Below are 92,598 nucleotides of genomic sequence, written 5' to 3'. Positions count from 1 at the left end.
AAGTAAGGAGTTGATCTTTGACTTGTTGAGAGAGGTCGGGAAAGGTGAGTTTATCCATGATGTTTTATTCGAAAAATACAAAAACCCAATCACATTTACCCCTTTTATTTAGTGGTAATGACACTAGTATAAAATAGCCACAGAGTTTTAAAGGTCGTTTTTCAATTTCTCCCAAGTGGAACGGTGTGGTTCAAGATGGCTCCCGAGATCACTGATCAGTGCTTCCCTGGAGATAGTAACTGCGGCAAATCCATGGTAACCGAACTTATCTGAAGATTTCGCCTCTTGATCAGACACGGTTAAGGCATCGGAAATAGTAGCTTCTGCAGACCGCAGTACAAATATAAACTCTGAGGATTCCATTTCATCACTCCCGGATTCTACTGCACTATTTCTTGCCGATTCCAGTCGCGATGACAGATGCTGTTCGAAATTTGCTTGTGCTTTTGCTACCGCTTTCTGTGTGGCTGCATCTGAAGAAACCCCAAGCGCCGTGCCATACGCAGTGTATGTTGAATCAGTAGCTACAAACTCACTGGATGAATACCAAGTGGGATAAAATGATCTGCTTTCAGTCTGCTCGGCAGGGGCGTCGGTCGTCGTTGGTTGTAGAGTTGAGCATGAAATTACTAACGTGGAGAGAACAAATAAAATCGCAGTAATGTGAAAACGAGGCATCAAAAAAATCTATAATTTACTGTTTCAGTTCAAAATGGCCGACAGCACCATCTTCTGTTTCGACCTGTAGCAGCACGGAACCCTGCTTGCCTAAACTTCGATCGATAAGATCCTTTAAAGTTTCCAGATCTTCAACTTTGGTTTTATTTACTTTAAGGATCTCGTATCCCTCCTTCAACCCGCGCCGCTTAGCTTCGGAGGATTCCTCAATCTCAGTGATAATGAGATCAAATTTTTCAGCATTCTCCGGCTTTGAAAGCGCCATTACTTTGAATCCCAGTGAGAACGTGCCAAACTCTACACCATTCCCGTACTTCCTGTGCTCCTGTTCCTCTTCCGGCCTTATTTCCAGGGAATTGGAAAACACTTCCTGACTCATCTCTTCTATTTGGCCAAGCTTTACATTTCGATCAAACTCATCGCCACCCCGCCAGATTGTAAGTTTTGCAACATCGCCCGGACTTAACACCGCGATCTTCTCCTGTAATTCATTCGCTTCATTCACAGGTTCATCATTTACCGCCAGTATCACGTCCCGGCTCTGCAGCCCAAACTCATCAGCTGCAAGACCGGATTCCACGTCTGAAATCATCACTCCCCGAATCTTATCCATACTTAGCTCGTCGGCCAACCTTTGGTCTACTCCCTGTATGGAAACACCGAGCAGTGCGCGGCGAACTTCTCCATACTCGATAATATCGCGCGCTACTTTTAACGCGAGATTCGCCGGCACGGCAAATCCATACCCCTGGTAATTACCACTTTGAGAGGCGATCGCTGTATTAATGCCGATAAGCTCTCCACTTGTGTTGACCAGTGCCCCACCGCTGTTGCCTTTATTGATGGCGGCATCGGTTTGGATAAAACTTTCCACTCCCAGCTGCTCATGTATCACATCCAGGTTGCCACGTCCCATAGCGCTCACGATACCGGCCGTTACGGTAGAACGCAATCGAAATGGATTACCAATCGCAAGGACCCACTCTCCTACTTCCACCTGGTTAGAATTGCCCACGACAATAGAAGGCAGCTCGTTGCTGTCGATTTTAATGACTGCCAGATCAGTGGAGGGGTCTGTTCCCACTACGCGGGCTTTAAACATCCGCTTGTCATTCAGTACCACTTCAATACCGTTTTGCACCGCATCATCGATCACGTGATTGTTTGTCAGGATATAACCATCTTCTGTAATAATAACTCCAGATCCGACAGTCCGTGCTTTGTGCGGTAAAAACCGATCCCAAAATCCCTCGTCGCGGTCGTGATTCTCATCATCGGGCACCTGGGCTCCGTTGACTGGAATCACGGTCTCTATATAAACAACAGTGGGCTTTACCCGTTGTGCTACAGATTTAAACAGAAAACGGGCATCGACATTTTCAAGCGCCCGCTCCGGCAGTACCGGTTCACTACTACGTTTCACCTCCGTCACATTGACCTGGGCCTGGTCATTAACCCAGACCCCCTGTTGGTAAAGAGAAAAGATCGTGCCGATTACGATTCCAATCAGCAGCAGTAAAACACCGGTAAGATATCTGTTTCGGGATTTCATAATTATTCCTGCAATAATTGTTCAAAAATAGCATCCGATTTACGGTTCCTGAATCCCTCTACATGGTATTTAAAATAACGATCCAGGTGCTCAATCCAATGTTTGAGTTCTCCAGTTTCAAAATCAATCTCCATAAGCCTGGAACTGCGCGACTGCAGGGCCAATCGTACGTACATAAACTGATTTTGTGTCAACTTGTATGAGTATGAAGCGGCACTATCTGTGGAAATAAGCCCCGTTTCTAAATTAAAGAAATATTGTGATTGTGGCGTTTCATCATCTTCATTTTTAATATGAAGTTGCAGCCCGTGACCTACGAGTTCTGCGAGACGAATCTGCAGGTAGGGGAAAATCTGCTGAGGGGATTGATCTGTTTCGTTGAGCCAAAGTATAAAACGTTTGCCAACCTCAAATATCGGCAGGTTCACTTCTTCGTCATGTAACAACTGGTTCATCAACTCAATGGCAGAAGTGAGTGTGGCGATCTTTTCAAAATTGGTCCGGATATTAAAGGTCTTTTCAAGATAACTGGCTTCAGAGAGCGTCTGCACCGAACGAGATGATTTATAGTAATAAACCACATCCAGCAAATTACCCACCTCCATCAGGCCTGAAAACTTGCTTTTGGGTTTCTTCACACCGCGTACCATCACCGCTATCTTACCGTGTTCTTCGGTAAACAGGGTTACAATTTTACTTGATTCAGAATAATCAACCGTTCTGAATACAATGGCAGAAGTATGAGTAATCAAGAGCGTAGAATTAGATTATGCTGCACCGTTTATTACCATATTAACACCATAAAATAAAAAATGCAGCCGTTAAGCTGCATTTTTAGATAATTTTATAAAATTACGAACTATTGCTCAGATCCCGTCAACTGCAGGGAACGAGATCGACTACCCATGTCCAATGGATCATCTATCGGTTTTAACTTTTGAATAGAAGTATTGAGCATAGAATCGAATTCCGTTCGCGTTTGCTCACTAAATTGATCCTGGAACCGCAGAATTTGTTGGTGATCTACCCAAGGTTCTATTTCTGCCTCCGCTGTTTCAACGGCCTGACTTTGAATCGAGGCGTTGAGCTGCCCCGCATCTACATCTACTGTCGGGGAAGAAGAGACCGAAGCCGCAGAACTGTTCTGCTGCGTTTGTGAGTCCGATTCCGTACCTCCCACCCGATCTTGATACAACAAAACGCCGGATACCAAACCGATAGCCATGACGGCAGCCGCAGCTACATAACCGATTCTCGATCCACTAAAGGATATAGGAATCAGCCCACTCCTGGTATTCGGTTTGTGTTTGGAGGCTTTGTTTAGAATGTCCTGTGTAACATGAGCTGGAGGATCCATCTCCGGAAGATCTTCATCCAATCGTTTGAGCGTTTGTCGCATACACTCAACTTCAATTAGCAGATCCTCGTCTTCCATCATCGAACGCTCCATGAGCACTTCCTCTGAAGGATCCATCTCCTTCATCAGATAGCGAATCGAGGCATTATCGTCGTTCGGCATATTTATTTTCTTCTTGTTCTTTTTCTTCTTCAAAGAGTTTACGAAGATTTATTAACGCATACCGCATACGTCCTAGTGCGGTATTAATGGAAACATCCGTTAATTCGGCGATTTCCTTAAACGGCATTTCGTAATAGTGACGAAGCATTACTACCGTTCGCTGCTCTTCAGGAAGATCAGCGATATGTTTCATCAGGCTGCTTTTCGCTTCTTCTTTTTCAAGCTGTTCTTCAGCGCTGACCATGTCTTCGTCAGGCAGCCGTTCATAGAAATCAGTACCTGATTCTTCGTCGTAGTTAGAACTAACGTCGACGAATCGTTTTTGTTTTCTTAAATAATCAATAGTTGCATTATGAGCAATGCGCATCACCCAAGCTATCCATTTACCTTGCTCGTTATAGGTGTCATCCATCTTTGTGATAACCTTTGTGAAGGTCTCCTGGAAGATGTCATCAGCGACATCACCACTTCCCACCATACTGTAGATGTAGGAATAAATCTTGGATTGATGCCGGTTCATCAACTCGCTGAACGCCATTTCATCGCCATTCTGGCGGTAGAATCGAACAAGATCCTTATCATCCAGTCGTTGATATTTTGAACTAATATGTTCTGCTTTCTCAAATTTCATAAGCTTTTCCTCACGCCTGATTATTGCAAATTTTCGACGTCAATGCAACTGGCATTTTTGCAAATTTAGATGTTATTGTCGTTTTCTGACTTTTCACTCCCATATACAACAATAATTTTACTTGTAAACATTCATCATAAATTAACCAATTTTCCAGTTACATATATATTTGAATGAATGAAGAACAATTGTACAGAGATCCGTTGGTAAAAGTTTCACGGCTATATAACTGTCCATCACTACTATAAATGGTATATCCTGCAATAAAGAATGTATATCACATGATAATGTGAGACCATTCCCTGCAGGTTTACAAGCTAAATACACTTCACTACATGTAAATGACTATTACGAAAAGTATGTCCAGGCGGTTTCATACTACTCTTCTTCGAAACTTTCCTCCTTATCTCTGAAATAGCTGTAGACTGTTTCCCCGGTTTTTTCTCCAACCTCAGCTTGTATTTCTTTCTTGTGGGCTTCTTTCACTTTTTTAACTGATCCAAAATGATTAAGGAGTTTTTGAGCTGTTTTTGCACCGATTCCCGATATATTGGTCAGTTCTGTCTTTATGGTTCGTTTGGCCCGTTTGTTTCGGTGGAAGTTGATGGCGAAACGGTGGGCCTCGTCACGCACCTGCTGAAGCAGTTTCAGTGCGGAAGAAGTTTTTGGAATCATTACAGGATCCGACTTCCCGGGCAGGAATACCTCTTCCAAGCGTTTCGCCAGTCCGACGATCTCACATTCCCCATAAAAGCCGATCTCTTTAAGGGCCGCAATCGCTGCATTCAGCTGTCCTTTTCCCCCATCCACCACAATCAGGTCGGGAATCTGCTGCTTTTCCTTCATTACCCTCTTATATCGCCGGCTAACCACCTCTTTCATGGATGCAAAGTCGTCAGGCCCCTCAACCGTTTTTATATTGAACCGCTTGTAGGAACTCTTTCGTGGTTTCGCATCCACAAAGCACACCATGGAAGCCACAGGATCCGATCCCTGGATATTGGAATTGTCGAAACACTCGATTCGCCGCGGCAGACGGTCGAGCTGCAGATGCTCTTTCAACTCTTCAACAGAATTGGGAATACGTTTTCGATTGGCTTTCTCCTTCTCCAGCTTGCGTTGACCCAGAAGGAGCTCCGCGTTTGACATCGCCATCCGCATCAGTTGCGCTTTTTCTCCCCTCTGCGGCCGGTGAATCGGTACCTTTCGCCCCCGCTCCTGCCACAGGTATTGCAGCAGAGGATCATCTTCCGGCAAGTCGTGGCTTACATAGACTTCATCCGGAATCGCGCCCGCAAACTGACCAGTGTAGTAATCCTCAATAAACGATTGCAGCATCTCTCCTTCTTCCAGGTGAGAGATGTTTTTAAGGAACCGGTGGAATTTACCCAACAGCTTTCCTTCACGGATTTTAAACAACACGCCACATGCTTCTGAAATCTCCTCATCAACTGTAAGTGCGTACACATCGCGGTCGACTTTCTTGTCGGCCACCATCTTCATTTTCTTACTGTATTTCTCTACGGCCTTAAGGCTGTCGCGAATGCGGGCGGCTTTCTCAAATTCGAGCGCTTCGGAGGCGATCTGCATTTCTTCTTTTAAATCGCGCATCAACTGGTCGGTGCGCCCGTTTAGCATCCGCTCCACCTTCTCAATATTGGCTTTGTACTCCTCAAAATCCAGCTCCTCAGAACACCGGTCCAGGTAATCATCCAGGCAGGATCCCCATCTGGGAGCGCCCTTCGTGCGATTAATGTTTTTGGATGAGATCGCACAGGTACATAGACCAAAAGCCTTTCGAATGGTCTCCAGCATACGACGCATATGCATCACGCTGTCATAGGGACCGATATATTTACTGCCGTCACTGATCACTGTTCGAGTAGGGAATACCCGCGGCCGCTCCTGGTTGGTTATACAGATATAGGGATAGGACTTGTCATCCCGGTACATAATATTATACCGCGGCTGGTGCTTTTTGATCAGATTGTTCTCAAGAATCAGAGCCTCGGCCTCTGAATCAGTAACAATCACCTCCAGGTCATCAATTTTGCGTACCATCACCTTAATGCGTCCGTCATGTCCCCCGGAATCCTGGAAGTAGGAGCGCACCCGGTTGCGGAGCCGTTTCGCTTTGCCAACATACAGATGATTCCCTCCTTTGTCCTTAAACATATACACTCCGGGAGACGTAGGCAGATGATCTACCTTTTCCTGAACATCAATATCTGTGGTGTCACTACTCATCTACTAAAAACATCAATTGGAATTGTGCTGACCGATTGGGTTAAAACGAGGGATACACTTATTTTTCTGAGCTAAAAATATAGAAACATTTCCCAAGAATCAGTAAGATAACGACTTGGTTTCTACTTGGTATATCTCAACTAATTTGCAAATAATTTACTTACCTTCCACTTTTTTATTGAAAAATTGGCTATGTATGCATGCTTATAGGTAAGGCTCAGTGAATATACCTTCACAGTACGAAAGATCCAGACATGTTATGATCAGAGCCTTTAAAAGCATCTTTTTATAACTTTTTAGGAATCATCCCGATTCCATTACTCTCAACCTAAATTTGCCTTTGCATTTTCATCGTCATCATAAATAGATACAGTACCTACATTTTTGCTTGTCACATTCCACGGGATACTCACTGGACTTCCACTTTGCAATGCAAAGATATAACCACTGCCCTTTACAAGGACGTGATATGTATGTTCAAAAGCTTTGGGGCAAAATATTTCTGCAGCTTCACTAGCTGTTTTAGATATAGTGCCAGATGATTTAATTGTAACGTACTGCCATTCTATACCAGCATCCAAAGTAACAGATGTGCTAAGTTCATTAGCATTACTAAATTTTATTTGATTGTTAGTTTTCTTTGTTTCTTTGGGTACATAATAAAATTGAAACGCATACCTATCCGTCCGACTAGTGACTTTCGGCTTAACAATAAATATGGATGGTAGTAAGGGCAGGTTTAAAACCTTATACTCCTTCTGTGCCCCGATGGTAGCCCGTAATAATGAACGCGTAATTGAATCAAACCCTTTGGAAGAGGACTTGTTCTGATAAAAGAACCACTTATCGGTTATTGTAACACTACCAATAACTGGGGTGAGCTCGTTAAAAGCTTTATCCAATTCGGTTATAATTTGGCTATACAAGGGGCCAGATCCTGTTGGACCAATAGAATTCTTAAGGCTAACTGTTTCTTCATGTACCCATTGAGTACTATCAAATAAACCAACCGGATCGGTATTATTCACTGGATTTGATTGAACAAAGGTGTAAAGATTGAGATTATCTATGTATCCTAAAGGATCACGTCCCAAAAATTTTGCCCCAAAAACTTCATAATACCGATTCCGGTAATAGTAAAGCCCGGTTTTTTCGTCGAATCTTCGTGCCGTAAAAAGGTAATAATTCCCAAATCCTAATGAAGCGCCTTGTGAACCTGCTTCAAAGTTATCAGACAAATCAAACGGCGTGCCTTCCAATCCATCTCCGTTATCATCCAGAACCGGCAGAACAGTGGGTTCACTATAGATACTGTAGCGGTAGTACTCCAGAATCCGGTTGGGATTATCCGCATCCAGCAGCGCCATAATACTGCCCAGACGATTATTCAGATAGTAATACTCCTGGTCGGCGTTCTGGTCCAGTATATTTTTGTCGTTGCCATCACCCAGTTTTCCGTCCGCATCTCGGTCAATGGCCGCCAGTAGTGGTTCATCGACCTGCTGGCCGTTCACATAAATACGTTCTAGCACATTCTGGGCTTTGGCTAGGGTCGCGCCCTCCTCAAACAATCGCTCCTCTACCACATTCCATCCATCATAAATATAGCGCCGCCCCCCCTCAGCGATTTCCGAGTCATTCAGCTCCAGTGTCGCGACCCTGCGGCACATCGGGTCATAGCGGTATTCTTGTTTGGAATTTGCGCCCACCGGATCAATATCAAAGAGCAGGTTGTATGCGTCCCAGCGTGCGGAGGCTGTGATGTCTTTCCTATCAGGATTTCCAGTCATGGGCCTTACTAAAAAAGAGGTTGCATTACCCGCACGGTCATAGGTGGGATTGGTCGCCCTGCCATTACGTTTTAGCTGTATACACTCATTTGCACTGTTGTTTGAGTAGCTGTCATTGGTATTCGCTTCGCTGTCAAAAGGATTGCCAAATGCTGCCTTTTTGCGATTAAACAGATCATCATAAATAAAGGCGTTGGTGGGAGTGGCGGGTGCGATAGAGCCGGGTACGCGGTAGGTTACCCCTGTAATCTCATAACGATTATTATACTGGAAGTGATCGTATAGCCCTAAGTCATGGGTGAAGCCCTCGTATGTGGCATTATCCATACGGTCGTAGGCATACTCAAATCCAGTCAGCAATCTATCCGGACCATCCCACTGGTGGACTCGGATTCTGCGTTTTGTATCATAGGTACAAGAGAGCCCTGCTCCATTTCCCAGCTTCTTCTTTTGTACCCGCCACGGACCGATGTAGGTATAATCAGCAATGGGTTTAAACGGTTCTCTGAAATAGGCTGAAGATATTGTACCTACCCGGTTTAGGGCGTCATGCGTAAAGGTCACATCCAGATCTTTCTTCCTACCGTCCACCACCTGGTAGCTGGTTCGATTCGAATGCTTATCATAGCTATGCACCAGTTTTACCGGTTGCTGCCACCCTTTGCTAAATCCCATGCCATCCAGGCGGATCGACTGCGTTTCTTTGACGAGACGTGAGAAGGCATCGTAGACCTGATCAACTTTTGCATAGTTATTTCGAGCACTGACCGTTCGGTTAAGCGCATCGAACCTAAACGTTTGCCTGGTCGTTCCGGGCACGTCGGGGGGCAGGCTGACCTCCTGCTCAACCGGCCGGTTACCTTGGTCAAAACTGGTATTAAAAACTACCTCTCGCTGATCTGTAACCTGTATAGGATTGGAGTTCGGGTCATAGATCACTTCAACACGGTCATAAATTCTATCCGGTCCATCACCACTGCCGTCAACCGGATCGTCGGAGTCGGGGTAAACGGTACGGATTTTCCGATCCAGGTCGTCGAAAGCATGACGAGTAACCTGGATGCTTCCGGGATTTTTGATATCCGACAGGGCCCGTTCCTCAACCAAATTACTATTTTGGTCGTAACCCGATTCATAATGTTGCAGTTCGGTGAAGTTACCAGTAAAGGGATTTCCGTCAAAACGCTGCATCATAACCGGGCGGTTGTTATCGTCAAATGTAGTGATGGTGAAGTTCTTTTCAGCATCTTGGACCAGGCGCTCATTGCTGCGGGAGTCGTAGGCAAAGTACCACGCATGATCAATGCTGTCGCCATCGAGACCACGAATGTGTTGCTCTGTCTGCCTGTTGAGTTCGTCGTAGCTATAGGTGGTAACGTACGTTTCCTTTTGCCCCACAGCGCCCGGGCCCGGTATCTCGATTTCCGTTAGACTGATAACATTCGAGTTGGCATCGTAAGCCGAAATTTGTCGATTGCCCATCGCGTCGGTGGTAGTGAGCGGTCGATCGGCAGCATCATAGTCCATGATAGTCGCGTTGCCGTTGGCATCGATCTTACGGACTGTGCGCGATCCCGGGTCAAAAACCGTCTTGTAGCTCGAATTTTTCCCATCTTCCGGATCCAGGAGGCTACTTTCATCGGTGCTGAGATCGATATCCAATACTTGCTTATACCGGCGCCCGTTTTCATCAAATCGCATGTAACTGCGTTCCAGTAGCTCAGTGATCTCTCCCGTTTCCTGGGATATCGCTCCCCTCGACCCAGTCAGAATATTGGAGGCATCGTCATACTCGCGCAGCCACCCGTTGCCATTTTGATCGGAAAAAGCGATTTGACGGTCATCGAAATCAAAGAAGTTATAACTGAGGTTTCCCCGACCGTCTAGTCTTTCCACATTATTACTGCGGGCGTCATAGGTATTAATTGTCAATCCGACAAACGAAGTATTTTCCAGTGTTTCAGCTCGTTTATCAGACGGATACCCCGAACTTATATCAACAGCAGATGGATTATCATCCAGGCTATTAGCTGGGTCTAGCAGCGGAGTTCGACTGGGATCAGGAACAGGTGCCACCCCGTAAAAAAATTTGAAACGCAGCCGACGCTCGTCATATAGCCAAAATTCCCGGTTCCCTTTCGGTTTCCGGGTCACAGTAGGATCGTCATTTCCATCATACGCATACCGGTTGATAAGATCGTTGGCATCATCTGCATCCACCTCCACCCTGTCCGAAAGCAAGTTGTTAACCTCGTCAAAGCTTTTGGACCGGTCGATCCATTGAATTTGCGGTACAGTTCCATCCAGGTCGATATTACTACGTCGTTCAATAACTTTGTTGCCTGCACCATCATAGATGAAACGGGTTTCATAGCGAAACTGCAGCCCATTGTGCAGAGTGACAGCAGGCTCAATTTCACAAGTGATTTCCTGTAGATCATTGTATTCTGTGTCGTAAAAGAATCCTTTGTGGTCGATCATCTTGGTAATCATCCCCAGTGCATTCACCTTGTACTGGCTGGTAATATTTGTCACTGCGTCAAAAGAGCCTTCGGCCCCACGTGTTACCGATTGCAGATAGCCGCCGAACGCACCTTTGGTATTGATATCTCCGCCACTGCTTGGCCCGTCAAAATATGTGTGTATTGTCAGATTGCAATTTGGGTCAGTATGGATAAGCGTTTGGCCAAATTCATTGTAGGTCCATGATTCTGCAATTACCTGGGTAGTATCAACGCCCCGTGTCACAGCCGGGGATTCATACCTTGTTTTATTGCCAAAAGAGTCATATGCATAGGTGTGTTCAAAACTGAGGCCCGAATAGATGGGATTATCATCAAATGCCCGGGATTCAGAGTGATTCAGCATGCGTGAAAACTGCCCCTGATCCCCAAAACTGTACGGCTGATAAGTTGATTCTGTCACTATGCTGTCGGTTCCGTCGGTGCGTTCCCTCCTGAGTATCTGCCTATTCGTATTGTATGTAAACCGATCAACAGGGTAATTCACGGGGATACCCCAATCATCATATTCGATTTGGGATTCATCGCCCCGGAACGGCTCGGCGATAGCGGCCGGTGAGAGGCAGTCACAGTCGTGTAGCCAGCGCTGCTCCCAGAAGGGTGGCTCATCGGGCCTGAGAGGTTCGTTTCCCTTCCCGGACTCGGTAATTTCAAGCTTTCGTCGAAGCCCAAATTTCCCATGTGTATCCAGTTGACGGCCATATTCATCAAATAAATGGTAATCTTTGTTCAAGGGGCCGCCGGCAGCACCATGTATTTCATATACCGAGATATTCTGTTCCCGGTCGGTCACACTTACACACAGGTTGGTCTCCTCGAGCGGTTCAAACGCGATGGGTATTGCGAACTCCTCGTTCCCCGCTTGGTATTGGAAAATCACATCATTGCTGTTGATGCGAGCTACATTCACTCGACCATACTCATCGAATTCAAAAGCTTTGGGCACCGCCCCGCGAGGATCTGTTACCTGCCTTATATGATTGGGAAATTCCATGTCCAAATAACCTAGTGTCCATACCCGGGTTTGGGTCTTCAGAACGCTTGGCAGGTCTTTTTCAGTAATTTCTGTGGAGGCCGGGATATCCGCATACTCGGTATCGGGGGTCTTAACCTGGACCAGGCGTCCATCGATATCATGAAGCATCGACCAGGTGCGTTGAATGTGGTCAGTAAATGAATTGATACGGCCATCGGATCCAAAATCCAGCGTCTGAACCTGTTCAAGATCGGTTATTATATGACAAAGGGTACCCGAAGAATCGTACTCCAGGCGCATTTCATTGCCATTGGGATCGCTGATCCGAACAGGATATCCAGGATAGTTTGTTGCCCCTTCAAAAAACTGGGTTTCCAATCCTGAGAAGTGTGTCAGTGTCCATCGGTGCATATTCGGATCAAGTGTCAACCTGGAGAAGAAACCGCAGGGAAGTTCCCAGGTTTTGCCATCTTCCGAATAGATATAATAGCAACGCAAATCGGGGGTAACAATCTGGCCGGTCCGTTCTCCGGATCGAATAATCATCATATTAAAACTGTGGGAGATACTTTGTCCCCAGGGGCCGTTATAATCCGTCAGTGAGATATGGTGCAGGTTCAGGTTAAAGCCCAGTTTTCTGGTTTGGAAATCGGTAATCGGGAAATGGTGCCGTATCTTTCCCGTCGCTAATTCTACCCCATGCTCAGTTGGTGTGTAGCTTTGAGTGTACGCTTCGAGTGACGAACCTATCAGTGTGTCTTCTTCCCCACAGGGACTGCAAGTACAGATGCCTGGCTCAACGGGTATTAGTTTCTCCAGGGGAATACCTGGAAGAAGCTCATCAGCTTTTGGCAAGGCTACCTCATTCTCGTCTTTATCGGGAACTACCAATTCAGAATAGACGAGATTCTCGGGGACTGAAGCGGCAAGATTTTCTACATCAATTTGTATACAGTTTAGTATCTCGGTGGGACTTTCCCGGCTCTCATCCGCTGAGGTCATATACATTGAGAGCTCCAAGACAGGCCGCTCTTTGCCGGCATTAGCTGTTTCATAGCACGATTCAGATTTTAAAAACTCGTCGTTTCCACGAGTCAAACTTGAAGGTATTTCGATACCGATAGTATACAATCCCTCCGCGTCGACAATTGTTTGTCTTTCAAAAACGCCATCGCCATCTGCATCAATATGTATTATGGTGCCGGGACCAAAACCACCAGTCTCCTCTCCAATCAATACAATATTATTACCCTTGTAGTACAGGTTTCTCTTCTCGGCTTGCTTAGTCATGGCCTTCTCCTGGTTTCCGATCGTTAATATTTCCTGGTATTCATATTCAACTTCGTATTCTCCACTTGTATAGCAAGTAACTAAGGGGATATACGAAAATTAAAGATTGCCGGATTTATTAGGATTAAAATGTCACAAAATTAACGGGGAAGCTCTTCTTATCAATACTTTTCCTTGCAATCTTTTACTGTTATAATAGCCTACTCAAAACAGTACATTCGGTTAATCAAAAGGGCAGCAAAGGACAGAATTTTTTGGTAGTGCATAAAACCGCCATTGAAATATGACAACACGAAAAAAGATTTTCTTGGTCATCATACTTCTGATCCAAATCAGTATCATTTGGCCGGTCTACCCACTTTTTTCGGATATCTCTCCCATGATCCTGGGTTTGCCGCTTTCATTTGCATGGGTTGTCGGCATGCTGATCGCCTCTTTTTTGACTATCCTTTGGTATTACCTTACTGATCCGGAACGTAAATCCCCTGAATCTCAAACCTCCTGACTTTCGTTGGAAGACTGGATTATCATACTTATTTGTTGCGGATTGTACCTGCTCATTTCCCTGGCTATGGGGATTATTCCCGGGCTGCAAGTATCGAGTAGTGTCTCAGGTTTTGTGGCCGGCGATCGCAGGATGAACCTCCTGGTCCTCTATTTTGTGATGGGTGCTTCAATATTCTCATCATTTGCATTCCTCGGGGGACCCGGCTGGGCCTATTCCCGGGGCGCAGCAGCCTTTTACATCATCGCATATGGTACTACCGGCATTATCCCGTTCTACTTCTTTGGTCCCAAAGCCCGTCGACTGGGTGAAAAATATGGCTTTGTAACACAGGCCGAACTGCTGGAAGATCGCTTCAACAGCAAAATGATTTCTGTACTCCTGGCTGTTTTAAGTGTAATTGCCTTTATTCCGTACCTCACACTCCAAATGAAGGGCGCTGGTTACGTCCTCTCAACTATCAGTGAAGGTCACATTCCCCAATGGCTGGGGGCTGCATTGGCCTACGGGGTCGTACTGATCTACGTGTTCTACAGTGGGCTCATGGGCGTTGGATGGACCAACACGTTCCAGGGGTTGTTCATGATGGTCATAGCGTGGTTTTTGGGCATCTACCTGCCCAATGAATTGTATGGCGGCGTTGGTGAAATGTTTACCCAAATTGCACAAAGCGATCTCTCAGCGATGCTCACCGCCCCGGGACTGGATGCTGCGGGCAAGCCGTGGAACTGGTGGGCATTCAGTTCAGCAGTACTTGTCTCTGCCATCGGTTTTTCGATGTGGCCTCACCTGTTTATGCGGGCTTTTGCTGCCAACAGCGACAAGACCGTAAAACTGACGGTCGTCCTATACCCCAGCTTTCAGCTTTTTATTGTCCCTATCCTTCTAATTGGATTTTCTGCCATCCTCGCTTTTCCCGGTATCGATCAGGCGGATACTGTGGTTCCTTTCCTGCTCACTCAAATTGATCTGCCTGTAATTGTGGTTGGACTGGTGGTTGCCGGAACCCTTGCGGCCTCGATGTCCTCCGGGGACGCCATTCTTCATTCAGCAGCCTCAATCGCCGTACGGGACGGCATCACCAAATTCTTTCGCGGGGAAATGAATGATGAAAAGCAGCGTCGATTCATACGTATCTTGGTAGTTTTGATCGGATTGACAGCCTATTACTTTGCCGTCATTTCCGAAGTTTCCATTGTCGCACTCCTGCTCGGGGCCTACGGCGGAGTGGCACAGATATTTCCACCGGTTTTCTCTATGTTCTACTGGCGGCGTGCCACCGGCAAAGGAGCTCTTGCGGGATTAACCAGTGGAATCCTGGTAACAATCTTCTTCCTCTTGTATCCGGATTTACGTCCCGTGCCTTTACATGAAGGGCTCTGGGGACTCGCAGTGAACGTGATCCTGCTGGTCGTCGTTAGCCTGAATACCGAACCGGAACTGAAAAAACGAATTGAACGCTACATTAACGCCTGATGAACAAGTCTACAAGCACGTCGCCAGACATTCCCATTGTTTTTGAGGACAATTACCTCCTCGTCATCGACAAGCCCCATGAACTGCTCTCCCAGGAGGATCACACCGGGGATCCCGATGTGGTGACGCTCTGCAAGCAGTATCTCAGGCAGGAATATAACAATAGAGGGAATGTCTACCTCGGTCTTGTGCACCGGCTGGATCGCCCTGTTGGCGGATTGATGCTCCTGGCCAAAACCCAAAAGGCTGCCAAACAACTTAGCGATCAGTTGCGGGATCGTACTGTTCAAAAGACCTATCACGCCATCGTGTATGGAGATCCGCCTCTCAACGGTTTCCTAACGCATCACCTGGTGAAGAACAGGAATCGCAACCGGGTCACTACTGCCTCTCCCAAAAACCAGGACAGCAAAAAGGCGATTCTCTCCTTCCAAAGGCTGGAGCAACAGGAAGAACTCAGCCTGCTGGCTGTTCACCTGCAGACTGGACGTCCCCACCAAATACGGGTGCAGCTGGCCGAAGAGGGCTACCCGGTATGGGGCGATTACAAATATGGTCGCCGACAGCCGGATGGCCGAACCATGGCATTGCGCGCTGTCGAGCTCATTTTTCAGCACCCCATGAGCAAAGAGGATGTCCAGCTGACACTCCCTTCGCCGAAAGCTGAACCCTGGAGCCTGTTTAACTGTGCCAAGTGAGAACGGACGAATTCCAGCCAAATCTGTTGGGCTTGATAGCAAAAATCGATACGTTTCGCACATATGCAACCAAACCAGATTAGCCAGACGGCAGCTTTTATAGCGATAAAATTCTATGGGCTCACCCAGACAGATCCCTACCGCTCTTGGTTTGATGAGAAGATCATCCGGTTTTATGACCGGTTGGTTCAATTTTTGCCTAAACCGTTGCACTTATACCATTCTGTACTAAAGAAAAAATGGATACGCAGGTTCTTCCTCTTTTCTGAAGAGCTGCTGCTGCCCGGCGACCTGATGCACATCATCATGCGCAAATATTTTATCGGTCAGCAGGTGGATCAGCTGCTTGACAGCGGCTATGAGCAATTGCTGGTGCTGGGGGCCGGTTTTGACCACCTGGCAATGCTCCACTCACAAAAAGGAACCTGTAGTTTCGAGATTGACGCACCGGGTATGGCATCGCTGAAGGAGCAATTTATAAAACAGCACGGCATGCAAAATGCCAATCTGCATCTGCTTTCTCATCACGTTTCGGAGGGGAATAATAAGATCAATTTGGAACTAATCCCCCCGTTGGACCCCAATCGAAAGACGGTGATTGTTGCTGAAGGCTTCTTTGATTACCTATATCCGGAACAAAGCAAAAAAATCCTTGAAGATCTGGTAACTTTTTTTAACAATAAAGCGACTTTGATCAGCACCATATTCGCTCTCGATGAGCTGTCGGTTGTTCGCAGATCCGTATTTAAAGCCGGCGTAACGATGGTTGGGGAAAAAATTCGGCTGGGCTGGTCAAAAGAAGAGTACGAATCTACGCTTGATTCGGTTGGTTTCGGCAACACCAGGATGCTAAATGCCAGCACTATGCGGCAAAAACTATTGGTTCCAGCCGATATCTCTATGCCCGTTTTGGACGGGTTCTACCTGGTATCAAGCAAGGTGTAGTTTTTTATTTGTATTTGGAACACTCATTAAACCGTTGATGTTGTCAGTTAGGAATTGAATAGTATATGGAAAAATGTCAGCAGATCGACTGAGGGGTTATAAGGATGTCTGGAAGTAAGCTTACCAGAAAAGAAGCATTAGAGCTTATCACACCGGTGGTAGATGATGAGGTTGATGAGGATACGCGTATCGCTTTTCTGGCCTATATTCAGCAGGACCAATCTGTTCGGTCAAAATATGAGTCGGCCAAAAAGCTCAAAAATGTGATTTCCACGAGGTGTCCGTGTGCCAATGCCCCGGATCGACTAAAAAAACGTATACAACATTTTCTGGACACTCAGCAATCTGGCAATAGTGAGCCAAAGGAGGAACCGATCTATGATATGCCCACCGAACACTCCATGACCACAGAAAAAGCTACTTCACCTGCCACTAAAAGGAGTAGCACATGGAGATATGCTGCTGCAGCCTCAATCTTGGTCGCAGCAATCGTGTTTGGTATCAACTTTTACATGCAGTCTCCGGTCAATTCATATAATGTAGAGGAGTATGCCTATAATCATTTTATAAAGCATGAAGGCAAGATGATTAAGCCGACTATATCGACGGCCAGTATTGCTAATGCTGAACTGGAACTGGCCCACGCGTTTGACATGCCTGTGACGGTGCCCCCTTTGAAGAATGCTGAATTCAAGGGTGTGGTTTTTAGCGACTTTGTGCCTGGTTTCAAAACGCCGTTGATGGAATATTACCTACCGTCAGAGGATCAATACATCTATATTTTTGCCTTCAAAATCACCGATCTGAAACGGTTTGAAGAGTTATCGCGCAGCCAGGAAGCGGTCAACTCGTGTATTAAAGCCAAGGATTTTCATATCAGGAATGTGAATGGGAAACACGTGGTATCCTGGAAATGGGACAACACTTGGTATGCGGCAATATCAAACCACGATGGCAAGACCCTGGCCTCCCTTGTGGAACCGTTGGGATTTAAGAGGGATTGAGGGATGGAAGGTATTTAAAGGATTGAGGTATGAGGAGTGAATAATTGAAGAGGGCGAGAAATTTATGCTAAAAAAATTCTAAGCACAACTCCATAAGTTCTTTCTTTTCAAGTATTTCCCTGCCATCACCTGCGAAACTATATCACCTAAAAACTGATCCTTGCTGTAATCATAGGTACCGAACGATTGGTCCCCTGAAGACTCCTGATCTCCATGGCATATCCCATACTCTGGTTGTACTCACGTACCGAGGCAGGTGCCGATGCAATATTGTAGACGATGGTGCCAACCAGCAGGGCACTGCCCACAATGATATTGGTATCCTCAATAGAAACGGGCTCATTATCAACATTCAGCGCATCGGCAAAATCGCGGCCAAACACTTCACTTGTGGCATCCTGTAGTAGAAAGGCCGCCCCAACGCGGGTCAGAGCCCCGAGTCCCCCACGCAGATAATCATTACCATAAAAATTGCCGGTAGAAGGGCCGACGATCAACCCGTAAAGTGCAAGTGAAGCCCCCATGGTCTGGATCGTATTGTTGTTGAACAATTTAACAGTACCAATCCCCACCGCAATTGGTGTTGCCGTGTTGACAATAGCCTGGTTGATAGCCTCAGATCCTGAACGAGCTTGGGTACTAGCGCCCAAACCGGTTGTTTCAGGCTGTGCCATTGCCGGCAGGGCTACTGAAAGGAGGAAAAAAACAGCGGGTAATAAAAGATGGATTAGTTTCATAACAGGCAGAATATGCCAACTATATTTCAATAAGTAAATGCGTAATGCGTGATACGTAATGCGTAATAAACACAAAATAATTACGCATTACGTATCACGCATTACGCTGCTATTCTTGTTCTACATCATCAGCAAACGATTCTGCCTTTTCTTCCAATATTCCAGGCTTCTCGGTCATACTCTCCGGGAGTTGCTTGGAGGCCTTGGCCCCCAGTTCCTTGAGCATCTCCACCTGTCGGGTTAGGCTGCCGTGTCCCGTAGAAAGGCGGCTCATCGCCTCGTCATAGCTTTCGCGGGTCTGCCGCATCCGCATGCCGATGTCCTGCATGCTCTCCACGAACAGGGCAAACTTGTCATACAGCGCCCCGCCCCGTTCGGCGATCTCCATGGCATACCGATTCTGGCGTTCCTGCTTCCACACGCTGTCGATGGTAGCCAGCGTGGCCAGCAGCGTGGAGGGACTCACGATCACGATATTCTTCTCGAAAGCCTCGTAATAGAGGTCAGCGTCATACTGCAGGGCCACGCCGAAGGCCGATTCGATAGGCACGAACATCAGCACAAAGTCGGGGCTATTGCCGCCGTAAAGCTGCTGGTAGTTTTTGCTGCTAAGACCTTTCACATGGCTGCGCAGCGAGGCGACGTGCTGCTTCAGGGCCTGCTGTTGTTTCTCCTCATCATCAGCCGAAGAGTAACGCTCGTAGGCGGTAAGCGAGACCTTTGAGTCGATAATCAGGTGCTTTTCGTCGGGCAGCTTCACCACCACATCGGGCTGCAGGCGGCGGCCATCACCGTTGGTAATGCTCTCCTGCATCAAGTACTCCTTGCCTTTGCGGAGCCCCGACCGCTCCAGGATGCGCTGCAAAATCACTTCTCCCCATGCGCCCTGGGTCTTGGACTCCCCTTTCAGGGCTTTGGTCAGGTTCTTGGCCTCTTCGCTCATCTGCTTGTTGAGGTCCATAAGGTTCTTCAGCTCATTTTTGAGCGAGCCGCGTGCTTCCAGCTCCTCTTTGTGCGTCTCCTCCACCTTCTTCTTGAACGCCTCCATCTTCTCGCTGAGCGGCTTCAGCAACTCGTCCATCTTCTCACGGTTGTGCTCGGTAAACTTCTTGCTCTTCTCCTCCAGGATCTTGTTGGCCAGGTTCTCAAACTCATCCTTGAACCGGTCCTGCAGCTCCTTCATCTCCTCCTTCTGCTCATCCAGCCGCTCCTTCAGGTTGCGGTAGTCGGCATTGAGCTCGGCCAGCTGCTTCTCAGCTTCGTTGGCTTTGGACTCAGCCTGCTTCAGCTCTGTCTCGGTGGAATCCAGCTGTTCCGCAAGATTGCTGTTGCGCTCCTCCAGCCGGCTGACGGTCTGCAGTGCCTGCTCCCGTTCCTGCTCCAGGGCATCGGCTTCCTCTTTACTGAGGGCTTGGCTGCTTTTGAGCTGGAAGTAGGCGATGAGATATCCAAGAATGAGACCAACGACGATGAATGCGATTGAGATCAGTTGCATTGGAGTTGTTGAAGGTTAAAAGGTTGAAGGTTAAATGTTGAAGGTTCTTCCAGTTGAATGTAGAAAGTAAAAGGTAGAAAGTTTAATAATTCTGAGAATTCTGCTTATTGCCCTTTTTTCACTTTCAAACTTAGGGGCAAGATATAAACTAGGGGTGACAGATCCTGTCACCCCTCTTTAGGGTTTTAATCCCTGGGGTGCCTGCCCTAACTAGTACGTTCCGATTGGACTTACCACTCCACAGTGATTGGAGTTATAATTCCAGTATCCCTGGAATAGTAAGAGTGGGATATTCCCTTACTACTACGTCGGAGGGAGTAATAGTAATCTACTCAGCCGCTGTGTATAATAGTTTCTGTAAAAGTAGATAAGTAGAAAAAAAGAAAGGCCATGGCTAGGTTTTGATTGATTCACCAAAAATCATAACCAAACCATCATTGCCATGACCTCTAAAGGAAAGGATACGAAGAAGAACAAAGAATTTCAGCTGGAAGATTTGTTGGCCTCGGGCCACGAGAACCTGCTGGCGGAGATTCTACAATTAGGACTGCAACAGCTGATGGAACTCGAACGTGACCAACATATTGGGGCCGACCACTACGAGCGCAGCGACCAGCGGCGCACGTCTCGCAACGGCTACAAGCCGCGCCAGCTGCCCGCTCGGGTGGGGACGCTGCATCTGCGGGTCCCGCAGACCCGCGACGGGGAGTTTTACCCTTCTATTTTGGAGCGATACCAACGCAGCGAAAAAGCGTTGGTGGCCGCTTTGGCCGAGGCGTATGTGCAGGGCGTGTCGACCCGAAAGATGGCCAAAGTGACCGAGCAACTGTTGGGCAAGGAATTTTCGGCCAGCACGATTAGCCGATTCTCTGAGCAGTTGGATGCGGAGCTGGAGGCCTGGCGGGCCCGCCGGCTGACCGGAGACTACCCCTACGTGAAGATCGACGCCCGCTACGAGCGGTGTCGTCGCGACGGGATCATCGTAGATATGGCGGTTCTGGTAGCAATCGGGGTGTCTGAAGAAGGCCATCGTCACGTGCTGGCCGTGGAGACCGGTTGGGGCGAGTCCGAAGCGGTCTGGAGTGAGTTTATCAAAGGACTCAAAAAGCGTGGACTCTCCGGAGTTCAGCTGTTTGTCAGTGACAATCACCCCGGGATCAAGGCGGCCTTGCGTGATCACTATTCAGGGGTCCCGTGGCAGCGCTGCCAATACCATTTTCGCCAGAATGCATTGGATCAGGTCCCCAAAAAGCGCGAGGATCAAATTCTTGAAGCACTGGAAAGAGTGTGGAAAAAGGGAAATTCCTACCGACAGGCGAAAGCCAAGCTCAACGAGCTGGTCGAGGAGCTATCGGATCCACTGCCGGATGTAGCCGACTGGCTTAGCGAGCAGGCCCCGCAGACGTTAACGGTCTTCCAGGTAGCCCCGGCCTCGCATCGCCGACGGGTGCGCACGACCAACGCTGTCGAACGGCTCCACCAGGAGCTAAAGCGCCGCAGCAAACCGGTGCGAATATTTCCCAATCCGGACAGTTGTCTTCGGCTGTTTGGAGCCATGCTCAAAGAGCAGCACGAGGATTGGATCACCGGTCGGCGATATTTGAAGATGGACGGGCTCGAAGAATTTCAAGATAAACGAAATTTTTCTTCGGAGGATCCTCCGAAGAAAACAATTAAACCAGCTATGGCTAAGTAACTTTTACAGAAAAAAACTTGCACAAGCTACTCAGCCGCTTTGAGTAGGCTACTCAGAGTGCCTGAGTGGACTACTCAGAATGCTTGAGCAGACTACTCAAGGCTGTTTGGTAGTCTACTCAAGGCTGTTTGGTAGTCTACTCAAGGCTGTTTGGTAGTCTACTTAAAGCTGTTTGGTAGTCTACTCAAAGCTGTTTGGTAGTCTACTCAAAGCTATCTGGTAGTCTACTCAAAGCTATCTGGTGGCCTACTCATAAATCACTTAGTAGTCTACTCGGAGTGTCTGTAGTAGTAAGGACAAGCAATATTTCTCCATTCAGTCGCTCTGCGGCTGAATGCGGCCGACGCTCTGCGTCCCCGGAACTTAACCATATAGCTTGGCTGTACGCAGAGCGTATATACTGTCCCAACGCGGAGCATTGGGACTAAGGTGAGAACTAGTTCAGATGAATGCCCTTACCAGCCCATTCGGTGTGGATTGTAAGCCCGAGGTGATTGGAATTTAAGCGTTTTCTTCATTTTCTGAATTTTCCTCTCTCTCTGTCCCCTGCCATTTTTCTACTATAGGTTGCCAGTTGACATCTCTTTGCTCCTTACCAGTCCATACATCCCAAAATTTAGGATCTTCAGACTTTGGACGTTGCGATTCAGGAAGATTTCTAATCGTCAACAATAACGGGATTGAAGTTGCTAAACCTACTAGAATCGCTTTTTGGCTAGGTAGTGTAGGTATTTCATTCAGGAGGCTACCAATGTTATCAGGTACCAGCCGCCTTACCAATTCTTGGTCTCGATCATTCACAATTCTATGAAGTAAAAATGAATTACATTGTGAAAGTACAGTTGGTGATATTTCCGATGGACGTTGGGAAGATAAGATTAAACTGAGCCCAAACTTTCTACCCTCTCTAGATACTCTCTCAAAAATTCTAAGGCAGAGTTCATTATAACTTTGAATATCATTATTTGAAGAGAATGATCTATTTACAAATGTATGGGCTTCCTCTAATGCTAATACAGTCGGCAATTCTTTACCATTTTCTTTTCTATACCTTTGTAAGGCTTCGAAAATTAATCTTGCAAAAACAGCTATTATAATGTGAATTACATCTGATGGAATTAAGGAAAGATCCAAAATGACAATGCTTGGATCTCCCTGATCCTTACCACTAAGATACTCATTTAACCAATCTATTAGACCAACTTCATCCTCTGGATTAACTACGTTTCTTAGTCTTTCATCCTCTACTAAAAACCTAATCCTCATTGCCAAAAAGTTAGTAAACTGAGTGAGGTTCATATCTTGCTGACCAGCAAGATTCGTAAGATAGTCTGGTAGATCTAAAACAGGGAACTGGATTGGACTATCCGCAGAATTTTCATTTCTATCACCTCGAAAATCTATTATCGAATCTATATCATCTAAAACAGTACCAAGCTCATCATGTATTGTATGAAGGTCAGTTTCGCTAAAATCATTATATCCTTCATTTCCACTTTGTGAGACATAATGACGATTATTACGAATCCTCTCTGAAGTTCTTTGCAGGGATACTAATGATTCTCTCATTTCATCATTAATTTCAAAACCTTCATCTAAATAAATATTTTCTAAATCTTCATTGAAATTTTCTAAACTTTTCCCACAATTCCTATGTTCTAACCATTCCATATTTACAGGAGGAGTAGCCAAATAGTTCTCAAGATTGACTTTTTGACCATTTAGAAACCTACGTAACTGAATAAGATTTGAGTCTTCTAGTTCACGGCCTGATTTGATCCCTCTTAATGCATCCAACAATAATGGTCTTTGTGCTCCGGGTTGAGCTCTGGTTAAACTTGACCATTCGAAGCTATTCCACATCCAGGCTGGCAAATTAAATGATTTAACCTCGTCTTGTAACTCTTCTCCGGCTAAATAAACCCTATGATTTTCAACTTCATTATCTAAATCTTCAAACGCTGGTTTATATTCACCGTTGGGATCAAGAACAATGAATCTCGAATTTAGATTTTGCTCTTCAGATTCAATGTGTTCCTTAGCTGCCTCAACAGACCAACGAATCATGCCTGCAACCGAGCAGGACTTCCCACTACCTGTATTTCCAAGAACTGCTAAATGTTTTCCAAACAATTTGTCTGGATCAACATAAATATCTGAATTAGCTGCTAAAGGTGCCTTCCCAAGATTAATTTTTGCGTTTTTATCTTCATTTTTCACAATCGCTTTAAGTTGATTTTCATCAGGAATAACCACTGAATCACCTACCGACGGAAAACTAAAGACACCTCTTTCCATTACATACTTTTCTTTATCATCTACAAACTCCTTTTTTAATGTACCGATAGGCACTATGCTCATTCTACGTTGGGGATATGGGAGATCTATAACATCTGAATTTTTGACTTTACTACTAAATCTCTCAACTCCCATCCAATCGATCATACCTACAACAGCTCCAACTTCTTTGGGAACCAGTACAAAGCCATTAATCCTTGGAAATAGACTCGGTACACCAGTATTTAAGGAAGTATTCTGAGGTGCATTGGTATCGAGTAGAACTTTTATTTCATTTGGAGAAGTTGATACAACAGTTCCAATGTTTAACTCTCTTATGGAATCAAAATTTAATTCATCTCTCATTTTATTCTTCCTCCCCTGTGTTTGAAACTCCATTTTCCTGTTCCAACCTTCCATCCTCGCTCGGTTCTTCTCCTCTATTTTTCAGGAGATTAGCTCTTCTGATAGAAATCCTATCAATTGCAGATTTTGGCAAATAATATTTGTTCAACTTCTCCAAGTCACCAAACTCCTTACCTAAAAGCAGTGTAAATTGAGAAGGATTTTGGTTTTCAAAGAAAGATTTTATTCGCTCATTACCATCATAAGATATTACCACTAAATGAGTTGACGGAATTGACAGCATATCCTCAATAATAGAATTGATATGACTATCTCCGAAACCATATCCATATGTTACTAGAGATGAATTAGGACGACAAATTGCAGTAGAAAACTCTCTAAAAAGTTCAGAATATGGATAAAAGGCTGTTTCAATTCCTTTGGAAGAATTTGGATATATCAGCAACGAATCAGTTAGATCACTACCAATTTCAGGATGATCCTCATCCGCGCCAAATGGAAGTAATTTTTTAATGACATCTTGGTTAGAAGATTTCCAATCCACTGAGCCATGTAGTTTACTGTATTTCACAACTCCTTCCACATAGCGAGGCTCACCTCGAATTCCTGGTGGGTTGTAATGATAATCGTAATTAAGTTTAGTTTCTCTAAATTTGGGATTTAAACTTCCCACAAATCTGTCTAAATAAAGAATTCCTGCTGAATCAAAACCATATTCTATGAATCTATCGTAATTAGTTGTAAACAAATTGAGCCTTTCTCTACTCGATGAACGACTTGCAAAGCTCAACAAAAAAGTCTTTAAATTTTTTAGTGATGCTTTAGCAGCAGATTTCTGTTCTTTTAGCTGTTTTAAAAAGTTACTCTCAGTAGCTAGAATATTTTTTACTAAGGTAGCTAAATTTTTATCTATCTCAGTTTTGAGCTTATCTATATTTTTTCTTCCTCTCCATCTTCGTTTTCTGACGAATCATTATCGCTCGCTGTAATATCCTGTATTTGATATCCTCTCAATAATTCTAAAGAAGCCCTAAGGTCATCTTCAAAATTTGGAGTTCCACGACCGAATTCCTCTGCTGTTTTTTCAGCGTATGCTTTAATTTCTTGACTATACTCTCCTTCAAATTCGAGTCTACTCATATCTTGACTATCAATGTCTGCAATTTTTGCCAAGGCATTTGATAGTCCACTACCAACTAACAGAGAAAATTGTTCGCTTTGAAAGATTGCTGAAAGCCAAGGCTCAATTTCTTTACGAATTTCATTTCTTCTCTCTTCATCAATTGAATTATTGACTTTAATATCATTCCCAATGAACAATAGGTTTTCATCCCAATTAATTTCTTTTGTACCCATTTAAGCTGCCATAAATAGTTTGAAAGAGTTTTTATTAAAAAAATACTCATTACGTAGCTTAGCAAATAATTATTCAGCTCCCCCCGCCTCCCTCCGATCGGCATCGCTTCCACAGAGGAGACTCGTTATTGCTAATTGCCTGGTTATACCCGATCTAAGTTTTCGATTGCACATTCAAAATTGTATCCTTTCATGATTTTTCAACCAGATAGGAGATTTCATGAAACTAGCCTCTTTTGATATCGAACTTGCCACGCCCCTGCCAGAGGGCAGCCGGGACCTGGACGCCCTGGAGATAAGCTGTGCCGCCGTTGCGTTCGGCGACAGGGAGAACATTGAAGTCTTTGAAGGCGATCCGGCGCTGAGCCGATCCCAGTCGCAGGAGCTGCTTGACCTGCTTGGCACCATCGCTTCAGAAGGCTACGGCATCGCCACATGGAACGGGTGTGCCTTTGACTTCCCGGTGTTGGCCCACAGTGCCGGACAGCTCCCCCGATCTGCCAGGCTGGCCCTCTCCCACCACGACCTTATGCTCTATGTCACCTTCCAAAAAGGATGGTACCTGGGGCTGCAGAAGGCGCTGGCCGGAGCTGGACTGGCTGGAAAGCTCAAGGAAATTCGGCTCTCGGGCGGGACACTGGTAACAAATATGGACGGCTCCAAGGCCCCTCAGTTGTGGGCAGACGGGGAGCGCGAGGCTGTCATTGCATACCTGGAACAGGATGTACGCCAGCAGTTGTCCCTGGCCACGTGGATTGCTGAACACGAGAAAATCTGCTGGACGAGCAGCAGCGGTAATCCCTGGAATTTGCAGATCCCTAAATTGTACACCGTAGAGGAATGCTTTGATTTTCTCCAGCCCGATGTTTCCTGGATGGATAACCCGCCTGAGCGTGAACAGTTCGTTGAGTGGATGCCCCAACCGTTACAACCAGGCTGATATCCAGCAACTTTTCTGATAACTGAAGTAAGTTCTTCTTAATCCACTACAGCCAATAGCTTGGTGCTCTGGGAACCCACCCCACACTCTGCTTCTGGACGAAGCAGCGTGGTCCCCTCCGAGGAGGGGATTTATATGAGCTGAGTTTTAATAAGGAATCTCAGTTTCAGATTAAAATAGGCTCAATGTTAAATTCGAGCTAATGTCTCACACAACCTCGTGCGAGTCCCCTCCTCGGAGGGGTGGTTTTGTTTCGTGGATTTGTGAAACAAAAGCGGGGTGGGTTCACAAGGCACTATTTCATTTCACCAAGAAAACTAACTCAGATAACCAGCCTCTATCCTTCCGGAGAATGGCCCTGAGAACTTCGCCTCTCATCTTCTTTACTTCCCGGTCCATGAAACGCTGAACTCTTTCACCTTCAGGCGTTGAAGGCCTTTAAACCACTGAAAAGGTAGCTATAGAATGTAAAACATTAAAAATTTGTAACCATTTCCTGTCATAATCTTCATATATAAACACAGACGGTAAAAACATCATCTACAATTAATTTTAAAAAATCGATAGGCTATTATGATACAGACTAAACTGCTACGACTTCCCATTTTACTTATTTCCGGACTTATCCTATTTGCAGTTGGCTGCGGAACCAATTCCGATACCGGTATGGGAACTCTCGAGGTAAGAATGCATGACGCTCCCATTGACAGCGCCGACCAGGTAAATGTCAATATTGAACGAGTTGAAGTTAACAGAGAAGGTTCCCAGGACGGCTGGTCCACTATCAGCGAACCTCAGGAAACCTATAACCTGCTGGAACTAACCAACGGCGCTTATACAGTTTTAGGTGATACCACGCTTGAAGCCGGTACTTACCAGCAAATTCGACTGATACTTGCAGATGAGGGCCATAATGTTGTCATAGACGGTGAAACCCATGAAATGATGGTCCCCAGTGGCAGCCAAACCGGTGTTAAGTTAAATGTTAACGCCGAAATCGAGGAAAATATCACCTATATCCTGTTGCTCGACTTTGACGCAAGCCGTTCGGTAGTAAAAGCTGGCCAGAGCAATTCTGTTTCATACCTGCTTCAACCGGTTATCCGTGCAACCAATTTGGCTGTAACCGGCAACATAGCAGGCACAGTGGCTCAGGCAGAAGCGAAACCGGTGGTCTACGCTATTTCCGGCAGCGACACCCTTTCCACGACCATTGCCGATACAACCAGCGGTGAGTTCACCCTTATGGGGCTTGAAGGGGGCACATATGACGTCGCAATTGATCCCCGGAACGAAGAGTTTAGCTCCTCTGAAGAAACTGGTGTGAGTGTCACGGAAGGTGAGAACAATGACATTGGTACTATTGAGCTATCCCAGAAATAGACCAGAATAGAAATATTTAGTGGAAAAGGCCTGCCCGGTGCAGGCCTTTCCCATTTTCCATCTATTTTGAGTTTTGTCGCGATATCAAGGCGACGTGCGATGACGAAGTGCTTCCCTTTCCATACATAATTCAAGTAACCAAAAATTAAATAGTAACCTTCTCCAATTTCGTGCGTCATACTTACAGATCATCACAGACAACTATAATGTCCCATAACCTTGAGATGGTATATCAACATAATGCTTTGGGTCAGCACTGGATTAATCCTGGTTGCAGTCTCATTTTCAGAAGTATGTGGCCAGGATTTCAATCCGGCCGAAACGATAAATGAGGCCAGGGAGGCGGGCATAGAAGTATCTATGCTGAACGAACTATCCAACCGCGCTGAACAAAATAATCTTCCTGATCAAACGCTGGTCACTATTCTTCGTTCTGCAACCGAACTGGCCCGTAATGGACTACCATACAAACAGGTGTTCAACAAGAGTTACGAAGGTTTTGCGAAGGGTATTTCTCCGGATCGTATAGAGTCTAATGTCCTCACAATCCAGGAACGGACTATCCGTGCTGCAGATATGATCGATTCATGGCTTGCAGAAAATCGTGATTTACCGGTCCAGACAGCATCCCACACAGAATTTCGCAATGAATTAACTGTCGCAATATCAAAGGTAAACGAAAATTCTGCCTCGGCATCAGCCGCAAAAACTATACTCCATAGTCTCTCAAACCGTTCACTTCCCCCAAATGTGGGATTACCTGAACTGGCTACAGCTATCAGTACTTTATCCCAGATGACCTCAGTGACGCCCCCGTGGCAGGCCGACAAAATTGTTATTCGTGCCCTACGGAGTGGTCTTTCGGTAGAAAAGCTGCAACAGCTGCCTTCACTCATACATCACCCTTTAATTCAAAATGGCCTGCCGTCAGAAGCGAGAATCACAACCATTCCCGGTCACCTCTCGGGCGACTTTCCCTTTCAATCGTTCCCCTGGAATATGAACCGCGGTTTTCCTCAGCCCAATCCACCGAAGGGAACGCCACTTTAACAATTAACAATGATAAGTAGCTGGGAAACGAGTCATAAAAAAAAGAATCAACGATGTGGAACTGTGCCTGAGGATAACAATTACCTTATATATGGTAACTCCTACCTACTGAGCTGTCCCTGATATAAAAAAAGGAGTGGTATTTACACCACTCCCTATTTAGATAATAATATTCTCAGGTGGCTTTATTTGCTGTCTATCGAATATTTACCGGGTCCGAGGAGGAAAATGGTGAGGAAAATGACCAGGTAAACCAGTGGGAGCTCCATTCGGCCGAATGGATCGTTAAAGAGATGCACAAACAAAAAGGCTACTGACATATTTATAACAAGGACCAATGCTGCCCCACGTGCATAAAAGCCGAACATAACCAAGAGGGAACAGATACCTTCGGCGAACGCAGCTAGGATAAGAGAGAGCGTTGGCCCCAGGCCGATGGGATCAAGAAACTGGAAGTTACCGCTGAAAACGTTCACCAGCTTACCCCAGCCGTGGCCGAAAATCATAGCAAATGATGTGACTACCCGTAAGATGAGCAGTGCAATTCCGGTATCTGCAAATTCGGTTAAATTAGTTGACTTAAGACGTTTTAACATGCTTACCCCCGATTTTTTGGTTAGGATGTTGTTTTATAAAACAATTTTATTGGGATAATGCCAACTAAAAATTCCATCTCTTCACTTTTGTTTTTACCACAGGAAGCTTTCCTTTTAACGCAAATTATCGAATTTAAAGAATATGAACTTTGATCAGCCAGTAAAAGATAGGCAGGATATCCACTGATAAACGTATCCTACAAGGCGTGGTACCGCGGTTAGGAGTAAAACCGAACTTGAACGGAAAGCGCATGTTCACTCTTGAATACTGTCTTGGATACAAGTTTACCGCTTTCTAATTATTGAATTTGGATTTCTGCCCCTGGGAACCCACCCCGCATGCTACTTCTGGAGGAAGTAGCATGGTCCCCTCCGAGGTTCCGAGGTGGGGATTTATATGAGCCGCATTATATCAAGGAATCTCAATTCCATATTGAAATAGGCTCAAAGTTGAAATCGTGCTATTGAATTCATACCACTTTGAACGAGTCCCCTCCCGGGAGGGGTGGTTTTGTTTCGTGGGGTTGCGAAACAAAAGTGGGGTGGGTTCATCGAGCACTATTTCAATTCACTTGGCATTATCACAGATACTCAGCCTCCTACCCTTCCAGTTGCTTCACCTTCCAACGGATGGCCTTAATCACTTCGTCCATCTCCTTCTTTACTTCCCAGTCCCTGAAACGTAGAAATTCTACGCCCATTGCCTCCAGCTCCTGTTGGCGTTGTAGGTCCTGCTCCCCGTTGAACTGGTGACTGGCCCCGTCAATCTCAATGGCCAGCATTAGTTCGCGGCAGAAGAAATCAACGATATAGTTACCAATCGGTTTCTGGCGGTCGAAGTCTTTGCCCAGCATTTGCTTGCTTCGGAGCTTCTTCCAGAGGAGTACTTCAGTAAGGGTGCTATTATTACGCAGCTTGCGGGCCAGGGGAACGAGTTTGGGATTATATGGCAAAGGTTTTGGACTCATAGCTGTTTAATAGACCGCTGAGAAGGCAGATCCTTACAAATTAATTGCTAATTTTGGATTTCTGCCCTGGAAACCCACCCCGCATGCTACTTCTGGAGGAAGTAGCATGGTCCCCTCCGAGGTTCCGAGGTGGGGATTTATATGAGCCGCATTATATCAAGGAATCTCAATTCCATATTGAAATAGGCTCAAAGTTGAAATCGAGCTAATGTCTCCTACAACCTCGAACGAGTCCCCTCCCGGGAGGGGTGGTTTTGTTTCGTGGGGTTGCGAAACAAAAGCGGGGTGGGTTCATCGAGCACTATTTTGATTAAAGGGTCCATCTAATTATTTAGTTCCAGCCTGAAATTCTTTATACTTGGTCTTGTTTTTGACTTTTCAATAATGCCTTTTCACTTTTATAGCATTATTTGAATGAACGTTGATAAACTTATTTACTTTTGAAGATTGTAATAATCGGCGCCGGGGAAATAGGATATGACCTTGCCAGCGTGCTCTCCAAGGAGAAGCACGATGTCATTGTCCTTGACCGCGATAAGGATTCACTCAACAAGGTAACAGAAAACCTCGACGTGCTCTGCCACGAGGGGAATGCTACTTCAGCCAAAGATCTAGTCGATGCCGGCGTAAAAGAGGCCGATATCACAATTGCGGTGACCAGCATCGATGAGGTGAATATGATCGCCTCTATGCTGAGCAAGCGTCTCGGGACACAGATGGTCATCGCCCGGATTCGCAATGACGAACTCTCCCGGCCCAACTCTCCGCTAAAACCCACCGACCTGGGTATTGACGTGATGATCCATCCGGAGCTCAGTGCTGCGCAGGAGATTGTTCAGCTAATCAAACGCTCCACAGCCACGGATGTGATCAACCTGGCGGATGACAAGATGCAGCTTATCGGGCTGCGGCTGGAGAAAAATTCACCACTTGTTGGCAAGACCCTGAGTGAGTATGCCGAAGAGTTCTCCGAAATAACCTTCCGTGTGGTGGCAATAGCGCGGCGGGGGCTCACCATCATCCCGAGCGGTACGGTGCGGCTGCAGGCACTTGATCAAATTTTTGTGCTGGCCCAGACAGAGTCAATTCCAAATGTGATTAAGACTACTGGCAAGATCGAAACCGAGATCAACACCATCATGATTGCCGGAGGTACTCCTGTGGGTGAGATGGTGGCGCGGATGCTCTGCAGCCAGGAAAAGAGCTGGACCATCAAGCTTATTGAACCTGATTATGACATTGCTGTTGAGCTGGCACAAGACCTTAAAGATGTGCTGGTACTCAACGGTAACCCTACCGATCCGGACCTGCTTGCCACAGAGGGTATTTCCGATACCGACGCTTTTATTTCTGTTACTGATGACGAGGAATCGAATATTATCTCCTGCCTGATGGCCAAGCACCTTGAGGTTAAGAAAACGGTGGCCCTGGTTTCCAAATCGGATTACATCCCCCTGAGCCAGACGATCGGGCTGGATGCTGCCATTAATAAGAAGTCGGCGGCCTCCAACGAAATACACCGCTACGTTCGCCGGGGACGCGTCATTTCGGTCACTGCCCTGCAGGGTATCAAGGCTGAGGTCATTGAACTACAAGCAGCGCCCGGCTCCAAAGTAGTTAAAAAGCCGATACAGAAAATTGGCTTCCCCCAGGGTTGTGTCATCGGCGGCATACAGCGCAACGGGTCCGTGGAAATAGCTACCGGTCAGTCCCAGATTAAAGCAAACGACCGCGTCATTGTGTTCTGCCTGCCGGAAGCTGTCGATAAAATCACCTCGCTTTTTCAATAATGGCCATATCCCAAACACAGATCAAAAAAAGCCTGAACCGCCCCAAGATTGACATCCTTACCGTTCTGGGGATCCTGGGATCATTTGTCTTCTTTTTAGGGTTTGCCCTGTTGATTCCCGTTGCTGTAGACTTGGTCTACGAGGGGACGACCTGGCACTCCTTCCTGTATTCCGCCTCCATCGCCTTTGCTGTGGGAGGAGCCCTTTATTACTTCTTCAAACCGGAAAACGAGTTGCGCATACGGGAGGGATTCCTGGTAGTGAGCCTGACCTGGCTTTTTCTTTCGCTCGTAGGGGCCCTGCCCTTTGTTATTTCCGGGATAATCCCCAGTTATACGGACGCGGTATTTGAAACGATGAGCGGTCTCACCACCACCGGGGCGACGATCCTGGGCGGCACTACCAGCGACGGTTTTCATAATCCACAGATTGAGGCGATTCCGAGGAGTATGCTGTTCTGGCGGTCGCTGGCACATTGGCTGGGCGGCATGGGCATAATCGTGCTTTCAATTGCTATCCTGCCATTGTTGGGTATTGGGGGAATGCAGCTGTTCCAGGCAGAATCACCGGGTCCAACCACTGACAAACTCACACCGCGAGTGCAGGAGACAGCCAAACTACTTTGGGTGGTGTATGTGGCTTTTACTGCGGTAGAGTTTCTACTGCTTTGGATTCACCCCTCAATGGACTGGTTTGATTCACTCAACCACGCGTTTGCCACGCTGGCCACAGGGGGGTTTTCGACTAAAAATGCCAGCATCGCCGCTTTTGATTCGGTCTATATTGATCTTGTAATAACCCTGTTTATGTTCCTGGCCGGTATCAACTTTGCGCTGCACTTCCGCCTGCTGAAGGGGGACACCGATTCCTTTTTGGACAACCGGGAGGTCCGTTTTTACTCGTTGGTGGTCCTTGGCGGTACGCTTCTCGTGAGTTTGTCCCTGTTTCTTTTCAATAGTTATTCTGTGGGCGAAGCGTTGCGATACGGCTCTTTCCAGGTGGTTTCTATTGTCACAACTACGGGATTTGGAACCAGCGATTATGAACTATGGTACCCGCTCGGGGCGTTTGCCCTCTTCCTGCTATTCTTTACAGGAGGTTGTGCGGGCTCCACTGGCGGTGGCATCAAAATGATTCGCTGGCTTATCATTATTAGGAATACGTTCCGTGAGATCAAGCAGATCATCCACCCCAAGGCAATTCTGCCGATCCGTATTGGTGATAAAATTGTGGATCACAATATCCAGCGTACGGTACTCAGTTTCTTCATTTTCTACATCCTTATCTTCGGGATCGGAACGCTTATCATCACGGCTTTTGGCTATGATCTGCTCTCGGCTACCGGGGCAAGTATCGCCTGCCTGGGGAATATTGGTCCGGGCTGGGGTGATTTTGGGCCTACCGATAACTTTGCACATGTCCCCTACCTTGGGAAATGGCTGCTGATTATGCTCATGATGGTGGGACGGCTGGAGGTCTTTACGGTGTTGCTGATCTTTACACCGACCTTCTGGAAGCAGTAAGAAGGGTTAAGAGGGATTGATTTGTTGAAGGATTGAATGTTTGAAGAGTAGAGAATCACAACCTCAAGCATTCTTTCCTTCAATCCCTCAATCCCTCAATCCTTCTATCATTCAATCCTTCCTAAAAGCGGATCCAGTTTTTATCCTCCAGCCACTGGATGAGTGCAGGCAAGAAAGTGACGGCGGTGAGCCAGGTCATCCCGATGCCGATGACGGCCATAGTGCCAAGAGACTGCAGCCCGGGATGGGTGGTAAAGAGCAGCCCGGAAAAGCCGAGCATGGTGGTCAATGAACCTATAGTGACATGCTGACCTGTACTCGACAGGACCTCCCACATGCTGTTCCGCCCTTCATCCCGATAGCGGTGTGCAAGGTGCACGCCGTTGTCCTCCCCTATCCCAAGGATGGCCGGTAGTACCACCAGGTTATAGAAGTTGAACATCATCCCGGTGAGCATCATAATACCGAACAGCCAGAGGAGTCCCACAACCAGGGGCAGCATCCCGATGATGGTCCAACGGAAGGAGCGGAAAGAGAAGAACATCAGCAGAAATACCATGGTAAAGGTAGCGCCTACCATCCATGGACTTTCACTACGCATAAGCTCCAGCATTTCTGCGGCGATTATCGAAGTACTGGCCGCATAGAACTCCTTGCCATTGTCAAGCGTTATCTTGCCAACATCATTTTTAAAGGCGATTGACTGTCGGCCATCGGCCAGACCCACACTGGGATAGGCGATAACGAAATTGCCAATCTCTCCCTCTTTATTTACAAACTGGCTTTTCAGGTATTCCGGAATATCTTCCACCTGCAAAGGTTCTTTCGTTTGAGCCGCACGCCGCAACTTATCAAGCTGCGGGTCATCCTGATCTTTGATAAACGGATCATTCAGCAACTGCCGTATTTCTGCAATCCTGCGCAATTTTTCCGTAGCTGCTGAATCGGTGGGCGGGAAACGTTCCTGCAGGGCCTCTACATCAAGAATTGTAGGACTGGTGGTATCAGTACGCATTTGTTCACGCAGCTTGTCCAGAATCTTGATCACTTCGGTTTCATTGTCAGCCAGGATATAGGCAGGATTGCGCTTATCCCCGGAGTAGACCTTGCTCTGTACCTCGCGGAACTGCACATACTCCGGAAATTCAGGCTCCAGATCACCAAAATCATACTGGAACCGCAGATGGTTGCTATTCCACACAACTACTGCCGAAACGACCAGCCCCAGTACCACAATCGTACGGGATATCGGGAATCGATTTAACAGCCGGGAGCCGGAGTTTTCATGCGCATCTTTGTTCAGCAGAATCCAGCCGAAACGTTCGAAAATGACGAGCAGTGACGGCAGGACAAAAAGCATACAAAACAGGGCCAGCATGATGCCCGTACCTGCGATAAATCCAAATTCTGAGAACCCCCTGAACTTGGCTAAAACCAGCACAAACAGTGAGAACGCCGTGGTGAGGGCACTAACGAAGATAGCCGAACCGGTCTTGTCGTAAGTGGCCTCAAGGGCATCGATAATTTCCATCCCCCCGGAGCGCATTTCGATATATCTTGCATAGAAATGAATGCCGTAATCGATCCCCATGCCAAAGAGAATCACAAATAATACCGACGTCATCGTGTTGAGCATACCCAGCACAAAATAAGTGATCCCAAAAGTCCAACACAGACTGATAAGAAGTGGGATACCGATCACAAGTACAGGCACCGGTAGACGAATAAGGTGTTGCCAAAAACCGTGGTTTTGATCGTCACTGCTCCCCTTACGGTATCGGAAATATTTTTTGAAAAAGAAGTACAGCATCACCAAAATGATTACGCTGGAGATTCCGGATGCAAAACTGCTGAATACATCACCCATGATGGAGTTAATTTCAGTAAGGTGGCGCTTCAGCCGTCCCCCAAAATAGACCTCCATCTCGGCATTATAGGATTGCGGATTCATCTCGGCGAGAAGGGAATCATACTCGGCAAACATATCCCTGAGATAGGTCAAATCACTTTTAGAGCCGGTGGGATAGAACTTTACGACCATAACCGTGCTATCTTCGCTAACAGGGTACTCCGACGGGATAAGCGACTCATAGCTCTCTTCGAACGCGCTGAGCTGTTCGCTGTCATCGGAGGTGTCGGGCTCCTCTTCTTCAAAATCGATCAGGAATGGGTTGGCATCCTCTTTCGCGGTCTGAATTTCGTCTTTCAGGTACTGGCGGATATCCTGTAGTTCCCTGCCGGTGGCAAAATAAAGTGCATTATTTTTGAGGGTTTCTGTCTCCTTCTTAAACTCTGCCCGTTCAAAGAAAAAATTGTCGGTCCGCTCATCGTAGAGCTTAAGGCTTTGCTGGATGAGGTCTTCTGCAAATCGCTTGTTGTCCTCAAAGCTGGATGACTGGATGGCTACCTGCATGTCGGTTTCTCCACCCACTGTATTTTGAAGGCGTTCCAATGCCAGCACGTGCTCGTTTGACTTGGGCAGTAGATTAGCAATATCAGTATCGACCTTCAACTGAACGGCATAGTACCCGGCAATGACAGCCGAGACCACTCCGATAGCAAGAACCCAATAGGGAGAGCGGTGATTGTGTGTGATTAACGGGCGTAAAAAATCAAGGAGTTTCTTCATCAAATAGCCAGTTCCTACTGTTAGCCAGGACTTTCAAGAAAGCCCATAATAAGAATTTCATTCAAATTAAGTTAGCTCGGGACGTGATTAGTTTTTTGAGAAAGGCTTGTGTTTCCTCTGCTTTCATACCCGAAATGATTAAGCCAAAAACGTAGCACGTTACGTATCATAAAAAGCTGTGTTTCATTTGATTTGCGTGTTTATTAATTGGTCCACTCTCAGTTTGATTTGAATCTTTTCAGTACGATGTTATCGTAATCAGCTATTGCCAGAGAGTTGGTACTGTCACCATCACTCAACAGTAGTATGGCGATTGGGGTTTCAGGCGGATCATCCCCAAAAAGCCGGCGGTAGTCCTCAACGATATTCCGTTGAAAAGTCTGCCATTTGCCCATGTTCTTCGGTCCTGATTCCACAACCACTATCTTTTGATTGCCAAACAGTTTGGAAAACTCCTCCCCTTCCGGCTGTGTGGTGCTCCAGGTATATCGTATTGACTTTGGCACTTTTTTGAAGAGTGCTACCCGCCCGATGTCGAACACTACATAAATGCTTGCAGCTACATCATTATAATCACTGCTGTTTTCATCGCCCCCCTCCGGCATTTTTTTAACTCGCCACTTCCAGCTCAGGATGGGGTATTCGTAAATATTGAGATTCGGTCGATTTAGCAGAGGGAAATTCAGATGGCGTGCATCGGTATGTTCGTAATGCAGAAATTTATTGCCATTTTCCTCCTTTATCGAATAATGAAAAAGCTTACGTTCTTCAGGGTGTACAGCTTTTCGTTTACCATCACGATTGTACCACTCCCAGGGCAGACTCCCGATGGTGTCATCTTCAAACTTGTCGATTAGCAGGGCCCCGTTTCCTGTCTTTTCCAGGGGAGGCAGCTCTTTATCTGTATCAATTTCTTGCCCGAATGTGTGTCCATAGAGTAATAACGTCAATAATCCAGCGAGGAATGGAATTCTCAGTATAAAATAGTTCAACGATTGGATCTCCTTTATTAAAACTTTCAACAATACTGTATATTTGCTGTTCACTAAAACGCCTTTACAATTGACATATTTTAATTAAAACGGCAGCACTTTCATGCCTGAAGAAACAGATACAAGCTCAAAGAACAAAAGCGGTGACGCAAAAATTAGTTGCATAATGGTAACAGCTAATCGTAAACATTTGATGAAGCGTTCCATTAAATGTTTTAATAACCAGGACTATTCCAACAAAGAGCTCGTGGTCGTTGATGACGGGGAACAAGATCTTACCGAGGCTCTAGAAGCCGTTCCTGACGGGCAACTCAATTACGTAAAGCTCGAGCCCTCAGAAGATAACACTCTCGGTAAACTGCGAAATGTTTCCCTTCAGGAGGCCAATGGTGACTATCTCGTCCAGTGGGATGATGACGATTGGTATCACCCTGAGCGCATCTCTATCCAGGCCAGCTATTTGGATGACGGGTATGATGCCTGCTGCCTTTCCGGGGCTCTGATGCACCTGGATACCCCGGAATTCGTACTCCATCCCTATGTGGGCAAGCTTCCGGAAGGCATCCCTGGAAGTATCATGCACCGCAATGACACCTCTATCTCCTATCCCCATACGCGGCGCGCGGAGGATACGGTCTTCCTGAAAGAGTGGATGGAGCGCAACTATATCCAGCTCCCTGACAAGTACTCCCATCTTTTTATTCGTTGCTATCACGGCAATAATACCTGGGAGCAGGAACACTTTCTTCGGCGCATTCGGAATTCACCGATTGACCTTGTGACGTACGCCTGGCATAAATTCATCCGGGGAAACCTCTTTAATCACTACAAGTTTCAGCTTTCTGAAGAAGCCCAAGAAGCTTTTGAGATGTACCTGGACGATTCGAAGGAGTTTGGGTTGGTTGATACCGCCTCTTGAATAACGGCATTCTGAATCACTCTCCTCCGGGAATAATTTGTCATTCTAAACAGTCGGAACCCATAGAACACGGATGACGGATATAATCACTGAGAAAATATTTAAAGAACCGTGCAGATCGGGGGAACCGTGCTCTCGAATCAATAAATATTGTACTTAGCACTAAAGGTTAAACCGACGCGGTCAGGGGAATAAAGCTCACCGACATCGAGTGCAATGCCGGCACTAAGCTCCAGGTTTTCATATTGTGGAACTAAAAATGTACTGCCGAAGTAGAGGGAGTGATTTATTTTTTTGAGCTCTTCCATCGGACGGTATTCACCATAAATAGTTTCCTCGCGAGGAGCCGGTTTGTACTCTATGATTTGGTCTCTCTTCTCTCCATAATTGCGGCTGAATGTGTAAAAAGCGGTCCACTCTACATTTGGATTCAGAAATCCGCGGGCTCCAAGGTGATGGGCAATGATGATATTGTTGTAGACCGGGCGGATGTTGGAGCCATCGGTCAACAGGAGTGGATTTCCGAGCACACGGTTTTTATAGGTCCATCCGCTCGGGTAAAAACTGTTGTTGTAATAACTGGCCGATCCCCTCGGTTCAAAATCAAATGAATCCTGCCGTTTGGTATTTATGTGTTCATAAAGAAATGATTTCAGCACGGGATGATCGGCTGTACGGATAATGCCTCCGCCCCACATACCATCCCATGGGCTGCGGAACCGGGTGGAGACTTTATCCTCCAGGTAAAACAGTCGGTAGAATGTAAGTCGAAATTGATCGAGATTGACCCGCAGGTTGAAATCATATGCCGCCACGGAATTCCCAAGCACGTTACTAATCTCTCCACCGGGTGCATTGGAGTTTTCACCGGCGCCCTTGGCCCAGAGCACCCGCCAGAAATCCTTGAATGAGCTGGGTTGTTGTCCCCGTGTTGGGTGATCACCACCCCACTGCACGTTGTGAATAATACCCCCGATGCCCTCCAACATTTTGTAATTGACCTTCAGGTAGAAATACTTTTGATGTATGTACGAATTCTTAACGTAGCGTGCGTTCTCAAACCAACCATGACCCAGGTACGAGGAAAACTGCACATATCCCTGAGAGAGGGGCACATCTACAAAACCGTCGGTCTGCAGCACTACTTTCGGGACGGGCTCGGCATTCATACTGTACTGCATGGATCCACTGGAAAGCGGGTGGTAGTTCATCCCCAGGGGATCAACGAACTTTCCGACCCTGAGAGTTAGGAAACCATAGTTTGCTGTTGCTGACAGTCTATGGATCCCCAGAGTCGATTCCTCGGCAGCTCGTCCAATGATACGACCGGAAGTCTGAATTGATAACTGGTCACCGGTAACCAACGGTTTACTGAATTCTGTATAAAAGAGGCTGTTGGCCGAACGCTGATCGTAGAGTCCCTGCTTGTTGGCGTGCAGCCAGAATGGCAGTGAGCTGCCCAATCCATCCAGATTAGTGTTAAAGGTTGCTCCCACCGCGAGATTCCCATCGGGGAGCCTGTCATCCTGGGCTTTTAGTGATGTGAATAACAACATCAACAGGACCAGCAGAAAACAAGTTTTACCGAAATAGCTCATCAGCCAATTCTTGAGCAGATTAATTATGAGTACGTTTTATATTCTTGAATATCTTCGTCATCCGGCATGGTTTCCAACGTTGTTTGCCGGGCCGAAGTAAGTAAAAAAGAAATGCCGCCAATTAGTTTTTGCAAGATGAGGTTTGCTGTTAAAATACCGACAAGTTCTTGTTCAGGTACGCGCACCAGATCTGACATCTCAAGGGCAAGGTTCACATACAGCACATCCTGGCTGGGTAGAAACGGAATACGGGTTGATAATATTTGAACGGCCATCAGGCTGAACCATACTGCCCATGGAATATCGGGTTTGACCAACGCATATTGTAAAATTTGAAGGGCATTTGTGATAAAAAGTCTGACAGTGTAAATGGAAGAAATTTTAAGGCCTTCCACCAGAGAAACAGACAAAATATAGTGCCGGAACTTATAGATCACAAAGCCGGCCAAGAGCACTCCTGCTGCTACCAATATGTAAATGTAGCTATTTTCAGCATCGGGAAGGTAATCCAACGGATTCAGGTATCCCTGCGTGAAGAAAAAGATTAATAGAATGACGGAGACGAATGTTGAGGAAATAGAGGACAAGATGTTATTGTCCTTAATAAAGTGGAGCGCGTCTTCGACGGGAATTTTAAGCTTATTTTTTGCCCAGTAGAAAAGGTAGACTTCGCCGGAATAGCCGAGCACATCCGTATTGAGCACCTTCTTTTGCACAAATACCATAAAGGCGCGCATCGGCTTAAAATGCCACCCAATGCTGTAGATAAGGATCTCTGACAGGGGCAGGGAAAAATAAATAGTTATATAGATAAGGTAAAAAAGCGGGTCCAGCGGCAGAGACTCTAAGACAGTGCTAAACCCGATGTCATACAGCTTGTAGAACAGATACCCTATGATACCGATCTGTACGGTATAGCGGACAACTTTTTTTAAAACCGATTTCCAGGTATCGGTTTTATCACTGGTTGGTTCCATGTATAAGCTTACTCTCGGTCTGTATCATTTCCTTCTTGCCGCTGGTAAGCAGGTGCCATGTCTTCTCTGCAAACTCAAAAAAGGGCTGCTTCTGATGGTACCAACCAAAGTGTAAGAGATATGGTGTTGCTTTCAGGTAGTCTCCTTTACCGGGAATAAGCGAAACCATTTTTGTTAACAAACTGCGCAACCATTTTGACTGTATACCGCGCAGATTATAGACAAACTGGTCACAATAATAGGTGCAAACGACATATTCAAAATCCGGGTCGTGCGAAGTGTAATCTTCAATATAGTCCAGCTGTGGGCTGGTATGTCCCTGCAGCCACGGGAAGATCGGCAGATTCAACTTTGACATCGCCATCGCAATGCTCCACTCACACGATTCTTCACTGCGTCCCTGTTCAAGCGTGCGACTCCGGAAGTGTGTTTCATTCTTGCGGTCGAGCATTTTTTGCGCCAATTCACACACCTTCTTTGTCATGCCGAAATCCTGTGCATAAATCATTCCGGTTTGCACCCGACTCAGATAGGTTAATCCAAAATGTTTGAGTGTTCGCTTTCGGCGGCGGAGCAAAATATCTTTGATTACACCGATATTTTTAGGACCTCCAAAAAAGTTATCGGACACCTGGGTTCCCGTAACCGTAAAAGTGTAAGGCTTGAAAGATTGCCACAGCGGGTCAGGATTCTTACACCAGATCATGTCACTATCCAGGAACAGATTCTTCTCAAAAAAGAGATATTCATGGATATTATGCTTAAAGCCCACAATAGAGGCTCGGTCCGATTCCAGGATATGGATTACATCGAAAATATCGGTAAGCCCATGCTCTTCCAGTATCTGCTTGTGTTTTTCAGCACAAACCAAGGCAACAGGTCGTTCCTGGTCATATCTACGCAGGGAAACCACCGAGGCGATCGCATGTTTTAAATATTTCGGATGCCCGTAAGTGGCGTATACGTACCCTTCGGGCGCTAATTTCTTTTTATGAATTGATCGAAGCATAAGTCCGTGTTAGTGAGCCAAAAATATACAGCTATTAACGCTGGAATGAAATTTTACTTGGCTGCCCTTTTCTTAAGCGTATTGACCAGATATGCATATCCTCTTTTACGAATAATATTTTGGAACTGCCGCTGATATGAGTCGGCCGTGGAAACATCATCAATAGTCATATCAGTAATAACCCACTGCTTGCCATCGGTTTTGTAGTACATGTCATAACTTACAGGGGTACGGACATTTTCAAGAACAGCGGTGGTATTTACGAATGCGCTGTCGCCATTTACTTTTATGGTGTTATAGCTCACATCCGCACGGTAAATGTCCAGCTTATTGAGTGATTGGTCACGGATTATAGTAGAAAAGTAATCGATAAATTCTGTTCGCTGCTCGGTAGTAAGCGTGTCATAGGTTTCCTGAAGGGCGTGCTGGGCCATGGCCGAATAGTCTATCACCCCGTTAATGATATCTTTTAACTTCTGGCGTTTTTCAGGAGTATACTCGGTTCCCTTGGGTCCCAACAGGTCTTTTATCTCATCATCACGCTGCTCCAACAGGTTTCGTATTGCGGTACTGTCTTTCTGTGCCGCTACCGACACGGAACTCCCTATGAACAAAACAATAAATAAAATCGCTATTTTCTTCATCTCGTTAATTTGCTGTTTGTAAAGAAGTTACTGGCAGACCAGCTGATATGTACAACTCAGCCATGTCTTTATTAAATTCAAAAATACGTTGCTTCAGTTGCAGTCGGAGTTCCAACTCCTTCTGCATTGCATCTATAAGGTCTTTAGTTTCTCCTATACCAAAATCGTAGTCCAACTGTTCCTGTCTCAGCCACTTTTTACTGGTGACGAGGGCTTCATCCGTCTTATCGACCTTGACCTCGGATATATTTGCATTCTTATATCGATCACTGATTTCCAGCATAATTCCATCAACGGCTGCGTTCTTCAAAAATTTTGCTTGCTTATACTGAATTTGCCGTTTTTCTATGTCCGTTTTTGCAGAAAAGAAATCCAGATTTTGGCGTATCCCGATTCCAAATCCACCGGAAGCGTAGTTCGTATTGTTAATGATAAATGGATTGTCCTGCCTCGGCCGATTTGGGGTATTGGCATAACTGCCTGTAATTCCCAGGAATAGCATCGGCAAATTTTGAGCTCGTGTGGCTTTAATACCGTGTTCTGCCGCATCTATTCCGGCTTCAATGCCTTTAAGCTCCGCCCGCCGTTCAAGTGCCTGCGATTTATAGTAATCGAGCGTTTCTATTTTGTTGGAAACGGGATCCAAAAATTGGTCTGTGGGTGTGTATACTGTCTCGGGACCCGATTGCAGCACATAATTCCACACGTTTCGGATGTATTCTATATTCTCCTGAACTTCACCGGCCCGCATAGCAAACTCGGATTTAAAAACCTGGAACTTGTAGACATCCGATTGGTCGATATCCGAGTCTTTCTCATCGACTTTTTCATCAATCTGTTTCTCTATTTCATCAATTTTATCCTGGGCTTCCAGCACGAGCCTGTTTACTTCCTGTGAAAGAATATAGCTGTAGTAGAGTTCATACAGGCGGATGTGCAGCCCTGTTTTCTTAGATTGGAATTCATATTGGGCAGCTTCAGCCCCAGCTTTTGCCGCTTCGACTGCGTTTGTTAATGCTCCCCAGGCAAATATCGGTTGTATTGCACTCACCTCAGCACGGGTAAAAATAGCCCAGTTCTCCCAGTCATTTTCCAGGTTGGGATCGAGGTAATACTCATCCTTCGGAAGATTAGGATTATTACTCTTAACCCCGGGCACCGTTCCATGCTGGGTGTTGAGTTCAAACTTCGGAAGGAAACGCTGGGCACGAGCTTCATCAATAGTATTTTCAGCCAGATCTACTTTTTGACGTTCATAGTCGACCTGCCCGGAGTTGTCAAGCCCTCGCTGAATGAAGTCTGCCAGTGAAATTTGAAGGGTATCCTGGGCTGAGGCGTTTGAGGTCAAACCGGTAAAGCACAGTACAATTACAATCTTTAATGGCACTTTAATATTCATATCCAGAATCTTAGCATGAAAGTTTGGCCTTCAACGTAATGAACTCCCTTTTATTTAAAGAAATAGCCCCATCCTATGGGAATGGGGCTACATTGCGGAGAGGGAGGGATTCGAACCCCCGGAGACCATAAGGCCTCTAGTACCGTTTAAACGCTACTAGAGGACTTATTTACACTCCCCTTCTCGGTATGGTAACCGAATCGCGAACTAAACTACGGCAAAACGCTGTAAAGTTAAAGTAAATTCGCATACGAATTTAACATTCTTAACGTACTATTTCGAAATCTAAATGCTCTGTACATGCTACTATAAACGACACTAACAACAGTACGACACGAATATTCTGACAGTAGTTGATAGGGGAGCTTCAAAAGGCGTCCAGTCGGTTATTTATCTTATAACAAATACAATCAAACAATTACAAATCACGTGTATTAATACTACTGCTTGCCGACAACTTAAGAATAGATCAGTTTTGGCTAGAATAGCTTCTGTGGGCCTTTATCAATGCTGAATGCCCCTTATCTAATTAAGTGCTTAAAATACTAATACGCTGACCTTAATCGAGACAAATTAGCTCCCCAAATCAAGTTGTTAAGTGAGGTTTTTCAGTACCAACTATCGAACTCTTGCTAAATTATTTTCTGTAAAATTCAATTAACAGACCTAGGTAAGGGGTGTTATGGGGTACGTTGGGGTCGAGATGGCGCACCTTCGCCCGTGATAGTTCCGTTTTTAATGCACGGTAATTTTTGGCCTCACAGTTTTGCGAGCCTCACAATATAAAATCCGATTAATTGTCTGAAAATTGCTACGAATACCAATAAGGAAAAGATTATCTCCTGTCATCCCAATTGAAACCAACTAAAAGGTAGATGAATCGATTAGGTTAGCAAAGTTTTATTACCTATACTGATAAAACTATTCCCCTATTAGACATCTATATGGCTCACCTCTAACATTTAATTTAACAGGGAAAATCATGAGACCTATCAAATGTTTTATTTCAGCATTTCTGTTTGTAATCGCAACAGCGTTCACCTTACCAGTAGAAGCCCAAGAAATTAGTGTGTATCAATCTCGTCATGTATCTAACGAAGATATGCCACAATTTATTCACCGTGAAACTACTTATTGGAGAACAGTAGCGGAAAATGCTATACAAGAGGGAAATCTCCAATTCTGGGCCCTTTTGGTAAAAGTGGGAGGATATAATATACCAAACTCCCCTAATGTTCTATTCATTAACACCTTCAATGATATTGATAATACTGGAGGAATATGGAATGCCTCTGAAGCTTTTCCAGATGTGCCAACCGAGAGCATGAATACCATTTCAATGAGTACGGTTATGCATACTATGTTCGTCAGACCGGAAAACTATGTCGAAGCTGAAGGAGTGGTGCCAGATAAAGATTATAACTATGTCAATATCATCTTTCATGACACAAATTCTCCTGTAGAGTTGATCGATTTGGAAAACAAGCACTGGGCTCCATTTATCAAGTCTTCTATGGATGAGGGTAAAACCCCCCAAAAAGGTTGGGGAAACGCCGTTATTTTGTCACCCTCGGGACCGCATATTCAAGCTACCACTGTATCATACGATCTATATTCCACCTTGAAGGATGCACTGGATCCGTCTTGGGCTGAGGACACTACATTTCCAGAGGATGGTCTCACTCAAATTGGAGAACTAGAGATCAGCCGACGCATTAGTAATGTATATGAAATTGTTAGTGTGGTGAATGCGGATATGGAAAATTAGCCACCAAGAATATTATCTTTACATAAAAGGCCTCCATTTGGGGGCCTTTGCTATTTCTAATTAGTCGATCCTTAAAAACTTGGTTTTAAGATTGTCCAGCGACTCAGTGGGTTGACAAATCGCAGCAAAATCTTGAGCCAACAAAGCAGCTGGCGCATCCACAGCTGCAGGTTCCATGCGGTCCCGGCCAACAGCAGATTCATCTGGGCCCCGTCGGCCCTTTCAGGTAGCTGCGGTCCAGCCCGTAGTCGTTTTTCAGGTGGCCAATGATCGGTTCGATGGCCGTTCGCTTGCGGAACCAGCGCCGCAGCCGGCGCTTCTTGTTGCGATCTTTGCCGGCCTTGAACCGATCCGGATACCATACCTGTACGCCCAGCACCTCCGTCAGGCCCCGGTAGCCGCGATCGACAATGGTCTTTTCCGGCAGGCCGTCGGTCAGCCTCCGGTATTGGCGGAGGCTGACCTCCAGGGTTTTTGAGTCGTGGGCATTGCCGTCGGCCATGGTGGCACCCACCAGGACCTGAGAGTTAGCTGTGATCGCCAGGCTCACCTTCCTGCCAAATTCGTATTTCTTGTGGGCCTTGCCCTTGGCAATGCAGGCCGTATGCGGCTCGTGGAGGCTGTAGACTTTGTTTTTATCGTGACGACGTTGATCGAGCACCTGACCGCAGAGCTCCAAGGCCGGCCGGTGACGGCCCGTAGCCTCCTCGGGCAGCTTCCGTTGGACCTCCCGCAGCAGCCGTCCGGCGCAGGTGCGCAACTTCCGGGTGGCCTTGCGGGCCGACTTGGCCCGCTTGGGGTGAGCGGCGTTATGGGTCGCCCGCAACAGTTTCTTACCGACAAAGCGGTAGGATTGCTTGAGTTTAATCCCGGACTGTTTGGCTATGGTTCGCAGTCGTTGCATCACTTTTCCATACAGCTTGGCATCGGTGGGAAACGTAATGTTGGTCTCCTCCGGCCGTGGTGTCTACGCAGAGGGCCTGCTCGCGGGCCTTCCTCCCATGCAGGGCTACCGACCAGCCGAAGATTTTCTCCATGCCCTCCGGCAGGCTCTCATCCCCGTGTCCGTACATCTGTTTGAGCAACAACAGGCTGACCATCAACCGGATCGGGTGGGCCGGGCGACCGGTTTTGGAGTATAGCTCGGTGAATTCGGTCTCCAATTGGCACCAGTCCAAGGTGTCAGCCAGCTGGACCAACGGATGTTGCGGGTCGATAAAACTCTTCAAGATGGGACTGAACATGTCCCATTGCGATTGGTCTGGAGAGGCTGAGAGCATAGTAAAATCCGTAAGGTTTTTGAGTAGATTCCACCGAAATCTACGGGATTTTACCGTTAACTTATCCACAAAATCAGCTGTTTATCCACACGAAACCATGATTTTTGGGATTTTTAAGGAGCGACTAATTATTCTTACTCTGTATGTAGTTCATCAAAGTCTTTTTTAACCTTATTGTGAATTTTCTGTGGCAAGGGTGGTGATAGATTTAATGCTTCAACCCATCTCTTTCGAAGATGCTCATATCGTATCGAATCATCCCCTCTCGTAAATTCATAAATCTACTTCAATTTCCTGCGAAGTCCTTGGAACATTGAACCAGCCCGTTGATGAGCTTCCGCACTTTTTGGAAAGTTTAAGATTGAATTAGCAGCAGATAGTTCTGCAGCCAAGAGACTTAATCCTGAAGCAGTGTAATATAATGCCATTTGCGAACTATCTTCCAGAGCTGCAACAAAGATTGAAGTGGCAACAATAGCGCTTAAACTGGATGAGAAAGTGCCCACTATTCGATGAAAACGCTGGTGCCTTGAAGCAGTTATAAGATGTGATATGTGCATTATTCCACTGCCTCTATGCCACTTTTCTAACAACTGTTCTTTGTTTTCCATCATCCCTCCCTTTTTAAAGAAATAAATGTAATATAGTACCCCGAACAGTAAGAAAAAAATACCTAGAAGGTACATATTCGTACCCTATGGCAAGTTTTGTTATGCTATGGACTTCATTATACCAAATTCGGAGTAGTTGAGGAAGGTAGGAGAACCGTACTGGTCTTTAAATAAATTAGAATGGGTAAGAACTATCTGCATCACTGAAAGCGAGTCCAGTTTAGCATTTTTGAGGAGACAGCACCGATGGTCACGGGATATGGTGGACAAAGGTGGCAAAGCGTCGATTTTTTGCCAAAAAAAACCCTTCAGCTTGTCACTGAAGGGGAATGCAACTCTTTGCAGAGTGTTTCACCCGCTTTATGTAATAAAGCGGAGAGGGAGGGATTCGAACCCCCGGAGACCATAAGGCCTCAACGGTTTTCAAGACCGCCGCATTCGACCACTCTGCCACCTCTCCGTTGTCCAATAAATTACAAATAACAATTTATCAATTTTACAAACCCTCTTAAATAATATTCAATTTGAAAATTGAGTATTGTGATTTGTTATTTAAATGCTATGCTTCTTCAAGCGCTTGTGCACCGGATACAATTTCAGAAATCTCGGTAGTAATAGCACTTTGACGAGCCTGATTGTACTCAAGTTGCAGGTCACGTTCAAGTTCTTTTGCGTTCTCTGTCGCGTTGTCCATCGCGGTCATACGTGCACCCTGTTCAGCAGCATTGGATTCCAACACAGCCTTCCATAACTGCATGTTTAGATGCAGCGGTAACAGGTCATCCAGAATTGATTCAACACCAGGCTCATATATATAATCAATAGAGTCATCGGTTTCTGATTCTTCACCTATCAATTTGGAGGGGTCAATAGGCAACACAGGTTCGATAATCCTGTTCTGAGCAATAACTGATTTAAACTCGTTATAAGCCAAGTACACAGCATCAATTTCTCCAGCTTTGAAATCAGCTACAATCTCCTTCATTATTTCAGAGACTTTACTGAATTCAAGATCATCATAGAAGTTGGGATCCTGATCCCTCAGCTTATAGTTGCGCTTACCGAAATGTTTGGTTGCCTTTTTGCCAAGGGTAACCAGCGATAGATCGCCACTCTTCTGGTACGCACTGAAATTCTCTTCTATATGAGCCTGTACCTTTTTAAACAGGTTGTTATTGAAAGCCCCACAAAGCCCACGATCTGAGCTAACAACGATAAACAGAATATTTTCCGTTTTTTCCGGCTTTCTCATTAACACATTTTGATCCCCGGAATTTTTAACAAGTCGAGCCACCACTTCCTTCATTTTGGAAGCATAGGGCCGTGTTTCAATAATCCTGTTTTGAGCCTTTCGAAGCTTGGCAGCAGCGACCATTTTCATGGCACGCGTAATTTGCTGCGTATTTTTTATAGACTCAATCCGGTTGCGTATGTCGCGCAGATTCGCCATGAATTAGGACTCTTCTTCTTGAGTTGCTAAGATTTGGTCGATTACTGTTTCTGCAGTATTGATAAGCTTTTCACCGAATCCATCATCGAGGACACCGGTTTCAGCAAGCTTACTCATCTCATCATCAAACTTGGCATTCACCGTTTCCAGGTAGTTTTGCTCAAACTCCTCAATCTGATTAACAGCGAGCTTATCCAGCAAACCTTCATCGTTGATCTTAAGTAGTGCAATCTGTTCCTGGACAGCGAGGGGCTGATAGATATCCTGTTTCAACAGCTCAACCGTTCGCTCACCACGCTTCAACTGTCGCTGAGTACTTGGGTCGAGATCCGAACCGAATTTAGCAAAAGCCTCAAGCTCCCGATACTGGGCAAGATCCAGCTTCATAGTACCGGAAAGCTTTTTCATCGCCTTCACCTGTGCAGAACCACCTACACGAGATACCGAAGTACCGACATCGATAGCAGGACGTACACCCGAGTTAAACAGGTCGATATCTAGGAAAATCTGACCGTCCGTAATTGAAATTACGTTTGTCGGAATGTAAGCAGAGACATCACCGGCCTGCGTTTCAATAATTGGGAGTGCCGTCAGCGAACCTCCACCCTTCAGTTTTGGCTTGAGCTGCTCTGGCACATTGTTCATCTGTTTAGCTACCTTGTCCTCATCAATAATTTTAGCAGCACGTTCCAGCAGTCGGCTGTGCAGGTAAAAAACATCACCAGGATAAGCTTCACGTCCCGGAGGTCGCTTCAGCAGCAATGAAAGCTCACGATAGGCAACCGCCTGCTTGGAGAGATCATCAAATACAACCAATGCGTGCCGACCGGTATCACGGAAATATTCACCGATTGCCGCTCCCGCAAAAGGAGCAATATAACGCATGGGAGCCGAAACCGAAGCTGGCGCCGAAACAATTGTTGTATATTCAAGTGCGCCGTGCTCTTCCAGCGTTTTAGCAATTCCAGCAACAGTAGAACCTTTTTGGCCAACCGCGACATAAATACAATGGATCGGCTTATCGGTATCCTGTGTCTCCTGTTGGTTGATAATCGTGTCAACTGCTACAGAAGTCTTACCCGTCTGACGGTCACCAATGATAAGCTCACGCTGACCGCGACCAATGGGGATAAGAGAGTCAATAGCTTTAATACCTGTTTGAAGCGGCTCTTTTACCGGTTCACGATAGATTACACCAGGTGCTTTACGCTCCAGCGGCAATCGAATCGTTTCACCGGAAATCGGTCCCTTGCCATCAATTGGGCGGCCCAGCGGATCGATCACACGTCCCAGGGTTCCGTCCCCTACGTTGATAGATGCGATATCGCGGGTACGCTTTACCGTATCCCCTTCTTCCACGGCACTGGTAGCACCGAAGAGTACGATACCGACGTTGTCTTCCTCAAGGTTAAGAACCATTCCTCTCAACGGTTCTCCATCTTCATCCTTGGAGTCCGGCAGTTCAACGAGCTCACCAGCCTGGACCTTTGACAGGCCATATACGCGAGCAATACCGTCTCCAACCTCGAGTACTGTACCGACATCGTAGACATCCGCTTCATTATCGAAGCCGGATAATTGTTTTCTTAAGATTGCTGATACTTCGTCAGGTCTTACTTGACTCATTGGTTGTTAATTACTTTTAAAATCAGATTTAAATTCTACTCTGCTGCACTGCTCAAAAAAGATTCCTCAAGCTGCTCGAGCTTATGCTTGATCGTTCCATCGATAACGGTATCATCGATTCGTACTGCAATACCACCCTTCAGAGATTCATTCACAGAGAGTTGCATATTCACTTTTTTTCCTGTCTTGGCTTCCAGTGCTTTATGCAGGGACCTCTGCTGATCTTCTGGTAGTTCCCGGGCGGTAAACACTTCAATCTCAATGATACCTGCGTATTGATTATATTGATCAATAAACGCCTGGGTAATAAGATACAATAACCCAATTCGACTTTTTCGTGCCAACAGTTTAATAAACTGTCGAGTAATCCCTTCCACCTTGTCCCCAAACAGCTCATCCAGAGCCCCAGCTTTGTCATCAAACTTTATGATCGGGCTTCTAAGGAACACTTCGAGTTCCCGAGAATGATCAATCGTATTTTGGATAAGCTCAACATCACTGAGTATAGATTCAACATTGTCCTGCTCCTTTGCTATTTGCAACAGAGCAGAAGCGTACCTTCGGGCTGCTTTGGTTATCATCGGTTAATTCTTAGAGATATCTTCGATGTAGTTATTGACCAGCTTGCTGTTTTTCTCGTCATCCAGCTCAGCCTCAATGATCATTGAAGCAGATTTTACGGCCAGGCGGGCAACCTCATCACGAAGCTCCAGCATCGCACGTTTTTTCTCCTGCTCAATGGTTTCACGAGCTTGCTCTAAAATATGAGCAGCTTCTTCTTTCGCTTTTTCTATCCGTTCGGAGCGGAGCATTTCTGCTTCCTCGATAGCCTCTTTGCGAATTTTTTGCGCTTTTTGTTCAGCTTCACGGAGAGCCTTCTCATTATCTTTTGAGATCTGCTCTGCTCGTTCAAGCGCTTTTTCAGCCGACTCAAGAGATTCCTTGATTCGGTCTTCACGTTCGCTGAGAGCCTCCATAATTAACGGCACAGCATATTTTGCCATAGCGACCAAAAAGATAATTAGTGTAATAGCCACCCAGATAGCAAATCCACTGCTGAAGTTGAGGATAGCTCCCCCTCCTTCTTCACCGGCTGCTAATAATAACGATAACGACATTATGTTGCCTTATTTGAGATTACGCGAAGAATACAAGCAGAATACAAACAATCGCGGCAATAAGTGCCACACCCTCAATAAGAGCGGCGGTAAGAATCATTGCACCACGAATGTCTCCTGAAGCTTCGGGTTGACGAGCAATACTTTCGACAGCTCCTTTACCGATCATACCAATACCTACACCAGCACCGATTGCTGCGATTCCTGCTCCAATTCCTGCTGCTAATAAACCCATAATTATGTACCTGTTTTAAGTTTTAATTTAGGTTGAAGTTATGTTCATAAGTTAAATAAAAAACTATGCGTGCACCTCGATACCCTCTTCATGGTGGTGCTCTTCGGCAGCCATCCCGATAAAGACGGCAGAGAGGAGGGCAAAAATATACGCTTGCAAAACCCCTACAAAAGCCTTTAGCACATACAGTGCTACCGTCAGCGGAACAACAAGTATACTGGACCCGAGACCGACAATGGAACCAAAGAATTCAGCAAAGATAAATATCAGGCCAAGAATACAGATTATCATAATTTTGCCTGACAGCATGTTTGCAAAAAGACGAACGGCGAGCGCAAGAGGCTTTGTAAAAAGACCGATGATTTCAATAGGCGTCAGAATAATCCTCATCAAGCCGGGCACACCGGGAAACCAAAACACATGCTCCCAGTGATCCTTGGAACCATTCCACTGTGTAATAAAAAAAGTAAAGGCTGCCATCACCCCGGTTACGGTTATATCCGCCGTGGTCGTTACCCCCCAGGGCAACAATCCAAAAAGATTCATAAACGTAATTGAGACGAATACAGCAAATATATAAGGAACAAACTTTTCGTATTTATCTTCGGGAATGTTGGTCTTCGTAATATCATCCCGCACAAAAACAAAGGTTATCTCAAACAAATTCTGAAACCACCCCTTCGGCTCGGTCTCCCGCCCGATTCCCTTCTTATAGCGACGAGCCATAGCGATGGTTAGCCAAAGCGTCAATCCAACGCCAAACCAGAAGTACATGAGGTGAGAAGTTATCGACAAATCAAGTGTTATTTCGGAACCATCAGCGGGGATTAGTGAATGATTCTCTTCAACAAAATTGCCCGACTCCACAGCTTGGTGAGTACTACTATAGAAATGCCACTCACCATCCACCAACAGGATACGGGGAAGCTCCAGATGATAACCTGCAACATTCAAATAATTATGATCTTGAACCTTCCCAACAACATCAATGGGAATATCCTTCTCGGCTTCTTGTTCCTGAAAGGCCTTGAGTGAGGAAGTGGCGAACAATAAAATCAGTACAGTGAGCAGGGGGCGACGCAGGCGCTGTATCATCTAATCTTCGTGTCGATTTTCCAGGATTTTGTTTATAAAAATGATTTCGATTACAGAATGGAAAATATAAGAAATAATGAAACTAACTGTAAATAAAATTTGGTCAATTTTTATGTATGCTAACACTAGCGCAAAACACACCAAAACCAAGATGAATCTAAGTGTAATAGAGATAAAGAATAAGGTGAGGAATTTCTTCTGATCATCAAGGTCAATTTTGCGTACTAAAAAGAAATTTGTGGAGACAAAGAAAAAACTCAGCAGATATCCTGCGAGCATACCAAGTGAAGAATTGAGCGGAATTATTACAAAGAAAAGTGATAAAATTAACAGCCCGCCGACCCCGATTGCAAGGAGTCTTTTCAGGTAATTATAGACAAGGGGTTCTAGCAATGTATTGATGTTATTCCTATTTATTCAAACGATCAGCCAAATGGAAAATAACGATCATTACATTGACTATGCCAACCAAACATCCTGTGAGTATCAGCCAGGGAGATGTATTAAAATAGTCATCCAGCCAATACCCCAGAACGATTGGCAAAATTATGGCTGCAGCTATTTCTGCTCCAACCGATAGAAATTGAGTGTATTTGGATAAATCAGATTTACTCAACCTATCTTGTTAACGTGTTTCTACAGCTTTCAAATTAGATTTGGATTCAGGTTGCTCATTTTCATCAAAATCGATTGAAATGGAACTGACCTGCTCCCCCATTCTACAGGTACCATTGATTTGCGCCCCTTCTTCAACCAAAAGATTCTTCGCATAAATGTCACCATCTATGATGGCTGATTTCCGGAGAATCAATTTGTTGTTTACGCGGATCTCACCTTCCAGATTACCTGCAATATCAGCATCAACCGCCTTGACATCACCTTCAACCCGTCCAGAAGAAGAAATAATAAGTTTCCCTTTGGCATGAGCCTCTCCTTCCAGGGTGCCTGCTATGCGAATATCATTCTTTGTTTTTAGCGTTCCTTTTAAATTAGTGCCTTCACTTATCATATTTACCGAAGGCATATTTTTACCTGTCGAATTGTTTTTCATATCTGAGGCCGTTGTTTTTTTTCGTCTGTTACTGCTAAACATATATATTTAAGTAATTTAATGCAGTTAGTTTTGTTCCTAAGATTTGACAAGATACATCATAGGATTCTGCGGAACGCCGTTTCTCCAGATTTCTATATGCAAATGAGGTCCTGTACTCAGAGTCCCGACATTTCCGACCGTTCCTATAATATCACCTTTTAAAACGATATCACCAACTTCGCGGGAAAGACTTGCGGCATGTTTAAAAATGCTGACTATGCCATTCTCATGCTGAATATGAACTACATAACCGTAATTCATAGTCCAGTAATGATTAATGACTGTTCCATCAGCCATTGCCTGGAATGGAACCTGTTCCCTGGTGGCGATATCAACTCCCAGATGACCCGTCTCCTGGTTAAAACCACGAGTCAAGGTTCCCTGAACAGGAAATGGTGCAGGGAAACTGGGACTTTTCTTTAAGATCCCGGAGAAAATAATCTCTTTTCTCGTAAACACTTCGCTGTTAAATGCAGAAGAGGAAACATCAGAGCCATCCCATTCTTGCTGTTCCTGTTGTGAAGGAACAGAGACGGAAAAACTGCTCTGAATATTAAACGTGGTGTCCTCTCCCTCCGCCAATACCTGTTGAATTTCCTGTAATTGGCGGTCGCGAGCACGAAGAGAATCCTGTAAAGATGATATTCTTTTTGATATTTCGATGACTGAACTTCGAAGTTGTTCATCTTGCTTGTCATACACAAGAGTGCCCAGCGGGGTAAACATTACAAAAAAAATCAAAATTACTGCAAAAACGGCCAGAGAAAGGTAAAAAAGGCCAAAAAGCCTGGCCGGACGGAACTCATAACTACTTGAACTTTCCGGCTGCTCATCGTCCAGCAGGATAAGCGTGAGGTCTTTGCCCCGATACTCAAATAGTTTTTTTATAAGATCGAACATGCAGGCTTCTCGTTTAAGGATTATGCTTCAGGCGTAGGTCCCCGGTAGTTGAACGGTACGTCAAACTTGTCATCATCTGAAATTGTTCCGTGCTCTTTTTCGTACCGGCTCACATTCTCTGCCAGTGCGTTGGAGAGTCGCTTCGCATGATCGGGCGTAAGTACCATCCGTTTTACCACTTTTGCTTTGGGTACTCCCGGCATGACGGAGATGAAATCAAGGATAAACTCGGAGTTGGAGTGCGTAATCATCACCAGGTTGGAATATGTACCTGTCGCCTCCTCTTCCGGTAGCTCAATCTGCATCTGCTCTTTATTAAATTTCTTGGTCTGATCTGCCATTAACTGTTGGTTTAAGATTAGACTTATAATTACTGATTACAGTTCACTATTCTTCCAGAAAACCCTTCTCTTTCATCCATTCATCATTATATATCTTGGAGACATATTGAGTACCACTGTCAGGTAAAATAATGACCATTACGTCGTCTTCCTTTAACGGATGCTCCTTAACATATTCCAGGGCCCCGAACACAGCCGCTCCACATGATCCTCCTACGAACAATCCCTCCTCATGGGCCAGCCGACGGGTGAAACTCAGCGCATTTTTGTCGTTGACCTGCACAACTTCATCAATCAGATCAAAGTCCATGTTTTTGGGGATGATATCCTCCCCGATGCCTTCCGTCAAATAGGAATGGATGACACTTTTGTCAAATTCACCCGTCTCAAAATAGTGCTTATACACGGAGCCCACGCTGTCAATACCGATAACCTGTATATCAGGATTTTGCTCTTTCAGGTATTTCGCCACACCTGAGATAGTCCCGCCTGTCCCCATACCGGCTACATAGTGAGTGACCTTCCCATCAGTTTGTTCCCAGATTTCCAGACCTGTCGCCTCGTAGTGGGCCTGGGTATTGCTCATATTGTCATATTGGTTGGGATAAAATGAATTGGGAATCTCTTCATTCAATCTTTTGGCCACCGAGTAGTAACTCTCGGGATCATCGGGCTCGACATCCGTGGGACACAACCGGACTTCTGCCCCCAGTGCCCGAAGTTTATCGACCTTCTCTTTGCTCTGCTTGTCCTGGGTAGTAAAGATACATTTGTAGCCTTTTACTGCAGCGGCAAGGGCCAATCCCATTCCCGTATTGCCGGAGGTCCCTTCAATGATAGTACCACCCGGTTTCAACAGTCCTTTTTCTTCAGCATCCTCAATCATCCGAACGCCAATTCGATCTTTAATACTCAGACCGGGATTCAGGTATTCAACTTTTGCCAACAGGGTCCCGGTTACCCCTTCAGTCACTTTGTTCAGCTTTACGAGTGGAGTATCACCAATCGTATCAAGAATGGAATTATAGTACATATTCAAATTTTAAAAAAATAACGCTTTAGTTTAATTAGCTGTGGTCGAATATAGGAAAATTGGCCAACCAACTCGAAATTCAAATATCCGCGCAAATCAAGATCCGATTTTCTGGATAGTTGAAAATGTTTTACTTTTGGGTTTAAAGGAACAACGATCACAATCAAGTAAAGTTACATGTTTATTGAGCAAAGTAAACCACAAGATTTTGACTGCGGATACAATCTCGATCTAATGATTGCAGCCCTGCCTCGCATTAAAGATGAGGAAGAACGGCTTGAGTATGCCAAGCGGGCCGTTGGGTTGATCAAACAGAGTCATCCGAGCTGGGTCGATGACAACGGGAAAAGCAAGGCGGCCTGGGAACACTTCTTTCATCTGGCCAAGTACAATCCCGAGGAATACGGTATCTACAATCCCTATAAGTCAGGAAGTGATGACGACGCGCAGTAACAGCTTTTAACTGCACAGGTCTTAAACAGTTCAGTTCTGCTTAGTGGGGAGCGAATAACTTAAGAAAGGCCGAATAGTATCTAATTTGCCACCCGCAATTCCGAGCTTTTTTGAGACTGTTTGTATTCTTCGGAAAGGAGGCCGAAGATCAGCTTATCACAATATGTTTCTCCTTTAACCGCATGGTCGCGAAGCAGGCCTTCTTTCTTGAATCCCAGCTTCTGCACCTCTTTAATCCATGTGGTATCAAAATCGTACGCCGCTGTTGTCACCTTGTGCATTCCCAACTCTTTAAAACAGTAGGCCAAAATTTTTCGCAGTGCTGCAGTCTCATAATTCTGACCTGCATACTTCCGATCTCCGATCGTGCACTTCACATGGCACCGCCTGTTGTGCAGGTCGATGTCATGGATATCTACAATGCCAATGAGCTTGTCGTTTTCGGAAAGGTGAATCTCGAACAGATCGGCTTTCTCATTTCGCTCGTCAAGCACGGTTTTTACACGGCGCAAAAAGGCATTAAAGCTTTCGACCTGGGGAGAGTCTTCCGAAGAATAATAGTTGACCTCCTCATCATTATTCCATTTATAGTGAAGGGCCACATTCTGTTGATCGAAAGGCTTTATTTTTACCATAAATATCCTGTTACTATCTCCTTTTACTGAGTTTCATAAAAACCAATCTCACTTATTGTCCCAAACTTCAGTGTTTTTTGCAACCAAAATCTGCCAGAAAATAGTGGATATATTGGGTAATGTTCAATTTTCAATTTATATTGAAAGTAATGAATGAAAAAATGTTAACTTCTCATTTACATGAACGAGTCAGCATCAGTTTCTGATATAGATGGGCAACAAACGTTACTCGAGTATCTCGATGCCCCCTCATTACAACATTTTATAGATGGTATTGTAACCAACGATAAAGGTAAAACGTTACTCTCATTTACATTCCCGGTCCCCCAGTTTGATCCCCTGGCCTGCCTGGAAATGCTCCCGGATACGGCAAACGAATTTAATTTTTACTGGGAGAAGCCGGATCAACAACTTGCCTTCTCGGCCGGTGGTGAAGTTGCGATCTTAAAAAATAAAGGTGATGGCCGTTTTGAAAGTATTGCCCGACAAGTAGACGAAATCAAAAAGCAATCTGCCAGTTTTTCACTGCTGAGGCATTCCCTTTCGGGTATCCATTTGCTGGGAGGCTTCTCTTTTTTTGAAACAGTCAAAAGCCGCTGGTGGCAGTCATTCGGATCAGGATCACTGACGGTGCCAGAGTGGCTGCTGATTCAGGATGGAAAGCTTGGACTTCTCACCATTACACTCCGATACTCCCCTGGCGATTCCCTGGAAACGATTACGGGCAAATTAGAATTGCACCTTCAGCGTTTTGAACAACTTTTTCGTCTTAACGTTGAACTGCCGGATTTCCCCTTAAACGGATTTAAATTCAACCGGCATTCAATTTCTTCCGAGCAGCCCGAGTCAGCGTGGACCAACAATGTAGAACAGGCCAAAGAGCTCATTGCCAAAAAGAAATTCGATAAAATTGTGCTGGCCCGAGAGGTTGTCCGGCACACTGACCACCCGATTGTGGTGACCCAGGTTATGAATACCCTTCGGAGCCAATACCCATCCTGTTACAATTTCCTGATAAGAGATAAACAGGGTAAAGCTTTCCTGGGCTGTTCCCCGGAGCGATTGGTATCATTTAAAAAGAATTACCTGCTCACCGATAGCCTGGCGGGCAGTGTATCCAGGGGAAAAACAGCTACGGAAGATGTCCACCTGGAGAAATACCTTTTGAACAGCGAAAAGAACCGGCGGGAACATCAATTTGTGACCAGTGCTATTGAGGAGCATCTTCAACCCTTTACACATGACATCGAGCGGGCCGAACAGCCGGATGTTAAAAAGCTCAAAAATGTTCAGCATCTATACACCCCGGTGCGTGCGTGGCTGAAGGAGGATACCAATCAATTCTCTATCCTCAACAAGCTTCACCCCACCCCTGCCGTTGGTGGACATCCACGCAGCCAGGCGGTGCCCTATATCGATTCCCTGGAAGAGTTTGACCGCGGATGGTATGCCGGTCCCGTTGGCTGGTTTAACTTGAATGGCGGTGGTGAGTTTGCCGTGGCTATCCGCAGCAGCCTTGTAGATGGAAATACTGCTCGTGTTTTTGCGGGTTGCGGCATCGTGGAGGACTCCGATCCGCAGACCGAGTGGGAAGAAACGAATCTAAAGCTTATGCCAATTCTTTCAGCTCTTGAAAATAATGAAGGTAAAAAAGCAGGATAGAGCTTTTTTCTGGGCTACGACATTTCTTCGTGAACTGCATGCGTGTGGTGTATCACAACTTGTTATCTCTCCCGGATCTCGCTCTACACCCCTGACCGTCGCAGCTTCTGCACACCCCGGGTTGACGACCCACGTGGTGCTGGACGAACGCTCAGCGGCATTTATGGCACTGGGCATGGGCAAAAGCCAAGGGAAACCGACGGGCCTGATCTGCACCTCCGGCACAGCCGCCGCCAACTACTACCCGGCCATCATTGAGGCGCGTCACTCCGGTGTGCCCCTGCTGGTATTAACGGCCGATCGCCCTCCCCACCTGCGCAATATCGGGGCGTCCCAGGCGATCGACCAAGTTAAACTTTTTGGAGACTACCCTGTGTTCTTCCATGAGGCCGGCGAACCGGTTTGGGAGCGGCAGGATGTGAATCGCCTCAAAAGTGTAGCAGCCCAAAGTGTAAGTGCCTCATTGAATCATAAAGGCCCTGTGCACATTAATTTCCCATTCCGCAAGCCCCTTGAGCCCGATCCCGGCTTCGTAGAACAGATCAGAAAAGAAAATGATAAGCCAGCTTCAGATAAGCCCGGACCCAGGACGACTGTTTCTGGTTCAGAGAATAGCATATCTCTCCCGGATAAGATAAAAGTCCTGCTCTCCAAGTGCCGGCGTCCGGTGGTCATCGACGGTCCCCGTGGAGTGCTCAGGGAATCAAATGCCGCAGCCCTGCTTGCCGATCTGCTTAATGCCCCTCTCCTCTCAGAATTCCCCAATTTATCCAGTGAAAAAAAAATCTCGGGCTTCGACGGGTTTCTGAAAAATGAAGCGATAAGGAAAAAGCTGAAACCCGATCTTATTCTGCGTTTTGGACAACAGCCGGTGAGCAAAGCGCTACATTTTTATCTGCATGAATTAGATGGAATCCCTCATATTCACTTTGGTGACCTGGATGAATGGCAAGATGCCACGCACAACGTAACACACCGGGTGGAATGGCATGGCCGTAAAATATTGTGGCAGCTGGACAACGTACGCTCTAATCCAGAGTGGATGAAGCAATGGCAACAAATCGATGAGCAATTCGGGAGCTTCAAAGATCGTAAAGTAGCTGATGAGCATACCCTAACCGATGGTGGGGTTTTTATGCATTTTGGGGGCCACGTTCCGGACTCCTGGAATGTGTTTTTGTCCAACTCTTTCCCCGTTCGAGATTGGATGCTGTTTGCGGGTTCTCCCCCCCGGTCGTCGTTTGTGAACAGGGGGGCCAGCGGTATTGACGGCCTTATCTCAACTGCTATCGGGGCAACGATTGCCAGTCAAAAACCCGGCATTCTTTTCATTGGTGATCTTGCTACACTGCACGACAGCAATGCCCTGCTAAGTGGGAAGTTTTTGGATCATCCCCTGGTTATTGTATTGCTAAATAACGGCGGGGGGAATATCTTCCGGATGCTGCCAATATTTGAACACAAGCAGTTATACACCGATTTTTTTGAAACACCGCAACTTGTTGATTTTGAGTCCCTGTCACATTCCCATGAATTGGATTACACCGCGGTATCAACTATCAAAGAGCTGAAAGCGTTAGATCTGGCCAGCTTTTCTTCGGCCGGCATTCATCTTGTTGAATGTAAAACAAACGCCGAGGCCTCGATGGATCTACGGCATTCACTTTGGAATTTTTCTGAATGACAACAATGGAAATAAGGGTCAATAACATTTCTTACTTCCTAGAGTACCATCAACAGGAGCCCACCCTGCCCTCGTTACTGATGCTTCACGGTTTTATGGGGAGTGGCCGTGCCTTCAAACACCTGATAAACCCCCTTTCCCGCTTCTGCAATCCGATCACTATTGACCTTCTGGGGCATGGACAAACACAGGATCCCGGTGAGCCGGAACGATATGCAGTTGAACACCAATTGCATGATCTTTTCGAGATCATAGCCGGGATTGATGGCCAAGGTCTGTTCCTGCACGGCTACAGCATGGGGGGACGGCTGGCGTTGCGATTTGCCATCCAGAATCCCGATATGATAAAGGGCCTGATTTTGGAAAGCACGAATTACGGTATTGAGGAAAAGAATCAACGAAAGCAGCGCATGAAGTTGGATGAGGAGCGGGTACAGGCTATCGAAACAGATTTTGAGGAATTTCTTTCAAGTTGGCACAAACTCCCCATTTTTAAAAATGGAACAGATCATTCAGAAGAGCTGGTAGAGCACTATAAAACTATTCAACAAAATCAGCGTCCCTGTGCCATTGCAAACAGCCTCCGCGGTTTCGGAACGGCGCAGATGCCGCCAGTGAAGGAAAAACTACAACAGTTAAACATGCCAGTACTTTTACTCGCAGGAGAAGCCGACACCAAGTACCGGGACATTCTCGATGAGATGGACCAGCTTATTCCAAAAAGCAAGCATCATATTATTAAGGATGCCGGGCATCGTATCCACTTGGAAAACCCAGCAGCATTTGTTGACCAGGTTCAGGCTTTTATTTTTTCCTCCTCCTGCAACAGGTAATGTAAAAATGTTAATCAACAGATCAGTCTTATGAGTATAGAGTGGAAAACCGTTCAAGAATATGAAGATATCACGTTTAAAAAAGCAGACGGCGTAGCCCGAATTGCCATCAATCGCCCTGAAATCCGGAATGCATTTCGACCAAAGACTCTGTTTGAGCTCCAGGATGCGTTCCTGGATGTTCGGGAGGATTCCAGCATTGGCGTTGTACTTTTGACAGGTGAGGGCCCCTCTCCCAAAGACGGCAAGTGGGCCTTTTGCTCAGGGGGCGACCAAAATGTGCGTGACAAAGCAGGATACAAAGATGAAGCTGGCACCCCCCGCCTGAATGTGCTGGACCTGCAACGCCTCATTCGTTTTATGGGTAAGGTTGTCATTGCCGTAGTCCCCGGCTGGGCCGTGGGCGGTGGGCACAGCCTGCATGTTGTGTGCGATCTGACCATCGCCAGCAAGGAGCACGCGATATTTAAACAGACCGATGCCGATGTAGCCAGCTTTGACGGGGGATTTGGCTCCGCCCTGCTGGCCCGACAGGTGGGACAAAAGAAAGCACGCGAAATCTTTTTCCTGGGACGCAACTACTCTGCCCAAGAGGCTTTTGACATGGGTATGGTTAATAAAGTAGTTTCCCACGACGAACTGGAAGAAACCGCCTACCAGTGGGCGCAGGAGATACTGGAGAAAAGTCCTACCGCTATAAGAATGATCAAATACGCCTTTAACTTGGTGGATGACGGCATGGTGGGGCAACAGGTGTTCTCCGGCGAAGCTACCCGCTTGGCGTACATGACGGACGAAGCGCAGGAAGGCCGCGACTCTTTCCTCGAAAAACGTAAACCAAACTGGGACGATTACCCCTGGATCGGGTAGTGTCAAATAGTAATTTTTCAAGATACATGTGCGACGCACTTTAAAAGTGTGTCGCACATTATAATATGAATAGATAATAAAAATCCCCGTGCCCAGGAATGAACACGGGGATTAATACTTAATGAAGTAGCTAGTCGCCTATAATTAGGATGCGACCTTCTCAGAAACTGAGTGAACAGTTTTGATAATCTGAGCTGCAACTTTGTACGGATCAGCGTTTGAAGCCGGACGACGATCTTCCAGGCGTCCTTTCCAGCCATCTTCAACTGTTCCAACCGGGATACGGATAGAGGCACCGCGGTCAGACACGCCGTAGCTGAACTTGTCGATGGATTGCGTCTCATGCTTACCTGTGAGACGCTTGTCGTTATCTGCGCCGTAAACTGCAATATGTTCCTGGATGTTATCGGCAAAAGCTTCACATATTTTTGTCATCAACTCTTCGCCGCCTTCATCTCGCATGGCACCATTAGAGAAGTTGGCGTGCATTCCTGAACCATTCCAGTCTGTGTCGCCCAGTGGCTTCGGATGCCAGTCTACGACAACACCATATTTTTCAGCAGTTCGTTCTATCAAGTAACGTCCTACCCAGATTTCATCTCCGGCATTGGCAGCGCCTTTGCCAAAAATCTGGAATTCCCACTGGCCAGCGGCGACCTCTGCGTTGATACCTTCGACGTTAAGACCGGCTTTCAGGCAAAGGTCCAAGTGTTCATCAATAATTTCCCGGCCGAACGCAGAATCTGCACCAACTCCACAGTAGTATGGTCCCTGTGGTGCTGGATAGCCATTTTCAGGAAATCCAAGTGGAAGTCCTGTTGAAGGATCTTTCAGGAAATATTCTTGTTCAAAACCAAACCAAAAATCTTCATCTTCATCATCAATGTGGGCCCGTCCGTTGGATTCATGTGGAGAACCGTCGGCATTAAGAACCTCAGTCATAACAAGGTATCCATTCTCACGGTCGGGATCCGGGAAAATTGCCACTGGTTTCAACAGACAATCTGAGGCTTCGCCAGTAGCCTGCTCGGTGGAGCTACCATCAAATGACCAGATTGGCGCATCTTCAAGATCTCCGCTGAAGTCATGAATAACTTTGGTTTTACTTCTCAGTGTTTGAGTTGGTTTGTAACCATCAAGCCAAATGTATTCAAGTTTAGAATATGCCATGTGCGTATCAGTAATTAGTTGTTGTTTTGTCTTTATGTTTATAATTAAACATTCCGATTTGAAGCATTCTAAATCAAATATTGACTCATTCTGTGAGAATCAGCCCATTGCCACATACTAATTCAATAACGTTCCGAATTGATCACCTGTAATTGGAATGATCAATCTCAATCTCTGACAATTCAACCACGATTGTTGAACACTTCAAATTCGTTTCCAATAAAAAACTTTTTTAAAACATTATCAACAAATATTTAACTATTTTTTTCTTTTTGCATAATTCATTAATGCTATGCAAAGACCGGGGCCTAATTTTTTTATACAAACTCAACATATCATTCTGATACCCCACTTCCCTCTCCTCAAAGATTATCCACTTAAAAACGACCGATCAAAACATTAAATTCAGCTAACTGAAAATTTGAAACTAAAAAACAAATTTTGTGAATAATAACAACATCAAGACCTGGATTAAAGCTGCCCGCCCTCAAACGCTTACAGCAGCCTTTGTTCCGGTTTTTGTGGGGATAGGCCTTGCTGTTCATGACGAAGTTTTTGAATGGATGCCCAGCTCGGTAGCTCTACTGTGCGCACTGTTGATCCAGATAGGCACCAACTTTGCAAATGACTATTTTGACTATAAAAAAGGAGCAGACACCGATGAGCGAATCGGCTTTGAACGGGCTACTGCAACGGGACAAGTTACTGCCCGCCAAATGTTTATTGCCACGATCGTAACCATGGGGCTGGCCTTCCTGTTCGGCCTTTACCTTGTTTGGCACGCCGGATGGGTCATATTGCTGATTGGTGTGCTATCCCTGATCTGTGGAGTCCTGTATACCGGGGGACCGTTTCCACTGGGATATAATGGATTGGGAGATGTTTTTGTATTTATCTTTTTTGGCATTGTTGCAGTTATGGGCACTTATTACGTCAATGCCCTGGAATGGTCGGCTGCCTCATTTTGGGCTTCCCTGGCGGTCGGGGCTCTGTCTACAAACATCCTGGTGGTTAACAATCTGAGAGATATAGAACAAGATCGGCCCGCGGGAAAAAACACAATTGGTGTCCTATTTGGAGAAAATGCGTTGCGAATTGAATACCTGCTAATGCTGATAATCTCATTTTCCATTCCCCCTCATCTTTTTTTCCGGATGAATTTTAGCTGGGTTGCATTCCTCCCCTACCTCACTATTCCAGCAGGTGTTATCTTATTGCATCAAATATGGACAGAAACAGACAAGCGCAAACTCAATAAAGCGTTAGAACGAACAGCCCAATTCATGGCACTTTTCGGCATTCTTTTAAGTCTGGGCATAATCTGGGGATAGGATGGAAATCAGCCTGTATAAATATCGATTCCCTTTTTCAAAACCTTTTACTACAGCAAGGGACACCTTTAGTCACCGGGAAGGTTTTATCATCGAATTGAAGGACCAGGGAGTACAAGCTGTTGGGGAAGCCGCGCCACTGCCGGGATTTTCAAAAGAATCGATGGATGAGGTCCAAAACTATCTAAAAAACAATTGGGATACGGTTACGGGACTGATCGCAGACTATACAACTAAGAATTCCTACCAGGCAATTGCTCCTGGAGAAACACCTACATCCGTTGCGTTTGCCCTCGACACTCTGATCGTTGATTGCTGGTCCAGCAGGGAGCACATCCCTTTGCGCAGGCTGTTGTTCAATGAATCGAGATCAAAGATTAAGATTAACGCCACACTGCCGATAAATAAGCTGGAGAAATCGCTCGAAAAGGCTGAACTTTTATGGAAAAAGGGATACCGGACGCTTAAAGTAAAAGTAGGAGGATCACCAGAGCAAGAATATACCCTGATCAAGCAACTCAGGACCCGGTTCCCAAAACTCAAGATCCGAATTGATGCCAACCAGTCCTGGGACTTTGGGGAAGCCGTTAACACGCTGCAGAAATTTACCCCTTTGAACATAGAGTATTGTGAAGAGCCTCTTACAAATCCCAGCCCGGATGCTTTTGTAAAACTCCGGGAGCAAACGGATATACCAATTGCCTTGGATGAATCGTTACACCAAAACAAGGGTATTTTGGAATGGAAAAAAAGAAAAATAGCTGACATTGTGATCATAAAACCGATGGTTTTTGGTGGGATGAAAAAAAATTTTGAAACAATCCGCCTTGCTGTGAATCATGACTATATAATCATCTTTACAACCTCACTGGAAAGTGGCATCGGGCGTTTGATGACGGCGACGTTGGCAGCCGGACTCAGTTCACCCCAATTTGCACATGGATTAAACACTGGCTCGCACCTGGCAATGGATGTCTGGGATGACAGTATGTATATTAAAGAAGGACAGTGGACCTTACCGAGCACGGAAGGACTGGGTTTAGCATATGAGCCCGAAAAGCTGGTTTCAGTGAAAAAACTGGACTTATAGACGTGGAAAAAAAAGAGTTAATCGTCCCTACATTTCAGGAATCAGATTCGAGAAACCTGTTTCTGGCTTCTCGGCATGGCCTCCGTACTTACAAGGAGTTGAGCCAATACGCAGATTTTTTCCTTGCACGGCTACAAGAATATGATGCCGACTTATCGAGGCCGGTTGGGTTCCTGGTTGAATCCTGTGATGAACTTGTGCTTGCTATCGCTTCTTGTTGGAAGTTGGGCATTCCTTTTACGTGTTTTGATCCCCATGCTACAGCAACCGAGCTACAGGAACAGGTTGAAAGGTTGAAGCCCGGACTTCTTATCACAGACCATGCAGAAGCTTCCAGTTTTGGACCCACCGAGACCCTTTCTGTACAAAAGATTGCTGTTGAAAAAGCGTATGATCGCAACAAAAAGGCATCAAGCAGTACATTTGAGGGGAAGACCGATCCCGATGATGTGTTTGGCTACTTTTTTACGTCCGGCACCTCCTCTACTCCCAAAGTAGTGCCTCTCAAACGCCGACAGATGATTTTTGCCGCGGCTGCATCTGCCGGTAATTTCCGACCGGGGCCCAACCGGTTTTGGCTGCTATGCCTCCCGCTGAATCATATCGGTGGCATCTCAATCATTCTCCGTTCTCTCCTTTACGGGTCGGGCATCTACCGCATGAACAATTTTGACAAAGAGATGGTGGTGACTTTTTTGTCGGAAAACAAGCTTTTTCAAGCCGCTTCCCTGGTCCCCACCATGTTGAAGCGACTAATAGACATCACCGCTTTCCGCACACACAAAGATTTTAAAGCGATACTGTTGGGCGGTGGTCCCATCGACTCTTCCTTATTAGAAGAATCAGTCAAAAAGGGCATTCCCGTGGTGGCAAGTTATGGGATGACTGAAACCTGTGCACAAATTGCTGCTAATCCATTTATGCAGCCGAGCGGCATATACCGCCCCCTGAAGAGTGTTGGAGATATGTTTGAGCCGAATGCGGTGGAGATCCGTGATGAAAACGGCCGGGCCCTTGGAACAAACAATTCCGGCACAATATGGCTGAAGGGTCCCCAGGTTTTTGACGGCTACCTGGATACTGAACTTAATGAGGCAATTTTTGACGAAGACGGTTGGTTTAACACCGGTGATTTCGGGCACCTGAATGTAAATCGACAGCTTTTTATTGAATCCCGCCGGTCAGACCTTATCATTACCGGCGGCGAAAATGTTTCTCCATATGAAGTTGAATCGGAGTTAACAAAAATCGACCCGATTCAAGATGCTGCGGTACTGGGTCTCTCGGACAGTGAATGGGGACAGCGCGTGGTGGCTGCCGTCGTGGCCAAAAATGGCTCTTCCATCCAGCAGGATGAAGTAAAGGAAAAACTAAAAAGCAGGTTGACGGCATTTAAAATCCCCAAAGAGATTATCCAGGTTGATACTCTTCCCAAAAATCGCACGGGAAAAGTTGTGCGCCATAAGCTAAGTGAGCTCTTCGTAAAATAGTTTCCCTTCCACTTCAAAAAAGACTTGCAAATCCCACGAATACTTAATAGATAATGGTCCGAAAGATTAAACGGGAATTGGGACTCATTTTTGTTTATTTGGCATGTACAAATTCACACCAGAAGGGTGCTGTATATCACTAAACGAACAACTTTTTTCAGTTGAAACCTGGTCAACTATACGCAATGTCGGGGTACCAGGTCGATGAACAAAATTTTTGCACCGCACAACTACTTTATGAGCTGCGATTGGGGAACCAGTTCCTTTCGCCTGTCTCTCGTTGATCGCCAATCCCGGGCTACCCTACAGGAACTGTCTACCTCCGGGGGAGTCAAAAAGCTATACAACCAGTGGCAACAGTCGAATGATGATACAGGTCATACAGCCTACTTCCTCAACTACTTTGGGGATCAAATCAAAGAGCTTGAAGGCTTGGTGGAAATTGATACACAAAACATTCCGATTATCATTTCAGGGATGGCCTCCTCCAGCATCGGTATGAAAGAACTGCCATATGGTATGGTCCCCTTCTCTCTGAAAAATCCTGATCTTCCATCCGAAGTGCTTCCCGCCACCGAACAATTTGCCCATGATGTTTTGCTGGTCTCAGGTATCCAAACACCAGATGATGTGATGCGGGGAGAAGAAATTCAGCTGCTCGGGCTGGCAGCAGAGCACAATGTTGAAGATTGTATATGTGTCATGCCAGGCACCCACAGCAAGCATGTCTTTATCAGAGACTCAGAAGTGATCAGCTTTAAAACTTTTATGACGGGAGAAGTTTTCGAACTGCTTACAACCCAAAGCGTTCTGGCGGGATCGGTAAATTCAACAGCAAAAGCTTTGGATAAAGAGGCATTTCAACAAGGAGTAAAGGAATCGCAGAAAACAAATCTCCTCCACGCAATCTTCGGCATCAGAACCAATGATCTGCTGAAAGGAATTGACAAACAGACCAATTTTGACCTGTTAAGCGGCATGGTCATTGGACATGAAATAGCCGAACTGGCAACGGAATCTCCTTCTCGCATCTATATCGTGGGTAGCGGCCCGCTGACAGAGCGTTACAAAACAGCGATGCAAACCCTTGATCTCAATCCAATTCCAGTAGAGAATACTGATCAACTGACGCTGCAAGGTCATATCAATATTATCAATCAGAATAGTTAATAAAACGTATTCTTATGGACCAATCGATTTACCTGCTACTTGTTACAGTATGTTCCATCTTGCTTTTACTGGTGATGGTAACGCGGTTAAAAATTCATGCTTTTGTTTCTCTCCTGCTCACAAGCGCCTTTGTTGGGTTGGCAGCCGGTATGGGCTACGATGAAGTCCTAACCAGTATAGAGGAAGGTATGGGCGGCATCCTGGGATTTATCGCCATCATTGTAGGCCTGGGGTCCATATTGGGTAAACTGCTTGAGGTCTCCGGCGGCGCCGAGACTCTTGCTCGTACAATAGTCAGTACCTTTGGCAGTGATCGTACCTCGTGGGGACTTACGTTAACAGGGTTTATCATCTCAATACCAGTGTTCCTTGATGTCGGGTTTATTATCCTGGTTCCCATTGTGTATGCCCTGGCACGGAAAACGAAGAAATCAACGCTGTTTTATGCCATCCCGCTCCTTGCTGGTATGGGGGTGACCCACGCGTTCATCCCCCCTACGCCGGGACCGATTGCCGTGGCAGATATTCTTTCTGTGCCCTTGGGCTGGGTCATTGTGTTTGGGGTTATTACCGGTATTCCCGCAGCAATCCTGGCCGGTCCGGTATTTGGTCATTACATCGGGAATAAAATCCATGTTGATCCACCGGATTTTAGTGAGACCAGCGACGAGGTGGCACAGACGGACAAGAGTGATTTCTTTGTAATCCTTGCTGTAATTCTCCTTCCACTCATTTTGATCGTTCAGTCAACGGTGTTGGACCTTTTGGTAGAAGAAGGAACTATCTCGGAAGGCATTTTCTTCATTGAAATTTTGCAGTTTATTGGTCATCCATTCAGCGCATTGACCATTGCCACATTAATGGCTGCTTATTTCCTGGGGTTACGAAAAGGGTTCACAGGAAAAGAGGTATTGAAATTTACCGATAAGGCATTGGCACCAGCTGGACTCATCATTCTTGTTACGGGAGCCGGTGGCGTTTTCAAACAGATCCTGATCGACAGTGGCGTGGGAGAAGCACTTGCCCAAATATTGTTGGCATACAACATCACCCCGATTGTCCTGGCTTATATCATGGCTGTCATAATCAGGGTAACTCAGGGTTCGGCGACAGTTGCCATGGTTACCTCTGCTGGAATGGTCGCCCCCATCATGAGTGAGTTTACACTCTCCTCACCTGAAAAGGCTTTGATCGTTATTGCCATTGCTGCAGGTTCGAGTATCCTTTCTCATGTTAATGACAGTGGCTTTTGGCTGGTCAATAAATACCTGGGACTTACGGAAAAACAAACCCTCAAATCATGGACGGTTATGGAAACCATTGTCTCGGTCACAGGTTTTGCCATGGCGCTAATTTTATCTTACCTGTTTTTCTAAGCTCTTTTGCTGACTAAGAGACAATCTATAAAAAAGGACAAGAACTTGCACCCGTGCAGGGTATAATTGATGTATGGATTGTCCCCTACCCTAGACATAGGCTATGTGACTGCCTGACATAGATAATGTCAGGGCCTGACGGAGGCTATGTCAGGCCCTGAGGTAACCGATGCATGCCTTGGTGTCCTAAGCTAACCTGAATTCTATTAGACTTACTCAATATACTATCTGTCATTGCTAGGAGGCTTTGTTGAACCTGCTGGCCCCACGATGAGGTCGACGTGGCGATCTCCCCATTTGTTTTCTGTTCAGCTTGCTTCCCGACAGGTGTCAGGATCCCGATGGTCACAGAATCGCAATGACAGTTTTTATATCGAACTGACATTAAGCTATTAATTAGAGCTTGCTTAAAAAAGTAACGGTTGAATCCCTCTCCCCTCCGGCCTTTGAAATTTTTGTTGATCAGAGTGACCGGAGCCGGAGCGTGAAGAAATCATTTCTGTTTGAGGTCCGGCGGGGTCCAGCGGACCGAGTTAAATGATTTTAGCGCAGGCGCAGGGAACGTAACAAAAATTTCATCAGTCGGCGATTTTTTTGGTTCGTTTTTTATCGAAAAAAATGAACACTCCCTCCGGGGAATAGGGTCAGGAGAGAAGAAAGCTGTTGAATTCCCCGGTTCAAATGCAAGGTGAATAGGCATTCCACCAAATACCCATGTATAAACTCGCGTTATAAGTCAGTGATACACAATCCGTAAAGCCTTCGTGAGGATGCCCTAATTAGTCGATTTCTGAAGCAGGATAACAAAGTTTTCGGGAAGGCATAGTTCAGTAAGAGAATTACAAGAAGAGCGGCAATTACCTCGAATTCGCGTTATATCACGAAAGATTCGCAGTTTTCAAAGAAGCTTCTACAACTTTTGAAATGCCGGCGAAGTCACCTTCGCGGATTTTATCTTTGGGAGCCAGCCACGAACCGCCGACAGCCACAACACTGGCGCAGTCGAGGTAATCTCGCATGTTACCGGGTCCAACGCCCCCCATGGGAATCAAATCCAAGCCCGCATGCAGGTACGGTCCTTCAAGACTCCGAATGTATTCTGTGCCCCCCGCAATTTCTGCGGGATATAGCTTCAGAATTTCGCAACCTGCTTGCCAGGCCTGCTCAATTTCTGAAGGTGTCATCACGCCGGGGATAAAGGGAAAATCGATCTGGTGGGCCGATTCCACAACCTTTTCATTAAATCCCGGGGAAAGTCCGAACCGTGCCCCTGCATCTTTGGCTGACTGTACCTGGCTGGGATTCAGGATGGTACCGGCCCCAATATGCAATTCGGGAAACGTTTGGGCAACGGCTTCAATAGCTGCTAATGTAGCATCTGTTCGGAAAGTGATCTCCAGGATATCCAAGCCTGCTTTCAGATATGTATCAGCTAAACGTTTAGCTGACTCAGCATTGGAGAGTGTAACCGCGGGAAGGAGTTTTTTCTGAAAGAATTGCTTCATGGCTGCTGCAATAAGTAGTGTAGGGAATACAGGTTAATCCTCAAGGTGAGCAAGTCCCTTAACACCGATATCACTGCGGTAGTAAGCATCTTCGAAGGAGATCTTTTTAATCTGGGCATAGGTCGATTTGATGGCATCCTGCAGGCTCGCTCCCGATCCTACCACGTTCAATACACGTCCGCCTTCAGTTACCAGTTTGCTATCTTTGAGCGCTGTTCCAGCGTGAAATACCAGTACATCATCAGATACATCCTCAATACCCGTTATCTCTTTGCCCTTTTCATAGGCCTTGGGATATCCACCGGAAGCCATCACCACGCAGCAGCGGTACTGGTCATCAATCTCAATATCGATATCCTCCAGTTCGCCCGAAGAGGCGGCATCCAGTAGTTCAAGCAGATCTGTCTTAAGTGAAGGCAAAATAGCCTGGCATTCGGGGTCGCCGAACCGGCAGTTATATTCCACCACCTTGGGTCCCTGATCGGTAATCATCAGTCCGCAGTAGAGAATACCTTTGTACGGGTTGCCATCCAATAACATGGCAGAGATTGTGGGCAAAACGATCTCTTTCTCCACTCGCATCATGAGGTCTTTGGTCATAACCGGCGCCGGGGAATAAGCTCCCATTCCGCCTGTATTGAGCCCCGTGTCACCCTCTCCAATACGCTTGTGGTCCTGGGCATTATGAATAATTTTAGCCGTATTACCATCTGAGATTACGAAGACAGAGGCTTCCTCGCCCTCCATAAACTCCTCAATGACAAGCGTTTCCGCGGCATCGCTCAGCTTGGCATCTTCTTTCAGCTGAACCAGACGTTTTTCCACTTCCTCTTCCGTCTCACAGATAAAGACGCCTTTACCACCAGCCAGGCCATCGGCTTTGAGTACCACCGGGTATTCTTCCCGCTGCTTCACATAGCTCAGCGCTTCATCAAACTCTTCTTTCTGGAAGCTTACATACTCCGCGGTCGGAATATTGTTTTCCTCCATGAAGTTGTTGGCAAACTTCTTACTTCCCTCAAGCTGGGCGGCTGTTTTAGAAGGGCCGAATACTTTATGGCCTTTTTCTTCCAGGAAATCAGTTAATCCCTCTACCAACGGTTTTTCGGGTCCCACAACGGTGAGAGCCACATCGTTGGTTTCAATAAATTCCAGGATCGATTGGTGCTCTGATAGTGAAAGATCGACATTTTCTCCAACCTGGGCGGTACCGGGATTTCCTGGTGCAATGAAAAGCTTATCCAGCTTGGGAGATTTGCTGATGCTCCATGCCATTGCATGTTCTCGGCCGCCGCTACCTAGCAGTAATACGTTCATCGTGTTGTTTGTGCTATTAAATAGTTGATGTAAAGTGTGCTGATTATGCAGTTATCTCTCCTACGCACAAGGCTTCGGAGAGCGGACAGTTATCAGCTTGTCCTACGAAGCTTAGCGTAGTAGGGTTATCAGAAGCTGCTTTATTCTGTCAACTGTGTCAAGGAGAATGGCAAGAGGCAAATCTTTCACAAAGATCCGATACCTCAATGCCATTTGAAATTTGACACACTGAAAACTGTACACTGGAAAACTGATCAAGACAACTCTTCAGCGATGCGAATAATGTCGGCGAAGCTTTCCGCTTTGAGACTGGCTCCACCTATTAGACCCCCATCCACATCAGGCTGGCCCAGCAGATCTTCGGCATTGTGTGGTTTCATGCTTCCTCCATACAGAATGCGAATCGCATCACTTGTATCCTCATCATAAAGCTCCGCGAGTTCTCCACGGATCATATCGTGCATTTCCTGTGCTTGTTCCGGAGTCGCCGTCTCCCCGGTTCCAATAGCCCAGAGTGGTTCGTAGGCTACGACTACATCTTCTGCATCTGAAGCTTCAACTTCGTTGAGTGCCACTTGCACTTGTTTTTTCACCAAGTTGACATGTTCCCCGGCTTTTCTCTGCTTTAACGATTCGCCTACGCAAAATATGGGTTTGATCCCTTCAGATACTGCTTTTTTTACCTTCAGGTTCACCGTTTTGTCAGTTTCGCCAAAATATTCACGGCGTTCGGAGTGGCCGACAATTACATACTCACAACCCACTTCTTTGAGCATATCTGCAGTAACTTCCCCGGTGTAGGCTCCTTCATCTTCGAAGTGCAAGTTCTGGGCCCCGAGAAATAACCCAAAGTGTTTACGCACCTTTTCCGAGGCGGCCTCCAGTGAAACAAAGGGTGGACATACCAGTGCATCCAGGCTGTCGGGAATATCCGGCACCTCTTCATTAAGTTCAGTTAGCAGTGATCTTGTTGCAGCTGGTCCATTATGCATTTTCCAGTTTCCGGCGATTAAAAATCGTCTCATGAGGCTGGTTCTTCGGTCTTAATTATGGTTTGAATTCCTTGGATAACATCCTGGTATTCCTCCCCGATATATTTACGAACAATCTCCCCGTTTCTATCCACGAGGAAGCGGGTTGGAACAAGACGGATATTAAATTTTTCAATTAGTGACTGGCGTTCAAATGCATCTGCTGGTGCCACCGGCCAGGACTTGTCGCGTTCTTGGAAAAAGGCGTCGACGGTGATCTGACTTTGATCCAGTGGGATCGTCACAACTTCCAGTCCAAAATTCTTGTAGATATTGTGAATAACAAATGTTCGGTCGTACTGGTTTTGGTATAACCTGTTTGAGAGCAGGGTAATCTCCAAAATATAAGGGGTGCCTAACAGGGAATCACGACTGATCTGCTTCCCACTGTCCTGAAATGAAAACGACGGGATGGTATCACCAGGTGACAGGTACGTCAAATCGTATTCAATGCTTTCTACCCAATCCTTGACAGATTGTTTATTCTCAAACTGTTTTTTGAAATCATCGAGTTGTGTTTTAGCCTGGTCGATCCTGGCACTGTCATAGAGGAGTTTAATACGTTCCTGTTGGATATTCATACTTGCCATCGGCTCCTGCGTAATCGACTGGAGCGTATCAAGATATTGCAGTGAGTGGTTCAACCCTTTTTGTTCAGCCAGGTATCGTTTACCATACTGTGCCGCAATGGAAACCAGTGCATCGTTGTCCTGGATCTGTCGCAGCTTCTGCATCATTTCATTGCCATCCAGCGAACCATAAATATTGATGGCATCGGCAGCCGCCATTCGGCTGGCCAGGGTGCCGTTCTGCTTGTTGTAAACCTCCCAATAGAGATTACCAAATTTTTGGAGCTCTGTACGGGCGCTGTCACCTTTTAAAATTCCCCGTTGAATATAATTTACAATACGCTGATAATTCCGGTTAATGCGTCGGTACTGATCCAGGGCCTTATGTTCATTTGAGTTGATCGATAGTGTTTGCTGTAGACCTGGCAGTTCCGCTTCAATACGAACGCTGTCCCCATTGGCCAGGGCTATCGACCGCTGACCAAGCTGCCGCTGATTGCGATCTATACGAAGTGTGTAAAACCTATTTTCTGGAAATGAAGCAGTTCCCCGGAAGTTACCTGTGGAATCTGTGACATCATAAAACAGGGTATCTGCGGCACTCTGGGCAGAGTCTTTCTGTATGATGGATACCTCAATACCTGAAAAATCCCTGCTGGCATCGACAGAATCTGCCACTGTAATTATTCCCGAAACGTGGGCCGAAGGTTGCCCCTGTTCATTTGCTGAACACCCCAAAAAAAGTGCGGTTATCGCAATCAGCAACACGCTGTTGAAGTTATACGTAAGCAACATCTTACCCAGTTTGAGATAGGTTATTAAAATCAGTCTTCTAATTTTTCAGTTATCATTTCCCGAACCAACTGTGGATTGGCTTTCCCTTGCGAGCGCTGCATTACCTGACCGATGAAAAATCCAACGAGCCCCTTTTTACCATCTTTATAGCGTTCAACCTCGTCGGGATGATCCTCAATGACCTCCTGGACGATCGGTTCTAGAAAGCTATTGTCTGAAACCTGAATCAGATTCAGTTCCTTGGCCAGGTCCTCTGCCCCTTTCTCTTGCTTTAGCATCTCATTAAATATTTCTGTCATCGCAGAGGAATTAATTTTATCGTCTTCCCGAATTTGAATTAATTCCGCCAACCGTTCCGTTGAGACCGGAAACTCGTTTATGGTGATGCTCCTGTCATTTAATACACGCAATACTTCGGTAAGAACTATATTCGATACCGGTTTCGGATCTCCCACTCTATCAACGACCTCTTCAAAATAATCCGCAAGGTAACGATCATTGGTCAGGTTATGGGCATCTTCCGGGCTCATACCGTATTCATCAACAAAGCGCTGCTTGCGCACATCAGGCATTTCAGGGAGCTCAGCACGAATTTCATCCAGCATCGCTTCCGTTACCATGACCGGCGGAAGGTCAGGCTCCGGGAAGTAGCGGTAATCGTGGGCTTCCTCTTTGGTACGCATCTGGCGCGTTTTCATTTCGTTGGCATCCCAGAGCAGCGTTTGCTGGTTTACTTCCCCGCCATTCTCGACCAGCCGAATTTGTCGCCTGATTTCATATTCAAGCGCCCGTTCCACATTGCGGAACGAGTTCATATTTTTAAGCTCTGTTCGCGTGCCCAGTTCTTTTTGTCCCCTGGGCCGGATAGACACGTTGGCATCGCAACGGAGGCTTCCTTCCTCCATGTTTCCGTCACAAATCTCAAGATACTGCACAATCTGCTTGATGCGGTTCAGGTAGGCATAGGCTTCCTGCGGGCTGCGGATATCCGGTTCAGAAACAATTTCAATCAGCGGAGTCCCTGCCCGGTTCAGGTCAATCAGCGTGTTGTAGGGATCTTGGTCGTGTATCGATTTCCCGGCATCCTCCTCCATATGGATACGCGTGATGCCGATCCGTTTTACTTCCCCATCCACGGTTACATCCAGGTGCCCATCATGACAGATTGGTGTTTCATATTGTGAAATCTGGTAGCCTTTTGGCAGATCAGGGTAGAAATAATTTTTCCGCGCAAAAATCGATTTTTTGGCGACCCCACAATTAGTGGCCAGTCCCATCTTGATGGTGTAGCGAACCAGGTTTTCATTCAATACTGGCAGGGTCCCGGGGTGTCCCAGGCAGAGGGGCGTGACCTGCGTGTTCGGCATTCCACCAAATTCAGTAGATACCGGTGCAAAGGCCTTACTTTGTGTTAACAGTTGGCAGTGAACTTCCAAGCCGATTACGGCTTCATATTTGTCGTGCAATTCTTCAGTCATGTAAATTAAGGCAAATGCTGATTTGTTCTGGATGTGAACAGATTTAAAAGATATTAAAGATCAGGGACATTTATTAATATTTTTCCTTTCAGATCTTCACAGTGAGTATAAAAATTGCCGAACCTCAACGCCAATATTTTTAATTCCGAATTTTACTTTAAATTATGTGATGGTTTGAGGAATAACTAATTGAAGGGCATGCGATCTACATTGACGATATATGAGGAGGAAACCAACCTTTTTTGGGGAGTGATCGTGGTAGGCGCAACGGCTCTTGCCACCTACCTGCTGGGTGATGCGTTTGTCGACGAGGCACTGTTCATCATCGGTTTTCGGCAATTGGCCTCAATCTTCCTATTTATGATGGCTTTTATCGGCATTCTGCGAATCACTGATCCTTTATATCGCTTTGAGCTTTTTGCCGAAGGTGATATGCTGACAATTGAAGTGTACAAAGGTGATGAATCGGTAAAAAACTTCTACTATAACATGCGCGAATTCGAGGAGCTGCGATTTGCTCCCAAAAGTCCTGATTGGACAGATGATGCATTGTTTGACTTTTCTCCCTCCTACTATCTCATGTTCAAATCACATATCACCGGGCGCCTGGAAAAATTGATCGACATCGGGAATGTCTCCTTTACGCTTAAAGTGCCGGATATAGCCAAAATCATTCAACTTATTCGTCGTCACAACCCCAGTATCAGCCTACCGGAGGAACAGGAGGCGTTCTTGAGTCAAACCTAAGCGCTGGACTGAGTGCATCAGTGATGAAATACCTTATTCAAATCCCATAAAGCTGTTGTGTAATGCAGTGAATGGAACCTTGTCCCCAAACCAAATCTGCGCACGGTATTCCAACCACCTCCCTCTCGGGAAAATACTCCTTAAACAGGCCCAACGCCTGCTCGTCGAATCTCAGGTCGTAGGTCGGCACTAGCACCACACCATTTGCGATGTAGAAATTAGCATAGCTGGCCGGCACATATTCGGACCCGTCAACCGTGGTGCCCTCAATGCGTGTTTGCGGAAGCGGCAGAGTTTCGATCGTAAAAGACTGGCCATGCCGATCTGTTGCCTGCTGAAGAATCTCCAGGTTTTCCTGAAGTGCCTGGTAATTCACGTCTTCGGGATCGTCAACTGTGACTGCCAGAATCGTAGACTCATTCAAGAAACGCGCGAGATCATCGATATGACCGTCCGTATCATCGCCAGCCAAACCACGCTTGAGCCATATAATCTCCTCGATACCCAGGTAACTCTTTAACTTCTCTTCAATTTCTTCTCTGCTCAGCCCTGGATTTCTATTTTCATTCAGCAGTACCGACTCAGTAGTAAGCAGCACACCATTGCCGTTAATTTCAATTGAACCGCCCTCCAGCACCATGCCTGGTTCATATCGCTCAATGCCGTACATATCGGCCAGATAAGCTGGAATTTTGTTATCATCTTCATAAGGTGGGTATTTTCCACCCCAGGCGTTATACTCCCAGTCGGTAACGGCGAACTCCTCACTATTATCTTCTTTTCGGATAAAAATGGGACCGCAGTCCCGGGCCCAAACGTCATTTATGGGCTGGAGGTGGAAAGTGACCTGTTGGGAATTGATACCTCGTTCTTCGAATTTAACCAACACATAGTCTCTTACCTTTTCATCACCAACAAACAGGTGGATCGGCTCGTATCTGTGCAGCACTCCGATAATCCGTAGATATACCTTCTCTACCCTGTCAAGGCGTTCTCCAGGCCATGTTTCCCGGTTCGTTGGCCAGTGCAGCTGGGTTGCCGCATGCGGATGCCACTCGGGGGGCATTTTGAAGCCTTTATCTGTTGGTTTTCTCTTCATCCACTGATGATTACTGATTTGCAATACCAAAACATGATACGTAATACGTGATTCTTAACCTCTTACATCTAATTGTTACGGATTACGCATCACGTATTAATCGTCTATAAATCTTTTCAGGATAGGCCCATAGGTATCAATTCTGCGATCGCGGAAGAAAGGCCAAACTTGTCGCTGTTTTTCAATTTTAGAAAGGTCCACTTCCGTGATCAAAACCTGTTCTTCCTTGCCTGCCTGCCTGAGCATCTGTCCAAATGGACCGGCTACAAATGATCCGCCCCAAAACGTCACCTCGTTTTCTTCACCCACTCTATTTATACTCGCCACGAAACAGCCGTTGGCAATGGCGTGGCTGCGCTGAATCGTCTGCCAGGCATCGAAAAATTCTTTGGCCGTCTCCTCATCCTCTTCGGGAAGGGTTCCGATGGCTGTGGGATAAACCAGGATTTCAGCACCTTTGAGAGCCGTTATCCGCGCCGCTTCAGGGTACCACTGGTCCCAGCAGATCAAGGGACCGATTTTGGCATATTTTGTATCGAAGACCTGGTATTCATCCTCTCCCGGTGTAAAGTAGTATTTCTCGTAAAAGCTGGGATCATCGGGAATGTGCTTCTTGCGATACCGACCCAGGATAGTGCCATCGGCGTCGATAACGGCGATCGAGTTGTGGTAGATACCGGCAGCACGACGTTCAAACAGGGGAACAAGCAGTACAATCTCCAGTTCTCTGGCAAGTTTAGCCATCCGGTTTACGGTAGCTCCCGGTATCGGCTCGGCCCAGCTGAAATGGGTGTCATCCACCGTTTGGCAGAAATAAGTGGTATTAAAAAGCTCTTGCAGAAATACAATCTGTGCGCCTTTTTTAGCGGCTCTTTTTACGAGAGAAATTGCCTTTTCAACGTTATCAGATGGATTGGCATTACATGAATGCTGTATAAGTCCAAGGCAAACGATCTTGTCACTCATAATGATCTTTTAGTTATAACTATTTGGCCTGTTAAGATATGATTTAAACAGATCAATTAAATATCAGACAATGGGGATACTAAGCAGTAAAAAAAGGACTGCCGGTTTCTACCCGGCAGTCCCTGGAGTGTTTGGCTTGATTATGTGTTATTTTAAAACGTTGCCCAGTGAATTGTTCGAAAATGTATTGCTGGCTGATAAACTTTCAATGGCATTGACTGTTCCTTTGGCATAAACTCCATAGCCAGCGCCATAGGAGATCGTTGAATTCTCAATCGTCAGCTGTGAGTCAGTATTTGCACCAATGTTTGCCTTATAGTTACTACCACTAAAGTCATGCGTCGTTTTACCACCGTATGCAACTTTTTTCATCAAGGCGACCACATTCACCTTGAAATAAACCTTAATGACCTTGCAGCGCTTTACTATACCCAGGGGAAATATGAAACGGCCACTCCTTACTACCGCAGATCAATCGAGATGTACAAACGGCTGTTTAGCGAGCTTTCCTATTTGGCAGTAGTAATGAGCAATTTTGCTGCTCTTCTGAGGGAAGAAGGTAGCCTGGAAGAGGCAGAGAAATTCCAGTCTGAATCCCTTGCAATGCACCGAAAGCTCACAGGGGGAAGAAGGTATTGATGTAGCGTTGGGAGTAGGCAGCCTGGGCCATATATATCTGCTGTAAGGATGATTCCAAGAGGCCGATTCGCTGTTGAAAATTAACGTCGAACAACTGACCAAAATCTATGGCAATTCACACCCATATATTGCTCGTACCAAGCTCAACCAAGGGAAGTTGTATTTCAAAACAAAAGAGTTTAAGAAGGCAAAAAAATTATTATCCCGGGTAAACAGGGAATACCAGCAAATTTTTCCTCCCGACCATCCTAGGACATCAGACCCACACCTTCAACTGGGATTACTTTATCTCGAAACAGATGAACGGGAAAAAGCAGACCAACACTTAAAAAAGACCTATATAATAAGAACACAGGGATATCCCGCAGACAGCTGGCGTGTGGCGCAGACGATGAATGTATACAGTACATACCTGTCGGAACAGCAGCAATTCAGTGAGGCCGATTCACTGCTTGTACAGGGCTATGAAAATTTACGCAAAAACCCGGGGTGCATCCGACCGGTACACTCAAGAGGCGGTAAATCGAATTATCTCACACTATAAGCGATGGGAGAACCTGGCAGGGCCAACCAGTTTAAATCCAAACGGTCTGCATTGTCTACTGTCGAATCAAAGTATTGAACGCCTGCTCTCTGAACATTAACACTGCGAATGCTATTGCTCCATGATTGCATTCAGTTTCTCTAGGTTGTCCTCTACCCGAAGCGCTTCAATCACTTCATCAATATCGCCCTTCATGATATCCTCCAGGTTGTAAAGCGTCAGATTAATGCGATGGTCGGTCAGGCGGCTCTGGGGGAAGTTATACGTCCGGATTTTGGCGCTTCGATCGCCGGTCGATACCTGGCTCTTGCGCTCGGCGGCACGCTCCTTGCGCTGTTCTTCCACCTTGGCATCATATAGCTTGGTACGCAGCATCTTCATCGCTTTCTCTTTGTTCTGGTGCTGGGAGCGCTCCTCCTGGCACTCCACGACCACTCCGCTGGGCTCGTGCGTTATACGAATTGCGGAATCAGTTTTATTTACGTGCTGTCCCCCTGCCCCGCTGGCGCGGAATGTATCGATTCTCAGGTCAGAAGTGTTGACCTCCACATCCACCTCTTCGGCCTCGGGGAGCACTGCCACGGTGGCTGCCGAGGTGTGCACACGGCCCTGAGACTCTGTTTCCGGCACGCGCTGCACGCGGTGAACGCCGCTTTCATACTTCATCTTGCTGTATACTTCATCGCCTTCCAAGCCGAAGATAATCTCCTTGAATCCCCCTTTTTCTGATTCGCTGAGGGTCATAACGTTCAACTTCCACCCCATCTTGTCGGCGTAGCGGCGATACATGTCAAACAGGTCTCCGGCAAAAATGGCGGCCTCGTCGCCTCCCGTTCCGGAACGAACCTCAACAATCACATTTTTGGAGTCATCGGGATCTTTGGGAATAAGCTTATATTTGATCTCCTCTTCCAGCTTTTCCAGGCGCGGTTTCAGCTCTTCAATTTCTTCTCGGGCGATTTCAGTAATTTCCGGGTCATCCCCCTCTTCTATCAGTTCTGTGTTGCCCTCAATCTGGTTTTTAATATCAACCCATTGATCGTAATCCTCAACCAGCTCTTTCAATTCTGCGTGCTCTTTGGTGAGTTCGGTGTACCGGTCCGGGTCATCATATACGGCAGGGTCGCTCATCGCAGTCTGAACTTCTTCAAACCGCTCTTTTACTTGCTGTAACTTTTCTTCAATATCCATAAATGTGTGTTAAATCAGGAGATAGAGTCGTAAAATTTAAAACAGAAGATATTATACAGGCTTCTAACTCGCTTTTCACTGTCTATTTTGATTAAAAACCAGCCTGTATCTGTATATTCCAAATCATCACTTAAAATAAGATAATAATGGCATTCTTCTAAAGTTCACTCACAAAATATTCACCGGTTGTTACTCACTTTAAGCCTTTTAAGTTCTGGCGGCGAGTAATTTTTTGTAACCAAAACGTTTTTTAAAACTACCCATATTTCGTAGGTTTGAGTTTGAAAAGTTTTTCATTTCCTGTGGTATTTTTACAGGAAGATGTAATGTACATTCAGCTATAAAATTCAATACTCTACGCGTACCATTTGCAGTGATACCCGTCTCTTGTTTGCAGGAGATTTGAATATGTTGACGGTTTAAACTCACTATTAAGGGGCGACAGAATTCCCACATAATGGATACGAACAGGTGTAAATAAATTAACGATGTCTCAAGAACCAGATTTTATTAAAGATTTAAATAAACAGCAGCAAGATGCTGTCAAAACAACGGATGGTCCCCTGTTGATCGTGGCCGGAGCCGGCAGCGGGAAGACACGCGTGCTCACCTACCGCATTGCGTACCTGATCCACCAACAAAAAGCCCAGCCGAACGAAATACTGGCGCTGACCTTTACCAACAAGGCGGCCCGCGAGATGAAAGACCGGATCATTGATCTCATTGGCGATGAAGCCCGCCACCTGTGGATGGGAACCTTCCATTCTGTTTTCTCGAAAATCCTGCGTTATGAGGCAGAAAAAATCGGTTTTGACTCCAGCTACTCCATTTATGATACCGATGACTCACAGAATCTGATCAAGCAGATTATCCGGGAGCTAAATTATGACCCCAAAGAGATACAGCCGCGCACCATTCAGCGACGGATCAGCGATTCCAAGAATGAGCTGATCATGCCGGACCAGTACCGGGAAAAGTTTGTGCACAGCACACTGGATGACATCACAGCACGGATCTATGAAATTTACAGCAACCGCCTGCAGCAGAACAATGCCATGGATTTTGACGATCTGCTAATCAAACCGATTCGGCTGTTCCGGGAAAACCCCGACGTGTTGGAGAAGTACCAGGATCGATTCCGCTATATCCTGATCGACGAGTACCAGGATACCAATCACGCCCAGTACACAGTCACCAGGATGCTGGCCAACAAACATGAAAATATCTGTGTGGTAGGCGATGATGCCCAGAGTATTTACTCGTTCCGCGGTGCCGATATTTCAAACATCCTGAACTTCAAAAAAGATTACGAGGAAGCTGTACAAGTTCCGTTGGAACAAAACTACCGCTCAACCAAGTATATCCTCCAGGCAGCCGACTCCATCATCAAAAATAACGATAAGCAGCTTGACAAAACGCTCTGGACGGACAACGAAGAAGGCAGCACCATTACCCTGCTGGAAAATTACGATGAGCGGGATGAGGCAAACCGGGTGGCTGGATATATTCGGGACCTGAAGGCGCGCCATGGCTATGGCAACAACGATTTTGCGATCCTGTACCGAACCAACTACCAGAGTCGTGTTTTTGAGGAAACGCTACGCCGCAAAGGTATTGCCTATCAGTTGGTGGGCGGGCTCTCATTTTACCAGCGCAAGGAGGTCAAAGATATCCTGGCTTATCTCACTATCCTGGTGAATCCCGATGACGACACCAACCTGTTGCGCATCATCAATGAGCCTTCGCGCGGCATCGGCAACAAGTCGCTGCACCAGTTGACTTCCCAGTCACGCAGCGAGCACAAGTCGCTCTGGGATGTGCTCACAAATGTTGAAGAGGTCGACATTTACGGCCCCGCCGAAAACAGTGTTAAAGATTTTGTGGCGATGATAAGGGGGCTGAACCGCGACCTTGACAACGGTAAATCGCTGGTGGATGTCACCAAAAAATTACTGGAAAAGTCGGGATACATGAAGAGCCTGGTAGAGGAAAACTCTCCCAAATCGATGACGCGCCGCGAAAATATCCTGGAGCTTCAGAATGCCATCTCCTACTACGAAAAAGGCAACAAAAATCCCTCACTGGCCAACTTCCTGCAGGAGATCAGCCTTATTACCGATACTGACAAGTATGACGAAGAAAAGCCCGCGGTGACGATGATGACCGTCCACGCCGCAAAAGGGCTCGAATTCCCCGTTGTGTTTGTGGTTGGCCTAGAGGAAGATCTCTTCCCTGTGGGTAGCCGCAATAATGAGGACGTGGATATCGAAGAGGAACGCCGCCTGTTTTACGTAGCCATAACGCGGGCTGAAAGAGACCTCTTTTTCAGTTTTTGCCGCAGCCGTTACAAGTACGGCGAAGAAAAATCGATGATGCGATCCCGGTTTTTAGATGAAGTGGACTCTGGAGTTGTCAGGACAGAAACCGGCGCAAGTATTAACCAAGTTCAAAACCGGTATCAAGAGGATTCCTCCTCAGCAAATAATTGGGACAAGTCAGTAGAGTACGACTGGAAAAAGCCGCATTATTCCAAGAATAACAGGAAGTCGAGAAAAACAACGATCCATTATGATGGGGATGACATCGATCGATTCCAGGTGGGTGCCAAAGTGGAACACAACATCTTTGGACCCGGAAAAATCATCAGTCGCACAGGCAATGGAGAAAAGACAAAAGTTGTGGTATTTTTCAAAGACCGTGGTCGAAAAACACTCATGCTGCGGGCGGCCAAAATGAAAGTGGTCGGCTAGTTGACAGCCGAACGTCAGAACTTCATTCCTGAAATACTTTTTTAGAAGGACATTGAATTTTGAATAGCCTTATCAGAACTGCTTTAGTTCTTTTATTCTGTCTTATCGGTGGGACCGCGTTATCGCAACCGGTACTTTCTCCCCGAAATATCTCTATGGGAGGTGGAGGAACAGCATATATAACGGGCTATGAGGCTAACTTTATTAATCCTGCCAATCTTAAAATTAGAGATCGGGGTACCAACTTCAGCTTTGGCATCGGCGGGGCGGGAACGTTTTATACGCCCGCCATGCCGACAGATAACATTACTGATCAATTTAATCACTACCGGGATTATCTGGACGCCTATCAACCCGGTGCCTTTACTATCTCTTCCCAGGAGAAACAGGAACTGCTGGAACGAAACTATCCCAACAAACGACAACTTTCTGAGCACCAGCACCGGGTGGATGCCATTTTGGGCGGTGTCCACTGGCAACGTGGAGATCATGCATTCTCTTTGACGGCCCGCGCCCGCACTTCCACCCGCATTGAGGTTGGACGCGGATGGTACGATGATAGATTTATTGAACACCGTTCCACTAGCGTCCGTAACATGGACCTGGTGCAGCAGAGCCAGTTTATGTATGAATTTTCCTTTGGATACGCCCAAACATTTGACTTTTTGACAGGCCTTATTCCACGTGTAGGCAGAGTGTATATCGGGCTGGCACCCAAATTTATTATTGGTGGTTCCTACCAGAATATTAATTACGACTCGCGGTACTGGTTTACTGATGAGATGGATCAACCCAGCCTGACCCACTCATTCGATTACCATTCAACCGGCAATTATTCTCAAGCTACTGAATTTTATTCGGCAGGTGGAGAACCGGCTACCGCTGTCGAAAGCAATTTCCCCTCCTCCTTTCCTACAGATTATTCAGACTATACAAAACCGACTGGTTATGGTGCAGGCTTCGATTTTGGGCTGGTTTATTTGCTCTCCATAGGAGATGATTTTTCGCTGGCCCGCGCTGGTGACGACCAGGTTGTAAACAAGTCTCTCAGGCTGGGATTCTCTGTAACCGATATCGGGTTTGTAGCATATAGCAAGAATCCATTTACAATGGCGCAACGCCCCGATACCTCCGTTGCGCCGGTATCCGGAACTTCCGACACCCGGTTTGAAGGATCTCCCGGACAGTATCTCTCTTTCTTTGACAGAGCGGGACAGAACCTGAATCCATTGCGCCAGGGAAATGGTGAGGTTGGAGCACAAAAATCTCGTTTTACCGCGCTGCTTCCCACCTCGTTCAATGCGGGCATGCTTTTGCAGCTCAATCGTCTAAAGCTGTCAGCCGACTTGACCCTTGGACTCAATGACACCGCTTTCAACAATACCAAACTCATTGGCCACTTTGGTGTGGAGTTTTCCCCGATCAAAACTATTCCAATCCGCCTGGGAACACAACTTGCGAGCGGCTACCCCTTGCTTTGGAGCGCCGGAACCGGGGTTGAGATGGAGCACTGGGAATTTTCGATAGGTGCCCAGTTTCTTTCCCACGGCAATACGCCGACACTGGAGCTTGGCGGTGCGGCGTTTAGCGGGCTGAAATTTCATTTTTAACATGCCTTTCTTAACCTGAGTTCGAGATAAGACTAACTCAAAATAATAACTGTCATCGCGAGAAGGCTTTGTTGCCCTTTTGGGCTTAACGATGAGGTCGACGCGGCGATCTCCCCGTCCGTTTTTTGTTCAACCATCGGGAGATTGCCTCCCAAAATTTTCGGGATCCCGAAGGTCGCTGAGTTCCTCTTTCGCAATGACAGTTTTTTGTCGAACTGACGTTATCTTATTTATTTCCTCGCAACTAAAATAACCGGCGGGGTGTTGTGGGTACTATGATATAGCGACCTCCAATTTGAACGATACATTATGGCGGTGTATACGCATAAAACAAAGACCGCAAGCCATATTCATGCCCAACTGTCATACATTACGGCAAGATTTGTTATTTTGCCATAAAGATTGATTAGATTATGACTAATTGGTAGACACTCTAGGGCTGGCGTCTTATTTGCAAACCATGTAAAGAGAATCGAAAAAGTATATTAACTTTTAATTCAGTTATGATAGACAAAAAAGATATTGACTGGGAAAAACTCGAAGATTCTGAAGAAGGGTTTGAAGATTTTGAGCAGGCTATCCCCCTTATGTCAGAAGAGGAGGAGAAAGAATTAACCGATTTTGATGTCCCTGAAAATCTGCCCATCCTGCCCCTGAAGAATACGGTCTTGTTTCCAGGCGTGGTTGTCCCGATTACAGTAGGCCGTGACAAATCCCTGGAACTTGTGAAAGACTCATATGAAAATGATAAAATTATCGGGGTTGTAGCACAGAAAGAAGAGGATGAAGAGAACCCCGGCCCTGGGGACCTGTTCCATGTAGGTACGGTTGCCCAGATATTAAAACTGATAAAAATGCCCGATGGCAGTAAAAGCATTGTCATTCAGGGTAAAACAACTTTCAATATCACGGAATTTCTCCAGACGGATCCCTACTTCCGTGCAGAGGTCGAAGAGTTCGGCCAGGAGATGGATATCGAAGGCGTGGAGCTGGATGCCTCTATGCGTTCGGTAAAAGAGACGGCAAGCAAAATTGTCAACCTGTCTCCTAATATTCCGTCCGAGGCCTCCATTGCCATTAACAACATCAGCAGTCCCACGTTCCTGTTGAATTTTATCTCCTCAAACCTCAATGTCTCTACGGCCGACAAGCAAGAGGTGTTGGAGATCAAAAAATTCTCTAATCGCCTCGAAAAAGTGATGGAGTTCCTCAACAAGGAACTGCAGGTGCTGAACCTGAGTGAGGAGATCCGCTCAAAGGTCAAAACCGATATCGACGAACAGCAGCGTGATTTTTACCTGCGCCAACAGATGAAGGCGATACAGGAAGCGCTGGGCGAAGATAGTGAGCAGCAGGAGATTGAAAAGCTGCGTCAACGCCTCAAGGAAAAAGATCTGCCCGAAGAGGCAGTAGATACCGTAGACAAAGAGCTGCAGCGGCTGGAGCGTACGCCGAATTCATCCCCGAATTACGGTATCATCCACAGCTATATCGAGTGGATCCTGGATCTGCCGTGGAACGAGTATTCGGATGACAACCTAGATCTTGGGCATGCCAAAAAGGTGCTCGACGAAGATCACTACGGCCTTGACAAAGTAAAGAAACGAATTATCGAATACCTGGCTGTCCTGAAGCTGAAAAAAGATATGAAAGCTCCAATCCTCTGCTTCTATGGACCTCCGGGCGTTGGTAAAACTTCGCTGGGTAAATCGATTGCCCGGGCCCTGAACCGGAAATTTGAACGTTTCAGCCTTGGCGGCATTCACGATGAAGCTGAAATTCGTGGTCACCGCAGAACGTATATCGGTGCCCTGCCGGGCCGTATCATTCGATCTATGAAAAAGGCAGAGACAAGCAATCCCGTGATGATGCTGGATGAGATTGACAAAGTCGGCTCTGACTATCGCGGTGATCCCACCTCCGCCCTGCTTGAAGTGCTGGATCCCGAGCAGAACGACTCCTTTGCCGACAACTACCTGGAGCTGGAATATGACCTCTCCAAGGTGCTGTTCATCGCGACGGCAAACTCGCTGGACACCATCCCGGCCCCGCTGCGCGACCGTATGGAGATCATCAACATCAGTGGCTACACGCTTGAAGAGAAGTCCGAAATCGCCAAGCAGCACCTGATTCCAAAGCAGATCAAAGAAAACGGTTTGACGGAGGATCAGATCAAGATTACGCACCAGGGACTGCAGAAAATTATAGACGAATACACGCGTGAGTCCGGCGTGCGTACCCTGGAGCGGCAGATCGGTTCTGTATGCCGGGGTGTGGCTGCAAAAATTGCCAAAGGCGAAGACAAAGAGTTCAAAGTTGGCGTCAATGAGGTTGAGGAGTATCTCGGTAAGCGAAAATACTTCTCTGAAGTCGCCGAACGAACTACCGTCCCCGGTGTTGCGACCGGCCTGGCCTGGACGCCCTACGGTGGAGATATCCTCTTCATCGAGGCTAGCGTTTCAAAAGGTACAGGCAAGCTGCATATCACCGGTCAGCTTGGTGATGTAATGAAAGAATCGGCCATGCTGGCGATGTCGTACCTGCGGGCTCATTCCGATGAACTCGGTATCCCGGAAGAGGCATTCAAGTACTGGGATCTGCACATCCACGTGCCGAAAGGTGCTGTGCCAAAAGACGGACCATCTGCCGGTGTCTCAATATTTTCGGCTGTGGCCTCCATCTTTACCCAGCGCAAGGTAAAAGGTACGCTCGCAATGACGGGTGAGATTACTTTGCGTGGCCTGGTACTCCCTGTGGGCGGTATCAAGGAAAAAGTACTGGCAGCCAAGCGCTCCGGTATCGAAAAAGTATTGCTACCCAAGAAAAATGAGAAGGATGTAGCCGAGATTGAAGAAGATGTGATCGGCGACCTTGAAGTTCAGTACCTGGAGCGAATGGATCCCCTGCTGGGCATCGTCCTTGAAGATGAATCGGTTATGGATCCCAAAGAACGGTTCAAGGTTTCTGAGGAATACAAAACCCGCAATGGCGCTAGTCAACCCTCGAAAGACTCCACAGAGGAGACCATTATTATGGAGCAGTAAAATTAAACTTAGCCCTGCCAGGTGATCAAACCTGGCAGGGTTTTTTATTTAACGTCAGTTCGATATAAAATCTGTCATTGTGAGGAATTCAGCGAAATCCAGCGGCGATCTCCTATGCGTAAACAAAAAACGGATGAGGAGATCGCCTCGTCGACCGCATCGTTAAGCCAACAAGTACACCAAAGCCTCGTCGCGATAATAGTTATTATTTTTAGTATCCATATGTCAAACTCAGGTTAAGCAGGGCCTCCTCACCAGGAATTTTGAATAAGCCCTAAGTGAAAACCCCCTTTTAATAGATTAACACGCTTACCAAGACTACTATCTCATACATAGTGAGACCATCGTCTCATACTTACCGAGACCATAGTCTCACAGATCCTGAGACTACTATCTCAGTATATATGAGACGACCGTCTCAATTAATTTAGGACATCCTCTGAAATGCAAAAATATTTAGCGTCAGTTCAAGATAGAACCTGTCATTGCGAGGATTAAGTGACCATCGGGATCCCGAAAACTTTCGGGAGACAATCTCCCGGGAAAAACGAATACGGAGATCGCCACGTCGACCTCAAGATGGAGCCGGCTACTATCAAAGACGCCTCCTCGCGATGACAGCTATAATTTTGTGATTTTTATATCGAACTGAGGTTATTTAGTGTATCCTCAAAAGTTGTGTTGAATGAGTCATTTAAGTAGAAGTTGCTCGTTGAGTTGTTGAACTGCTGAATTGTTGAAAAATCTGCTGGGGCTTTGGCACGGATTACAGAAATACCAAGTACCAAAAGTACCATTCTCCACGCCCGAAACAGAGGTCTGGCACGAGATGAAAATGACAGCGGAAACGTCCCTCTGAAAATTGAGTATGTTGTTCTCACTCTATCTAGGGCTTCCTCAAAAAGTATTAGCAATTATCGATAGCAGTGATATTCCTTTTTGTGTGAACAAATCCCGAAAGTATTCGGGACTTACGAACCAGACACCCCAAAAATCACCGTCTGGGATTTTTTCGCCTGGCTGCACTTCGCTGTGGCTAAAAGAAACCAAGATATTCATGTTCGGAGTTCCTTCCGGATTATTGAGATTTCCCACACCTCCAGTCTTTCCCGAAACCTGCTGCAAGGTTTCTTTCTTAACGCCTCCGCTGCATTTGCCCGGACGGCTCATAAATCCGTAGGCCGGAGGGATAAACCCAACTCCACCGGCAGCCCCACGTCCAGAAAATTCCTGCTTTCGGTGCCGGCTGTATCATATGCAGGGTAATTTGAAAATCCATAAAACCTTGGATTTCGATCACCCAATTTATCCGTTAAAACATTGTCACGCATCGAATTATCTTGTCAAAAGGAAGCCCTAATTATTTAGAAACTCTCGTTTTCCAGTAAACTCTCCAGATCAGGTTTTGAACTGTCTATATCGACTGATTCATGAAAAAGTTGGTTCAGGTTACCGAGATCAACACCGCTGCCTGATCTCACAAAGATCGGGATTTTATGGAGCGGTGTCTCTATCGCGACTTCTGTCGGTCCTTCAACTGTTTCATCTGACCAGACATCGGTCCACTGCCCTTCAGGCAGGTACATATCAAACTCCCGGATATCATTTTTCCAGATAATGCCCACTAAAATATCGGGTCCATACAGGGTACTGATCCCATCTACTGGTGGCAGTCTCGTCTTCGGGATTATGGACTCAATTCTTTTTCCTAATCGTCCAACTAACAAGGATTAGTTTCATTATTAGCGTTACTTCAATATTTTCATCCTAATTTCAAAAGAAATGATCAATGGCCAACAAACAGGGACGTGTAGTACAATCAACCGGTAGCTGGTATGAGATTGCCGTGGAAGACGATGAGGGATTCAGTATCGTAAAATGTCGGCTTCCCGGGCGATTCAGACTGGAAGATTACAATGTCACAAATCCCATTGCTGTGGGAGACCGGGTAGACATCTCCATAAACGAGGATGATACCGGAAGCATTGAAAAAATTCACGATCGCCAAAACTTTGTCATCCGTAAATCTACGCATAATCAGCGCGGTGAGCAGATTCTTGCCGCCAATGTGGACCGCGCATTTGTGATACAGTCGATTCGCAAACCGAGGCTCAAACCCGGATTTATTGACCGTTTCCTTGTCACCTGTGAGGCATACGAGGTTTCTTCCTTCATCCTCATAAACAAAATGGACCTGGCCAGGGAGAAGGAAAAAGAGCAGGCCGCACGGCTTATCGATCTCTACAGCTCCATCGGGTATGATATTATGGCCACCAGTATCTACGATGAAGAATCCCTTGAAACGGTAAAAGAGGAGCTTAAAGGGCGAACCTCCGTTTTTATCGGGCACTCCGGGGTGGGCAAAACATCCATTATCAACAAAATTGATCCCGGTATTGAACGCCCCACTTCGGATGTCTCCGATTATTCAGAAAAAGGCATACACACCACGACCTTCGCCAAACTGCTTCCGCTGCATTTCGGAGGCTACCTGGTGGATACGCCCGGAATCAAAGAATTTGGGTTGGTCAACATTGAGCCCTGGGAGCTCTCGCTCTTTTTCCCGGAGATGCTGGAGCCCCGTCAGTACTGCAAGTTCAACAACTGCACCCACAGTCACGAACCAGGCTGCGGCGTAATTGAAGCGTTTGAAAATGGTGATATCAGTGCCCAGCGGTATGAGTCATACCTGAATATCCTGGAATCGCTGGAAGAAAATTAGAGAGTCTATCACAAATTATGTACTATGTATGTCCTCTTTCGGGGATAGTTAATACCTAATAGTTATATCATCTAACAAACATCTTAAACAAACCTATATG

Annotated in this window: 76 protein-coding genes, 1 tRNA gene and 1 pseudogene; 31 read left to right on the top strand and 47 right to left on the bottom strand. The window is 46.2% G+C overall.

What is annotated here, in order from left to right:
• Positions 1-147: 147 nt before the first annotated feature.
• From NC796_RS08525 to NC796_RS08495, 7 genes are all read right to left on the bottom strand, one after another.
• Positions 148-678 (bottom strand): hypothetical protein, encoded by a 531-nt coding sequence (locus tag NC796_RS08525; RefSeq protein ID WP_310683936.1) that lies wholly within the window; start codon positions 676-678, stop codon positions 148-150.
• Positions 679-694: 16 nt separating this feature from the next.
• A complete protein-coding gene (locus NC796_RS08520; RefSeq protein WP_310683934.1) occupies positions 695-2,230 on the bottom strand; it encodes a trypsin-like peptidase domain-containing protein in 1,536 nt (511 codons plus the stop codon).
• Between the two features lie 2 nt (positions 2,231-2,232).
• Positions 2,233-2,982 (bottom strand): DNA repair protein RecO, encoded by a 750-nt coding sequence (gene recO / locus NC796_RS08515; protein ID WP_310683932.1) that lies wholly within the window; start codon positions 2,980-2,982, stop codon positions 2,233-2,235.
• 107 nt (positions 2,983-3,089) lie between these two features.
• A complete protein-coding gene (locus NC796_RS08510) occupies positions 3,090-3,749 on the bottom strand; it encodes a hypothetical protein (protein WP_310683930.1) in 660 nt (219 codons plus the stop codon).
• Entirely contained in the window at positions 3,733-4,380 is a 648-nt protein-coding gene (locus NC796_RS08505; RefSeq protein ID WP_310683928.1) for a sigma-70 family RNA polymerase sigma factor, read from the bottom strand. Before NC796_RS08505 ends, NC796_RS08510 begins: the two co-directional genes overlap by 17 nt.
• 378 nt (positions 4,381-4,758) lie before the next feature.
• A complete protein-coding gene (gene uvrC / locus NC796_RS08500; RefSeq protein ID WP_310683926.1) occupies positions 4,759-6,627 on the bottom strand; it encodes an excinuclease ABC subunit UvrC in 1,869 nt (622 codons plus the stop codon).
• 323 nt (positions 6,628-6,950) lie between these two features.
• A complete protein-coding gene (locus tag NC796_RS08495; protein ID WP_310683924.1) occupies positions 6,951-13,205 on the bottom strand; it encodes an RHS repeat-associated core domain-containing protein in 6,255 nt (2,084 codons plus the stop codon).
• A 283-nt stretch (positions 13,206-13,488) separates the two neighbouring features.
• On the opposite strand from NC796_RS08495, the gene NC796_RS08490 reads away from it, so the two are divergent.
• The 5 genes from NC796_RS08490 (at position 13,489) to NC796_RS08470 (ending at position 17,833) form a co-directional block, all read left to right on the top strand.
• Complete coding sequence (locus NC796_RS08490) at positions 13,489-13,710, top strand: hypothetical protein (protein WP_310683922.1); 222 nt, start codon at positions 13,489-13,491, stop codon at positions 13,708-13,710.
• Positions 13,711-13,716: 6 nt separating this feature from the next.
• Positions 13,717-15,186 carry a sodium:solute symporter family protein gene (locus NC796_RS08485; protein ID WP_310683920.1) on the top strand — a complete coding sequence of 490 codons (1,470 nt, stop codon included), beginning with the start codon at positions 13,717-13,719 and terminating at the stop codon, positions 15,184-15,186.
• The gene (locus tag NC796_RS08480) at positions 15,186-15,884 is read left to right on the top strand and encodes an RluA family pseudouridine synthase (protein ID WP_310683918.1); all 699 of its coding nucleotides are present in this window, start codon (positions 15,186-15,188) and stop codon (positions 15,882-15,884) included. Before NC796_RS08485 ends, NC796_RS08480 begins: the two co-directional genes overlap by 1 nt.
• 63 nt (positions 15,885-15,947) lie before the next feature.
• Positions 15,948-16,829 carry a class I SAM-dependent methyltransferase gene (locus NC796_RS08475; protein ID WP_310683916.1) on the top strand — a complete coding sequence of 294 codons (882 nt, stop codon included), beginning with the start codon at positions 15,948-15,950 and terminating at the stop codon, positions 16,827-16,829.
• A 104-nt stretch (positions 16,830-16,933) separates the two neighbouring features.
• Positions 16,934-17,833: a hypothetical protein gene (locus tag NC796_RS08470; RefSeq protein ID WP_310683914.1), complete on the top strand. Its 900-nt coding sequence runs from the start codon at positions 16,934-16,936 to the stop codon at positions 17,831-17,833.
• A gap of 146 nt (positions 17,834-17,979) precedes the next feature.
• On the opposite strand, the gene NC796_RS08465 is transcribed toward NC796_RS08470, so the two are convergent.
• Both NC796_RS08465 and rmuC read right to left on the bottom strand, forming a co-directional pair.
• The gene (locus NC796_RS08465) at positions 17,980-18,570 is read right to left on the bottom strand and encodes a hypothetical protein (protein WP_310683912.1); all 591 of its coding nucleotides are present in this window, start codon (positions 18,568-18,570) and stop codon (positions 17,980-17,982) included.
• 109 nt (positions 18,571-18,679) lie between these two features.
• Positions 18,680-20,065 carry a DNA recombination protein RmuC gene (gene rmuC, locus NC796_RS08460; protein ID WP_310683910.1) on the bottom strand — a complete coding sequence of 462 codons (1,386 nt, stop codon included), beginning with the start codon at positions 20,063-20,065 and terminating at the stop codon, positions 18,680-18,682.
• A gap of 442 nt (positions 20,066-20,507) precedes the next feature.
• On the opposite strand from rmuC, the gene NC796_RS08455 reads away from it, so the two are divergent.
• Positions 20,508-21,761, top strand: a complete 1,254-nt coding sequence (locus tag NC796_RS08455) for an IS256 family transposase (protein WP_310683908.1) — start codon at positions 20,508-20,510, stop codon at positions 21,759-21,761.
• A 501-nt stretch (positions 21,762-22,262) separates the two neighbouring features.
• Here the strand turns inward: NC796_RS08455 and NC796_RS08450 are convergent.
• From NC796_RS08450 to NC796_RS08440, 3 genes are all read right to left on the bottom strand, one after another.
• A complete protein-coding gene (locus NC796_RS08450; RefSeq protein WP_310683906.1) occupies positions 22,263-24,458 on the bottom strand; it encodes an ATP-binding protein in 2,196 nt (731 codons plus the stop codon).
• A complete protein-coding gene (locus tag NC796_RS08445; protein WP_310683904.1) occupies positions 24,406-25,152 on the bottom strand; it encodes an SIR2 family protein in 747 nt (248 codons plus the stop codon). The genes NC796_RS08450 and NC796_RS08445 overlap by 53 nt, the downstream gene beginning before the upstream one ends.
• Before the next feature lie 182 nt (positions 25,153-25,334).
• Positions 25,335-25,760 carry a hypothetical protein gene (locus NC796_RS08440; RefSeq protein WP_310683902.1) on the bottom strand — a complete coding sequence of 142 codons (426 nt, stop codon included), beginning with the start codon at positions 25,758-25,760 and terminating at the stop codon, positions 25,335-25,337.
• Between the two features lie 220 nt (positions 25,761-25,980).
• Between NC796_RS08440 and NC796_RS08435 the strand changes: the two genes are divergently transcribed.
• The 3 genes from NC796_RS08435 (at position 25,981) to NC796_RS08425 (ending at position 29,133) form a co-directional block, all read left to right on the top strand.
• Positions 25,981-26,700 (top strand): ribonuclease H-like domain-containing protein, encoded by a 720-nt coding sequence (locus tag NC796_RS08435; RefSeq protein ID WP_310683900.1) that lies wholly within the window; start codon positions 25,981-25,983, stop codon positions 26,698-26,700.
• A gap of 573 nt (positions 26,701-27,273) precedes the next feature.
• Positions 27,274-28,083 carry a DUF4382 domain-containing protein gene (locus tag NC796_RS08430; RefSeq protein WP_310683898.1) on the top strand — a complete coding sequence of 270 codons (810 nt, stop codon included), beginning with the start codon at positions 27,274-27,276 and terminating at the stop codon, positions 28,081-28,083.
• Between the two features lie 219 nt (positions 28,084-28,302).
• Complete coding sequence (locus tag NC796_RS08425) at positions 28,303-29,133, top strand: hypothetical protein (protein ID WP_310683896.1); 831 nt, start codon at positions 28,303-28,305, stop codon at positions 29,131-29,133.
• Between the two features lie 185 nt (positions 29,134-29,318).
• Here the strand turns inward: NC796_RS08425 and NC796_RS08420 are convergent, their stop codons facing one another.
• Together NC796_RS08420 and NC796_RS08415 are read right to left on the bottom strand one after the other, a co-directional pair.
• Positions 29,319-29,729 carry a DoxX family protein gene (locus NC796_RS08420; protein WP_310683895.1) on the bottom strand — a complete coding sequence of 137 codons (411 nt, stop codon included), beginning with the start codon at positions 29,727-29,729 and terminating at the stop codon, positions 29,319-29,321.
• 599 nt (positions 29,730-30,328) lie between these two features.
• Positions 30,329-30,697, bottom strand: coding sequence for a DUF559 domain-containing protein (locus tag NC796_RS08415; protein ID WP_310683893.1), 369 nt, complete (start codon positions 30,695-30,697; stop codon positions 30,329-30,331).
• A gap of 440 nt (positions 30,698-31,137) precedes the next feature.
• Between NC796_RS08415 and trkA the strand changes: the two genes are divergently transcribed.
• Together trkA and NC796_RS08405 are read left to right on the top strand one after the other, a co-directional pair.
• Complete coding sequence (gene trkA, locus NC796_RS08410) at positions 31,138-32,487, top strand: Trk system potassium transporter TrkA (protein ID WP_310683891.1); 1,350 nt, start codon at positions 31,138-31,140, stop codon at positions 32,485-32,487.
• A complete protein-coding gene (locus tag NC796_RS08405; protein ID WP_310683889.1) occupies positions 32,487-34,010 on the top strand; it encodes a potassium transporter TrkG in 1,524 nt (507 codons plus the stop codon). Before trkA ends, NC796_RS08405 begins: the two co-directional genes overlap by 1 nt.
• A 121-nt stretch (positions 34,011-34,131) precedes the next feature.
• Here NC796_RS08405 and NC796_RS08400 read toward each other — a convergent pair whose 3' ends face one another.
• Positions 34,132-36,639, bottom strand: a complete 2,508-nt coding sequence (locus tag NC796_RS08400; protein ID WP_310683888.1) for an MMPL family transporter — start codon at positions 36,637-36,639, stop codon at positions 34,132-34,134.
• 218 nt (positions 36,640-36,857) lie between these two features.
• Complete coding sequence (locus NC796_RS08395; protein WP_310683886.1) at positions 36,858-37,631, bottom strand: DUF3047 domain-containing protein; 774 nt, start codon at positions 37,629-37,631, stop codon at positions 36,858-36,860.
• Between the two features lie 103 nt (positions 37,632-37,734).
• On the opposite strand from NC796_RS08395, the gene NC796_RS08390 reads away from it, so the two are divergent.
• A complete protein-coding gene (locus NC796_RS08390; protein ID WP_310683885.1) occupies positions 37,735-38,550 on the top strand; it encodes a glycosyltransferase family 2 protein in 816 nt (271 codons plus the stop codon).
• 140 nt (positions 38,551-38,690) lie between these two features.
• Here NC796_RS08390 and NC796_RS08385 read toward each other — a convergent pair whose 3' ends face one another.
• The 5 genes from NC796_RS08385 to NC796_RS08365 are packed head-to-tail and all read right to left on the bottom strand — an operon-like array spanning position 38,691 to position 44,177.
• Positions 38,691-40,148, bottom strand: coding sequence for a capsule assembly Wzi family protein (locus NC796_RS08385; protein WP_310683884.1), 1,458 nt, complete (start codon positions 40,146-40,148; stop codon positions 38,691-38,693).
• 23 nt (positions 40,149-40,171) lie between these two features.
• Positions 40,172-41,125, bottom strand: coding sequence for a hypothetical protein (locus NC796_RS08380; protein ID WP_310683882.1), 954 nt, complete (start codon positions 41,123-41,125; stop codon positions 40,172-40,174).
• A complete protein-coding gene (locus NC796_RS08375; protein ID WP_310683880.1) occupies positions 41,109-42,134 on the bottom strand; it encodes a glycosyltransferase family A protein in 1,026 nt (341 codons plus the stop codon). The genes NC796_RS08380 and NC796_RS08375 overlap by 17 nt, the downstream gene beginning before the upstream one ends.
• Positions 42,135-42,187: 53 nt before the next feature.
• On the bottom strand, positions 42,188-42,778 hold the full coding sequence (locus NC796_RS08370; RefSeq protein ID WP_310683878.1) for an ABC transporter substrate-binding protein: 591 nt from the start codon (positions 42,776-42,778) through the stop codon (positions 42,188-42,190).
• Positions 42,779-42,782: 4 nt separating this feature from the next.
• Positions 42,783-44,177, bottom strand: coding sequence for a TolC family protein (locus NC796_RS08365; protein ID WP_310683876.1), 1,395 nt, complete (start codon positions 44,175-44,177; stop codon positions 42,783-42,785).
• A 982-nt stretch (positions 44,178-45,159) separates the two neighbouring features.
• Between NC796_RS08365 and NC796_RS08360 the strand changes: the two genes are divergently transcribed.
• Positions 45,160-45,945, top strand: coding sequence for a hypothetical protein (locus NC796_RS08360; RefSeq protein ID WP_310683874.1), 786 nt, complete (start codon positions 45,160-45,162; stop codon positions 45,943-45,945).
• Positions 45,946-46,144: 199 nt separating this feature from the next.
• Here the strand turns inward: NC796_RS08360 and NC796_RS08355 are convergent, their stop codons facing one another.
• The 15 genes and pseudogenes from NC796_RS08355 to NC796_RS08290 all read right to left on the bottom strand — a co-directional run.
• On the bottom strand, positions 46,145-46,849 hold the full coding sequence (locus tag NC796_RS08355; RefSeq protein WP_310683872.1) for a transposase: 705 nt from the start codon (positions 46,847-46,849) through the stop codon (positions 46,145-46,147).
• On the bottom strand, positions 46,809-47,225 hold the full coding sequence (locus NC796_RS08350) for a hypothetical protein (protein ID WP_310683870.1): 417 nt from the start codon (positions 47,223-47,225) through the stop codon (positions 46,809-46,811). Before NC796_RS08350 ends, NC796_RS08355 begins: the two co-directional genes overlap by 41 nt.
• A gap of 281 nt (positions 47,226-47,506) precedes the next feature.
• Positions 47,507-47,839 (bottom strand): SLATT domain-containing protein, encoded by a 333-nt coding sequence (locus NC796_RS08345; RefSeq protein ID WP_310683868.1) that lies wholly within the window; start codon positions 47,837-47,839, stop codon positions 47,507-47,509.
• 370 nt (positions 47,840-48,209) lie between these two features.
• Positions 48,210-48,296, bottom strand: a tRNA-Ser gene (locus tag NC796_RS08340).
• Positions 48,297-48,395: 99 nt separating this feature from the next.
• Complete coding sequence (gene atpG / locus NC796_RS08335; protein WP_310683866.1) at positions 48,396-49,286, bottom strand: ATP synthase F1 subunit gamma; 891 nt, start codon at positions 49,284-49,286, stop codon at positions 48,396-48,398.
• A gap of 3 nt (positions 49,287-49,289) precedes the next feature.
• Complete coding sequence (atpA, locus tag NC796_RS08330) at positions 49,290-50,912, bottom strand: F0F1 ATP synthase subunit alpha (protein WP_310683864.1); 1,623 nt, start codon at positions 50,910-50,912, stop codon at positions 49,290-49,292.
• A 35-nt stretch (positions 50,913-50,947) separates the two neighbouring features.
• Complete coding sequence (atpH, locus tag NC796_RS08325; RefSeq protein ID WP_310683862.1) at positions 50,948-51,493, bottom strand: ATP synthase F1 subunit delta; 546 nt, start codon at positions 51,491-51,493, stop codon at positions 50,948-50,950.
• A gap of 3 nt (positions 51,494-51,496) precedes the next feature.
• Entirely contained in the window at positions 51,497-52,030 is a 534-nt protein-coding gene (atpF, locus tag NC796_RS08320) for a F0F1 ATP synthase subunit B (RefSeq protein ID WP_310683860.1), read from the bottom strand.
• Between the two features lie 19 nt (positions 52,031-52,049).
• Positions 52,050-52,265 carry an ATP synthase F0 subunit C gene (gene atpE / locus NC796_RS08315; protein ID WP_310683858.1) on the bottom strand — a complete coding sequence of 72 codons (216 nt, stop codon included), beginning with the start codon at positions 52,263-52,265 and terminating at the stop codon, positions 52,050-52,052.
• 63 nt (positions 52,266-52,328) lie between these two features.
• Entirely contained in the window at positions 52,329-53,360 is a 1,032-nt protein-coding gene (gene atpB, locus NC796_RS08310) for a F0F1 ATP synthase subunit A (RefSeq protein ID WP_310683856.1), read from the bottom strand.
• Positions 53,361-53,769: 409 nt separating this feature from the next.
• Positions 53,770-53,976, bottom strand: a complete 207-nt coding sequence (locus NC796_RS26800) for an AtpZ/AtpI family protein (RefSeq protein WP_409070360.1) — start codon at positions 53,974-53,976, stop codon at positions 53,770-53,772.
• 9 nt (positions 53,977-53,985) lie between these two features.
• Complete coding sequence (locus NC796_RS08305) at positions 53,986-54,411, bottom strand: polymer-forming cytoskeletal protein (RefSeq protein WP_310683854.1); 426 nt, start codon at positions 54,409-54,411, stop codon at positions 53,986-53,988.
• A 78-nt stretch (positions 54,412-54,489) separates the two neighbouring features.
• A complete protein-coding gene (locus NC796_RS08300; RefSeq protein ID WP_310683852.1) occupies positions 54,490-55,353 on the bottom strand; it encodes a M23 family metallopeptidase in 864 nt (287 codons plus the stop codon).
• Positions 55,354-55,373: 20 nt separating this feature from the next.
• Positions 55,374-55,694: a DUF3467 domain-containing protein gene (locus NC796_RS08295; RefSeq protein ID WP_310683850.1), complete on the bottom strand. Its 321-nt coding sequence runs from the start codon at positions 55,692-55,694 to the stop codon at positions 55,374-55,376.
• 49 nt (positions 55,695-55,743) lie between these two features.
• A pseudogene (locus tag NC796_RS08290) lies at positions 55,744-56,727 on the bottom strand (PLP-dependent cysteine synthase family protein); the annotation flags it as partial.
• A gap of 177 nt (positions 56,728-56,904) precedes the next feature.
• Between NC796_RS08290 and NC796_RS08285 the strand changes: the two are divergent.
• On the top strand, positions 56,905-57,180 hold the full coding sequence (locus NC796_RS08285) for a DUF4290 domain-containing protein (protein ID WP_310683846.1): 276 nt from the start codon (positions 56,905-56,907) through the stop codon (positions 57,178-57,180).
• 80 nt (positions 57,181-57,260) lie between these two features.
• On the opposite strand, the gene NC796_RS08280 is transcribed toward NC796_RS08285, so the two are convergent.
• Positions 57,261-57,815, bottom strand: coding sequence for a GNAT family protein (locus NC796_RS08280; protein ID WP_310683845.1), 555 nt, complete (start codon positions 57,813-57,815; stop codon positions 57,261-57,263).
• A 180-nt stretch (positions 57,816-57,995) separates the two neighbouring features.
• On the opposite strand from NC796_RS08280, the gene NC796_RS08275 reads away from it, so the two are divergent.
• Genes NC796_RS08275 through NC796_RS08260 form a run of 4 tightly spaced genes read left to right on the top strand, consistent with a single transcriptional unit; the run spans position 57,996 to position 62,864 of the window.
• The gene (locus NC796_RS08275) at positions 57,996-59,477 is read left to right on the top strand and encodes an isochorismate synthase (protein ID WP_310683843.1); all 1,482 of its coding nucleotides are present in this window, start codon (positions 57,996-57,998) and stop codon (positions 59,475-59,477) included.
• Positions 59,455-61,161, top strand: a complete 1,707-nt coding sequence (gene menD, locus NC796_RS08270) for a 2-succinyl-5-enolpyruvyl-6-hydroxy-3-cyclohexene-1-carboxylic-acid synthase (protein WP_310683840.1) — start codon at positions 59,455-59,457, stop codon at positions 61,159-61,161. Before NC796_RS08275 ends, menD begins: the two co-directional genes overlap by 23 nt.
• 5 nt (positions 61,162-61,166) lie before the next feature.
• Positions 61,167-61,994 (top strand): 2-succinyl-6-hydroxy-2,4-cyclohexadiene-1-carboxylate synthase, encoded by an 828-nt coding sequence (gene menH, locus NC796_RS08265; protein WP_310683838.1) that lies wholly within the window; start codon positions 61,167-61,169, stop codon positions 61,992-61,994.
• A 30-nt stretch (positions 61,995-62,024) separates the two neighbouring features.
• Positions 62,025-62,864 carry a 1,4-dihydroxy-2-naphthoyl-CoA synthase gene (locus tag NC796_RS08260; protein WP_310683837.1) on the top strand — a complete coding sequence of 280 codons (840 nt, stop codon included), beginning with the start codon at positions 62,025-62,027 and terminating at the stop codon, positions 62,862-62,864.
• A 144-nt stretch (positions 62,865-63,008) separates the two neighbouring features.
• Here the strand turns inward: NC796_RS08260 and NC796_RS08255 are convergent, their stop codons facing one another.
• Positions 63,009-64,034 (bottom strand): glutamine synthetase beta-grasp domain-containing protein, encoded by a 1,026-nt coding sequence (locus NC796_RS08255; protein WP_310683835.1) that lies wholly within the window; start codon positions 64,032-64,034, stop codon positions 63,009-63,011.
• Between the two features lie 443 nt (positions 64,035-64,477).
• Between NC796_RS08255 and NC796_RS08250 the strand changes: the two genes are divergently transcribed.
• From NC796_RS08250 to NC796_RS08230, 5 genes are all read left to right on the top strand, one after another.
• Positions 64,478-65,365, top strand: coding sequence for a 1,4-dihydroxy-2-naphthoate polyprenyltransferase (locus tag NC796_RS08250; RefSeq protein WP_310683833.1), 888 nt, complete (start codon positions 64,478-64,480; stop codon positions 65,363-65,365).
• Position 65,366: 1 nt separating this feature from the next.
• Positions 65,367-66,455 (top strand): o-succinylbenzoate synthase, encoded by a 1,089-nt coding sequence (gene menC, locus NC796_RS08245; protein WP_310683831.1) that lies wholly within the window; start codon positions 65,367-65,369, stop codon positions 66,453-66,455.
• A 2-nt stretch (positions 66,456-66,457) separates the two neighbouring features.
• A complete protein-coding gene (locus tag NC796_RS08240; protein WP_310683829.1) occupies positions 66,458-67,945 on the top strand; it encodes an AMP-binding protein in 1,488 nt (495 codons plus the stop codon).
• 204 nt (positions 67,946-68,149) lie between these two features.
• Positions 68,150-69,115 (top strand): 2-dehydro-3-deoxygalactonokinase, encoded by a 966-nt coding sequence (locus NC796_RS08235; RefSeq protein ID WP_310683827.1) that lies wholly within the window; start codon positions 68,150-68,152, stop codon positions 69,113-69,115.
• A 14-nt stretch (positions 69,116-69,129) separates the two neighbouring features.
• Positions 69,130-70,491 (top strand): gluconate:H+ symporter, encoded by a 1,362-nt coding sequence (locus tag NC796_RS08230; RefSeq protein WP_310683825.1) that lies wholly within the window; start codon positions 69,130-69,132, stop codon positions 70,489-70,491.
• 878 nt (positions 70,492-71,369) lie between these two features.
• On the opposite strand, the gene NC796_RS08225 is transcribed toward NC796_RS08230, so the two are convergent.
• The 5 genes from NC796_RS08225 to gatB all read right to left on the bottom strand — a co-directional run bounded on the left by NC796_RS08225 (position 71,370) and on the right by gatB (position 77,186).
• On the bottom strand, positions 71,370-71,996 hold the full coding sequence (locus NC796_RS08225) for a bifunctional 4-hydroxy-2-oxoglutarate aldolase/2-dehydro-3-deoxy-phosphogluconate aldolase (protein WP_310683823.1): 627 nt from the start codon (positions 71,994-71,996) through the stop codon (positions 71,370-71,372).
• A 33-nt stretch (positions 71,997-72,029) separates the two neighbouring features.
• Positions 72,030-73,313: a phosphoribosylamine--glycine ligase gene (gene purD / locus NC796_RS08220; protein ID WP_310683821.1), complete on the bottom strand. Its 1,284-nt coding sequence runs from the start codon at positions 73,311-73,313 to the stop codon at positions 72,030-72,032.
• A 254-nt stretch (positions 73,314-73,567) separates the two neighbouring features.
• Entirely contained in the window at positions 73,568-74,338 is a 771-nt protein-coding gene (tpiA, locus tag NC796_RS08215) for a triose-phosphate isomerase (RefSeq protein ID WP_310683819.1), read from the bottom strand.
• Entirely contained in the window at positions 74,335-75,708 is a 1,374-nt protein-coding gene (locus NC796_RS08210) for a TlpA disulfide reductase family protein (RefSeq protein ID WP_310683816.1), read from the bottom strand. The genes tpiA and NC796_RS08210 overlap by 4 nt, the downstream gene beginning before the upstream one ends.
• 29 nt (positions 75,709-75,737) lie before the next feature.
• Entirely contained in the window at positions 75,738-77,186 is a 1,449-nt protein-coding gene (gatB, locus tag NC796_RS08205) for an Asp-tRNA(Asn)/Glu-tRNA(Gln) amidotransferase subunit GatB (RefSeq protein ID WP_310683815.1), read from the bottom strand.
• 198 nt (positions 77,187-77,384) lie between these two features.
• Here gatB and NC796_RS08200 point away from each other — a divergent pair, with 198 nt between their 5' ends.
• The gene (locus NC796_RS08200; RefSeq protein WP_310683813.1) at positions 77,385-77,933 is read left to right on the top strand and encodes a hypothetical protein; all 549 of its coding nucleotides are present in this window, start codon (positions 77,385-77,387) and stop codon (positions 77,931-77,933) included.
• A gap of 37 nt (positions 77,934-77,970) precedes the next feature.
• Here NC796_RS08200 and NC796_RS08195 read toward each other — a convergent pair whose 3' ends face one another.
• Together NC796_RS08195 and NC796_RS08190 are read right to left on the bottom strand one after the other, a co-directional pair.
• Positions 77,971-79,032, bottom strand: a complete 1,062-nt coding sequence (locus NC796_RS08195; RefSeq protein ID WP_310683811.1) for an agmatine deiminase family protein — start codon at positions 79,030-79,032, stop codon at positions 77,971-77,973.
• 96 nt (positions 79,033-79,128) lie between these two features.
• On the bottom strand, positions 79,129-79,998 hold the full coding sequence (locus tag NC796_RS08190; RefSeq protein WP_310683809.1) for a carbon-nitrogen hydrolase: 870 nt from the start codon (positions 79,996-79,998) through the stop codon (positions 79,129-79,131).
• Positions 79,999-80,334: 336 nt separating this feature from the next.
• On the opposite strand from NC796_RS08190, the gene NC796_RS08185 reads away from it, so the two are divergent.
• Positions 80,335-80,637, top strand: coding sequence for a tetratricopeptide repeat protein (locus NC796_RS08185; RefSeq protein ID WP_310683807.1), 303 nt, complete (start codon positions 80,335-80,337; stop codon positions 80,635-80,637).
• A 73-nt stretch (positions 80,638-80,710) separates the two neighbouring features.
• Positions 80,711-81,181 carry a tetratricopeptide repeat protein gene (locus NC796_RS08180; protein ID WP_310683805.1) on the top strand — a complete coding sequence of 157 codons (471 nt, stop codon included), beginning with the start codon at positions 80,711-80,713 and terminating at the stop codon, positions 81,179-81,181.
• A 111-nt stretch (positions 81,182-81,292) separates the two neighbouring features.
• Here NC796_RS08180 and prfA read toward each other — a convergent pair whose 3' ends face one another.
• The gene (prfA, locus tag NC796_RS08175) at positions 81,293-82,366 is read right to left on the bottom strand and encodes a peptide chain release factor 1 (protein WP_409070362.1); all 1,074 of its coding nucleotides are present in this window, start codon (positions 82,364-82,366) and stop codon (positions 81,293-81,295) included.
• Positions 82,367-82,860: 494 nt separating this feature from the next.
• Between prfA and NC796_RS08170 the strand changes: the two genes are divergently transcribed.
• From NC796_RS08170 to NC796_RS08155, 4 genes are all read left to right on the top strand, one after another.
• Positions 82,861-85,122 (top strand): UvrD-helicase domain-containing protein, encoded by a 2,262-nt coding sequence (locus tag NC796_RS08170; protein ID WP_310683801.1) that lies wholly within the window; start codon positions 82,861-82,863, stop codon positions 85,120-85,122.
• Between the two features lie 59 nt (positions 85,123-85,181).
• Positions 85,182-86,732 (top strand): DUF5723 family protein, encoded by a 1,551-nt coding sequence (locus NC796_RS08165; RefSeq protein WP_310683799.1) that lies wholly within the window; start codon positions 85,182-85,184, stop codon positions 86,730-86,732.
• Between the two features lie 503 nt (positions 86,733-87,235).
• Positions 87,236-89,776: an endopeptidase La gene (gene lon / locus NC796_RS08160; protein ID WP_310683797.1), complete on the top strand. Its 2,541-nt coding sequence runs from the start codon at positions 87,236-87,238 to the stop codon at positions 89,774-89,776.
• A 939-nt stretch (positions 89,777-90,715) separates the two neighbouring features.
• Entirely contained in the window at positions 90,716-91,042 is a 327-nt protein-coding gene (locus NC796_RS08155; RefSeq protein ID WP_310683794.1) for a hypothetical protein, read from the top strand.
• A gap of 98 nt (positions 91,043-91,140) precedes the next feature.
• Here the strand turns inward: NC796_RS08155 and NC796_RS08150 are convergent, their stop codons facing one another.
• On the bottom strand, positions 91,141-91,503 hold the full coding sequence (locus NC796_RS08150) for a TIM-barrel domain-containing protein (RefSeq protein WP_310683792.1): 363 nt from the start codon (positions 91,501-91,503) through the stop codon (positions 91,141-91,143).
• 62 nt (positions 91,504-91,565) lie between these two features.
• On the opposite strand from NC796_RS08150, the gene rsgA reads away from it, so the two are divergent.
• On the top strand, positions 91,566-92,498 hold the full coding sequence (gene rsgA / locus NC796_RS08145) for a ribosome small subunit-dependent GTPase A (protein ID WP_310683790.1): 933 nt from the start codon (positions 91,566-91,568) through the stop codon (positions 92,496-92,498).
• The last annotated feature ends 100 nt before the right edge of the window (positions 92,499-92,598 follow it).

Origin of the sequence: Aliifodinibius sp. S!AR15-10 (assembly GCF_031569985.1) — a bacterium.
Taxonomy (GTDB): Bacteria; Bacteroidota; Rhodothermia; order Balneolales; family Balneolaceae; genus JAMQKA01.
Note: the sequence above shows the minus strand (reverse complement) of the source record. Positions and strands in the feature narration are given on the sequence as shown.

Coding starts and splice junctions, on each gene's coding strand:
- NC796_RS08345 (WP_310683868.1), bottom strand. CDS start 47,839: ATGATGGAAAACAAAGAACAGTTGTTAGAAAAGTGGCATAGAGGCAGT.
- NC796_RS08390 (WP_310683885.1), top strand. CDS start 37,735: ATGCCTGAAGAAACAGATACAAGCTCAAAGAACAAAAGCGGTGACGCA.
- NC796_RS08275 (WP_310683843.1), top strand. CDS start 57,996: ATGAACGAGTCAGCATCAGTTTCTGATATAGATGGGCAACAAACGTTA.
- NC796_RS08350 (WP_310683870.1), bottom strand. CDS start 47,225: ATGCTCTCAGCCTCTCCAGACCAATCGCAATGGGACATGTTCAGTCCC.
- NC796_RS08475 (WP_310683916.1), top strand. CDS start 15,948: ATGCAACCAAACCAGATTAGCCAGACGGCAGCTTTTATAGCGATAAAA.
- NC796_RS08185 (WP_310683807.1), top strand. CDS start 80,335: ATGCGTCGTTTTACCACCGTATGCAACTTTTTTCATCAAGGCGACCAC.
- NC796_RS08225 (WP_310683823.1), bottom strand. CDS start 71,996: ATGAAGCAATTCTTTCAGAAAAAACTCCTTCCCGCGGTTACACTCTCC.
- NC796_RS08435 (WP_310683900.1), top strand. CDS start 25,981: ATGAAACTAGCCTCTTTTGATATCGAACTTGCCACGCCCCTGCCAGAG.
- NC796_RS08200 (WP_310683813.1), top strand. CDS start 77,385: ATGCGATCTACATTGACGATATATGAGGAGGAAACCAACCTTTTTTGG.
- NC796_RS08505 (WP_310683928.1), bottom strand. CDS start 4,380: ATGAAATTTGAGAAAGCAGAACATATTAGTTCAAAATATCAACGACTG.
- NC796_RS08405 (WP_310683889.1), top strand. CDS start 32,487: ATGGCCATATCCCAAACACAGATCAAAAAAAGCCTGAACCGCCCCAAG.
- lon (WP_310683797.1), top strand. CDS start 87,236: ATGATAGACAAAAAAGATATTGACTGGGAAAAACTCGAAGATTCTGAA.
- NC796_RS08430 (WP_310683898.1), top strand. CDS start 27,274: ATGATACAGACTAAACTGCTACGACTTCCCATTTTACTTATTTCCGGA.
- rsgA (WP_310683790.1), top strand. CDS start 91,566: ATGGCCAACAAACAGGGACGTGTAGTACAATCAACCGGTAGCTGGTAT.
- atpG (WP_310683866.1), bottom strand. CDS start 49,286: ATGGCGAATCTGCGCGACATACGCAACCGGATTGAGTCTATAAAAAAT.
- NC796_RS08470 (WP_310683914.1), top strand. CDS start 16,934: ATGTCTGGAAGTAAGCTTACCAGAAAAGAAGCATTAGAGCTTATCACA.
- NC796_RS08380 (WP_310683882.1), bottom strand. CDS start 41,125: ATGGAACCAACCAGTGATAAAACCGATACCTGGAAATCGGTTTTAAAA.
- NC796_RS08450 (WP_310683906.1), bottom strand. CDS start 24,458: ATGGAAGGTTGGAACAGGAAAATGGAGTTTCAAACACAGGGGAGGAAG.
- tpiA (WP_310683819.1), bottom strand. CDS start 74,338: ATGAGACGATTTTTAATCGCCGGAAACTGGAAAATGCATAATGGACCA.
- NC796_RS08235 (WP_310683827.1), top strand. CDS start 68,150: ATGAACAAAATTTTTGCACCGCACAACTACTTTATGAGCTGCGATTGG.
- NC796_RS08170 (WP_310683801.1), top strand. CDS start 82,861: ATGTCTCAAGAACCAGATTTTATTAAAGATTTAAATAAACAGCAGCAA.
- NC796_RS08455 (WP_310683908.1), top strand. CDS start 20,508: ATGACCTCTAAAGGAAAGGATACGAAGAAGAACAAAGAATTTCAGCTG.
- gatB (WP_310683815.1), bottom strand. CDS start 77,186: ATGACTGAAGAATTGCACGACAAATATGAAGCCGTAATCGGCTTGGAA.
- NC796_RS08415 (WP_310683893.1), bottom strand. CDS start 30,697: ATGAGTCCAAAACCTTTGCCATATAATCCCAAACTCGTTCCCCTGGCC.
- NC796_RS08495 (WP_310683924.1), bottom strand. CDS start 13,205: ATGACTAAGCAAGCCGAGAAGAGAAACCTGTACTACAAGGGTAATAAT.
- NC796_RS08520 (WP_310683934.1), bottom strand. CDS start 2,230: ATGAAATCCCGAAACAGATATCTTACCGGTGTTTTACTGCTGCTGATT.
- NC796_RS08440 (WP_310683902.1), bottom strand. CDS start 25,760: ATGGGTACAAAAGAAATTAATTGGGATGAAAACCTATTGTTCATTGGG.
- NC796_RS08480 (WP_310683918.1), top strand. CDS start 15,186: ATGAACAAGTCTACAAGCACGTCGCCAGACATTCCCATTGTTTTTGAG.
- NC796_RS08195 (WP_310683811.1), bottom strand. CDS start 79,032: ATGAAGAGAAAACCAACAGATAAAGGCTTCAAAATGCCCCCCGAGTGG.
- NC796_RS08260 (WP_310683837.1), top strand. CDS start 62,025: ATGAGTATAGAGTGGAAAACCGTTCAAGAATATGAAGATATCACGTTT.
- rmuC (WP_310683910.1), bottom strand. CDS start 20,065: ATGCAACTGATCTCAATCGCATTCATCGTCGTTGGTCTCATTCTTGGA.
- atpA (WP_310683864.1), bottom strand. CDS start 50,912: ATGAGTCAAGTAAGACCTGACGAAGTATCAGCAATCTTAAGAAAACAA.
- NC796_RS08365 (WP_310683876.1), bottom strand. CDS start 44,177: ATGAATATTAAAGTGCCATTAAAGATTGTAATTGTACTGTGCTTTACC.
- uvrC (WP_310683926.1), bottom strand. CDS start 6,627: ATGAGTAGTGACACCACAGATATTGATGTTCAGGAAAAGGTAGATCAT.
- NC796_RS08420 (WP_310683895.1), bottom strand. CDS start 29,729: ATGTTAAAACGTCTTAAGTCAACTAATTTAACCGAATTTGCAGATACC.
- NC796_RS08370 (WP_310683878.1), bottom strand. CDS start 42,778: ATGAAGAAAATAGCGATTTTATTTATTGTTTTGTTCATAGGGAGTTCC.
- NC796_RS08300 (WP_310683852.1), bottom strand. CDS start 55,353: ATGTTCGATCTTATAAAAAAACTATTTGAGTATCGGGGCAAAGACCTC.
- NC796_RS08490 (WP_310683922.1), top strand. CDS start 13,489: ATGACAACACGAAAAAAGATTTTCTTGGTCATCATACTTCTGATCCAA.
- NC796_RS08305 (WP_310683854.1), bottom strand. CDS start 54,411: ATGAAAAACAATTCGACAGGTAAAAATATGCCTTCGGTAAATATGATA.
- NC796_RS08285 (WP_310683846.1), top strand. CDS start 56,905: ATGTTTATTGAGCAAAGTAAACCACAAGATTTTGACTGCGGATACAAT.
- NC796_RS08525 (WP_310683936.1), bottom strand. CDS start 678: ATGCCTCGTTTTCACATTACTGCGATTTTATTTGTTCTCTCCACGTTA.
- menD (WP_310683840.1), top strand. CDS start 59,455: ATGAAGGTAAAAAAGCAGGATAGAGCTTTTTTCTGGGCTACGACATTT.
- NC796_RS08375 (WP_310683880.1), bottom strand. CDS start 42,134: ATGCTTCGATCAATTCATAAAAAGAAATTAGCGCCCGAAGGGTACGTA.
- NC796_RS08230 (WP_310683825.1), top strand. CDS start 69,130: ATGGACCAATCGATTTACCTGCTACTTGTTACAGTATGTTCCATCTTG.
- purD (WP_310683821.1), bottom strand. CDS start 73,313: ATGAACGTATTACTGCTAGGTAGCGGCGGCCGAGAACATGCAATGGCA.
- NC796_RS08400 (WP_310683888.1), bottom strand. CDS start 36,639: ATGAAGAAACTCCTTGATTTTTTACGCCCGTTAATCACACACAATCAC.
- NC796_RS08355 (WP_310683872.1), bottom strand. CDS start 46,849: ATGCAACGACTGCGAACCATAGCCAAACAGTCCGGGATTAAACTCAAG.
- menH (WP_310683838.1), top strand. CDS start 61,167: ATGGAAATAAGGGTCAATAACATTTCTTACTTCCTAGAGTACCATCAA.
- atpH (WP_310683862.1), bottom strand. CDS start 51,493: ATGATAACCAAAGCAGCCCGAAGGTACGCTTCTGCTCTGTTGCAAATA.
- atpE (WP_310683858.1), bottom strand. CDS start 52,265: ATGGGTTTATTAGCAGCAGGAATTGGAGCAGGAATCGCAGCAATCGGT.
- atpB (WP_310683856.1), bottom strand. CDS start 53,360: ATGATACAGCGCCTGCGTCGCCCCCTGCTCACTGTACTGATTTTATTG.
- NC796_RS08510 (WP_310683930.1), bottom strand. CDS start 3,749: ATGCCGAACGACGATAATGCCTCGATTCGCTATCTGATGAAGGAGATG.
- NC796_RS08360 (WP_310683874.1), top strand. CDS start 45,160: ATGAGACCTATCAAATGTTTTATTTCAGCATTTCTGTTTGTAATCGCA.
- NC796_RS08465 (WP_310683912.1), bottom strand. CDS start 18,570: ATGAAACTAATCCATCTTTTATTACCCGCTGTTTTTTTCCTCCTTTCA.
- NC796_RS08255 (WP_310683835.1), bottom strand. CDS start 64,034: ATGGCATATTCTAAACTTGAATACATTTGGCTTGATGGTTACAAACCA.
- NC796_RS08295 (WP_310683850.1), bottom strand. CDS start 55,694: ATGGCAGATCAGACCAAGAAATTTAATAAAGAGCAGATGCAGATTGAG.
- NC796_RS08385 (WP_310683884.1), bottom strand. CDS start 40,148: ATGAGCTATTTCGGTAAAACTTGTTTTCTGCTGGTCCTGTTGATGTTG.
- atpF (WP_310683860.1), bottom strand. CDS start 52,030: ATGTCGTTATCGTTATTATTAGCAGCCGGTGAAGAAGGAGGGGGAGCT.
- NC796_RS08210 (WP_310683816.1), bottom strand. CDS start 75,708: ATGTTGCTTACGTATAACTTCAACAGCGTGTTGCTGATTGCGATAACC.
- NC796_RS08280 (WP_310683845.1), bottom strand. CDS start 57,815: ATGGTAAAAATAAAGCCTTTCGATCAACAGAATGTGGCCCTTCACTAT.
- NC796_RS08190 (WP_310683809.1), bottom strand. CDS start 79,998: ATGAGTGACAAGATCGTTTGCCTTGGACTTATACAGCATTCATGTAAT.
- menC (WP_310683831.1), top strand. CDS start 65,367: ATGGAAATCAGCCTGTATAAATATCGATTCCCTTTTTCAAAACCTTTT.